104 protein-coding genes and 2 pseudogenes (2 of these 106 running past the window's edge) are annotated in these 113,794 nt (G+C 67.6%); 60 read left to right on the plus strand and 46 right to left on the minus strand.

The window, feature by feature from the left end:
• The 7 genes from ACFVVI_RS09840 to ACFVVI_RS09870 all read left to right on the plus strand — a co-directional run.
• A protein-coding gene (locus tag ACFVVI_RS09840; protein ID WP_387444913.1) for a flavin-containing monooxygenase crosses the window boundary here: on the plus strand, positions 1–185 show its 3' portion. 1,264 nt of this gene lie to the left of the window's left edge; only the last 185 of its 1,449 coding nucleotides appear in the window; the start codon falls outside the window, past its left edge; the stop codon is at positions 183–185.
• Positions 182–1,846, plus strand: a complete 1,665-nt coding sequence (locus tag ACFVVI_RS09845) for a GMC oxidoreductase (protein ID WP_387444915.1) — start codon at positions 182–184, stop codon at positions 1,844–1,846. The genes ACFVVI_RS09840 and ACFVVI_RS09845 overlap by 4 nt, the downstream gene beginning before the upstream one ends.
• 15 nt (positions 1,847–1,861) lie before the next feature.
• A complete protein-coding gene (locus ACFVVI_RS09850; RefSeq protein ID WP_387444917.1) occupies positions 1,862–2,422 on the plus strand; it encodes a DUF4334 domain-containing protein in 561 nt (186 codons plus the stop codon).
• Positions 2,423–2,474: 52 nt separating this feature from the next.
• A complete protein-coding gene (locus ACFVVI_RS09855) occupies positions 2,475–2,777 on the plus strand; it encodes a hypothetical protein (RefSeq protein ID WP_378990032.1) in 303 nt (100 codons plus the stop codon).
• 24 nt (positions 2,778–2,801) lie between these two features.
• On the plus strand, positions 2,802–3,089 hold the full coding sequence (locus ACFVVI_RS09860; protein ID WP_378990031.1) for a hypothetical protein: 288 nt from the start codon (positions 2,802–2,804) through the stop codon (positions 3,087–3,089).
• A gap of 94 nt (positions 3,090–3,183) precedes the next feature.
• Positions 3,184–4,422, plus strand: coding sequence for an MFS transporter (locus ACFVVI_RS09865; protein ID WP_387444920.1), 1,239 nt, complete (start codon positions 3,184–3,186; stop codon positions 4,420–4,422).
• 56 nt (positions 4,423–4,478) lie between these two features.
• On the plus strand, positions 4,479–4,700 hold the full coding sequence (locus ACFVVI_RS09870) for a hypothetical protein (RefSeq protein WP_387444921.1): 222 nt from the start codon (positions 4,479–4,481) through the stop codon (positions 4,698–4,700).
• On the opposite strand, the gene ACFVVI_RS09875 is transcribed toward ACFVVI_RS09870, so the two are convergent.
• The 3 genes and pseudogenes from ACFVVI_RS09875 to ACFVVI_RS09885 all read right to left on the minus strand — a co-directional run bounded on the left by ACFVVI_RS09875 (position 4,680) and on the right by ACFVVI_RS09885 (position 6,912).
• Positions 4,680–5,063, minus strand: coding sequence for a hypothetical protein (locus tag ACFVVI_RS09875; RefSeq protein ID WP_378991877.1), 384 nt, complete (start codon positions 5,061–5,063; stop codon positions 4,680–4,682). The genes ACFVVI_RS09870 and ACFVVI_RS09875 overlap by 21 nt on opposite strands.
• 150 nt (positions 5,064–5,213) lie before the next feature.
• Positions 5,214–6,005, minus strand: a pseudogene (gene proC / locus ACFVVI_RS09880) (pyrroline-5-carboxylate reductase); the annotation flags it as partial.
• Between the two features lie 409 nt (positions 6,006–6,414).
• Positions 6,415–6,912 (minus strand): MarR family winged helix-turn-helix transcriptional regulator, encoded by a 498-nt coding sequence (locus ACFVVI_RS09885; RefSeq protein WP_387444923.1) that lies wholly within the window; start codon positions 6,910–6,912, stop codon positions 6,415–6,417.
• Between the two features lie 110 nt (positions 6,913–7,022).
• Between ACFVVI_RS09885 and ACFVVI_RS09890 the strand changes: the two genes are divergently transcribed.
• Both ACFVVI_RS09890 and ACFVVI_RS09895 read left to right on the plus strand, forming a co-directional pair.
• Positions 7,023–7,922 carry an NAD(P)/FAD-dependent oxidoreductase gene (locus ACFVVI_RS09890; RefSeq protein ID WP_387445369.1) on the plus strand — a complete coding sequence of 300 codons (900 nt, stop codon included), beginning with the start codon at positions 7,023–7,025 and terminating at the stop codon, positions 7,920–7,922.
• Between the two features lie 124 nt (positions 7,923–8,046).
• Positions 8,047–8,745 (plus strand): GNAT family N-acetyltransferase, encoded by a 699-nt coding sequence (locus ACFVVI_RS09895; protein ID WP_378991874.1) that lies wholly within the window; start codon positions 8,047–8,049, stop codon positions 8,743–8,745.
• Between the two features lies 1 nt (position 8,746).
• Here the strand turns inward: ACFVVI_RS09895 and ACFVVI_RS09900 are convergent, their stop codons facing one another.
• From ACFVVI_RS09900 to ACFVVI_RS09910, 3 genes and pseudogenes are all read right to left on the minus strand, one after another.
• The gene (locus tag ACFVVI_RS09900) at positions 8,747–9,850 is read right to left on the minus strand and encodes a glycosyltransferase (protein WP_387444926.1); all 1,104 of its coding nucleotides are present in this window, start codon (positions 9,848–9,850) and stop codon (positions 8,747–8,749) included.
• Positions 9,851–9,953: 103 nt separating this feature from the next.
• A complete protein-coding gene (locus ACFVVI_RS09905; protein ID WP_378991872.1) occupies positions 9,954–10,610 on the minus strand; it encodes a CPBP family intramembrane glutamic endopeptidase in 657 nt (218 codons plus the stop codon).
• 9 nt (positions 10,611–10,619) lie between these two features.
• Positions 10,620–10,772 (minus strand): annotated as a pseudogene (locus ACFVVI_RS09910) (NAD-dependent deacetylase); the annotation flags it as partial.
• Positions 10,773–10,949: 177 nt separating this feature from the next.
• Here ACFVVI_RS09910 and ACFVVI_RS09915 point away from each other — a divergent pair.
• A complete protein-coding gene (locus tag ACFVVI_RS09915) occupies positions 10,950–11,687 on the plus strand; it encodes a hypothetical protein (RefSeq protein WP_378991871.1) in 738 nt (245 codons plus the stop codon).
• A gap of 5 nt (positions 11,688–11,692) precedes the next feature.
• On the opposite strand, the gene ppk2 is transcribed toward ACFVVI_RS09915, so the two are convergent.
• The gene (gene ppk2 / locus ACFVVI_RS09920) at positions 11,693–12,628 is read right to left on the minus strand and encodes a polyphosphate kinase 2 (protein WP_378629995.1); all 936 of its coding nucleotides are present in this window, start codon (positions 12,626–12,628) and stop codon (positions 11,693–11,695) included.
• A gap of 205 nt (positions 12,629–12,833) precedes the next feature.
• Between ppk2 and ACFVVI_RS09925 the strand changes: the two genes are divergently transcribed.
• From ACFVVI_RS09925 to ACFVVI_RS09945, 5 genes are all read left to right on the plus strand, one after another.
• A complete protein-coding gene (locus ACFVVI_RS09925) occupies positions 12,834–14,312 on the plus strand; it encodes a sugar porter family MFS transporter (RefSeq protein ID WP_387444929.1) in 1,479 nt (492 codons plus the stop codon).
• Between the two features lie 85 nt (positions 14,313–14,397).
• Positions 14,398–16,800, plus strand: coding sequence for a glycoside hydrolase family 65 protein (locus tag ACFVVI_RS09930; protein ID WP_387445371.1), 2,403 nt, complete (start codon positions 14,398–14,400; stop codon positions 16,798–16,800).
• Positions 16,797–17,555: an HAD family hydrolase gene (locus ACFVVI_RS09935; protein WP_378991867.1), complete on the plus strand. Its 759-nt coding sequence runs from the start codon at positions 16,797–16,799 to the stop codon at positions 17,553–17,555. The genes ACFVVI_RS09930 and ACFVVI_RS09935 overlap by 4 nt, the downstream gene beginning before the upstream one ends.
• Positions 17,556–17,734: 179 nt before the next feature.
• Positions 17,735–18,811, plus strand: a complete 1,077-nt coding sequence (locus tag ACFVVI_RS09940; protein ID WP_378991866.1) for a metallophosphoesterase — start codon at positions 17,735–17,737, stop codon at positions 18,809–18,811.
• 46 nt (positions 18,812–18,857) lie between these two features.
• A complete protein-coding gene (locus ACFVVI_RS09945; RefSeq protein ID WP_387444931.1) occupies positions 18,858–19,475 on the plus strand; it encodes a methyltransferase domain-containing protein in 618 nt (205 codons plus the stop codon).
• 10 nt (positions 19,476–19,485) lie between these two features.
• Here the strand turns inward: ACFVVI_RS09945 and ACFVVI_RS09950 are convergent, their stop codons facing one another.
• From ACFVVI_RS09950 to ACFVVI_RS09960, 3 genes are all read right to left on the minus strand, one after another.
• Positions 19,486–20,424, minus strand: coding sequence for a sigma-70 family RNA polymerase sigma factor (locus ACFVVI_RS09950; RefSeq protein ID WP_378991864.1), 939 nt, complete (start codon positions 20,422–20,424; stop codon positions 19,486–19,488).
• Between the two features lie 10 nt (positions 20,425–20,434).
• The gene (locus tag ACFVVI_RS09955) at positions 20,435–21,619 is read right to left on the minus strand and encodes an NAD(P)/FAD-dependent oxidoreductase (protein WP_387444933.1); all 1,185 of its coding nucleotides are present in this window, start codon (positions 21,617–21,619) and stop codon (positions 20,435–20,437) included.
• 79 nt (positions 21,620–21,698) lie between these two features.
• Positions 21,699–22,547 carry an alpha/beta fold hydrolase gene (locus tag ACFVVI_RS09960; protein WP_387444934.1) on the minus strand — a complete coding sequence of 283 codons (849 nt, stop codon included), beginning with the start codon at positions 22,545–22,547 and terminating at the stop codon, positions 21,699–21,701.
• A gap of 65 nt (positions 22,548–22,612) precedes the next feature.
• Between ACFVVI_RS09960 and ACFVVI_RS09965 the strand changes: the two genes are divergently transcribed.
• A complete protein-coding gene (locus ACFVVI_RS09965; RefSeq protein ID WP_387444936.1) occupies positions 22,613–23,224 on the plus strand; it encodes a TetR/AcrR family transcriptional regulator in 612 nt (203 codons plus the stop codon).
• A 72-nt stretch (positions 23,225–23,296) separates the two neighbouring features.
• On the opposite strand, the gene ACFVVI_RS09970 is transcribed toward ACFVVI_RS09965, so the two are convergent.
• Positions 23,297–23,704 (minus strand): hypothetical protein, encoded by a 408-nt coding sequence (locus ACFVVI_RS09970; RefSeq protein ID WP_387444938.1) that lies wholly within the window; start codon positions 23,702–23,704, stop codon positions 23,297–23,299.
• Positions 23,705–23,754: 50 nt separating this feature from the next.
• Positions 23,755–24,573, minus strand: coding sequence for an alpha/beta fold hydrolase (locus tag ACFVVI_RS09975; protein ID WP_387444939.1), 819 nt, complete (start codon positions 24,571–24,573; stop codon positions 23,755–23,757).
• Between the two features lie 254 nt (positions 24,574–24,827).
• Between ACFVVI_RS09975 and ACFVVI_RS09980 the strand changes: the two genes are divergently transcribed.
• Positions 24,828–25,568, plus strand: coding sequence for a helix-turn-helix domain-containing protein (locus ACFVVI_RS09980; protein WP_387444941.1), 741 nt, complete (start codon positions 24,828–24,830; stop codon positions 25,566–25,568).
• Here ACFVVI_RS09980 and ACFVVI_RS09985 read toward each other — a convergent pair.
• Entirely contained in the window at positions 25,565–26,521 is a 957-nt protein-coding gene (locus ACFVVI_RS09985) for an endonuclease/exonuclease/phosphatase family protein (RefSeq protein WP_387444943.1), read from the minus strand. The genes ACFVVI_RS09980 and ACFVVI_RS09985 overlap by 4 nt on opposite strands.
• Before the next feature lie 141 nt (positions 26,522–26,662).
• Here ACFVVI_RS09985 and ACFVVI_RS09990 point away from each other — a divergent pair, with 141 nt between their 5' ends.
• Both ACFVVI_RS09990 and ACFVVI_RS09995 read left to right on the plus strand, forming a co-directional pair.
• Positions 26,663–28,024 (plus strand): M20/M25/M40 family metallo-hydrolase, encoded by a 1,362-nt coding sequence (locus tag ACFVVI_RS09990; RefSeq protein WP_378991853.1) that lies wholly within the window; start codon positions 26,663–26,665, stop codon positions 28,022–28,024.
• Between the two features lie 21 nt (positions 28,025–28,045).
• Complete coding sequence (locus ACFVVI_RS09995) at positions 28,046–28,573, plus strand: YbhB/YbcL family Raf kinase inhibitor-like protein (RefSeq protein WP_387444944.1); 528 nt, start codon at positions 28,046–28,048, stop codon at positions 28,571–28,573.
• 54 nt (positions 28,574–28,627) lie between these two features.
• Here the strand turns inward: ACFVVI_RS09995 and ACFVVI_RS10000 are convergent, their stop codons facing one another.
• The 3 genes from ACFVVI_RS10000 to ACFVVI_RS10010 all read right to left on the minus strand — a co-directional run bounded on the left by ACFVVI_RS10000 (position 28,628) and on the right by ACFVVI_RS10010 (position 32,828).
• A complete protein-coding gene (locus tag ACFVVI_RS10000; protein WP_387444946.1) occupies positions 28,628–30,451 on the minus strand; it encodes an AMP-dependent synthetase/ligase in 1,824 nt (607 codons plus the stop codon).
• A gap of 131 nt (positions 30,452–30,582) precedes the next feature.
• The gene (ribA, locus tag ACFVVI_RS10005; protein ID WP_378991850.1) at positions 30,583–31,269 is read right to left on the minus strand and encodes a GTP cyclohydrolase II RibA; all 687 of its coding nucleotides are present in this window, start codon (positions 31,267–31,269) and stop codon (positions 30,583–30,585) included.
• Positions 31,270–31,349: 80 nt separating this feature from the next.
• Positions 31,350–32,828, minus strand: coding sequence for a PfkB family carbohydrate kinase (locus tag ACFVVI_RS10010; protein ID WP_387444948.1), 1,479 nt, complete (start codon positions 32,826–32,828; stop codon positions 31,350–31,352).
• 227 nt (positions 32,829–33,055) lie between these two features.
• On the opposite strand from ACFVVI_RS10010, the gene ACFVVI_RS10015 reads away from it, so the two are divergent.
• Positions 33,056–33,451 carry a hypothetical protein gene (locus ACFVVI_RS10015; RefSeq protein ID WP_387444950.1) on the plus strand — a complete coding sequence of 132 codons (396 nt, stop codon included), beginning with the start codon at positions 33,056–33,058 and terminating at the stop codon, positions 33,449–33,451.
• Positions 33,452–33,455: 4 nt separating this feature from the next.
• Here ACFVVI_RS10015 and ACFVVI_RS10020 read toward each other — a convergent pair whose 3' ends face one another.
• From ACFVVI_RS10020 to ACFVVI_RS10030, 3 genes are read right to left on the minus strand one after another with little or no spacing between them, the layout of a single operon-like run.
• Positions 33,456–34,535, minus strand: coding sequence for a quinone-dependent dihydroorotate dehydrogenase (locus ACFVVI_RS10020; protein WP_387444951.1), 1,080 nt, complete (start codon positions 34,533–34,535; stop codon positions 33,456–33,458).
• A gap of 7 nt (positions 34,536–34,542) precedes the next feature.
• Positions 34,543–34,794 carry a DUF5703 family protein gene (locus tag ACFVVI_RS10025; protein WP_378652767.1) on the minus strand — a complete coding sequence of 84 codons (252 nt, stop codon included), beginning with the start codon at positions 34,792–34,794 and terminating at the stop codon, positions 34,543–34,545.
• Positions 34,794–35,801: a YncE family protein gene (locus tag ACFVVI_RS10030; RefSeq protein WP_387444952.1), complete on the minus strand. Its 1,008-nt coding sequence runs from the start codon at positions 35,799–35,801 to the stop codon at positions 34,794–34,796. Before ACFVVI_RS10030 ends, ACFVVI_RS10025 begins: the two co-directional genes overlap by 1 nt.
• Before the next feature lie 168 nt (positions 35,802–35,969).
• Here ACFVVI_RS10030 and ACFVVI_RS10035 point away from each other — a divergent pair, with 168 nt between their 5' ends.
• The 3 genes from ACFVVI_RS10035 to ACFVVI_RS10045 are packed head-to-tail and all read left to right on the plus strand — an operon-like array spanning position 35,970 to position 38,964.
• Entirely contained in the window at positions 35,970–36,326 is a 357-nt protein-coding gene (locus ACFVVI_RS10035) for a hypothetical protein (RefSeq protein ID WP_378629053.1), read from the plus strand.
• Between the two features lie 6 nt (positions 36,327–36,332).
• Positions 36,333–36,866, plus strand: a complete 534-nt coding sequence (locus ACFVVI_RS10040) for a hypothetical protein (RefSeq protein WP_378991844.1) — start codon at positions 36,333–36,335, stop codon at positions 36,864–36,866.
• 19 nt (positions 36,867–36,885) lie between these two features.
• Entirely contained in the window at positions 36,886–38,964 is a 2,079-nt protein-coding gene (locus ACFVVI_RS10045) for an MMPL family transporter (protein ID WP_378991843.1), read from the plus strand.
• A gap of 170 nt (positions 38,965–39,134) precedes the next feature.
• Here ACFVVI_RS10045 and ACFVVI_RS10050 read toward each other — a convergent pair whose 3' ends face one another.
• The 9 genes from ACFVVI_RS10050 to ACFVVI_RS10090 form a co-directional block, all read right to left on the minus strand.
• Positions 39,135–40,085, minus strand: a complete 951-nt coding sequence (locus ACFVVI_RS10050) for a pentapeptide repeat-containing protein (RefSeq protein WP_387444953.1) — start codon at positions 40,083–40,085, stop codon at positions 39,135–39,137.
• A gap of 288 nt (positions 40,086–40,373) precedes the next feature.
• The gene (locus ACFVVI_RS10055; RefSeq protein WP_387444954.1) at positions 40,374–41,468 is read right to left on the minus strand and encodes an asparaginase; all 1,095 of its coding nucleotides are present in this window, start codon (positions 41,466–41,468) and stop codon (positions 40,374–40,376) included.
• Positions 41,469–41,555: 87 nt separating this feature from the next.
• Complete coding sequence (locus tag ACFVVI_RS10060) at positions 41,556–42,344, minus strand: SDR family oxidoreductase (RefSeq protein ID WP_387444955.1); 789 nt, start codon at positions 42,342–42,344, stop codon at positions 41,556–41,558.
• Between the two features lie 69 nt (positions 42,345–42,413).
• Positions 42,414–42,989 (minus strand): TetR/AcrR family transcriptional regulator, encoded by a 576-nt coding sequence (locus tag ACFVVI_RS10065; protein WP_378991838.1) that lies wholly within the window; start codon positions 42,987–42,989, stop codon positions 42,414–42,416.
• An 81-nt stretch (positions 42,990–43,070) separates the two neighbouring features.
• The gene (locus ACFVVI_RS10070; protein WP_378991837.1) at positions 43,071–43,403 is read right to left on the minus strand and encodes a VOC family protein; all 333 of its coding nucleotides are present in this window, start codon (positions 43,401–43,403) and stop codon (positions 43,071–43,073) included.
• A gap of 199 nt (positions 43,404–43,602) precedes the next feature.
• Positions 43,603–44,466, minus strand: coding sequence for a heme ABC transporter ATP-binding protein (locus ACFVVI_RS10075; protein WP_387444957.1), 864 nt, complete (start codon positions 44,464–44,466; stop codon positions 43,603–43,605).
• Complete coding sequence (locus tag ACFVVI_RS10080; RefSeq protein WP_378991835.1) at positions 44,463–45,584, minus strand: FecCD family ABC transporter permease; 1,122 nt, start codon at positions 45,582–45,584, stop codon at positions 44,463–44,465. Before ACFVVI_RS10080 ends, ACFVVI_RS10075 begins: the two co-directional genes overlap by 4 nt.
• Before the next feature lie 31 nt (positions 45,585–45,615).
• Entirely contained in the window at positions 45,616–46,629 is a 1,014-nt protein-coding gene (locus tag ACFVVI_RS10085; protein ID WP_387444959.1) for a hemin ABC transporter substrate-binding protein, read from the minus strand.
• Between the two features lie 17 nt (positions 46,630–46,646).
• Positions 46,647–47,624: an aldo/keto reductase gene (locus ACFVVI_RS10090; RefSeq protein ID WP_378991833.1), complete on the minus strand. Its 978-nt coding sequence runs from the start codon at positions 47,622–47,624 to the stop codon at positions 46,647–46,649.
• Positions 47,625–47,864: 240 nt separating this feature from the next.
• Between ACFVVI_RS10090 and ACFVVI_RS10095 the strand changes: the two genes are divergently transcribed.
• The 8 genes from ACFVVI_RS10095 to ACFVVI_RS10130 all read left to right on the plus strand — a co-directional run bounded on the left by ACFVVI_RS10095 (position 47,865) and on the right by ACFVVI_RS10130 (position 53,960).
• Positions 47,865–48,794: an undecaprenyl-diphosphate phosphatase gene (locus tag ACFVVI_RS10095; RefSeq protein WP_387445373.1), complete on the plus strand. Its 930-nt coding sequence runs from the start codon at positions 47,865–47,867 to the stop codon at positions 48,792–48,794.
• 32 nt (positions 48,795–48,826) lie between these two features.
• Positions 48,827–49,543 (plus strand): histidine phosphatase family protein, encoded by a 717-nt coding sequence (locus ACFVVI_RS10100; RefSeq protein ID WP_387444960.1) that lies wholly within the window; start codon positions 48,827–48,829, stop codon positions 49,541–49,543.
• Positions 49,544–49,592: 49 nt separating this feature from the next.
• Positions 49,593–50,180: a DUF3090 domain-containing protein gene (locus ACFVVI_RS10105; protein ID WP_266288581.1), complete on the plus strand. Its 588-nt coding sequence runs from the start codon at positions 49,593–49,595 to the stop codon at positions 50,178–50,180.
• A 6-nt stretch (positions 50,181–50,186) separates the two neighbouring features.
• Complete coding sequence (locus tag ACFVVI_RS10110; protein ID WP_387444961.1) at positions 50,187–50,984, plus strand: SCO1664 family protein; 798 nt, start codon at positions 50,187–50,189, stop codon at positions 50,982–50,984.
• A gap of 243 nt (positions 50,985–51,227) precedes the next feature.
• A complete protein-coding gene (locus ACFVVI_RS10115; RefSeq protein WP_387444963.1) occupies positions 51,228–52,412 on the plus strand; it encodes an alanine--tRNA ligase-related protein in 1,185 nt (394 codons plus the stop codon).
• A 164-nt stretch (positions 52,413–52,576) separates the two neighbouring features.
• Complete coding sequence (locus ACFVVI_RS10120) at positions 52,577–52,942, plus strand: DUF4345 family protein (protein ID WP_387444965.1); 366 nt, start codon at positions 52,577–52,579, stop codon at positions 52,940–52,942.
• An 86-nt stretch (positions 52,943–53,028) separates the two neighbouring features.
• Complete coding sequence (locus tag ACFVVI_RS10125) at positions 53,029–53,580, plus strand: dihydrofolate reductase family protein (RefSeq protein ID WP_387444966.1); 552 nt, start codon at positions 53,029–53,031, stop codon at positions 53,578–53,580.
• A gap of 122 nt (positions 53,581–53,702) precedes the next feature.
• Entirely contained in the window at positions 53,703–53,960 is a 258-nt protein-coding gene (locus ACFVVI_RS10130; RefSeq protein ID WP_194828263.1) for a hypothetical protein, read from the plus strand.
• A gap of 51 nt (positions 53,961–54,011) precedes the next feature.
• On the opposite strand, the gene ACFVVI_RS10135 is transcribed toward ACFVVI_RS10130, so the two are convergent.
• Positions 54,012–54,851 (minus strand): alpha/beta fold hydrolase, encoded by an 840-nt coding sequence (locus tag ACFVVI_RS10135; protein ID WP_378991827.1) that lies wholly within the window; start codon positions 54,849–54,851, stop codon positions 54,012–54,014.
• Entirely contained in the window at positions 54,848–55,270 is a 423-nt protein-coding gene (locus tag ACFVVI_RS10140; RefSeq protein WP_378629083.1) for a helix-turn-helix domain-containing protein, read from the minus strand. Before ACFVVI_RS10140 ends, ACFVVI_RS10135 begins: the two co-directional genes overlap by 4 nt.
• A 295-nt stretch (positions 55,271–55,565) precedes the next feature.
• Here ACFVVI_RS10140 and mshC point away from each other — a divergent pair, with 295 nt between their 5' ends.
• From mshC to ACFVVI_RS10165, 5 genes are all read left to right on the plus strand, one after another.
• Positions 55,566–56,804 (plus strand): cysteine--1-D-myo-inosityl 2-amino-2-deoxy-alpha-D-glucopyranoside ligase, encoded by a 1,239-nt coding sequence (gene mshC / locus ACFVVI_RS10145; protein ID WP_387444968.1) that lies wholly within the window; start codon positions 55,566–55,568, stop codon positions 56,802–56,804.
• A gap of 133 nt (positions 56,805–56,937) precedes the next feature.
• Positions 56,938–59,391, plus strand: a complete 2,454-nt coding sequence (locus tag ACFVVI_RS10150; RefSeq protein ID WP_387444969.1) for a heavy metal translocating P-type ATPase — start codon at positions 56,938–56,940, stop codon at positions 59,389–59,391.
• Positions 59,392–59,521: 130 nt separating this feature from the next.
• Positions 59,522–60,307: a universal stress protein gene (locus ACFVVI_RS10155; RefSeq protein ID WP_387444970.1), complete on the plus strand. Its 786-nt coding sequence runs from the start codon at positions 59,522–59,524 to the stop codon at positions 60,305–60,307.
• Positions 60,308–60,516: 209 nt separating this feature from the next.
• A complete protein-coding gene (locus ACFVVI_RS10160; protein ID WP_378991818.1) occupies positions 60,517–61,935 on the plus strand; it encodes a hypothetical protein in 1,419 nt (472 codons plus the stop codon).
• Between the two features lie 3 nt (positions 61,936–61,938).
• Entirely contained in the window at positions 61,939–62,766 is an 828-nt protein-coding gene (locus ACFVVI_RS10165) for an Abi-alpha family protein (protein ID WP_378991816.1), read from the plus strand.
• A 5-nt stretch (positions 62,767–62,771) separates the two neighbouring features.
• On the opposite strand, the gene ACFVVI_RS10170 is transcribed toward ACFVVI_RS10165, so the two are convergent.
• Positions 62,772–63,428 (minus strand): enoyl-CoA hydratase-related protein, encoded by a 657-nt coding sequence (locus ACFVVI_RS10170; RefSeq protein ID WP_378629090.1) that lies wholly within the window; start codon positions 63,426–63,428, stop codon positions 62,772–62,774.
• A gap of 15 nt (positions 63,429–63,443) precedes the next feature.
• Complete coding sequence (locus ACFVVI_RS10175) at positions 63,444–64,052, minus strand: TetR family transcriptional regulator (protein WP_387444971.1); 609 nt, start codon at positions 64,050–64,052, stop codon at positions 63,444–63,446.
• A gap of 213 nt (positions 64,053–64,265) precedes the next feature.
• Here ACFVVI_RS10175 and ACFVVI_RS10180 point away from each other — a divergent pair, with 213 nt between their 5' ends.
• Positions 64,266–64,811, plus strand: a complete 546-nt coding sequence (locus ACFVVI_RS10180; RefSeq protein ID WP_378629092.1) for a TetR/AcrR family transcriptional regulator — start codon at positions 64,266–64,268, stop codon at positions 64,809–64,811.
• 82 nt (positions 64,812–64,893) lie between these two features.
• On the opposite strand, the gene ACFVVI_RS10185 is transcribed toward ACFVVI_RS10180, so the two are convergent.
• Together ACFVVI_RS10185 and ACFVVI_RS10190 are read right to left on the minus strand one after the other, a co-directional pair.
• Positions 64,894–66,753, minus strand: coding sequence for a Na+/H+ antiporter (locus ACFVVI_RS10185; RefSeq protein ID WP_387444973.1), 1,860 nt, complete (start codon positions 66,751–66,753; stop codon positions 64,894–64,896).
• A 116-nt stretch (positions 66,754–66,869) separates the two neighbouring features.
• Positions 66,870–67,625 carry a histidine phosphatase family protein gene (locus tag ACFVVI_RS10190; protein ID WP_378991809.1) on the minus strand — a complete coding sequence of 252 codons (756 nt, stop codon included), beginning with the start codon at positions 67,623–67,625 and terminating at the stop codon, positions 66,870–66,872.
• 149 nt (positions 67,626–67,774) lie between these two features.
• Here ACFVVI_RS10190 and ACFVVI_RS10195 point away from each other — a divergent pair, with 149 nt between their 5' ends.
• Positions 67,775–68,506 (plus strand): DsbA family oxidoreductase, encoded by a 732-nt coding sequence (locus ACFVVI_RS10195; RefSeq protein ID WP_379316113.1) that lies wholly within the window; start codon positions 67,775–67,777, stop codon positions 68,504–68,506.
• A gap of 24 nt (positions 68,507–68,530) precedes the next feature.
• Here ACFVVI_RS10195 and ACFVVI_RS10200 read toward each other — a convergent pair whose 3' ends face one another.
• Complete coding sequence (locus ACFVVI_RS10200) at positions 68,531–69,556, minus strand: glucose 1-dehydrogenase (RefSeq protein WP_387444975.1); 1,026 nt, start codon at positions 69,554–69,556, stop codon at positions 68,531–68,533.
• Between the two features lie 330 nt (positions 69,557–69,886).
• Between ACFVVI_RS10200 and ACFVVI_RS10205 the strand changes: the two genes are divergently transcribed.
• From ACFVVI_RS10205 to ACFVVI_RS10250, 10 genes are all read left to right on the plus strand, one after another.
• Positions 69,887–70,675 carry a DUF1460 domain-containing protein gene (locus ACFVVI_RS10205; protein ID WP_387444976.1) on the plus strand — a complete coding sequence of 263 codons (789 nt, stop codon included), beginning with the start codon at positions 69,887–69,889 and terminating at the stop codon, positions 70,673–70,675.
• 17 nt (positions 70,676–70,692) lie between these two features.
• Positions 70,693–71,250, plus strand: coding sequence for an isochorismatase family protein (locus ACFVVI_RS10210; RefSeq protein WP_387444977.1), 558 nt, complete (start codon positions 70,693–70,695; stop codon positions 71,248–71,250).
• A 17-nt stretch (positions 71,251–71,267) separates the two neighbouring features.
• Entirely contained in the window at positions 71,268–71,813 is a 546-nt protein-coding gene (locus tag ACFVVI_RS10215) for a class I SAM-dependent methyltransferase (RefSeq protein ID WP_387444978.1), read from the plus strand.
• Between the two features lie 9 nt (positions 71,814–71,822).
• A complete protein-coding gene (locus tag ACFVVI_RS10220) occupies positions 71,823–72,275 on the plus strand; it encodes a MerR family transcriptional regulator (RefSeq protein ID WP_387444979.1) in 453 nt (150 codons plus the stop codon).
• A complete protein-coding gene (locus tag ACFVVI_RS10225; RefSeq protein WP_378991799.1) occupies positions 72,272–72,715 on the plus strand; it encodes a helix-turn-helix transcriptional regulator in 444 nt (147 codons plus the stop codon). Before ACFVVI_RS10220 ends, ACFVVI_RS10225 begins: the two co-directional genes overlap by 4 nt.
• A 10-nt stretch (positions 72,716–72,725) precedes the next feature.
• Positions 72,726–73,136 carry a VOC family protein gene (locus ACFVVI_RS10230; RefSeq protein WP_387444980.1) on the plus strand — a complete coding sequence of 137 codons (411 nt, stop codon included), beginning with the start codon at positions 72,726–72,728 and terminating at the stop codon, positions 73,134–73,136.
• Between the two features lie 55 nt (positions 73,137–73,191).
• Positions 73,192–75,573: an ATP-binding cassette domain-containing protein gene (locus ACFVVI_RS10235; RefSeq protein WP_387444982.1), complete on the plus strand. Its 2,382-nt coding sequence runs from the start codon at positions 73,192–73,194 to the stop codon at positions 75,571–75,573.
• 50 nt (positions 75,574–75,623) lie between these two features.
• A complete protein-coding gene (locus ACFVVI_RS10240) occupies positions 75,624–76,040 on the plus strand; it encodes a GNAT family N-acetyltransferase (RefSeq protein WP_387444984.1) in 417 nt (138 codons plus the stop codon).
• A gap of 87 nt (positions 76,041–76,127) precedes the next feature.
• A complete protein-coding gene (locus ACFVVI_RS10245; protein WP_378991793.1) occupies positions 76,128–76,568 on the plus strand; it encodes an Rrf2 family transcriptional regulator in 441 nt (146 codons plus the stop codon).
• 83 nt (positions 76,569–76,651) lie between these two features.
• Positions 76,652–78,076: an MFS transporter gene (locus ACFVVI_RS10250; protein ID WP_387444986.1), complete on the plus strand. Its 1,425-nt coding sequence runs from the start codon at positions 76,652–76,654 to the stop codon at positions 78,074–78,076.
• A gap of 85 nt (positions 78,077–78,161) precedes the next feature.
• Here the strand turns inward: ACFVVI_RS10250 and ACFVVI_RS10255 are convergent, their stop codons facing one another.
• A complete protein-coding gene (locus ACFVVI_RS10255) occupies positions 78,162–79,064 on the minus strand; it encodes an aminoglycoside phosphotransferase family protein (RefSeq protein WP_379317418.1) in 903 nt (300 codons plus the stop codon).
• 264 nt (positions 79,065–79,328) lie between these two features.
• Between ACFVVI_RS10255 and ACFVVI_RS10260 the strand changes: the two genes are divergently transcribed.
• On the plus strand, positions 79,329–80,129 hold the full coding sequence (locus tag ACFVVI_RS10260) for a carbonic anhydrase (RefSeq protein ID WP_387444988.1): 801 nt from the start codon (positions 79,329–79,331) through the stop codon (positions 80,127–80,129).
• Positions 80,130–80,148: 19 nt separating this feature from the next.
• Here ACFVVI_RS10260 and ACFVVI_RS10265 read toward each other — a convergent pair whose 3' ends face one another.
• Positions 80,149–80,946 (minus strand): thioesterase family protein, encoded by a 798-nt coding sequence (locus tag ACFVVI_RS10265; protein WP_378991788.1) that lies wholly within the window; start codon positions 80,944–80,946, stop codon positions 80,149–80,151.
• A gap of 87 nt (positions 80,947–81,033) precedes the next feature.
• Between ACFVVI_RS10265 and ACFVVI_RS10270 the strand changes: the two genes are divergently transcribed.
• Complete coding sequence (locus ACFVVI_RS10270; RefSeq protein ID WP_387444989.1) at positions 81,034–81,660, plus strand: TetR/AcrR family transcriptional regulator; 627 nt, start codon at positions 81,034–81,036, stop codon at positions 81,658–81,660.
• Positions 81,661–81,711: 51 nt separating this feature from the next.
• Here ACFVVI_RS10270 and ACFVVI_RS10275 read toward each other — a convergent pair whose 3' ends face one another.
• Positions 81,712–82,308, minus strand: a complete 597-nt coding sequence (locus ACFVVI_RS10275; RefSeq protein WP_378991785.1) for a TetR/AcrR family transcriptional regulator — start codon at positions 82,306–82,308, stop codon at positions 81,712–81,714.
• 78 nt (positions 82,309–82,386) lie between these two features.
• Between ACFVVI_RS10275 and ACFVVI_RS10280 the strand changes: the two genes are divergently transcribed.
• The 3 genes from ACFVVI_RS10280 to ACFVVI_RS10290 all read left to right on the plus strand — a co-directional run bounded on the left by ACFVVI_RS10280 (position 82,387) and on the right by ACFVVI_RS10290 (position 86,815).
• A complete protein-coding gene (locus tag ACFVVI_RS10280; protein ID WP_379317196.1) occupies positions 82,387–83,682 on the plus strand; it encodes a DUF3533 domain-containing protein in 1,296 nt (431 codons plus the stop codon).
• Between the two features lie 29 nt (positions 83,683–83,711).
• Positions 83,712–85,523 (plus strand): AMP-dependent synthetase/ligase, encoded by a 1,812-nt coding sequence (locus ACFVVI_RS10285; RefSeq protein WP_387444991.1) that lies wholly within the window; start codon positions 83,712–83,714, stop codon positions 85,521–85,523.
• Between the two features lie 134 nt (positions 85,524–85,657).
• Entirely contained in the window at positions 85,658–86,815 is a 1,158-nt protein-coding gene (locus ACFVVI_RS10290) for a fatty acid desaturase family protein (RefSeq protein WP_387444992.1), read from the plus strand.
• A gap of 418 nt (positions 86,816–87,233) precedes the next feature.
• Here ACFVVI_RS10290 and ACFVVI_RS10295 read toward each other — a convergent pair whose 3' ends face one another.
• Complete coding sequence (locus ACFVVI_RS10295) at positions 87,234–88,415, minus strand: epoxide hydrolase family protein (protein ID WP_387444994.1); 1,182 nt, start codon at positions 88,413–88,415, stop codon at positions 87,234–87,236.
• Positions 88,416–88,496: 81 nt separating this feature from the next.
• Between ACFVVI_RS10295 and ACFVVI_RS10300 the strand changes: the two genes are divergently transcribed.
• The 4 genes from ACFVVI_RS10300 (at position 88,497) to ACFVVI_RS10315 (ending at position 92,537) form a co-directional block, all read left to right on the plus strand.
• Positions 88,497–89,072: a CGNR zinc finger domain-containing protein gene (locus ACFVVI_RS10300; protein WP_387444996.1), complete on the plus strand. Its 576-nt coding sequence runs from the start codon at positions 88,497–88,499 to the stop codon at positions 89,070–89,072.
• Between the two features lie 91 nt (positions 89,073–89,163).
• Positions 89,164–90,648 carry an FAD-dependent oxidoreductase gene (locus ACFVVI_RS10305; protein ID WP_387444997.1) on the plus strand — a complete coding sequence of 495 codons (1,485 nt, stop codon included), beginning with the start codon at positions 89,164–89,166 and terminating at the stop codon, positions 90,646–90,648.
• A gap of 36 nt (positions 90,649–90,684) precedes the next feature.
• A complete protein-coding gene (locus ACFVVI_RS10310; RefSeq protein WP_387444998.1) occupies positions 90,685–90,885 on the plus strand; it encodes a hypothetical protein in 201 nt (66 codons plus the stop codon).
• Positions 90,886–90,914: 29 nt separating this feature from the next.
• Positions 90,915–92,537: an AMP-binding protein gene (locus ACFVVI_RS10315; RefSeq protein WP_387445374.1), complete on the plus strand. Its 1,623-nt coding sequence runs from the start codon at positions 90,915–90,917 to the stop codon at positions 92,535–92,537.
• A gap of 21 nt (positions 92,538–92,558) precedes the next feature.
• Here ACFVVI_RS10315 and ACFVVI_RS10320 read toward each other — a convergent pair whose 3' ends face one another.
• Positions 92,559–93,221, minus strand: coding sequence for a TetR/AcrR family transcriptional regulator (locus ACFVVI_RS10320; RefSeq protein WP_387444999.1), 663 nt, complete (start codon positions 93,219–93,221; stop codon positions 92,559–92,561).
• Positions 93,218–93,538, minus strand: coding sequence for a hypothetical protein (locus ACFVVI_RS10325; protein ID WP_387445000.1), 321 nt, complete (start codon positions 93,536–93,538; stop codon positions 93,218–93,220). The genes ACFVVI_RS10320 and ACFVVI_RS10325 overlap by 4 nt, the downstream gene beginning before the upstream one ends.
• 232 nt (positions 93,539–93,770) lie before the next feature.
• On the opposite strand from ACFVVI_RS10325, the gene ACFVVI_RS10330 reads away from it, so the two are divergent.
• Positions 93,771–94,955 carry an LLM class flavin-dependent oxidoreductase gene (locus ACFVVI_RS10330; RefSeq protein ID WP_387445001.1) on the plus strand — a complete coding sequence of 395 codons (1,185 nt, stop codon included), beginning with the start codon at positions 93,771–93,773 and terminating at the stop codon, positions 94,953–94,955.
• 2 nt (positions 94,956–94,957) lie between these two features.
• Positions 94,958–96,034 (plus strand): alcohol dehydrogenase catalytic domain-containing protein, encoded by a 1,077-nt coding sequence (locus tag ACFVVI_RS10335; protein WP_387445003.1) that lies wholly within the window; start codon positions 94,958–94,960, stop codon positions 96,032–96,034.
• Between the two features lie 41 nt (positions 96,035–96,075).
• On the opposite strand, the gene ACFVVI_RS10340 is transcribed toward ACFVVI_RS10335, so the two are convergent.
• From ACFVVI_RS10340 to ACFVVI_RS10360, 5 genes are all read right to left on the minus strand, one after another.
• The gene (locus ACFVVI_RS10340) at positions 96,076–96,849 is read right to left on the minus strand and encodes an SDR family NAD(P)-dependent oxidoreductase (protein ID WP_387445004.1); all 774 of its coding nucleotides are present in this window, start codon (positions 96,847–96,849) and stop codon (positions 96,076–96,078) included.
• A gap of 73 nt (positions 96,850–96,922) precedes the next feature.
• Positions 96,923–97,753 carry an SDR family NAD(P)-dependent oxidoreductase gene (locus ACFVVI_RS10345; protein ID WP_378991767.1) on the minus strand — a complete coding sequence of 277 codons (831 nt, stop codon included), beginning with the start codon at positions 97,751–97,753 and terminating at the stop codon, positions 96,923–96,925.
• 8 nt (positions 97,754–97,761) lie between these two features.
• Entirely contained in the window at positions 97,762–98,256 is a 495-nt protein-coding gene (locus ACFVVI_RS10350; RefSeq protein WP_387445005.1) for a nuclear transport factor 2 family protein, read from the minus strand.
• A 157-nt stretch (positions 98,257–98,413) separates the two neighbouring features.
• On the minus strand, positions 98,414–98,800 hold the full coding sequence (locus ACFVVI_RS10355; RefSeq protein WP_378991765.1) for a hypothetical protein: 387 nt from the start codon (positions 98,798–98,800) through the stop codon (positions 98,414–98,416).
• A 175-nt stretch (positions 98,801–98,975) separates the two neighbouring features.
• Complete coding sequence (locus ACFVVI_RS10360) at positions 98,976–100,202, minus strand: PucR family transcriptional regulator (RefSeq protein WP_387445006.1); 1,227 nt, start codon at positions 100,200–100,202, stop codon at positions 98,976–98,978.
• A gap of 263 nt (positions 100,203–100,465) precedes the next feature.
• Here ACFVVI_RS10360 and ACFVVI_RS10365 point away from each other — a divergent pair, with 263 nt between their 5' ends.
• A protein-coding gene (locus tag ACFVVI_RS10365) for an amino acid adenylation domain-containing protein (protein ID WP_387445007.1) crosses the window boundary here: on the plus strand, positions 100,466–113,794 show its 5' portion. It continues 3,126 nt past the right edge of the window; only the first 13,329 of its 16,455 coding nucleotides appear in the window; it begins with the start codon at positions 100,466–100,468; its stop codon lies beyond the right edge, outside the window.

Here is a 113,794-nt window from a genome sequence, read left to right on the forward strand (position 1 = left end):
CGGAGGTGGAGCAGGCTTATGACGAGCGGATCCAGGCGCAGCTCGGCGGCAGCGTGTGGAGTCGCTGCTCGTCGTGGTACCGCCAGGCCGACGGTCGGATCACGACCAACTGGCCACTACTGGGAATCCAATACAAGAAACAGGCGCGGTTCGATCCCGCCGACTATGAGGTGGTGTCGCGATGAGTGACTACGACTACGACGTGATCGTCGTCGGTTCCGGCTTCGGTGGCAGCGTCACAGCGCTGCGGCTGACCGAAAAGGGTTACCGGGTGGGAGTTCTGGAATCCGGCAGGCGCTGGGATGCCGAGGACTTCCCGAAGACGAACTGGAACATTCCCAAGGCCATCTGGGCGCCGCGCCTCGGCCTGACGGGGCCGCAGCGGATCAGCGCGCTGGGCAAATGCTTGGTCTTCAGCGGTTCGGGCGTGGGCGGCGGGTCGCTGATCTACGGCAATACGCTCTACGAACCGCTGCCGGAGTTCTATCGCGATCGTGCGTGGGCGCACATCACCGACTGGAAGTCCGAGCTCGCGCCGTACTACGACCAGGCCTCGCGGATGCTGGGCGTGGTCGAGAATCCGCGGGTCGGGCCGAAGGACGACGTGCTGTTGCAGGTCGCGCGGGATCTGAAGGTCGCCGATACCTTCCATCGCACCCATGTGGGTGTGTTCTTCAACGAGGGTTCTGAAGGTGTCGAGGTCGATGACCCGTACTTCGGTGGTGCGGGTCCGCGCCGGGCGGGCTGTATCCACTGCTCGGAGTGTTTCACCGGCTGCAAGCACAATGCCAAGAACACCACCACGCTCAATTACCTGCACCTGGCCGAGAGCAACGGCGCGCAGGTGCATCCGTTGACCACGGTGACGTCGGTGGCGCCCGACGGTGCGGGTGGTTATCGCGTCGAGACGGTGCAGTCCAACGGTTGGGTGCGCAAGCAGCGTCGCACGTTCACCGCCCAGCAGGTGGTGTTCGCGGCGGCGGCGCTGGGCACCCAGAAGTTGCTGCACAAGTTGCGCAGCGACGGCACGTTGCCGGAGTTGTCCTCGCGGGTCGGCGAGCTGACCCGCAGTAATTCCGAGGCGATCATCGGGGTCACCAGTAAGTCCCGGCGTGATTTCGCCCAGGGCGTGGCGATCACGTCCTCCATTCACCCGGAACCGCAGACGCATGTGGAGGTGTGCACCTACGGCAAGGGACAGAACGCGCTGTTCTTGCAGACCGTGCCGATGATCGACGGTGGCGCTTTCCGGTTCCTGCGGTTGTTGCTGTCGATGGTGTTGCATCCGGTGCAGTTCCTGCGTTCGCAGAACGCTCACGGTGCTTCGGAGCGGTCGGTGATCCTGCTGGTGATGCAGTCGCTGGACAATTCGCTGACCTCCTACCTGAAGGGCAAGCGGTTGGTGACCAAGCAGGGCAGCGGAGAGCCGAACCCGGAGTGGATTCCGATGGCGCACGACATCGCCCGCCGATACGCCGCCGAGTCCGACGGCATCACCGGCAATATCGCCACCGATATCTTCAATATCCCCGCGACCGCGCACTATATCGGTGGCTGCACGATCGGTGACTCCCGTGAGACCGGCGTGATCGACCCGTATCAGCGGGTCTATGGCTATCCCGGTCTGCACATCGCCGACGGCAGCGCGATCACCGCCAATCTCGGGGTCAACCCGTCGCTGACCATCACCGCGCAGGCCGAGCGTGCGATGGCGTTCTGGCCGAACAAGGGTGAGCCGGATCCGCGTCCGGATCTCGGGGCCGCCTACCAGCGGATCAGTCCGGTAGCACCCGAACAGCCCGCTGTGCCCGCTTCCGCGCCCGGTGCGCTGCGACTGCCCGTCTGAGGCGAGAGGATCTTCATGACGATCGACCGACTTACCGCGCTCGAACCCGCCTGTTCCCGACTGGACGCGCTGGACCTGTTCGACAGTCTCGCGCCGGTGCCGGCGACTCAGCTCAGCGGCCGATGGAGTGGTCGCGAGCTGGGCACCGGGCACCCGATGGACGGCTTGCTCGTCGCGTCGGGGTGGTATGGCAAGCAGTTCGACGGTCTCGAGAGTGTGCATCCGCTGCTGTTTCGCGGTCCGGCGGGCGATATTTTCGCCGTCGATCCGCAACGGGTGCCATTGGGCCTGGTCGGGAAGGTGCCGAGCAAGGTCGTGGACCGGGGTCGGGGGCTGCTCGGGGTGCTGAAACCTGCGTTGCGCGCCCGTGGTTATCGGGCTCGGTTGCGGGCGGTCGAGCACCGCGGGGTGGTCACCACGGCGATGGTCTACGACCATCTGCCGATCATCGATGTGTTCCGCCGGATCGACGACGACACCGTGCTGGGCCTGATGGACTACCGCAATTTCCCCGAGCCTTATTTCTTCGTGCTCGTCCGGGAAAACTCGAGTGATTCTGCCCGTTTGCCAGATTGAATCGGGGGTACGCGCCGAAAACGGAGAGCTCTCGTCGGAAGGAGGCCGTGCCATGACTGACTACATCGATCCCCATCAACACAAGTTTCCCGACACCGAGCGCACGACGCGCTCACACGCGGGTGAGTCGATTCAGGACTCGCTCAATTGGCCGGGGCTGTTCCTCGTCGGAGTCGGCATCGTGATGCTCGCGGCCACCTTGACGGCCGCCGGTTCCGGGTTCGTCGGATGGGCGGTGATCGCCGGAATCCTCAGCGGTGTGTGTCTGCTGTTCGGGGTCGGGATCGTGCTCGCCGAGCATCGCCGGATCAAGGTCAGCGAGGGGTTGCACCTCACCGATCCGTGTGGTCACTGAGGTCAGAACTCGGAAAGGACGTCGATGAACGAACGCGCTGAGCCGGGACGGATCATCGTCGACTATTCGCATCTGTTCCCCGGTGTGGTGGTGCGCGCCGATCGTATGGCCGACGAGTTCGATGTGGTGTTCTCCGATGGGGTGCGCACCGAAGCCGGCATTCTGCAGGACGATGACGGGGTCGCGGCACTCGACGTGGTCGGTTATGCCACGGCCGCGGGCACGGTGCAGCCCGGTCGGGTGTGGCCGATCACCTCGATCGAGGATGCCGGGTCCGAGGTGAATATCAAGCTGGGCCCGTACTTGCGCTAGCTTCACGCCGCTCGACGAGGCCGGTTCGTCGTCACTGGACCTTTCTGCGCCTAACGACTGGACCAGCGTCCATCTCTGCCGCGATGATGACGCCATGAGCGAGCATCCCGCGCAACGGCGCACGCTGGCCGTGTTGGTCGCGGCGCAGATTTTCAGTGGCGCGGGGCTTGCCGCCGGCATCACCGTCGGCGCGTTGCTGGCGCAGGACATGCTCGGATCGACCGGGCTGGCGGGTTTGCCCGCGGCGATGTTCACGGTCGGGTCGGCCGCGGCGGCGGTCGGAGTGGGTCGGATTTCGCAGCGGGCGGGTCGACGGGCAGGCCTCACCCTGGGCTATCTGACCGGTGCGCTGGGGAGTTTCGGGGTGGTGGCGGCCGCGGTGACCGGGAGCTTGGCGCTGCTGTTCGTGTCGCTGATCGTGTACGGGGCGGGGACCGCGACGAGTCTGCAAGCGCGATACGCCGGCGCCGATCTGGCGCAGCCCGCGCATCGGGCACGCGCGATCAGCACGGTGCTGGTGGCGACGACGGTCGGTGCGGTTGTCGGGCCGAATCTGACGACGCCGATGTCGAATATGGCTGTGAGCTGGGGCATTCCGGCGCTGTCCGGCCCGTTCGTGCTGTCCGGGGTGGCGTATGTGCTGGCGGCCGTTGTGCTGTGGGTGATGTTGCGGCCGGACCCGCTTGTGCTTGCCCGCGCGATTGCCGAACCGCCCGGCGAGGTGGTCGTGACGCAAGCTCCGACACGGTGGTCGGCGCCGATCGTGGCCGGGACGACGGTGATGGTGGTGACGCAGTTGGTGATGGCCGCGGTCATGACGATGACGCCGGTCCATATGCAGCATCACGGGCACGGGGTGGGCGCGGCCGGATTCGTGATCGCGGTGCACGTCGCGGGGATGTATCTGCCGTCGTTGCTGTCGGGGATGCTCGTGGATCGGTTCGGGCCGGGGCTGGTCGCCGTGGCGGCCGCGGCCACCTTGGTCGCGGCTGCCACGGCGGCTGCGCTCGCACCGCCGAGTTCGGTCGCGGCGCTGGCGGTGGCGCTCGGACTGCTCGGGGTGGGCTGGAATCTGGGACTGGTCGCGGGGACGACGATGATCGCGGATGCGACGCCGGTCGCCACCCGGGCTCGGACGCAGGGCACCGTCGATGTGGGCATCGCGGTCGCGGGCGCTGGGGGCGGGCTGGGATCCGGGGTCGTCGTGGCATTCGCCGACTATCCGGGTCTGGCGTTCCTCGGTGCGGGGATCGCGTTGCTGATCGTGCCCGCATTGGCGTGGGCCACTCGTCGGCCTGCGGTTCGCGACGAGGTCGTGCGGGTCGAGACCTGAGCGTTGTGGTGACAGTTCGTCCTGGCAGGAGGCCGGTGCCGTGCGATGATCTGGCGATGAAAGGTCAGACGAGTACCGCCCGGCTGTTGACACTGTTCGGTGGTGTCGCGCTCGTGATGCTGATGGTCAACTGGAGCCTGATGCGCGCGGTCGCGTTCGCGGTGATCTGGGCGGTCGCGGCAGGCGTGCTGGTGTTGCGTGACCGGCGTCGTGGTGGCGAGGACACCGCGCCCGCCGTGGTTTCCGACGCAGGCGTCTCAGACTCCGGCGAGCGCTGAGGCCAGATCCGGCACATCCAGGGCCTGCATGGCCTGCTGGCGCACATCAGCGCAGTGCTGCTGGGTGACGGCATCGATCACCTCGCGGTTGCGAGCCACCGCCACATTGATGCCGCCGCTGCGCACCGCCCAGTTCTGCACTGTGGCGTTGAACGACACGCGCGCCACAGTGACTCCCTGCGCACGCCAATTATCGAGATCCGGGGCCATCATCTCGCACAGGTGCGCGGCCGCCTCATCGGAGATTTCCGGCGCGCCCTCGGCCGACGGCGGCAGACCGGGATCAGGTGCCTCGGTGCTGGTAGCGCAGCCGGCGACAACCAGCAGCCCGATCAACACGGCCCCTCGTAGATGTGTGAACACGACGCTGTCCCTCCGGTAGAGGTTTGTCCTTGCTCAGTGCGAATGCCCGCCTTTCGACGGCTCAAACAGCGGTCGACGGCCGGAAATCGCTGGGGGAGGCAGGGATTCGGACAGCCGGCCTGGAATAGAGCGAGGCTGGTTCGACATCGCGCCCAGTTCGGCCGAACGGCGTTCTGCCGCGATCAATGCCTCGCCGAAAGCCGAACGCACACCACCCCGCTCGAGTTCTCGCATCGCCCCTGCGGTCGTTCCCTCGGGTGAGGTGACGGCAGCGCGCAACTCCACGCAAGGCCGGCCCGACTCGGTCAACAACGCGGCCGAACCGAGCATGGTCTGCTGCACCAACTGGGTGGCTACCTCCCGGGACAGACCCAGCTGCACCGAGGCGTCGATCATGGCCTCGATCACCAGAAAGAAATACGCGGGCCCCGAACCCGACACCGCGGTCACCGCGTCCATCTGCGACTCGGCGACGGTCACCACCTTGCCGACCGCCTCCATCACCTCAGCGACCAGCCGCAACTGCTCCTCGCTACAGTGACGGCCCGCCGCGATGGCGCTCATGCCCTGGCCGACCAGCATCGGGGTGTTCGACATGACCCGCACCACCGGGAAACCGGCGGGCAGCTCAGCTTCCATCCGTGCCGTCGATACACCCGCGGCCAGCGACACCAGCACCTGATCGCGCGCCCGGCCAACCATCGACTCGGCCAGTGCGGCGAGCACGCCGTCCACATCGCGCGGTTTCACCGCGATCACCATCAGATCCGCATCCTCGGTCGCATCCGCGAGGCTGGTCATCGCCCGGATGCCGAACCGCTCGATCCGCGCCAACACCCGCCCCACAACCACCAGATCCTCGCTCGCCCACCCGGATTCGAGAAGCCCAGCGATCAACGCCTCCCCGATCCGGCCACCACCGATCACCGCAATCCTCGACACAAAACGCAAGGTTAGCGGACAAGTTCCCGGACACGATCCGCCCACCGAACACCCGTCGCGCCGCCCTCTCGGACCGACGCGACTGACCGCTGATGGTTTTCGGGTTCTCCCGAGATCAGGCCGAGGTGATGTTGGGGCAGTTGGATCGGTTGCTGACGTTGATGTCTCTGCCATGTCTCATGCTGGTGTGGTACCGATGAACGCGCCGTATGAGAGTCCAGCGACGAACTGGTTCGCGATCTTCGTTCAGGTCGAGACGGTCACCGCCGAGCTGTCGGTGAAGCAGCCGCGTGAGATCGCCCTGTACGAGCGGATGTTCGCGGTGTTGAACGAGCGGGCTGTGATCGGTGACGGTGCCTCTGATCGAAATACACAACGGCGTCAGTCCGAGTGCTGTTCGGGCGCGGTCTCAACGGTAGCTTCGAGCTTCGAGACTCTGGGCGAGGTGGTCCAAGCCCTGTAGTACTGCGGCACGTTGTTGGTCCAGGTCGGTGAGTAGCTGTGCGTGGGCTTCGAGTTCGCGGGGGAAGACCTCGTCGATCAGGCCAATTCCTGCCGGGGTGAGGCGGATCAGGGTCGATCGTCGATCGGTCGGGTTCTGGGTGCGGGTGATCAGTCCTCGCCGTTCGAGTTTGGTGAGTGTTTTTCCGACGCCTGCCCTGGACATGCCGAGATGTTCGGCCAGTCGGATCGCGGTGAGGGGTGGGTCGGCGTACCGGAGGGGTACAAGTAGGCCCACCTCTGCCGGGGTGATGTGGGCCTGGGCGTAGATGTCCTCCACGGCGCGGTCGAGCAGGGCGGAAATGCGTTTGATCTGGCCGACCACCACCATGGCGGAGGTGTCGAGGTCGGGGTTTCGGACACGCCAGAGATCGGATGTCCGTTCTCGGAGCGACTTTTCGGCCATCACCTCTCCTTTTGTTAACTAGTGAACAATTCGGTACGTTCGGAGCGTACCCGGACGGTGACAAGGTCGTGCGGCGTGGTCGAGGGGGAATTGTGGTTCACGATGTCGTGGTGGTCGGTGGGGGCGCGGCCGGTCTGAGTGCCGCGCTGGTTTTGGCTCGATCGTGTCGTCAGGTAGTGCTCATCGACTCCGGTGAACCTCGAAACATGGCTGCCGAGACGACGCATGGCTTCTTGACACAGGACGGAGTCGCGCCCGAGCAGTTGCTGGCGACAGGCGGCGCGGAGGTGCGCCGCTACGGCGCACAGGTGCTGGCGGGCCGAGTCGTGGACATCGCCGCGGTCGACGGACATTTCTCGGTGGTGACCGAAACCGGGGCCGTCGTTGCGGCGCGGGCTGTGGTTGTGGCGACAGGGCTGCGCGATGAACTGCCGGCGACCCCCGGAGTTCGAGAGCAGTGGGGAAAGGGGGTTCTCCACTGTCCGTACTGTCACGGATACGAGGTGCGGGACGCGCCGCTGGCGGTTCTGGGTGGTGCGAACAGGGCATTTTCCGTGCACCAGGCGTCGCTGGTGCGTCAGTGGTCCGACGACGTCCTCTTCTTCCCACAAGAGATCGTGTTGTCGGCGGATGAGCGCCGCCGTTTGTCCACGCGCAAGGTTCACGTTGTCGAAGGCGAGGTGAACCGAGTTGTTGCGCACGACGGTCGCCTCCACGGCGTGGAACTCGCATCGGGACAGCTCATTACGCGGACGGCGGTCTTTGTCGGGCCGCGTTTCACTCCCCGTGATGAGCTGCTCACTCGGCTGCGATGCGCGGTCGGCGACGATGGCTGGGTCGCCGTCGATGCCACGGGGCGCACCAGCGTCGCTGGTATCTGGGCCGCGGGCAATGTCGCCGATTCGCCTGCGCAACTCGTCCACGCCGCGGCTGCGGGATCCAGAGCCGCTGTGGCGGTGAATCACTATCTACTGGAACTGGATATCCAGCTTTCGCTCGCCGGGCATTGACTCGGTCCGCTCGTTGCGGGATGCGCTCTAGGCCGAGGGTCGGAATCGTGGTGAGCGCAAACGGTGACCGGCGGTTGTGTGCTCGGCTAACGTTTCGGCGGTCGGGTTGCCTGGTGAGGAGAGTGTGTTGACCGTCGACGTCGATATCGCGGTGCATCCGCTCGATGATCCGGTGCGGGCTTCGTTGCGGGGCGAGCACAGTCGTTTCGCGCGGTGGACGGGGCGGATCGGGCGCTATGAGCCGGAAGTCGCGCGATTCGTCGGGCATCCGGCGGTGCTCGACGAGCAGGATTGGGCTGATCTGGGCGCTGTGCTCGGGTCGGGCGGCAGTGCTGGAATCCGCGGGATCGGTCATGTGGTGCCGGCGGAGTGGGCGGTGCTCGCCGAGTTCGACACCGTGCAGATGGACGGCGCGGGATTGCGGGTTGCCCTCGATCCTGAGCTCGAAAGACTCACTGCCGCTGATGTTCCCGAGATCTTGGAGCTGATCGCCCGAACCGAACCCGGCCCGTACGCGCCGCGGACCATCGAAATGGGCACCTATCTCGGACTGCGGGTCGAGGGTCGGTTGGTGGCGATGGCGGGGGAGCGGCTGCATCCTCCGGGGTGGACCGAGATCAGCGCGGTGTGCACCGATGTCGAATTTCGGGGCCGGGGGATCGCCTCGCGGTTGATTCGGGCGGTCGGGGCCGGAATCCGCGCGCGGGGTGAGACACCGTTTCTGCACGCGGTCGCACACAACACGACGGCGATCAGTTTGTACGAGACGCTGGGCTTCACCGTGCGCAAGAAGTCGACGCTGACACTGGTGCAAGCGCCCTAGGTCATCGGGTGGCGGCCGATCGGGTCACCTCGTCGGCGATGTCGCTGACACCGGGCATCGCGGCGATCTCGGCGGCGACCGCACGTGCGTTCGTCCTCAGGTCGGGATCAGAGACCAGGGCGTTGAGGTGGGCGGCGGTGATCGAACGGGCAGGCACCGACAGTCCGGCGCCGCGTCGCTGCACCGAGCTCGCGTTCCACGCTCGGTCGCCCGGTGCGGGGGTGGCGATCTGAGGGACGCCGGCGTGGAGGGCGGCATAGACCGAACCGGCTCCCCCGTGATTGACCATGGCAGTGCAGTGGGGCAGAGCTTCGTGCAGGCCGATCCACCCGGTCGTGCGGATGTTCGCGGGAAGTGCGTTGTTGCGCAGTGTCTTTCGATCGGGTCGCACGATGACGATATCGGCATCGACATACGGTGCGGCGCGCACGATCGCCCGCAGCATCGTGTCCGGACCGTCGCCGAGCATGGTCGAGCGGGTGACGAGAATGCGTGGGCGTGTGGACGGTTCGCGCAGGAACGCGGGTGTGTCCGCGCCCGGGGCGGAGTACGGGGTGTAGCGCAACGGCCGCCCCTCGACCCGGACGATGCTGGGCGGGGCAATGGACAGGGTGCTCGCCGGAGCGGGCAGTCCGGCGTCGGTGAGCAGACGCAGCAGTTCACGGCGGATCACCGTGCCGTTGTCGAGGGCGATGTTGTGCAGGATCGTGGGTACGCCGAGCCGGTCGGCCACCATCGCCGCGGCCGCCGCGAACGGCTCGTGCACGATCACCTCCGGCGCGAACTCGGTAGCGGCACGCAGCAGCGGCTCGACCATCGGCCGATTGGTGACCGCGAAGACGTGGGCGCCGCCGCGTGCGTCCGCCATCCCCTTCCCCGACCGGGCCGCCAGCACCGGATGTCGGCCCAGCCCGCGCACCGCGGCACGCAGATAGTTGATCGGCGGGGCGACATCGGCCACCGGCAATCGCGCCCGCACCACCGCGGCCGCGTCCCCGCCGGTAGCCACCATGACGTCGTGCCCGCGCTCGCGCAGAGTGTCGACCAGCGGCATCATCGGGAACAGATGCCCGATCAGCGGCATCGCCACGAACAGCACTCGCATCAGGTCCCCGCCATCGCCTCGGGCGGCCGCAGTCTCGACCCCCACCATCCGGCACTACGACTCAACGCCGACGATAGTTCACCTCGGCCCCGCATCGAGAGAGTTACGCGGCCGCTGCCCCGTGATAGAACAAGTCGCCGAGGCCGACGGTGAAGACGAGGATGCCATAGAGGGCGTGCTCCACCGAAGTGGTGAGCAGCGAGCGGGTCCGCCGATACCGGGCCGCGAAGAGAACACCGGCCGCCGCGCTCAAAAGCACCGAGATCGGGTTGCCGACGATGAAGTGGGCGAAACCGAATGCGACGGCGCTGGCGGCGATCATGCGCGGACCGTCGCCGAAGATCGGCGCGTAGCGGTGAAACAGGAAGGCGCGGAACAGCAGTTCCTGCGGATAGACGCTGACCAGCGGATAGAACACGAGGACCAGGACCCAGATCAGGGGACGTTCGCGCGGTAGATCGAACAGCGAATCGGGCCGGAACACCGCCACCGCGGCGGCGAGGGTCAGGGCCGAGATCGCCCAGAGCGCGAGGATGCCGGGCAGGGCGGGGCGCAGTGCGTCGGCCCGCCAGAAGCTGCCACGGTCGAAACCGGTGCGGCGCAGGTAGATCACGATGCCGACGGTGATCGCCACAAGGAAAGGCAGCGGGCTCACACCGCGCAGCAACACCGCGAACAAACCGGTCAGGCCGAAGAAGAGGGCGACGAATTCGACTGTGAGCCAGGTCTTCCGGCTGGTGCGGCCGGTGTCGACGGTCATCTGCCGAGATTAGCCGCTGTGCTCGGCCTTCGTCGCGGCCAACGTCGCCAGCAGGGCGGGCAGGGCGATGTAGTAGTCGTAGGTGACCAGTTTCTGGGCGTCGGGATCGCCCTGCCACAGGCCCGCAGGGCCGCGATAGTCCGGGATTCCGCTGTCGGTGGAGACACCGGCGCCCGGACAAGATCGCCACGAGCTGGGTGGTCATGGCCATCCAGCCTAGGTCCGGTCGAGCAGTGCGGTCGACGGATTTCGGTCGTTGTCCTCGCGAAGGGCTATCGCATCTGACTATGCAACGCTAAAGTCTGCCTGGAGTGGACAACAGTGGAAGGTGGCAGACGAATGACGTCGGCAACGGTCAAACGGCAGGTACTCGAACTCGGTGGGGCGTTCATGATCTCGCGCGAGGCCAGGGCGTTCGGGGAGACGACCGGGGTGGCCGGGTTCCACGGCGCCTACACGCGAGGCCGTGGCGGGGTGCTCGGTGACGTCGACGCCGACGTGGTGACCGCCGCCTTCGGCTTCTTCGAACCCGGATGCGTGCGCGCCGCATGGGAATCGGTGCCGATGCCCGCCGCAGGCGCCGCGGTGGAATACATGCTCGCGTGTCGCGATTTCGGGCAACGCAAACTGGCCGCGTTCGAGCAGGCCGACCGGCTCGCACAGCTGCTGCGCCGCGTGGTCGATGCCGCACCCTCGACCGGCTTGCCCCTGTTCGCCGGTTGGCGGGCCATGCCGGTGCCCGAGGACGGGCGGGCCGCGGTGCTGCAACTGACCCATGTGCTGCGCGAGCTCCGCGGCGGACTGCACCTGGTCGCGGTGCTGGCCAACGGACTCACCCCGCTGCAAGCGATCCTGGTCGCGGGCTCCCCGATCCTCGACGGACCCGGTCACGCGAAATTTCTCGGCTGGACCGAACCGTTCGAGACGGTCACCGACGATGTGCGGGTGCGCTGGGACGCGGCGGAGAAGCTGACCGACGAACTGATCGCACCCTGCTTCGATGTCCTCGACGACACCGAGCGCGACGAGCTCGCCACCCTGATGCTCGACGCGCACCGAGTCGCCTTGACGCGCTAGAACGTTCAGGACCCGATCACGTCGCGCCCGCGGCCCACGATCAGTGGGTCGGCGGTGCCGACGATCTCGACATCCTTGTTGCCGTAATCGAACCCGCTCAACACGTGCCGCATCGCGTTGAGCCTGGCGCGCTTCTTGTCGTTGCTCTTGACCACGATCCACGGTGCGTGATCGGTGTCGGTGTGCTCGAAGTTCTCCTCCTTGGCCGCGGTGTAGTCGTCCCATTTGTCGAGCGAGGCCAGGTCCATCGGCGAGAGCTTCCAGTGCCGCACCGGGTCGACCTGGCGGATGGCGAAACGGGTGCGCTGCTCCAGCGGCGAGACCGAGAACCAGAACTTGACCAGGTCGATACCGTCGTCGACGAGCATCCGTTCGAACAGCGGCACCTGCGACAGGAACCGTCGATGCTGTTCGGGCGTGCAGAAACCCATCACCCGTTCGACACCGGCGCGGTTGTACCAGGAGCGGTCGAACAGCACGATCTCGCCCGCGGCGGGCAGGTGCTCGACGTAGCGCTGGAAATACCACTGGGTGGATTCGCGCGCGGAGGGCTTCTCCAGTGCCACGACCCGGGCCCCGCGCGGATTCAGGTGCTCCATGAAGCGTTTGATGGTGCCGCCCTTGCCCGCGGCGTCGCGCCCTTCGAACACGATGACGACGCGGCGCCCGGTCGCCTTGACCCAGTTCTGCAGTTTCAGTAGCTCGATCTGCAGTAACCGCTTGTCGAGGTCGTATTGCAGGCGCGAGAGGCGCTCGTCGTAGGGGTAGCCCTCGCGCCAGGTGTCGACGACCAGGCCGCCGGGTTCGGTGAGCAGGATCGGATCGTCGTCGTCGCTGTCGTCGACGGTGAATCCGGTGGTGTCGGCCAGGTTCACGACGGTCGCGAGATCGGCGATCTCGCTGACATCACGGGGGATCGGACGAATCTCGACATCGGTCATCCCGTGACGCTAAATGGTGTGCGTGTCGCGAAGATGAACGCGCGGTGCCCAGCGCAGCGAAGCCGCCGCGCCAACCCGGCAACACGGCGATGTGGGCTCGCTATCGTGAATTCGTGCAGATGGCACCCCGTTCGGGGCAGACTGTGATCTGATTCACGCCGCTACTCGCGAGGCAATGCTGCCCGCCGTGGAGAGGACGACGCCGATGCATGATGGAGGCTCCTTCACCGACCAGTCCGCTCTTCCCGACGGCGAGCCGGCCTCGGGCAGCCGCGTGATCCGGATCGCGTCGGTCGCGGCGTTGGGCGGATTGTTGTTCGGCTTCGACAGTGCCGTGATCAACGGGGCCGTCTCGGCGATCCAATCCGAGTTCGATGTCGCCGACGCCGTTCTCGGCTTCGCTGTGGCCGCGGCGCTGCTCGGCGCCGCCGCGGGCGCCATGACCGCGGGCCGGATCGCCGACCGCATCGGCAGGCTCAAGGTAATGAAGATCGCCGCGGTCCTGTTCTTCATCAGCGCGGTGGTCACCGCTTTCGCGCCCGATGTGTGGATCCTGGTCGTCGGCCGGGTGATCGGTGGTCTCGGTGTCGGTGTGGCCTCGGTCATCGCCCCCGCCTACATCGCCGAGACCTCGCCCGCGCGGATCCGCGGCAGGCTCGGATCACTGCAACAGCTGGCCATCGTGCTCGGCATCTTCCTGGCCCTGCTGGTGGACTACGTGCTCGCCCACCTCGCCGGTGGCGCGAGCGAGATCCTGTGGTTCGGGCTCGAAGCCTGGCGCTGGATGTTCTTGTCCATGGTGGTACCCGCCGTGGTCTACGGCGTCTTGGCCTCCACGATCCCGGAGTCGCCGCGCTACCTGGTCGCCACCCACAAGATCCCCGAGGCCCGGCGCGTGCTGTCGATGCTGTTCGGTGAGAAGAACCTCGAGCTCACCATCGGCCGGATCGAGGAGAGCCTGCGCAGCGATACCAAGCCGTCCTGGAAGGACCTGCGCCGACCGGCGGGCGGGCTCTATCCCGTCGTGTGGGTGGGGCTGATGCTGTCGGTGTTCCAGCAGGCGGTGGGCATCAACGTGATCTTCTACTACTCGAATGTGCTGTGGGAGGCCGTCGGCTTCGAGGAATCCCAGTCGTTCCAGATCAGCGTGTTCACCTCGGTGGTCAACATCGCCACCACGATCGTCGCGATCATGCTCATCGACAAGGTGGGCCGCAAACCGTTGCTGCTGACCGGCTCGATCGGAATGACCGTCACCCTGGCCACGATGGCTATCTGCTTCGGCGGCGCCGACCAGCTGCCCGACGCCGAAGGCGTCATGGAGCCACACCTGACCGGTGCGCTCGGTCCGATCGCGCTGGTCGCGGCCAACCTGTTCGTCGTGTTCTTCGGCATGAGCTGGGGCCCGGTGGTGTGGGTGCTGCTCGGGGAGATGTTCCCCAACCGGATCCGTGGCGCCGCGCTGTCGCTCGCGGCGGCCGGCCAGTGGGCGGCGAACTGGGCGATCACCGTCTCGTTCCCCAGCCTGAAGACCTTCTCGCTCGGCTTCGCCTACGGAATGTACGCGGTGTTCGCGCTGCTGTCGCTGGGCTTCGTCGCCAAGTTCGTACCCGAGACCAAGGGGATGTCGCTCGAGGACATGGACGAGGCCGCCGGCTACGAACGGCCCATCGCCAGCACCTGACCCCGCCCCAAGCGCCACCGGCTCGACCACGTCGTCACCATCGCAGTGCGGTCATCGATCACCCTTCGACGAGGAAGGCTGCGTGATGCATTCGGCCTACGGCTACCCAGCGCAGACGAACCGGGCATCGCGCGCGGTCCGCGGCGGTGAGACGGGCAACGCCCGGACCCACACGAGCGAGACCACCTCGTGGACGGTGGTCGAGGACGCCTGGAACCCGCAGCGCGCCAACTACTTCGAGACGATGTTCACCATCGGCAACGGGCGCCTGGGAACCCGTGGCTCGCTCGAGGAACGGCACACAGGGGCGTTGCCGGGCACATTCATCGCCGGTGTCTACGACGCCTACGACTCCCCGGTCATCGATCTGGTGAACGCGCCGGACTGGCTCGACAGCGAGGTCTTCGTCGACGGTCTGCGCCTGGACACCGAGTCCGCGCAGGTGGTCGAGCATCATCGTGCACTGGATCTGCGCAGCGGAGTCCTGCACCGCGACACCGTGTTCCGGCTGCCCAGCGGCGCGCGGGCCAGGCTGCGGACCGAGCGGTTCGCCAGTTCCGCCGACCGAGATCTGTGCTGTCTGCGGATCGAAGTGACGTGCCTGGATTACGCGGGGGCGGTCACGGTGCGGACCGGTATCGACGCGAACCGGCGCAATCTCGAACGGTTGCCGACCTACCACGAACAGACGGCATTCGGCTACGAACGCAAGTGGGACAAGTGGGCCAAGTCCACGCACCTGGTGTCGGTCGGTGCGGGATTCGACGGTGAGGTCGGCGTCATCGAAAGCCGCACCATCGACAGCGGGGTCGACCTGGCCTATGCCTTCACCTGCTCGGCCGACAGCGGGCAGCGTCACCAACGGGTCCGCCACGACGGCATCGAGGTGCAGTGGCATTTCGACGTGGGCGCAGACGAAACCGTGCGGGTGGACAAGCTCGTCGGTATCGCTACCAGTCGCGACTACCGAGCGATGCGCCCACCTCGGGCGCGCGCACTCGACACCGTCGCGCGCGCAGACTCGTTCGACACCGCCGCGGCGGCCAACCGGGCGGCGTGGGAGGGGATGTGGGCCGCCGCCGATTGCGAAGTGGTCGGCGACGATCGGGTGACCCAGGCGCTGCGGTTCGCGATCTATCACCTGCTCATCGCCGCGGACCCCGACGATCCGACCGTGAGCATCGGCGCGAAAGCGCTGTCCGGCGAGGGCTATCGCGGGCATGTCTTCTGGGATACGGAGGTGATGCTGCTGCCGTTCTTCCTGTTCACCCGGCCGCGCGCCGCCCGCGCGCTGCTGGGCTACCGCCACCACACCCTGCCCGGCGCACGGGAAGTCGCCGCCGACAACGGAACCGGCGGCGCGCGCTATCCGTGGGAATCGGCCGATACCGGCCGCGAGGAGTGTCCGCAATACACCCCGGACGGGAAGGACCGTTTCTACACCCGCGAAGAAGAACTGCACATCACCGCCGATATCGCCTACGCGATCATGCGCTACGCCGCCGTCACCGGCGATGACGACTACCTGTTCGGGCAAGGCTCGGAGATCCTGTTCGACACCGCTCGATTCTGGGTGCAGCGGTGCGTCGAGGACGGCGATCGGCTCGCCATCCGGACGGTGATGGGACCGGACGAGTTCCACTCCCACGTCGACAACAACGCGTTCACGAACAGGCTGGTGCACTGGCATCTTCAGCAGGCGGCGGCGGTGTACGAACGGATGTCGCGGGAACGGCCCCAGCGGGTGCACGAGCTCATGGCCTCGATCGGGCTGGAGGCGGATGAACCAGACCGGTGGCTCGCCACCGCGGACCGGCTGCGGGCGCCGACCGATCCCGACTGCGGTGTCATCGAACAATTCGACGGCTATTTCGATCGCACGGTGGTGCCCATCGTCGACTGGGACGACAACGGCATGCCGCGACTTCCGGTCGGCTACAGCCCTTTCGACTGCGAGACCACCTCGCTGCTCAAACAGCCCGATGTGGTGATGCTGCTGCACATGCTGCCCGACGAATACTCCCCGGCCACCCGGCGGCTGAACTACGAGTTCTATGAGCAGCGCACGATGCACAAGTCGTCGCTCAGCCCGTCGATCCATGCGATCGTGGGGTTGCAGGTGGGCGATTGCCGCACGGCGGAACGGTATTTCGAGCGGTCGGCGTTCGTCGATCTCGACGACAACCAGGGCAATACCGAAGAGGGAATCCACATCGCGTCGGCGGCGGGCACCTGGCAGGTCGCAACGCACGGCTTCGGCGGATTGCGCGCCGACGCCGACGGATTGCGTTTCGCACCCGCGCTTCCGGCGTCCTGGCAACGGTTACGGTACGCGGTGCACTGGCGGGGTCGGTCGGTGCGGGCCGATCTCGGGCACCGGGACGCGCGCTTCGAGCTGGTCGGTGCGGGGCCATCGGTGGAGATCACGGTGTGGGGTCGGCCGGTGACACTCGAACCCGGTGTCGTGGTCGAGGTCGGGGCGCCATGACCGGCGTCTTCGACGCGCAGGCGGTGCTGTTCGATCTCGACGGCGTCCTCACCGACACCGCGGCGGTGCATCGGCGGGCGTGGTCGGCGCTGTTCACCGAGTTCCTGCCCGCCATCGCGCCGGACGCCGCCCCTTACACCGATGCCGACTACTTCGCGCTGGTGGACGGCAAAGCGCGCGCGGCGGGCGTGCGGTCGGTGCTCGCCTCGCGCGGCGTGCGCGTGCCCGACGGCGAGCTGGACGATCCACCCGGCGCGCAGACGGTGCACGGGTTGGGCAACCGCAAGAACGTCCGTTTCACCGAGATCATCCGTGGTGACGGTGTCGAGGTGTTCGACGGGTCGTTGCGCCTGGTCGACGCGCTCGCCGCCGCCGGTGTCCCGATGGCGGTGGTGTCGAGCTCGCGCAATGCGGTGCTCGTGCTGGACACCGTCGGCCTGCTGGGCAGGTTCGCGATAGTGATCGACGGCGTGGTCGCCCACGACGAGCGCCTCGCGAGCAAACCGGCGCCCGACATGTTCCTCACGGCCGCGCGGGGTCTGGGCGTGGATCCGGTGCGCACGGTGGTGATCGAGGACGCGGTGTCGGGGGTCGAGGCGGGGCGCCGGGGCGGATTCCGGGTGATCGGGGTCGACCGGGGGACCGGCGCCTCGGCCTTGTGGGCCGCCGGTGCCGACGTCGTCGTCAGCGATTTGGCGGATCTGCTCGAAGACCAACGGGATCGGCGCAGGTCTGCCGTGTCGGGGGAGATCTGAGTTACTCGACTTGAACTGAACGAGCTTCCGGGTCGAGCAAGTATTCACGCTCGCCGACATGCGCGTGACCGACCGACGATCCGTGGGCCGCGCCCATTAGGCTGCGGCGGCGTCACGATCATGTCAGTGTGCTTCGATCAGGTCAGTTGTCCAATAGAGCCATTACCCAGAAGGTGACCATGCACGATCAGTTCTCGTCCGGAATCGGCCGTCGTGAAGTTCTGGCTGGCGCCGCCGGTGTCGTCGCGGGCCTGTCGCTGGTGGGGCTCACGCCCGCCGCGGCGGTGCCTGCCGAAGTGCCCAAGTTCACCCCGCAGGCCGGGCGTAACGTGCGGGTGCTGGTCACCGGCGACGCGGGCACCGGCACCCGCACCCAGTGGGCGGTAGCCGACGCGGCACGCGCATTCCACGCACGCCGGCCGTTCTCGCTCGCGGTGGGTCTGGGCGACAACATCTACGACACCGGACCCAACGGGCCCGACGACGAACAGTTCGCCACCAAATTCGAGAATCCCAATGCGGGACTGGACATTCCGTGGGCGATGGTGCTCGGCAACCACGACACCAGCTCGGTGTTCCCCGGCGACGGCGGCTGGCTGGCACGCGGCAACTTCGAGGTGGCCTACCACGCGAAGTCACAGCGCTGGTGGATGCCGAGCCGCTATTACTCGGTGCGCGTGCCCGAACAGAACCCGGTCGTGGAGTTCTTCGTGCTCGACATCAACCCCCTCGCGGCCTACATCCCGCCGTTCCTCGACCCCTACTGGGCCGTCGACGGGCCGTACATGAACGAACAGCGTGCCTGGCTCGACAGCGCGCTCGCCGAGTCCACCGCGCCGTGGAAGATCGCCTGCACCCATCAGGCCTACATCAGCAACGGCCCACACGGCGACGCGGGCAACTACGAGGGCCTGCCGGTCGAACCGATCAACGGCGTGCACGCCAAGCGCTTCTTCGAAGACCACGTGCTGGGCAAGGTGTCGTTTCTGCTGTCGGGCCACGACCACACCCTGCAGGTGCTCGAACCCACACCGGCGACCAAGGGCACCCGCCAGATCGTGTCGGGCGCGGCGGGCAAGACCGCGGGCGGTCAGCCGCGGCTGACGAGCGGTGCGCACAGCGCGCTGTTCGAAACCCAGCACGAACTGGGGTTCATGGTCTTGGACCTCACCGCCGACTCGGTGAACCTGACGGTGCTCACCGTCGACCCGGCCTCGGGCGCGAGCACCGAGGTCTTCGACCGGCGACTGGGCTGAGCGCGACCGGGTGCAGAAAACGCGGTGGCGGGAGGATGATCGGTGGATGGGCTTCTACACCGACCGGATCCTCCCGCACCTCACCGACAAAGTCTGCGGCGTCGCCCAGAACGGGCCGCTGCGCGAGCGAACCTGCGCCGGGTTACACGGCGAGGTGCTCGAAGTCGGGTTCGGGTCGGGCAACAACATCGGGTTCTATCCGGCCGCGGTCGAGCGGGTCAGCGGGGTCGAACCCGCCGATACCGCGTGGAAGATCGCCGCGAAACGTGTCGCGGGCAGCTCGACCCCGATCGAACGCGCGGGCCTGGACGGCCAGTCGCTGCCGTTTCCCGACGCCACCTTCGACACCGCCCTGTCGACGTTTACTTTGTGCACCATCCCCGACATCGCGGCGGCACTCGCCGAGATCGGCCGGGTCCTGCGCCCCGGCGGCACCTTGCACTTCGTCGAACACGGACTCGCGCCCGAAGAATCGGTGCAGCTCTGGCAGCATCGCCTCGACCCGATCCAGCAGAAGATCGCCGGCGGGTGTCACCTCTCGCGCGACATCGCGGGACTGATCACCGAAGCGGGTTTCGAGATCACCGAACTCGACCGGTTCTATCAGCCGGGCGCCCCGAAAGCGTGGGCGGCGTTGTCCCTCGGCGTCGCGCGTACTTCCTGAAAACAGCTGATCACCACGATCGGACCAGCGGAGCGTCATGCTCGCACCGCTGCCATTCGGCGGTGAGACGTCCCAGCCTCTGCGGTGCGGCGATGCTGCGCATGCCGGCGATCTTGTCCGCACGCATCTCCAGGATCGCGACGCCGAGGACTCGATCGCCGAGCGTGACGAGCACGGCCGGACAGCCGTTGGCCACAACCGCGTAGATCGACGGCGAGCCACCGGCGAGGCGTCGTTTGGCCGGGCTCGGTGTGAAACCGGCCCGCACCGCGGTGGCCAGGCGTTGCGGGCTCGCGTAGCGGATGAGCTTCGCGGCCGAGCCGCCGACGCCGTCGGAGATGCCGGTCGCGTCGTCGGTCAGCAGCGCGACCAGCCGGTCGGTGCGACCCGAGGTGGCGGCCTCGATGAACGCCTGGACGACCCGGCGGGCGGCGCCGTGGTCGATGTCGATGGTGGTGCGCGCGGCGGTGATCCGCCCTCGCGCACGGTGCAGGTGTTGCTGACTCGCCGACACGGTGATGTCGAGGATGCCGGCGATCTCGGCATGCCGGTACGCGAAGGCCTCGTGCAGCACGTACACGGCGCGTTCGGTCGGCGACAACCGTTCCATGAGCGTCAGCACTGCCAGGGTCACCGATTCGCGCTGCTCGACGGTGTCGGCGGGCCCGAGCATCGGGTCGCCGTCGAGCAGCGGTTCGGGCATCCAGGCGCCGACCGCGCGCTCGTGGCGCGCCTTCGCCGAGCGGAGCCGGTCCAGCGCCAGGTTGGTGACGATCTTGGTCAGCCACGCCTCCGGCACCTCGACATAGTCGCGGTCGGCGGCCTGCCACCGCAGGAACGCGTCCTGGACCGTGTCCTCGGCGTCGGCGGCCGAGCCGAGCAGACGGTAGGCGATCGAGGCCAGCCGGTGGCGGCTGGCCTCGAAACGCGCCACGGTGGCAGTGTCCATGAGCACGACTCTAGGTCGCGACCACGGCGTGGGGTCGATCGGCGACCGCGCGGTACCGGCGGCTGGGCATGCCGAAGGTGGGGTGGCTCAGGCTCCAGGGGTTGACCCCGAGGATCACCGCTTTGACGCGGGCGGCCGTTCGCCCGCGCAGGGCCCACGACTTCGATCGCGCGTCACCGTCGACCACCTGGAAGATCCCGTCCTTGCGGCCGAGGCTGATGTGGTTGCCCACATACGACAGTGAGGTCGTCGAGATCTTGCGCCCGGTCCGGTCTCCGACGATCGTGGCCGTGGCCTGCATGCTGGTGAATCCGGCGGACGCGCACGACATCGGCAACGGCAAACCGTTGTCGCCGATGACGGACGCGCTGTCACCGGCGACGTAGACGTCGGGGTGCGAGACCGACCGCATCTGCCGGTCGACGGTGATCTGCCCGTTGGGTTCCACCGCGAGACCGCTGGTCGCGGCGATCGGATGCACCGCGAACCCGGCTGCCCACACCGTCGCCTGCGCGGGGAAAGCGGTGCCGTCGGCGGCAACCGCGCCCGCCGCGTCGACCCGGGTGATGGTGGTGTTCTCGTGGACCGTGATCCCGAGCCGGTCGACGGCGTCGAACAGGTGGCGGCGGGCCTTGCCACCCAGCCACCCGCCGAGTTCACCGCGCGTGGCCAGGCCGACCTGGAGCCCTGGATGGGATTCGGCGATCTCGGTGGCGGCCTCGATCGCGGTCAGGTTGCCGCCGACCACCAGGACCTTCTCGTTCGTGCCCAGGTCGGCCAACCGGGCGCGCAGGCGCAGCGCGGCTGGGCGGGATGCCACGTGGTAGGCGTGCTCGGCGGCCCCGGCGATGCCGTGGACGGCGGCGGTACTGCCCAGCGAGTAGAGCAGAGTGTCGTATTCGAGCCTGTCGATGTCGTCGCCGTCGGCAATGGTGATCGTCCGGTGGTCGACATCGACGCCGCTCACCCGCGCTACCCGCAGCCGGATGCCGGTGCCCGCGAACACCTGCGTCAGCGGCAGGCGGCGCAGATTCTGCCCGGCGGCGAGTTGATGATTGCGCAGCCGCTCGGCGAAATCGGGTTCAGCGTTGACGACGGTGATCTCGAAGTCGTCGGAATGGAGTCGGCGGGCCAGTACCCCGGCGGAGAAGGCCCCGGCGTATCCGGCCCCGAGGACGACGATGCGGTGCTTCATGATTGGCTCCTGTCTGGTTCGCGTGCCTTCTGAACGAGACGGCCGCCGAAACCCTGACAGGATCGATCAGTGATGTAGGTCACGCCCGGGTGGCACGGGAGGTGGCGAGGAATTCGGTGATCGCGGTGGCGACGGTGGCAGGTTGGTCGAGCATCGACAAAACGTAGGCGTCGTCGATTTCGACCAGGCGGGAACGGGGAATCAGCGCCGCCAGGCGGTGGCCGTGGGAGCGGGGCATGACTTTGCCCGCGGACGACCACAGGACAAGGGTTTCGCCGGAGAAGTGCTGCAGGGCTTCGGTGTTGGTGACGAGTTCGCGCTTGTCGAAGCCGGAGCGGGTGTAGGCGAGCAGGTCGGCGCGGATGCGGGGGTCACGCAGGCCCGGTTCGGTCCAGGCGTGGACCAGGGCGTCGGGGAGGGGAGTTTTCGCCATCCAGCCGAACATCACGGGGCTGCGGCGCAGCCAGCCGATGCGCATCTGGCGCAAGGCCAGGGTGATGCCGCCGGGCAGGGCCGAGGCGAGCGTGGCGGTTTTGCCCGGGAGGCCGGGCGGGAAGTTGTCGAAGGCTTCGCTGGGGAAAATGATCAAGCGCCCGACTCGTTCGTCGAGGCCGTAGGCGGTGAGGAACAGGGCCCCGCCCCAGTCGGAGTGCACGAGGGTGACGTCGTGCAGGTCCAGTGCGGCGAGGAAGTCGGCGACGAGCTGATTGAGGCCGCGCAAGCTCAGGTCGGTGCCCGGGCGCAGGGGTTCGGGGTGGGCGCCCAGTGGTAGGTCGGGCAGGACGTAGCGGAAGCCGGTGGGCAGGTGGTCGAGGATCGAGTCCCAGACCGTGTGGTTCATCAACAGTCCGTGCAGCAGGACCACCGGGGGTCCTTCGCCGTGTTCGCGGTAGTGGATCCGGCCCGCATCGAGTTCGACGGTCGCCATGACATCCTCCCTTGCCCTCCACGGCTAGAGCGTTTGCTCTAGCGTGTTTGCTCTAGTCTGGTGGAGTGAGCGAGCAGATGTCAACGAGTACCCGCGAGCGACTGGTGACCGCGGTCGCGGAATTGATGCGTGTCCACGGCTACAGCGCGATCACCGTCAAACAGATCACCGCCGCCGCCGAGGCGCCGATGGGGTCGCTCTACCACCACTTTCCGCAGGGCAAAGTGCAGATCGCGGCCGAGGCGCTGCGCAGCACCGGCGCGGCCTACATCCAGCTGCTACCGCTGCTGATGGACCCGCACGAGGATCTGCGGGTGGCCGTGCCCGCCGCGTTCGACGACGCCGCGCGCACACTCGAGGAGTCGGGGTGGATGAACATGTGCCCTGTGGGCACCGTCGCGGGCGAGATCGCCGACAGCGAACCGGTTTTGCGGGAGGTGGCCGCGGAGGTCGTGCGGGACTGGATCGACCAGGGCACACGGTATTTCGTCGAACGCGGCGTCGGGCAAGACGTGGCACGCGAGCTGATCTTGGCGATGTTGGCCGCGCTGGAAGGGGCATTCATTCTGGGCCGCACACTACGTTCGGCCGAACCGTTGCGTGCGGCCGGTCAGGCGATGGAGGCGCGGGTGGATATGGTGCTCGCCGCGCGCGAGGGCGCTGTCGTCGATCGGTGATCACCCGGCACACCACGGTGGCCGTGTCACGGGCCCTGTGACACGGCTGTGGTTGCGCGAGTGGGTATCGCATCACGCGGCGGCGAGTGCTCCGGTGATCTTGCGAGTCATGTCGACCATCGTCGGGTTGGGCCGAGTCTGGTAGAGCTGGGCGGTGTCGAGGGCGACGGCGATGGTGTTGCGGAAGTTCTCGGCCTCCACCGGGTCGTACCGGCCGAGCAGACTCATCGCCGCGGTGAGTGCGGGCAATATCTGATCGGCGAGTTCGGCGACCGAAGAGCCGCTCAGTGCGATGCGCCCGGACTTCTCGGCCAGCACGTGCCCGACCACGCCGGTCGCCGACGACAGCGCGATGGTGCCGGTGGTGGCGATCTTGTGCGGCTTGCCGGTAGCCCCGCCCGCGGCGGCGAGCAGGGAGACCGCACCGTATGCGGCGGTGCGCACAGTGATCTTTTCCTGGGCGGTGAGGGTGACAGACATGGTGTTTCTCCTTGGGGTTCTGTTTGTGGGGGAAGGGAATCGGTACCGAGTCAGCGCGTGATCGAGGCGGTGGTCTCGATCTCACGGACGGCGTCGGCGATGGCGCGGAAATCCTTGCGCAGGATCGCGCCGTGGTTGCTGGCGACTTTGGCGCTGACGCGAATGTTGGGGTTGCTGTCGAGCACCGCGTCCAGTCCGGCGCGGATCTTCTCCTGCTCGTCGCCACGGCTGCCGAACGAGGTTCCCGAAGCGACCACATACCGCACCGGGACGGTGATGGCATTCAGCACCGGACCCAGTGCGCTCACGCTGGAGAGCTTGCCGAGTTCGATATTGCTGTCGGCCTGCTGCTGTGCGGTCAAACGGGGCGCGAGCCCGGTCGGGCGAGCCAGCGGCAGCACCCAGCTGAGCCGCTTGAACAGCTTGCGGATGCGCTGCTCCATCGCCTCGTCGAGCCAGTCGTAGGGGAACGCGCCGTCGACGAGGACCGCGCCGAGCGCGCCGGCCGGGTTGCGGCTGGTCCAGTGCGCCCCGAGGTAGGCACCGTAGGACCAGCCGACCAGGATCGGCTTCTCGGTGACACCTCTGGCCGCGAGGATCGCGTCGATATCGCGCACGCAGGTGTCGAAGGAGTAGTCGGCCGACTTCTTGGACTTGCCGCGGGCCCGCTCGTCGAAGGTGATGTGACGGTAGCCGGGGCCGAGGTCGGCGATGACTCGGCGCCAGTAGCCCTGGGTGGCGAACTGGCCGTTGAGGTAGACCACCGGGGTTCCGGTGCCGCCGGTGTCGGTGACGGCCAGTTCGGTGTCGTCGATTGTCACCATGCCGGTCCAGGGGGCGACGGTGCTGGTGGGGTTCGAGGAAGTCATTGTCGTGTCCTTGCGTTGCGGTGTTCGGCATTTACTGATGACTAAAAGGTAGATTGCGTTCACTCATCTGTCAACAGTCAACTTGAGTGAAAATGCGTGGTAGAGAACGATAAAGCGCTGATAGTGCAATGACAATGAGCGTGAATGCAACGGGCTCGTGCGTTGCGCTTTGCAATGAAATGAAGGTGAATGCATACTGGGCGTGGTGCGGGCCACCCGCTTCGTACCGGTCGACAGAGAGGTGACCAGCAGCGATGCCCGGAGGCAGACTCACCGACGCGGACCGTCAGCACATCGCCGCGGGGCTCGCGGACGGACTCGGCTACGCCGAGATCGGGCGCGCGCTCGGCCGGCCGGCCTCGACGATCATGCGCGAAGTCACTCGCAACGGCGGACCCGACGACTACCGGGCCGAACGCGCGCAGGCAGCCACCCAGCAGCGCGCACGCCGCCACAAGCAGGCCCAACCGCTCGCGCCACCGATCCCCGACGGTGGTTACGGGCGCGACCCCCGCGCGGTCGCCGACTTCACCGAATCGTTCACCGCGCTGCTCATCGAACAGGGTCTGCCCCGGATGGAAGCCAGAGTGCTTGCCTGCCTGCAGATCACCGACTCCGGAGCGCTCACCGCCGCCGAGTTGGTCGCGCGACTACGCGTGAGCCCGGCCTCGATCTCCAACGCGGTCGCCTTTCTCGAACAGCAGGGCATGCTGCGCCGCGAACTGGTTCCCGGTGAACGGCGCGAGCGCTACCTCGTCGACGACGACATCTGGCTGCGCAACCTCGTCGCCTCGGTGCAGATGCAGAACTCGTTGTCGGCCATGACCCGGCGCGGCGTCGAGATCCTGGGCCCCGATACCCCGGCCGGTGCCCGCTTCGAACAATCCGCCGAGTTCGTCGCCATCGTCGGCGCGGCACTGCGCCAGGCCATGGAGCAGTGGCGAGTGCGCCTGGCCGAACGCAGCGCCGAACGCGAGCTGAATACCGGGGCCTAACCCTGGGCTGTGAGAACTATCCGGGCCACCAGCGCTCGGTGATCGGCGCCGGGTACGGCGACAGTTTCGACGCTGGTGGCGCGGGCATTCGCGAGCAGGAAATGGTCGATGCCCACCAGCGGCGGGATGACCTTGTCGGTCGGGTAGGTGACCAGGTGACCCGCGCCGGCTTGGACCGCCGCGTCGGCGAAACGCCCCGACGCCAGGGCGCGGAAGCGGGCATGGTCGTAGGTGGCGTTGAAATCGCCGCCGGCGATCACGGGGCGATCGGTGGGGGACAGGCGCAGGATCTCGTGCAAGCGGGCGAGCTCGTCGGCCCAGACACCGGTGTCGTAGACGGGCGGGACGGGATGGAAGGCGTAGATCGCGACCGGGCCGAGCTCGGGGACGGTGGCGGTGGCCGAGATCTGATTGAGGACGTAGCCGTCGTATTCGACGGTGTCCGACAATGGGAATCGGCTCCAGATACCGGTACCGCTGGCAGTCTGGCCCGGTGCGAGGTAGCGGTGGGGCAGCAACTCGTCGAGGCCGGCCTGCGACAAGCTCGCCACGGCCGCGCGGGTGAGCTCGTTGACGGTCAGAATGGCGATGTCGCGCGCACGCACCTGGTCGACGAGCGCCCGCGGATCGGCACCGTCGAAGAGCAGATTGGCCTGCATCGCCACGATCGGCTGTCCCCGACCACCGTTCTGTGCGACATACAGCGGCACCTGTGTCGCGATCCCCGCGCCCGCCACCACCACGGCCACACCGGTCGCGATCCACTGCCTGGTCGCCGTGAAACCGGCGACGCCGAGCACCGCACCGCCCATCAGATAGGGCGCCCCCGAAGCCGCGAGGACGAGCGGCTCCAGCGGCCAGCGGATGAAATGCAAGGCGACCCCGGCAGCGCCGATCGCCGTCGCGGCACCGGCCAGCACGCGGACACCGACTCGGACAACCTGCGCTCGCATCACAACAGCCAAGCACGCCACCGGGACGCAGGCGAATTCCTAGTTCTGCTCACGCCGAGTTCGGCGCGCGAGCAGCGGCGCAAGGGTCCTGAGGGCGGCAGGTGGCGCGACGGGTGCGCGAATGGTGGTAGGAAAGGGGACGTGTCGGCATCTGGCGAGAATTCTGGTTCGAACGGGCGGTCCCGCGCGGAAGACGAGGTGGTGGAGCTGGTCAGCAAGCTGATCCAGTTCGACACCTCCAACACCGGCGAGCTGTCCACCACCAAAGGTGAGCGTGCGTGCGCCGAGTGGGTGGCACAGCAGTTGCACGAGGTCGGTTACGAGACCGAATACGTCGAATCCGGTGCGCCCGGGCGCGGGAACGTGTTCGCGCGGTTGAAGGGCGCCGATTCCAGCCGCGGGGCGCTGATGATCCACGGGCACCTCGATGTGGTGCCCGCCGAGGCCGCCGACTGGAGCGTGCACCCGTTCTCGGGCGCGGTGCGCGACGGCTACGTGTGGGGGCGCGGCGCGATCGACATGAAGGACATGGTCGGGATGACGCTGGCGCTGGCCCGCCAGTTCAAGGCCGAGGGCACGGTTCCGCCGCGCGATCTGGTGTTCGCGTTCCTGGCCGACGAGGAGAACGGCGGCAAATGGGGCTCGCAGTGGCTGGTCGAGCACCGGCCCGACCTGTTCGACGGTGTCACCGAGGCCGTTGGTGAGGTCGGCGGGTTCTCGCTGACCGTGCCCCGCCCCGACGGCACCGAACGCAGGCTCTACCTGGTGGAGACCGCGGAGAAGGGCCTGGGCTGGATGCGGTTGCGTGCCAAGGCCCGCGCCGGGCACGGGTCGTTCCTGCACGAGGACAACGCCGTCACCATCCTCGCCGAAGCTGTCGCGCGCCTGGGCCGCCACACCTTCCCGGTGGTGCTGTCGGACTCGGTGGCCGAGTTCCTCGCCGCGGTCAGTGAGGAGAGCGGGCTGGCGTTCGACCCGCACGGACCCGATATCGAAGGTCAGCTGGCCAAGCTGGGCACCATCTCGCGCATCATCGGCGCCACCCTGCGCGATACCGCGAATCCGACGATGCTGCAGGCCGGGTACAAAGCCAACGTCATCCCCCAGACCGCGGAGGCCGTGGTCGACTGCCGGGTGGTGCCGGGACGGCAGGCGGCGTTCGAACGTGAGGTCGACGAGCTGATCGGACCCGACGTGGAGCGGGAATGGATCACCAAACTCGACTCCTACGAGACCACCTTCGACGGCCACCTCGTCGACGCCATGAACGACGCGGTCCTGGCCCACGACGCCGACGGCCGCACCGTGCCCTACATGCTGTCGGGTGGCACCGACGCGAAAGCGTTCGCCCGCTTGGGGATTCGCTGCTTCGGTTTCGCACCGTTGCAGCTGCCTCCCGAGCTGGACTTCACCGCCCTGTTCCACGGGGTGGACGAGCGGGTGCCGGTGGCATCACTGGAATTCGGCACCCGGGTGCTGGAACACTTCCTTCTGCACAGCTGACCTCGACCCGAAAGGTCCTCGATGACTTACAACCCGTATGACGCGTTGCCGCAGGTGCCCTCGTTCACCGTTACCTCCGCCGACATCACCGATGGTCAGCCCTTGGCCAACGATCAGGTGTCGGGAGTGTTCGGTGCCGGCGGCAAGGACATCTCGCCGCAGCTGAGCTGGTCCGGATTCCCCGAGGGCACGCAGAGTTTCGCGGTGACGGTGTACGACCCGGACGCACCGACCGCGTCGGGGTTCTGGCACTGGGCCGTGGCCAATATTCCGGCATCGGTCACCACCCTCGATACCGGTGCGGGCAGCGAAGGCGGGAGCCTGCCCGCTGGTGCGGTGAGCTTGCGCAACGACGGTGGTTTTCCCGGCTTCGTCGGTGCGGGTCCGCCGAAAGGCCATGGTCCACACCGGTATTTCGTGGTCGTGCACGCCGTCGACGTGCCCGAACTCGAGGTCGGACCCGACGCCACGCCCGCCTACCTGGGGTTCAACCTGTTCTTCCACACGCTGGCCAGGGCCACCCTGATCGGGACCTACGAACAGAACTGAGAACGCGCAACGGCGGTGGCCCTGAGACTTCCAGGGCCACCGCCGTTTTCGCAACTACTTCACGTTGACGACATGCTCGGGCGGGGTCGCGGCGTAGAGCTCGGCGATGGTCTCGGCGTACTTGTTCGAGATCGGGGTGCGCTTGAGCGACATCTTCGGTGTCAGCTCGTCACCGCCGGGCTCCCACAGGTTCTCGACGATCACGAAACGCTTGATCTGCTCCACCCGCGAGAGCTTGCGGTTGCCCGCGAGCACCGCTTCCCTGACCTCGTCGACGATCTCCTTGCGCCGGGCCAGTTCCGCGTGGGTGGCGTCGGTGGCGCCGAAGTCCTTGGCGCGCAATGCGGCGACGTCGGGGTCGAGCATGATCAGGGCGGTGATGTAGGCGCGGGCCTCGCCGATCGCGACGGCCTGGCCGATCATCGACGAGGCCGCCTTCATGGCGTTCTCGATATTGGAGGGGGCGATGTTCTTGCCCGCTTCGCTGATGATCAGTTCCTTCTTGCGATCCACGATGCGCAGGTAGCCGTCGGCGTCGAGGGTGCCGATGTCGCCGGTGTGCAGCCAGCCGTCGTCGTCGATCGCCTCGGCGGTCTTGTCGGGCATGTTGCGGTAGCCGGGGGTGATGATCGGGCCGCGCAGCAGCACTTCACCATCGGCGTCGAGACGCAGTTCGCACCCGTCCATCACCCGGCCGACCGAGCCCGGGCGCGGTTTGTCGAGTTCGGTGTAGGTGCCGACGCCCGCGGTTTCCGACATCCCCCACACCTCGGTGACGGCGAAGCCGAGGCCGAGGAAGTACTCGAGGGTCTCCGGCGGTACCGGCGCGGCACCGGAGGCCGCACACTTCAGCTCCGCGAACCCGAGCGCCTCACGCAGTTTCGCCAGCACGAGCGTGTCGGCGATCTTGTGCTGCACGCCGAGTACCAGCGAACTCTCACCGGCCAGCTTCGCCTTGGCCTGCGCGACGCCGACACCGATCGCCCAGTTGGCCAGTGCCTTCTTGACCGGGCTCGGCTCGACCGCGAGCTTGTTCTCGATCCCCGCCTTGATCTTCTGCCACACCCGCGGCACACCGAAGAACACCGTCGGACGGGCGTCCGGCAGAGCGGCGGCGATCTCCCGCGGATCGGTGACGGTGGTGATCTGGATGCCGGTGAGCAGGCTCATGGCATGCGCGGAGATGCGGTCGGCGACGTGCGCGGCGGGCAGATACGACACCGCGCGGTCGTCGAAACCGACCGGCAGCGGACCCGAGACCAGGCCGACGACCTGGGCGATCACATTGCTCTGGGTGAGCTCGACGCCCTTGGACGGGCCGGTGGTGCCGGAGGTGTAGATCAGGGTGGCCAGGTCGCCGGGCTGGACCGCCTGCCAGGCCGCGTCGAAATCGAAGTCCGGTGCGGGATCGGATTCGAGCTCGGCCAACGTGACGGTGCCCTCGGCGGTGCCGTCGACGATGACGGTGTGCTCGATCTCGGCGCCCGAGGCGCGGATGGTGTCGAGGAACGCCTGCTCGGTGATGACCACCGTGTTGCCCGCGTTGGCGAACACGTGCGCGATCTGTTCGGTGGAACTGGTGTTGTACACCGAGAACGGGATGGCGCCCAGGTGCAGGGCGGCTGTGTCGATCAGGTTGAACTCGGGTCGGTTGGTGAGCATGATGCCGACCGCGTCACCGTGACGCACACCGAGTTTCGCCAACCCGGCGGCCAGTGCGCGCACCCTCGTCGCATATTCGGCCCAGGTGATCTCCTGGGTGCCACCGACCGTGCGCAAGGCGATCTGGTCGGGCCGCAACGCGGCGGTCTGCTGGAAGGCGGCGGGCACGGTGTGCACCGTGACCCCGGATGCGTGCGCGAAACCGATGTCTGTCATATCCCTGTTCCCATAGGCCGAGCTGGACGCCGAGCCAATGCGAGCGAAACTGCCTCGTTGTCTCGAGACAGGGGCGGCAACAGTGGCGTGGCTCACTTATCGTAACCGGACATACGGGATTACGAGGGGGGTTACCGGCGACCTCGTGGTCGCCACCACGACCGCGCCCGCTCCGATCGCTGCTCGTCGGCGAGCGGATCGGCGGGGATGGTGTGCTGGCGGTGGCGCCGTTTGGCCTGCAGATATTGCCTGCCGCGCGGGGAGTGCAAGGCGATCGTGAGGGCGACGGGCTCGACGGTGATCCCGGCCTCGGTGAGCGCCCGGCACTTGTCGGGGTTGTTGGTGAGCAGCCGGACCCGGGTGAGTTCGAGGTCGCGCAGAGCGTGCGCGGCGGGCTCGTAGCGGCGGGTGTCGGCGTCGAGGCCGAGGCGCCGATAGCTGTCGAAGGTGTCGGTGCCGGACTGTTCGCTCTCCCGGTAGCCGCGGGCCTTCCAGATCAGGCCGGCCCCGCGACCTTCCTGTTCGAGGTAGACGAGCACACCGGCGCCCTCGGCCTGGATGCGGTCCATCGACTCGGTGAGCTCCCCGCCGCAGTCGCAGTCGTCGGAGCCGAGACCCTCGCCGTAGAGGCATCGCGAGTGCACCCGCACGAGGCAGCCGTCGCGGGGCTCGCCGAAGAGGAAAAGGTGCCCGCCGTCGTCGCGGTCCGGGATCTCGATCACCCGAATCGGTAGCTGCTTGCCCTGGCGACCCAGTCGGTGTGCGGTATCGGCACCGGTTTCCCCGGTCCTGGCACCGCCGAACGACAGAATGGTCAACGATCCTCCGTGCGTGGACAGGGCGACAAGGCGCCGATGCCGGACAGGCGTGAGCTGAATGTCGCGACCTTACCCCCGGATCAGGCCGGGGGCGCGTACAGGCGCACGATGCGGTCGATCTCCTCGGCACTCGGCATCGACACCGCCACCGCGCCCAGATTCTGGGTCGGAATCATCGCCGCGGTCGCCCACACGAAATCAGTTGCGGTGAGCGGGGTTCCGGAATTGACGAGACGATAGGCCAGCGCGCCGGTGAAGGCGGCGGCGGCACCGACCGAGGCCTTGAGTACCTGCGGGAAATGGTCGATGACTGTCTCGATCGTGTCGGAGGCGACCACACACCGGAAGTTCTCGACTGTGCACACGGTCCCGACTCCGAGGCCGCGCAACAGCCGGGCGATATCGGCGGCGGATTCGGCGGATACATCGGGCAGCAGCGCGTCGAGGTCCGCGGCCGCGCCGACGAGGTAGTCGACCGCGCCCAGATGTCGATACAGGCTCTGCGGCACCGGCATGGCCGGTGTCGGACACACGATAACGGGTGGTTTGGGTCGCATCTGCGACACCATCGACAGCACCTGCTCGATCACCGAAGGTGGCGGTTCGAAACTCAGGATCACCGCATCCGAGGCTTCCAGGGCGGCGCGGAGTTCGGGACGGTGGAGGTCTTCGTCTTGGAGCTGGACGCGATTGTCACGGCAGCCGATGATGCGGCTCTCGCCGTTGGGGGTGATCACCACGGCGGTGACCAGCGATGTCGCGAACGGAACAACTTTGACCAGGTCGAGGTGGACGCGTTCGGATTCGATGAATTCGAGGATGCGACGGCCGTATTCGTCGCCGCCGACGGCACAGACCAGATGCACGCCGATGCCGAGACGGGCTGCGGCGACCGCCCGGTTCAGCCCTTTGCCGCCGGGGTGCCCGGTAAAGCTGCCGCTGGCCGCGTTGTCGGCGGCCGGGAAGGAGTCGACCCGGTAGAGGTGATCGATGACGGCGTCACCGAAGACCGTGACGACACCGCGTTGCGTGGGCACGGCGGTGGTTTGGGCGACGGAGGGTCCGGCCATCGGATAGCCGGAATCGGTGGCGAGCAGCCCGGCGAGCGCGGTGAAGGCGTTGTGTTCGGAGACCGTACGCAACCGTTTGACGGTGGGAGCCTCCGGAACGGGGTCGACATCGAGCAGGGTGTGCAGCGCGATCCACTGCTCGGTCAAGGCCTCTCGACGTTCCCCGAGGTTGTCTGCGTACAGGCGTTCGACATCGACACCCACGCCGGAGCGGTCGCGGAACAGCCCGAGCGAGAGTGCCGCGTCCACGATCAGCCGGTCCGTCGGCGCCAGCCACTGCGTGACCTCGCGCACCACGGGCAGGATCGAGGCCTCGACACTGGCGCCGGTACGCCGTGCGTGCCGGCGCACCGACAGCAGCTCTAGCAGCGGCGCAGCGTCGATCTCGGTGTGGCGCAGGCGTTCTGCGTTCAAGCCCGCGTACTTGCCCAGCCTGGCCAGGATGGAGCGGATCGCGGCGACGCGGGCGTCCTGGGGAACCATCGGCATGCTGCCTCCCGTCCACTTGTCGAGGCCGGCGCGCACCCGATCGGGGCGGACGCCGCACTGCGATCGCCACAATGCCGGGTTTGCCACGCCCGAAATCCGGCAATTACCTACTAACAATGGCAATTGACCAAGACAATTGGCAAATGCCACACTGGATTACGGGGAGTGGATGCCCCGCCAGACGCTCGGGGAGGGCGCAGCGCCCCGCCGGGGAAGGCAGGTCCGCGATGGTTATTCATGGCACAGACGACACGTTACGCAGCGACCGCACGCCGGAATTCGCCCAGCGAACCGACACCGGCGGCTGGCGATTGAGCTGGTTGCCCGAGTACACCCTGACCCGTGAGCAGGCATGGGCGGGCATGGAGCTCGACGAACTCGTCAGCGACCTCGCCGCGGTGCACGACCGGCTCGCGCACGCCGAGATCAGTGCCCGCGCCGATCTGCTCGGCATCATCTGGCAGCAGGCTCTGATCAAGCTCGCCAAGCGCATCGACGCTCGCCGGGACGGCGACGACGCGCCAGCAGAGGAGTCGTTGCACGATCCACCGGCGCAACTGTCCCGGCTACGCCCGGCCCGATCGATGCACGACGACCGGGCGCCCCAGGCGAACTACGGCTGAGAACTCAGGCCGAGTGGGCGCGGTGCTCGGCGCCGACGGCGTCGGACAGGCGGGCGTAGCCACCCGCGCGCAGGTTGGCGGCGATGCCGCGGTGGACACGGGTGGTCCAGAAGGGGCCACCGTAGATGAACCCGGTGTAGCCCTGCAGCAGAGTGGCCCCGGCAAGGATGCGGGCCCAGGCCTGCTCGGGGGTTTCGATGCCGCCCACCGAGATCAGGACCACCCGATCGCCGACGCGAGTGTAGAGGCGGCGCAGGACCTCCAGCGCACGTTCCGCCACGGGGGCGCCCGACAGCCCGCCCGCGCCCATGGCTTCGACCTCGGCGGCCGGGGTGGCCAGGCCGTCGCGGCGGATGGTGGTGTTGGTGGCGACGATGCCCGCCAGACCCAGCTCGACCGCGAGGTCGGCGACGGCGTCGATGTCGTCGTCGGACAGGTCGGGGGCGATCTTCACCAGGACCGGTACCGACACGCTGTCGAGCACAGCCTGCAGGATCGGGCGCAGCGACTCCACGGCCTGCAGGTCACGTAGGCCGGGGGTGTTGGGGGAGGACACGTTGACGACGACGAAGTCCGCGAGCGGACCGAGTAATCGGGCGCTGGTCGCGTAATCGCCCGCGGCGGCGTCGGGTTCGGTGACCTTGGTCTTGCCGATGTTCGCGCCGATCGGGACGGTGGGGCGCGCGCCGTGCAGGCGAGCGGCCGCGGCGGCGGCACCGTGGTTGTTGAAACCCATCCGGTTGATCAGGGCGTGGTCGGCGGGCAGCCGGAACAGTCGCGGCGCGGGGTTGCCGGGCTGGGCATGCGCGGTGACCGTGCCGATCTCGGCGAATCCGAAACCCAGTGTGCCCCAGGCATTCACGCCGTCGGCGTTCTTGTCGAAACCGGCGGCCAGACCCAGCGGCGCGGGGAAGTCGACACCGAACGCGGTGGTGGCCAGGATCGGATCCCCCACCACGGTGAGCTTGCGGGCCAGCCAGCGCGTCGGCGGGAACCAGGTGGCGAAACGCAGCGCGGCGAACACCAGGTGATGCACCCGCTCCGGCGGGATCAGGAACATCAGGCGTAACAGGAGGGCGTACATGGTCGGCTCACAATCCGGGTTCGGGCACAGGCAGGACGGCATTCTTGCGGCGGCGCAACAGCACCCGGCGACTGCCGTCGGTGTAGGCGCGCACCCGGGACAACTCCCAGCCACCGAATTCGGCCTGGATGGCCAGTCGCATCGAGGCGGTGACACGGTTGACCTCGGGTGGCAGCCGCAGGGGCACGTATTCGTAGTCGTCGTTGCTGGTTTCCCAGCTCGGCGGTAACGCCGAGCGCGCATTGCGAGGTGTGGCCATCACTGCCCTCTCTTTTGCTCTTGCACGCCGATCCGCTGCAGGCCATCGCCCGCGGCCGAGGCGACGAACAGGTCGCCGGTGCGTTCGTCGACGGTGATCGCGTCGGGTTGGCGCAGTGTCGCCAGCCTGGCCACCTCGACACCGATGCCGGTCGACAGGTCGTAGCCGACGACCTCGTTGCTCAGCGTGGCGCTCACCCACACCAGCTCCGACCGCGAGTCGTAAGCGAGCGCGTAAGGCGATGATGATACCGGGAAACGCTGGCGCAGCACGAGCGGACCGGCCGAGTAGACCAGCAGTTCACCGCCCGCGGTGTCGGCCACGATGATGCGGCCGTGCGGGTCGGTGATGGCGTTGGTGGCGCCGTCGCCAGCGCGCAGCATCAGGCCGAGCGCGTCCTCGCGCACCGCGACGACGGCGGTTTGCTTGCGGTCGAGCACAGTGATGTTCTCGCCGGTCACCGCGATCGCGTCGGCCGAGACGAGACCGGTGATCGTGCGGGTGACGGTGCCGTCGGCGTTCAGTTCGCGCACGGTGCCGTCGGCGGTGCCGACGACGAGTGTGCCGTCGGTGCGAGTGTGCACGCTGTGCACGTCACCGTCGACAGCGGTCTCGGTAAGCGCGCCGGTGCCCGCATCCACCCGCAGAACCCGGTTGGGGGCGGCGACGAGGACTTCGCCGGGCTTGCCCTGGGCCAGTGACGCGCCGGCGGCAGGGAGGGCGACCGCGCGTGAGGTTGCCGGTGCGGCGGGGTCGATCAGCGACAGCGTGGTGCCCGCGGTATCGAGGGCGGCGAGCAGACCGGTCGAGCGTTCGGCGAGCAGTGCTTTGGTCGCGGCCGCGGTGAAGACCCGCCCCGCGGGATCGACCGCGGCGGGCGAGACCGCCGCGGTCGCGGGCGCCCTGGTCGGCACATCGGGACCGCCGTCTTCACCGCTGCACCCGGTCAGTACCACCAAAACCGCCGCGCCGACCAACGCAGAGGCGACCGAGCCACGAGGGCGCATGCACCGAACTCCTTCAATCCGCACGAGGTGACTGCCTTGATCACCATCTGACCATGATGACTCACCAGTAGCTCCGACCGGGTATCTGGCGTCGGAGCTGTCGGTGACGCGCGTTACTGTTGACGTGTCGAGCAATTGATCGCCATGCAACGGCAGGAGATCCCCACGATGACCGACCGGACACCGGCGGGTTTCGGCATCGATGACATCTCTGTGGGACCGTTCGCCCACGGCTTCGGCACCACCGACGACGGTCACCCCTTCGCCTTCCGCACTCACCGCGCCACCCTCACGGTGCAGATCTATCGCGCCGACCTGGGCGACGCGGTGCCCAGATCCGACGACGTGGTGGCCCAAGCCCAGGCGCAGGTGACCGACATCGACCTCGGCGACGAACGCAGCGTCAGCGCCTTCGTGCGCGATCTACTCCTCGACGCCGACCCTGTCGAGGCGCCCGCAACCAGTGACATCTCCACAGTTCGCGCCATCCTGGGACGGATCAGTGCCGTCATTGATGGTATGTAGATGGTGATGTCTTCCACACTTTCCGCCAGGGCCGCTGCGGCCACCGCCTGCCTCACGGCCCTCGTCGCCCTCGCCGCGTGCGCGGGAACCACCGACGAGGCCTCGGTCGACGCCGCACGGTCTTCGGCCAACGCCTCCCTCGCTTCCTCCGTCGCGACCTCGGCCAGCAAGGCCAATGTGCCGCTGCCGACCGCCCAACAGCTCGACGCGCAGATCAAACGCGCGCTCGACCCCAACCTGCCCGATGTCGAACGCACCGAACTGATCGAAGACGGCGCCGCGTTCTCCGACGCCATCCCCGACATGTACAAGGCGCTGCGCGACAACCCCCACGCGGTGTACGGCGTCGTCGACCCGGTCTTCGACAACCGTGACGGCACACTCACCGCCACCATGCGCCTGGACAAGGACGGTTCGGGCACCAACGTGCGCACCACCATCGTGCATTTCGTGTTGCTCGACGGTAAGTGGAAGATCTCGCGCACCGACCTGTGTGGCATCCTGCGCTCGGCCGACTACCGCACCGCCGCCTGCGGCTGAGATGCGCGAATCTCGATCCATGCGGTGGGGCAGGTTCGTCTACCGCCACCGATTCCTCGTGCTCGGCTTCTTCGTGCTGACCGTGCTGATCTCGGGGTGGTTCGGTCGCGACCTCGCCGACCGCTACACCCAGGAGGGCTGGTTCGACGAGTCGAGTCAGTCGGTGGCGGCGTCCAAACTGGCCGATGACATTTTCGGCCGCGACACCGACGGCGATCTGATCGTCATCTACACCGCCCCACCCGGCACCACTGTCGACGATCCCGCCGTCCGGGGACCGGTGACGGCCGCGCTGGCCGACCTGCGCAAACAGCACGGTGAGCGCATCCACAAGATCGACAGCTACTGGGACAGCCCTTTCTCCGCCAATGCCTCCGACCCGACCAAACAGCACGCGTTCGCCAGCATCGGGCTGGCCGGGGGCGGCGGAACCGCGACGGTCAACAACTACCTCGCGCTGAAACCCCATCTGCACGCCGATGTCCCCGGCGCCGGGCCCGGCGGGACGACAGTGCAGCTGGCAGGGCTGCAGCCGGTGGTCGAGGGCATCAATATCGGGATGCAGCACGACATCAAGCGCGCCGAGATCATCGCCTTGCCGATCGTGGCGATCCTGCTGTATTTCGTGTTCGGCGGGGTGATCGGCGCACTGCTGCCGGTGCTGATCGGTGGGCTCACCATCCTCGGCACCTCCGGGATCTTGCGGGTGCTCACCGCCCATATCGAGGTCAACGTGTTCGCCAGCGCGGTGATGACGTTGGTCGCGCTCGGATTGGCGATCGACTACGGACTGTTCACGGTGACCCGGTTCCGAGAGGAACTCTCGGCCGGGCGATCGGTCGAGGACGCGACCGCGCGGACCGTCGCCACGGCGGGGCGCACGGTGCTGTTCTCCGCGGCGATCATCGCTTTGAGCCTCGGTGCGCTGTTCATCTTCCCGAACGGGGTGCTGCGCTCGGTGCCCTACGGCGGCATCTCCGCGGTGATGCTGGCGGCGCTGCTGTCGGTCACCGCGCTGCCCGCCGCCTTGAGTATCGCCGGCCACCGGATCGACTGGCTGGGCTGGAAACGTTTCTCGCGCAGCAAGACCGAAGCCGAGATCGATGCCGGGTTCTTCTCCCGGCTGGCGCAGTGGGCGATGCGACGGCCGTGGGCGGTGGTGATCCCGATCGTGCTCGGACTGCTCGCGCTGAGTATTCCGTTGCGCCACATCGAGTTCGGTGGGATCAGCGAGAAATACCTGGCTGCCGACAACCCCGCGCGGGTGGCCCAGGAAGATTTCGATCACCTGTTTCCCGGTTTTCGCACCGAACCGCTGAAACTGATCGTGGTCGGTGCCTCACCCCAGCAGTTGAGCGATATCCGGTTCGAGGCCAATCAGGTTCCCGGACTGACCGGGCGGTTCGAACCTGCGGCGGCGACCAAGGACAACGTCAACGTGCTCTCCGCCGGGCTCGGCGACAAACGCGACGCCGACCGCGTGATCGACGCACTGCGTGCGCTGCCCGCCCCACCGGGCGTGCAGGTGATGGTCGCCGGCATCCCCGCGCTCGAACGCGACAGCATCAACGGGTTGATCGACGGGTTGCCACTGCTGTTGGCGATCCTGATCGCGGCGGCGCTGGCATTGATGATCGTGGCGTTCCGGTCGGTGATCCTGGCGGTGAAGGCCGTCGCGATGAGCGCGCTCAGCCTGGTCTCGACCCTGGGTGTGCTGACCTGGATCTTCGTGGAAGGGCACGGGTCCGGGGCATTCCAGTTCACGCCGGGACCGCTGATGTTCGCGGTAGTGGCCTTGATCGTGACGGTGATCTTCGGATTGTCCACCGACTACGAGGTGTTCCTGCTGTCCCGGATCGCCGAGAAACGGGCCGCGGGCGCCGATGCCGCCGAATCCATCCGCTACGGCGTGGCCCACACCGGCGGGGTGATCACCTCGGCGGCCGCGATCCTGATCGTGGTGACCGGCGCGTTCGGCTTCTCGGATCTGGTGCTGATGAAATACATCGCCTACGGGATGATCGTGGCCCTGATCATCGACGCCACGATCATCCGAATGGTGCTCACCCCAGCCCTGTTGAAGATCATCTGGAAATAGCAGGTTCGACCAGGGGGCCGACGGTGCGGACTCGAGGAGCTGCAGTGAGCCCAGTGACTATCTGAGAGAAGGGTCCTCACTCGAGTCGAAGTCGGGTGAGGACCCTTCATATGTTGTCAGGCAGCTGTGGCCCGGACAGGCTCGGTAGACAGTCGTCTTCGAACGCTCGTCTAGCGATTGGGGCGGCTGTTCGGCGGTGCGTATCCAACGGGCCACCGCGTGGTGTCGTCGTAGTAGACCTGGGTGAGGTTCGCGTCGGTCAGCTGAACGCCGGTGAGGTTCGCGCCGGTCAGGTCTGCGCCGGTGAGGTTCGCGCCGGTCAGGTCAGCGTCGGTGAAGTTCGCGCCGGTCAGTTGAGCGCCGGTGAGATTCGCGCTGGTCAGGTCTGCGCCGGTCAGATCTGCCTCGATGAGGCCGGCGCCGACGAGATTCGCGCCTTCCATGAAAACATCGGTGAGATTCGCGCGCCCGAGCCAGGCATCGGTGAGATTCGCCTGGTTCAGGAACGAACCGGTGAGGTTTGTACCGCCGAGGTCGGCTTCAGTGAGATTCGCGAAGGAAAAGCCTCCACGGGTGATGTTCGCTCCGTTGAACCAGGCATCGGTGAGGTTCGCGGAGTAGAACACTGTCTCGGTGAGGTTCGCGGAGTCGAAGGACGACCCGGTCAGGTTCGCCTTCCTCAGGTCCATGCCAGACATACAGGTCTTGGCCAGGTCGAGTGGCCCGCTACCGGTACGTCTGTTGATCACGGTCACCACCGCGAAAATATCGACTGGAGCCGGTGTGTTCCTGGTGGGGATTTCACATGCCGAAGCGGTGGTGTGGGTGCGCACGAACGCGGAGAGCACCTCGAAAACCGTCTCTTGGTCGGCAGGTGAATCTTTCGCAAGCCGTTCGAGCAGATAGATGCCGCCCAAGCGGATATCGATTTTGTCTGAGGTCAGCGCTTCGACTGCGTTCTGGAAGCGGCCGGTCACCGCCACCTGTTGGGACAAGCTGTATTGGTTGTCGGTCGCACGCAACGACTGGCTGGTGAACCAGAGCGCCGCGATCGCGGCAACAGTGGTGGTCATTGCCGCGAGTTTCGTCCAGCCTGGCCATTCGAACAGGTTGCGCACCACACGCCTGAACCACGGCGGCGTCGCTGCAGGCGGCGCGGGCGGCCGTAGTGATCGGCCACGGTGGGCAGTTACGCCGCGCCGTCGTGGTGATGGCGTGCTCTGCACAGGCATCGGTACTCCCTCCGAAGCGCATCTGGTTGGTACCACGATTCACCCTTTGTGCTTCGGTGCCCGGATCTGATCGGCTTGCCCACCTGTACGGGATTTCGATCACTTGCGCCCGTAGGTCCTGTGCGCAAGAGCGGCCCCGCCGGGCGGCCTACCGCACCGACCACGATCGCATCCTGATCAGAACTGCTGATTGCCGTAATCGCGGAACCAGGCCACGATCTGGTCGTGGTCGGCGGTTGTGGCCAGTGCCAGCAGAAGCAGCAGGCGCGCCTTCTTGGGTGCGAGGTCGCCGCCGCTGACGACGCCCATACTCGGGTCCACGGTGATCGCCCCCGCGCCGTAGCCGTTGGTGGCGACCAGGGCGATGCCCTTGGTCGTCATCGCGGCGCTCGCCTGGCTCGGAGACGGAGTGCCCGCGAACACGATGCCCTTGGCGCCCGCGGCGACGGCGGCGGTGATGGGCTCGGCGGGGGCGTCGAGGTAGCTGTGGGCGATGTCGACACGGGGGAGGGTGTCGCGGGGGATCGTGGTGAGGTCGAACGGGGTCGTCCAGCGGGCGGGGTCGTCGCAGTGCCGGATGCGGGCGGGGGCGCGTTGCACGCGGATTCCGGCCTGGTCGATGGTGCCGAGGTCGCCGTATTCGTGGGTGGTGAAGGTGTGTACGCGGGTCGAGTCGGTTTTGGTGGCGTCGCGGGCGGGCAGGATCTGCTCGTTGAGGGCGATGACGGTGCCGAAGCAGGTGGTGCGGTTGCTCGCCGCGAGGCGGATCGCGTTGTACAGGTTGATCGGTCCGTCGCTGCCGATCGCGGTCCACGGTCGCATCGCCCCGGTCACGACCACCGGTTTCGTGCTGCGCACGGTGAGGTCGAGAAAGTAGCTCAGTTCTTCCATGGTGGCCGAACCGGTGCTGACCACGACCGAATCATGGTCTCGGAGGCGACGCTCGACCAGCTGCGCCAGGTCGTAGAGGTCGGCGACGGTGTATTCGCCGGATCCCTTCTGCCCGAAGTCCTCGGTGGTCACGGCGGCGACGTCACCGATTTCGGGGCGCAGCGAGTCGACGAGTTCGGCGATCGGGCGGGTGCCCGGCCGATAGGTTTCGAGGTCGGTGCGCCGGTCGGAGGTGCCTGCGATGGTGCCGCCGAGGCCGATCACCGCGACTCGTTGCGCGGCACCGGCCGGTGCGGAGTCGGCTGAGCTGACACCGATTCCGGCACCGGCGACGGTTCCGGCGAGAGCGATCGTGGCGGCGATTTTCGAGACTGTGGGCATGTCACTCACGCTAGGAACGCCACGTGCCTGACCACATCACTCCCGCGCGGTACCTCGATCTGATACCGAGGTACCGCGCGGGCCAGATCAGATCGTCTTGATGATGCCGCCGTCGATCACCACGTCGGCGCCGAGGATGTTGGCGGACTTGGCCGAGGCGAGGAAGGCGATCAGCGCGGCGACCTCGTCGGGTTCGGAGATCCGGCGTGAGGCGATGTCGAACTGTTCGGGCAGCGCCTCGAGCAGTTGCTCGTGGGAGATGCCTTGGGCGGCAGCCAGTTTGGCGCCGATGCGGTGTTCGTCGCGCCAGATCCTGGTGCCGACGGGGCCGGGGGAGACGGTGTTGACCCGCACGCCCTGCGGGCCGAACTCCTCGCTGAGCCGTTTGCCGAGGGAGGTGAGGGCGGCTTTGGCTTCGCTGTAGCCGGTGGGGCCCACCGCGGGCAGGTGCGCGTTGATGGACGAGACGTTGATGATGGTGCCGCGGCGATCGAGCAGGCTCGGCAGCGCCGCGCGGGTGGCCCGGATCGCGCTGAACAGGTTGATGTCGAGGAAGTGGTGCCACTGGTCGTCGGTGGTGTCGAGGAACCCGGCCAGCGTGAGCCGATCCGGGTCGCCGCCGCCGACATTGTTGACCAGGATGTCGATGCCGCCGAGTTCCTCCAGTGCGGTGTCGATGACCGTGGTGACGCCCTGCGCGGTCCCCAGATCGGCGGCGACCGTCGCGGCCGCGACCTTGTCGAGCTCGGGAGTGATCGTGCGTGCGGCGCCGACGACACGCACGCCCTCCGCAGCGAGTGTTTCGGCGACGGCCAGACCGATGCCGCGTGAGGCTCCGGTGACGACGGCGGTCTTGCCGGTGAGTTCGAGATCCATGCTCGTACCTTTCTTGAACTACAGGTCAATAATTAGGGCATGCGGAAAGTGCTGGCGGGAACGAGGGTTTCAGAGGGTGGTCAGCGCTACGTCGACGAGGCGGTACAGCTGGGCGGCATCGTTGGTCTTCGCCATGAGACGCAGACCCGCGCTGGTGGTGAACAACAGGGCCGCAATCGAATTCGGGTCCACCTCACGGTCGACGTCGCCGTCGCGGCGGCCCTGGTCGATACGGGCTGCCAGGGTGGCGACGATGCGTTGTTCGATGCCGCGCAACACCGCGGTGGCTGCCGCGTCGTGACCGCCGAGTTCTGCCGCGGTGTTGACGGCGAGGCAGCCGCGCCGGGTCGGCGAGGCCATGTCGAGATCGACCGCGGCGCGCAGGTATTCGCGCAGACACTCGCGGGTGGTTCCGGGCCGGGACATGTAGTCCTCGGCCATGGCCACGCCGAGTCGGCCGTAGCGGTCGAGAACGATGTCGAACAGGGCGCGTTTGCTGCCGAAGGTGTTGTACAGGCTGCCTTTCCCGATGCCGGTGGCATCGGCGAGCTGTGCGGGGGAGGTGTTGGCGTAGCCGTGGGTCCAGAACTGGTCCATCGCGCGGTCGAGGACCGTGTCGGTGTCGAAGTTCTGGGGCCTGGCCATGTCTCGACGGTAGACGTTCTATACCTCTAGGTCAATAACTCGGGCGAAAGATCGTGGCCGTGCGTGCCACGATCTCGTGCGCTACTTGCCGATGATGCCGAAAGCGTTGCCGTCGGTGTCTTCCAGGACGCAGATACGGGCGCCGGGGCTGACTTCGCGCGGGGCGGTCCGTTCGGTCGCGCCCGCGGCGATCGCCGCTGCTCTGGCCTTGTCCACATCGTCGACTCCGGCGAAGGCGACCGGACCCGCCGTGACGTCACCGCTGGGGTCGAGGCCGATCTGGACGTCTCCGACTGCCCAGCCGACGTAGTACGGCTCGTCGGTGTGGGGTTCGCCGTAGAGGGTGGTGTAGACGGCTTTCGTCGCGGCCAGATCGGATACGGGGATGACGACGCTGGCGATGGTGGGGCTCATCGGATCTCCTCTTGCGATAGGAGCGAGCCACGTTCGCGAGCGACGAGTGGACCGATCGTCGTGTGCGATGGTGACCGCGGTGGACGAATGACCTCGGCGCCCAGCCTACTCAGCCCCGCTCAGCCCTCCGTCGCTGCCGAGGCCCGCGTGTCGACGCTTCCTCGGCACGGTCGCGTTCGATCAGGACGAACCCGTTGCGTCAGTCGTGACCGCGTTCGGGCAAGACGAGTTGGGCGCCGGTGGTCGGGTGGTCGAAGACGTCGACGGGGTGGTGGTAAACGGCGGTGAGCAGTTCGCGGGTGAGGATCTCGCGCGGGGGGCCGTCGGCGGCGACGCGTCCCGCGTCCAAGACGGTGACCCGGTCGGCGTAGGCGGCGGCGACCCCCAGGTCGTGGACCACGACGACCACAGCGGCGCCCTCGGCGGCGCGGGTGGCGGCCAAGCGCAGGACGGCTTCCTGGTGACCGAGGTCGAGGGCCGCGGTCGGTTCGTCCAGCAGCAGGGTGGCGGTGTCCTGGGCCAGAACGCGAGCCAGGGCCACCCGGGCACGCTCGCCGCCCGACAACGACGGGAACACGCGCGTGGCGAGGTGGGTGACGTCGGTGGCGGCCAGTGCCGCGCTGATGAGGGCGTCGTCGTCGCCGGCGGCGGGCGTGTGCAGCCACGGGGCGCGGCCCATGGCGACGACTTCACGCGCGGTGAACGGGAAGCCCACGGCGTGCGATTGGGGCAGCACCGCGCGGCGGCGGGCCATATCGGCGGGGGTCCAGTGCGAGAGCGCGTGGCCTTCGAGTTTGACCGTGCCTGCGCTGGGCTCGAGTTCGCCGGCGAGCGCGGCGAGCAGGCTGGACTTGCCCGCACCGTTCGGGCCGACCAGCGCGACGATCTCTCCGGCCGCGACCTGGAAGTCGACCTCGTCGAGGACGGTACGGGTGCCCCGCTCGACGGTGAGCCCGGTGGCGCGCAGGGTGACGGTGCCGAGCTCCGGGCGCGTGGGCACGTCGGGGGTTCGTGCGAACAGCGAACGCCAGGATGCGCGGCGCTCGCGGGTGGTGTCGGTCATCCCCAACCTCCTGCGCGGGCACGGGTGCGGCGCAGCAGCCAGAAGAAGAACGGGCCGCCGATCAGGGAGGTGAGCATGCCCAGTGGCAGGTCCGCGTTGTGGACCAGCGTGCGGGCGACGACGTCGGCGCCGAGCAGCACCACCGCGCCCACGATCGCGCTGAGCGGGACGAGCACCCGGTGGCCGGGGCCGACCATCATGCGCACCAGGTGCGGCACGATCAGGCCGACGAACAAGATGATGCCGCTGAACGCCACGCCCGCGGCGGTGAGCACGGCGACCACCACGATCACCTGCCTGCGCAGCCGCTCCACGTCGACACCGAGGTGGCGGGCCGCGGAATCGCCGAGCGCGAGCAGATCCAGGCGTGGTGCGATGAGAATCGCGGCCAGGATGCCGACCGAGGCCAGCGCCGCCACCACCGCCACCGACTGCCAGGTGGCGCCGTTGAGGCTGCCGAGCTGCCAGAACACGATCTGATCCCGCGCGGCGGGGCTGGCGACGAACAGCAGCAGCGCGATCAACCCGCCGGCGAAGGCGTTGATCGCGACACCGGTGAGGATCAGGGTCACCACTTCGGTGCGACCGCCCGACCTCGACAGCACGTAGACCAGCGCGGTGGTGATCAGACCGGCGACGAAGGCGGCCGCTGCCACCGACCACGCGGCGACGAACGCGCCGCCGACCACGATCACGGTACCCGCCCCGACCGCCGCGCCGGCCGACACCCCGATGACGCCGGGTTCGGCCAGCGGATTGGCGAACACGCCCTGCAGCAACGCACCCGCTGTCGCGAGCGAGGCGCCGACCAGGACGGCCAGGGCCACGCGAGGGAACCGCACCTCCCACAGCGTCACCTCACCGGCCGGATGCGCGGGCAGGGGCCCGATATCGAGGCCGATCCGGTGCGCCACGCTGCCGAGCACCTCGGCGGCGGTCGTGGGGACCTGCCCGAGCACCGCCGACACCACGGCCAGCACGAGCAGGGCGAGCAGCGCGACCGCGAACACGACGGTCACGCGCGTGGCCCGGTGCGCGGTGGGCGGCAGCGGATCAGGAGTGGAGTCGGTGATCCGCGGGGCGTTCGCGGACTCGGTCAGGTCGGGCACCTCGCTCATGCGGTGTCCACCCGGCACGGTTGCTGATCGCTCATGCCGATTTGCCGTAGACGGCGTCGGACAGCGCGGACACGACGCGGCCGGTGTTGGGGCCGAAGCTGAGGATCACCGCGTCGGACATGTCGACCACGCGCCGATTGCGGCCCGCCGGAGTCTGGGCGATGCCGGGCACCTTCTCCAGTCCCTCGACGCCACCCACCGATTTCAGCCCGTCCGACATCACGAGCAACACATCGGGCGCGGCGGCGATCATCGCCTCGCTGGTGATGGACACGAACGGTTCGTTCACCCCGGAGGCGGTGCCCGCGTCCACGCCACCGATCGCGGTGATCAGCGAATCGGCGCCCGAGCCGCGTCCGGCGATCATGGTGATCGCGGCACTGCGCAGATACAGGAACGCGATCTTGGGCTGTGGATCCTGCTTCGGCACGCGGGCGGTCGCGGCGGCGATCTCGTCGTGGGTGCGCGCGCCGAGCTGCTTGCCCGCCTCGGGAACGCCCAGTGCGGTGGCCACGGCCTCGATCTGCGGGACGACGCCGTCCATGCTGCGCTCGGGGTCGAAGTAGACGACGGTCACCCCGGCTGCGCGTAGCTGCTCACGCACGGCGGGGGCCGCGCTGGTGGTGTCGGTGAGGAACACCGACGGGCGCAGGTTCAGGACCGCTTCGACGCTGAGGCTGCCGTTGCCACCGGCCACATTGGGCACGGACGCGACGGCGGGGAACGAAGCCGAGGTGCTGCGGCCGACGAGGTTCGCGCCGAGGCCGAGCGCCCAGACGGTTTGGGCGAGGGTGCCGTACCGGTCGACGGCGATGATCCGCGAGGTGTCGGTGATCGTCACGTCGGTGCCGTCATGGGACTGCACCGTCACCGGCAATCGCGGACTCGGCGCGGGTCCGATCGGTACGGGGTCGAGGTCGGCGAGCTGGGCTGTCACCGGCCCACCGGAATTGGCAGTCGATGCAGGATTGCTTGCGGTGCAAGCGACGGCGCCGGTCAGCACCGTCGCCGCGAGCATCGCCGTCAGCACACCACGCAGTTTCATGAAGGTAAGGCTAGCCATCATTCGGAACGGGCGCTCACATCGTCCAGTGCTGCCGCGATCGCTCGCGGCAACTCGAGTGTCTCGGCGGCCAGCACACCGGTGAGCTGACCGATATCGCGGGCACCGACGATCATGCTCGTGATGCCCGGCCGATCACGGATCCAGGCCAGCGCCACCGCCAGCGGCGACGTGCCGAGCCCGTCGGCGGCGGTGACCAGCGCGTCGACCACCCTGGTCGCGCGATCGTCGTCGAGCCTGCGCCGGATCTCGGCCGCGGTCGCCTCGTCGGCACCCCGCGAATCCGCGGGGACACCGTCGCGATACTTGCCGGTCAGGATCCCACCCGCCAGCGGCGCCGACGCGATGACGCCCACCCCGTGGTGGCGGGCGGCGGGAATCACATCGTTCTCGGTGCCACGCGCGAGCAGCGAATACGGCGTCTGCGCGGCGCTGATCGGCGCGATCGCGGCCAGACTCGCCAACTGCCACGCCGCGAAACCACGCACCCCCGCGTACCGGGTGCGTCCGGTACGCACCGCGGTCTCGAGGGTTGCCGCGACCTCATCGAGCGGGGTGTACGGATCCCAGGCGGCGATGCTCCAGATGTCGAGATGGTCGGTGCCCAGTTCGAGCAGGGTCCGATCGAGTTGTTTGAGCAGCGTGCGCCGCGACGCGTCGACCACCGGACCCACCGCCGCGGGCGCGGGCACCGAGTCGCCGACCCCGGCGCCGGGCGCGTGCATCACCACACCCGCGCTTCCGCTGAGCACCAATTCGTCACGCGACACCAGGTCGCCGAGCAGGTCCGCCAGGATCCGCTGCGCCACCCCCTCGCCGTAGACGGGCGAGAGGTCGACGAGCGTGCCACCGGCCTCGGTGAACGCCGCCAACTGCACCGATGCCTCGTCGGCATCGGTATGTGTCCCCCAGGTATGGGTCGCCAACCCGATTCGCGACACCCGAAGTCCGCTGCGTCCCACCGTTCGCTGTTCCATCACCGCGCCCGCGCATTCGTCACGGCGACAGCCTAATGCGCGCACCACCACTGCCTCGCTCGGCGACCCGTGCCACGGCGCGGCAGAACTCGATCTCGGTGATGGGCGGGCGACGACCGACCGCAACGACGGGTAGGGTCGCTGCGAGATCGTGGCGGTCACAGCCGCAGGTGAAGGAAAAGCCCAGGAGGACGCCGTCTTTCGGGCGCGAGTCAGCAGGAGGACGTGTTGGGCGAGTCGATGACCTGGTTCCAGGCATTGGTACTCGGATTGGTGCAGGGACTCACCGAGTTCCTGCCGATCTCCTCCTCCGGACACCTTCGGATCGTCTCGGGCGTGTTCTTCGGCGACGACGCGGGTGCCTCGTTCACCGCTGTCACTCAACTCGGCACCGAACTCGCAGTCCTGGTGTACTTCGCCAAAGACATCTGGCGCATCCTCGTCGCCTGGTTCACCACCCTCGGCATGCGGTGGCGGGAACGCTCGCAGCGTGAGGTCGCGGTCGGCGATCGGGTGACCACAAAACTGCCGGTGATGGACCGCAGCGCACGCGAAGCTCATGAACGTGACACCCAGCGCGAACTCGACTATCGCATCGGCTGGTACGTGATCATCGCCACGATCCCGATCGGTGTGTTGGGGTATCTGTTCAAGGACGAGATCCGCACCGGTGCCCGCAATCTGTGGCTGGTGTCGTTCATGCTGATCGCTTTCGCTCTCGTGATCGCCGCCGGTGAGTACTTCGGTAAGAAAGAACGCCCCATCGAACAGCTCACCACCCGCGACGGCATCGTCATGGGCTTGGCACAGTGCCTGGCGCTGATCCCGGGCGTCTCCCGCTCCGGCGCCACCTCCACCGCGGGTCTGTTCCTCGGCTTGAAGCGTGAGGCGGCTGTGCGGTTCTCCTTCCTGCTGGCGATCCCCGCAGTGACCGCGTCCGGGCTGTTCAGCCTGCCTGACGCGTTCGAACCGGCAGGTGAGGGGCTCAATGCCAGTGGGCCGCAGTTGCTGGTCGCTACCGTGCTGGCGTTCTTCGTCGGGTATGCCTCGGTGGCCTGGCTTTTGAAGTTCGTCGGCAAGCATTCGTTCTACTGGTTCGTCGGGTATCGGATCATCGTCGGCCTCGCTGTGATGGGCCTGCTGGCCGCCGGCGTCGTCTCCGCCACCTGATCCCGACCCCGACCCATGGTTAGGCTGGTCCCATGACGGTGATCCTGCTCCGGCACGGAGTGTCCACCTCCAACACCGCGCGCACCCTCGCGGGCCGCGCCCCCGGTGTCGAACTCACCGAGCGCGGCACCGAACAGGCCGCCGCGGTGGCCGACCGGCTCGCGATGCTGCCGATCGAACACATCGCCACCTCGCCGCTGCTGCGCTGTCAGCGCACGGTGGCGCCGCTGGCCGAGAAACTCGGTCTCGAACCCGACCACGACGAACGCCTCATCGAGGTCGACTACGGCGACTGGACCGGGCGCCCGATCGCCGAGCTGGTCACCGAACCACTGTGGCGGATCGTGCAGGGTCACGCCTCGGGCGCGGTGTTCCCCGGTGGGGAAGGGCTGGCCCAGGTCCAGCAGCGCGCGGTCGCCGCGATCCGCGACATCGAACGCACGCTGGCCGAGAAAGCGGGCCGGGATGTGCTGTGGGTGGCGTGCGCGCACGGCGACGTCATCAAATCGATCCTTGCCGACGCCCTCGGCCTGCACCTGGACAGTTTTCAGCGGATCGCGGTGGAACCGGCCTCGATCAGCGTCGTCCGCTACAGCCCGCACGGGCCGTCGGTGTGGAAGTTCAACGACACCGGCGCCGATCTTTCCGCGCTGGCCGCGTCCGCACCGACAACACCGACACCTGGTGGAGAGGTACCTGCGGCCGCGAACGCGGATAATGGGAATGCGGGGCACCGCGATTCTCCTTAGAGGAGTGTGTTCGTGAGTGTCGATCAGGGTCACGTATCAGGAGGTGCATGTGTCACGCGCAATCCATGTATTTCGCACCCCCGATCGTTTCGTCGCCGGGACCGTCGGTGAACCGGGCGATCGTTCGTTCTACCTGCAGGCTGTGCAGGAGCCGCTGGTGGTGAGTGTGCTGCTCGAGAAGCAGCAGGTGAAGGTGCTCGCCGACCGGATGGGTCTGCTGCTCGACGAGGTAGCGCGCCGCTTCGGCGCCGAGGTGCCACCCGAAGGTGAGGACGTGCGCGATGTCGCGCCGCTGGTCACCCCCATCGACACCGAATTCCGGGTCGGCACCATGGGTCTGGGCTGGGATTCCGACGCAGGCGCCGTGGTGGTCGAGTTGCTCGCGATCACCGAGACCGAGGTCGACGAATCGGTGGTGCTCGACGACACCGACGAAGGCCCCGACGCGGTGCGGGTTTTCCTGACCCCCATCCAGGCACGCGAGTTCGCGTTGCGGTCGGCGCGGGTGATCGCGGCAGGCCGCCCACCGTGCCCGCTGTGCGGGGAACCGCTGTCCTCGCGGGGGCACATGTGTGTGCGCACCAACGGGTACAAGCGCGGCGAGATCTTCGGCGCTGCCGAGCTCGAAGAGGAGTGATCTTCTGTGCCGGTACTCACCGAAGGTGACCTCGACATCGTCGGCCGGATCGGCGTCGCCAGCAACCTCACACTGGTGTGTGAGATCGCCGCACCCGAACCCGACGGTGCCCCGCTGCGGGTGGTGTACAAGCCGGTGCGTGGTGAACGGCCGCTGTGGGACTTTCCCGACGGCACCCTCGCGGGCCGAGAGGTTGCGTCGTATCTGATCTCCGAACACCTCGGCTGGGGTGTGATCCCCGAAACGGTGCTGCGCGACGGGCCGCTGGGGCCGGGCATGGTGCAGCGCTGGGTCACCTCGGTCGACAACCGCACCGATGCCCGTCAGCGCCTCGACCTGGTCGATCTGTGCACGCCGGGAACCGTGCCCGCGGGATTCTGCGAAGTGCTGCGCGCGCTCGACGAGCAGGGCAACGAGGTCTCGCTCATCCACGCCGACGATCCGCGCCTGCAGCGGATGGCGGTGCTGGATCTGTTGCTCAACAACGCCGATCGCAAAGGCGGGCATGCGCTGGAAGGTGTCGACGGGCAGGTCTACGGCGTCGACCACGGCATCTGTCTGCACGCCGAACCGAAACTGCGCACCGTGTTGTGGGGCTGGGCGGGACGACCGGTGCACGAGTCGCTGATCCCCGACATCACCACCTTCGCCGCGAATCTGCCCGGCGCCGTGGCCGATTCGCTGGCCATCCACATCACCGACGCCGAGATCACCGCCCTGGCCGAACGGGCGAAGGCCTTGCTGGATCACCCGGTGATGCCTGTCCCCAACTCCTCGCGTCCGATCCCCTGGCCCGCATTCTGACAGCAGGTCCGGCGCCGATAAATCGGTCGTGCTCCGCCCGGCCCGGTTGCTACCGTTGCCGCCATGAAGGTCGAATCCCTAATCGCTGCCGCGACCGCACGAGCTCTCAGCTCGCCGGTCGCTGCCGCCTGACCTTCTCTCCCATGCCGGCGACCGGAAACGGTCCGCTGGCGTGCGTCGGTCTTGTCGCTGTTCGTCATGGTGGCCGCTTCCGGTCGATGTCACCTCGATGGAGCAACCACCATGATCACCACAGACCAGACCGTTCGGACCTTCCTCGACTATTTCCGCGAACGCGGGCACGAACTCACACCGGACGGATCACTCATTCCCTCGCCGGGGGATCCGGTGCTGTTCACCACCTCCGGGATGCACCCGTTGACCCCGTATCTGAGGGGTCGGCCGCACCCGCTGGGCCGGCGACTCACCGGCTCACAGCGATGCCTGCGCACCACCGATCTCGACGAAGTCGGTGACGACACCCATCTCACCGTGTTCGAGATGCTCGGATCGTGGTCACTCGGCGACTACCGCGGCCCGCAGAGCCTGCGGTGGGGAGTGGAACTGCTGCGCGACGGCTTCGGTATCGACCCGAACCGGATGCACGTCACGGTGTTCGGCGGTGACGACCACGTCGAGCCCGACCACGAGTCGTGGCGCACCTGGGACGAGCTGGGTCTGCCGGTCGAACCGACCGTCGACGAGAACTGGTGGTCCAACGGCCCGACCGGACTGTGCGGGCCCGACTCCGAGATCTTCGTCTGGACCGGAGACGACACGCCGCAGGGCACACCGATGACCGATGACCGGTGGGTGGAGGTGTGGAATCACGTCATGATGCGCTACCTGCGCCATCCCGACGGCAGCCTCGAACCGATGCGCCGACCCTGCGTCGACACCGGGCTGGGGCTGGAACGGCTGGTGCGAATCCTGCGGAACTCACAGTCCGTCTTCGAGATCGACCTGTTCGATCCCTGGCTGAACACCTTGCCCCGAATCTGGGGCCCGCTCGATGATCGGTCGCTGCGAGTGCTGTCGGACCATCTGCGATCGAGCATCGTCGTCCTCGGCGACGGGGTCGTCCAGTCCCCGTCGGGCCGTGGTCACATCCTGCGGCGTTTGCTCCGCCGCACCCTCACCACGTTGTGGCGCGACGATCCGACCCGCACTCTGTCGGACCTGCCGATCGAGCTGGTGGACCACACCCTCGGGCACTTCCGACAATCCGTGCGCGGCCAGGACGTGCGCACCCTGCTGGTCGAGGAGGAACACAAATTCGATCTGCTGCTCCGGCGCGGGCGAAAGGTCATGTCCCACCGTCGTTTCAGCGGACCCTTGACCGACGGCGACTACCACTACTTGCACGACACCCACGGTCTGCCCCGCGATCTCGTGGTGTATCTGACCACCGAATCCGGGGTCGGGTGAGCAGGTTCGGATCCTGGGTCCTTCGTGGCGTTAGCAGGTTTTCGGAAGCGCAAGGGCCGGACCGGGTGTGAGGATCGCCGGACAACGATGCGAGGAGAAGAGATGCGACAACATGCTGGTCCGGCTCCGTCGGTTGCGCAGTGGCGCGCGGTCGGGGGAAGCCGATGAGAACCGTCGTGCTGAGTCTTGTCGCGGTGCTGTTCGCGGGGATGGGGTTGTACGCGCTGGCCGCTCCCGCCGCGCTGGCACGTCCGTTCGGGACGACGGTGGCGACGGCGGTGAGCCGGGCCGAGATTCGCGCGGTGTACGGCGGTTTCGGGCTGGCCGTCGCCGGGGTGCTGTTCTGGTCGGCGTTCGGTGCCGATGATCTGCGGTCCGGGGCAGCGCTGACCGTGGGTGTCGCGCTGGCCGGGATGGCGGGCGGTCGCATCATCTCGCGACTGGTCGACAGCGCGACGCGCTTCTATCCGAACTGGTTCTACTGCCTGGTCGAGCTCGTGGGCGCCGCGCTCGTGCTCGGTGTCGCCTGACGGATCCGGTCGGACACCTTCCCGTAGTGTCCGAAACGGTGAGGTGAGGGCCGATGAATTTCGAGCGCGAAGGAGGTCTACACGGTATGAGGAAACTGATCTACGGATTCGGCGTGTCAGTCGACGGTTACGTCAACGACCGCGACGGCAAAATCGACTGGACCGACCCCGACGACGAGCTGCACCAGTTCCACAACGACAGATTCCGCGGGCTCGAGGTCGCGGTGAACGGTCGCAGGCTCTACGAGCTGATGGCCGAGTACTGGCCGCACGTGCCCGAGGACGCACCGCCCATCCAGCGCGAGTTCGGCGAACTCTGGACCCGCACACCCAAGGTCGTCTGCTCCCGCACGCTCACCGAGGTCCACTGGAACAGCACCCTGGTCAGCGAGAACGTCGTCGAGGAGGTCCGCAGGATCAAGGCCGAAGGCGACGGCGTCATGGAGGTCGGTGGTGCGAGCCTCGCGTCCGCGCTGATGCCACACGGGCTCATCGACGAGTACCAGCTGTTCGTCTCGCCGATAGTGCTCGGCGGTGGCACACCGATGTTCCCGGCACTGGATCAGCGGATCGGGCTGCGCTTGGTCGAGACGCGGCGCTTCGAAACGGTGATGCTGATGCGCTATCAGGTCGACTGAGGTCCGCGCACCGCGGCTGTAGCTGCGGTTTCTCACGGTGGCCAAGGCTCTGTTGCCTGGTCAGCGCCGGTGCTAGTGTGCTCCAAGCACTTTCGTTATCCCCGTGAGATCTGAGGAAACCTATGTCGACCCGTTCTATCGTCACCGCCTCCGCAGCCGCGTTGCTGCTCACCGGTGCTGCCGCTGCTGTTGCCGCGCCCGCGCAGGCGTTCCCTGCCGGGTGGTGGGCTGAGAAGACCTATGTGTGTTCCTCCACCAACCAGGCCGGCGCGCCGCTGCCCGACGTTACGGTGAAGGCCGGCAACGAGGTTGGTGCGGCGTATTACGCGACCCAGCAGCTCGGCCCGGACGCGGCGCAGATGCAGTGCCGCGAACTGTGATGTGATCATGTTCGGTGTCGCCGCACGTCGGGGAGCGGTGGCACCGAAATCTCATCCCGCGTGCGAGAGCACGAATTCGCTTACCGCAGCAGACTGATTCAGGAGCGCGTGCCCGACTCCGGGCAGGAGCCGCACCTCGCCTCGGGTGAAGGCGCGGGCGCGTTCGGCGGTGCGTGCGGAGTCGAACAGAGCGTCGCGTTCGCCGACGATTATCAGGACCGGGATGTCCACTTCGCGTAGTTGTTCGTCGCGGAAGATGGGCAGTTTTCCGGGGCGGGGCGAGAAATGGGTGAACGTCAACGCGATGTCGTCGACGATCGGATCCGCTTGCGCCCCATCCAGGCCGAGGCCCAGGCGTGCCATCTCGCGCACGCTGTGCCTGCCGATCATCCGCAGCCCGATCGCCTTCACGAGCCAGCCGTAGCGGTGCTTGCCCAGTCCTCCCGGGCACAGCAGGACCAACGTCGTAACCCGGCCCGGCCTGCGCAGGACGTAATCGAGTGCGGTCCACCCACCCAGCGACATGCCGACCAGTGCCACGGTGTCGAGGCCGAGTCCGTCGATGACCTCGTCGAGCCAGCTCGCGGTCGCATCGCTGTCCAATGCCAGCCGGGTGGGGACGCTGAAGCCGGGTTCGCCGGGCAGATCCACCGCATACACGCGGAAGCTTCTCGACCAGTCCGCGATGTCGGCGCGCCAGGTGCTCGCGTTGGCTCCTGAGCCGTGCAGCACGACCAGCGGCGGTGCGTCCGCCGGTCCGGAGGCCACGACGAACGTTTCGCCGATGCCGGTGTCGATCCGCAGTTCCTCGCGTGGCACCGGCCAGGCGTCGAGGTGTTCGCGGTAGCGCTGCTCGACGAGCCGTCGGCCTTCGTCGGTTTTGTAGATCATGAGCGCAGGATTCCGTCCAGGTAGTCGAGCAGGCGGGAACTGTCGGCGAGGCTGCCGAGCAGGATCACTTTGAGACGGTGCCGGGCCGGGTCGTAGCTGGTCTCCACGCGCATCCGCTGACCGCCGCCGCCTCGGGTACCGGCGGTGGCGGTGAGCAGAGTGGTGATCCGGTCGACGGTGGCGCGGTCGATGTCGTCGATCTCGACGATGCAGGAGGACTCGGCGTGTCGACGCGGGGTCGTCTGCGGTGTGGTGATCGGCAGTCCGGTGAAGGTCTCGAGGTCTTCGTGGGTGATGCGGTACTGCTTGCCGATGCGCGCGGCGGGCAGTTTGCCGTCGCGCACATAACTGCGCACGGTGCGGACATGCAGTCCGAGCAGTTCGGCGACCTGCTCCACCGAATAGAGACGATCTGTCATGAAACAACCGTAAATGAAGGTACATAGAGGGATCAATAGGGATGTTTTGTGAGTTGTGGACTGTGACAATGATCGCGATGGCAACCGTTCGCCCAGGTGGGACCGCACACTGGGCACGACACGCCCGATCCGCCCCGCTACCCCCGTGACCAGCGGATCTGCTCGAGCGCAAACCTTGACGCTCGCGCCGCGACACGTTTGTGTGCAGGTAGCGGGCCGTGCCGCGACGCCGCGAGCAACCCCATGTGCCGGGCCGCGGGCCGAGCACCTCGACAGGGGCTCTACCCTCGAAGACATGCAGTCCTGGTCCGATATCGCCCTGCCGACAGTCCCCGGAACAGGGCCGCCGTTGCGTTTGTACGACACCGCCGACCGTCAGATCCGCCCGGTCACCCCCGGCGAGACCGCGAAGATGTACGTCTGCGGCATCACGCCCTACGACGCCACCCACCTCGGTCACGCCGCCACTTACCTGACGTTCGACCTGGTCAACCGGGTCTGGCGCGACGCGGGCCACGACGTGCACTACGTGCAGAACGTCACCGACGTCGACGACCCGCTGTTCGAGCGCGCCGACCGCGACGGTATCGACTGGCGCGACCTCGGCAGCCGCGAGATCGACCTGTTCCGCGAAGACATGGCCGCACTCCAGGTGCTGCCCCCGCGCCACTACATCGGTGCCATCGAATCGGTGGAGGAGGTGGTGGAGCTGGTGCAGAAGTTGCTCGCGGCCGGCGCGGCCTACATCGTCGACGATGCCGAGTACCCCGACATCTACTTCCGCACCGACGCCACCGAGCAGTTCGGCTACGAATCCGGCTACGACCGCGCCACCATGGAGACGCTGTTCGCCGAACGCGGCGGCGACCCGGACCGGCCGGGCAAACGCGACACCATCGACGCGCTGCTCTGGCGGGCCGAACGCCCCGGTGAACCGTCGTGGGAGGCGCCTTTCGGCGCCGGCAGGCCCGGCTGGCACATCGAGTGTGCGGCGATCGCGCTCAACCGCATCGGCGCCGAGTTCGACATCCAGGGTGGCGGCTCGGACCTGATGTACCCCCACCACGAGTACTCCGCCGCGCACGCCGAGGCGATCACCGGCGCCCGCCGCTTCGCCCGCCACTACGTGCACGCCGGCCTGATCGGCCTGGACGGCGAGAAGATGTCGAAGTCCCGGGGCAACCTCGTCCTGGTGTCGAAGCTGCGCCGCGCCGGTGTCGATCCCGCCGCGATCCGCCTCGGCCTGCTCGCCGGTCACTACCGCGCCGACCGTATGTGGACCGACGAGGTCCTCACCGCCGCGCAGCACCGCCTCGACCGCTGGCGTGAGGCCGTGTCGCTGACCTCGGGCCCCTCGGCCACCGACACCGTCGCCCGGCTGCGCCGGCACCTGGCCGACAATCTCGACACGCCGAAGGCACTCGACGCGATCGACAACTGGGCAGAACAGGCCATCGCCTACGGCGGCGCCGACACCGAAGCCCCCGCCCTGATCCGCGCCGCCGTCGACGCGCTCCTGGGCGTCAGTCTCTGACACGATCGCAGGTCAGCGCGGCGAGGCCCTTCCTGATGCCGCGCCGACCTGTGACACGCCGCCGGTAGAGTCGCCGGGAAGTGAAGCGCGGGGCGCTGTCGCGTCGTGTGCACGACCGGCGACAGGAGCGGCGATGCCCGACCCGCAGGATCAACCGGCCTCCGCCACCACCGTCCTGCACGTGGGTGGGCAACTGCGCGCCAGCTCCCACGGGAGACTGACCAACGGGCTGCGCCACCGGCCCGGCGTCATCGCTGTCGACCCCAATCCGGTCGCCCAAACCGCCACTGTCACCTACGACCCCACCCGAACATCCGTCGCCGACCTGCGCACCTGGGTCCGCGACTGTGGCTATCACTGCGCGGGGCGCTCGGTCCCGACCCACGTCTGCGACCCGGCGAGCGAGCCGACCACGCATACACGGCCCGCCCCGCACGGTGCCGAATCCGCCACCGCACCCGAGCAGTCCGCCGATTCCGTGGTCGGCCATGCGCCGCCTGCGATGCCCTCGCACGGCGAGTCCCCGAGTCATCGCGTGCCGAGTCGGGATCAGCCCCAAGCCGCGCACGGTGGTGGGCACGAGCACGGCGGGCACGCGTCGATGTCGATGGACGACATGGCTCGCGACATGCGCAACCGATTCCTCGTCGCGCTGGTCTTCGCCACCCTGGTGATGCTCTGGTCGCCGATGGCCACCCACATGCTCGGCCTGCACCTGCCCGTCCCGTTCGGGATGCGCGCCGACATCTGGATGCTCGTCCTGAGCGTGCCGGTGATCTTCTACTCCTCGACGATCTTCTTCACCGGGGCGTGGGCGGCGTTGAAGGCCCACACCCTCGACATGATGGTGCTGGTCTCGGTGGGTATCGGGACGGGATGGCTGTACTCGCTGTATGTGACGTGCACCGGCGGCGGTGAGGTGTTCTACGAGGCCGCCACGATGCTGGCGACATTCGTGCTGCTGGGCCACTGGTTCGAAATGCGGGCGCGCAGCGGCGCCGGCGACGCGGTGACGAGTCTGCTGGATCTGTCGCCGCCGAAAGCCGTTGTGCTGCGCGACGGTCAGGAAGTGCGGGTGCCGACCGCCGACGTGCGGGTGGGTGAGGTGCTGCTGGTGCGGCCCGGCGCGAAGATCGCCGTCGACGGCACCGTGCTGGACGGGTCGAGCGAGGTCGACGAGTCGATGGTGACCGGTGAGAGCATGCCGGTGCCCAAGCGGCCGGGTTCGGCGGTGATCGGCGCGACCATCAACACCACCGGCAGCCTGCGGGTGCAGGCCACCAAGGTCGGGTCCGACACCGCTCTGGCTCAGATCGTCGAATTGGTGCAGCAGGCACAGAATTCGAAGGCCCCGGGTCAGCGGCTGGCCGATCGGGCCGCGTTCTGGCTCACCCTGGTCGCGCTGCTGGGCAGCCTGACCACCCTGGCGGTGTGGTTGCTCGTCGGTGCTTCGCTGAGCACAGCACTGTTGTTCGCGATCACCGTGGTGGTGGTGACCTGTCCGGACGCGCTCGGGCTGGCGACACCCACGGCGATCATGGTCGGCACCGGTCTCGGCGCCGAACGTGGTGTGCTGTTCAAGAACGCGACAGCGCTGGAGGACGCGGCGCGCATCGACGTGGTGGTGCTGGACAAGACCGGCACCCTCACCACGGGCGCACCCGAAGTCACCGACGTGATCACCGCGCCCGGCGTGGACACCGACCGGGTGCTGGCACTGGCCGCGGCGGTGGAACTCGAATCCGAGCATCCCCTCGCCGAGGCCATCGTCGACTACGCGAAAGCCCATGGTGTGGACACCCTTTCGGCCACCGAGTTCCAGAATGTGGCCGGCCGCGGCGCGACGGCCACGGTCGACGGGCAGCACGTGATCGTGGGCAACCGCGGACTGCTCGACGCCGACCACATCGAGCTGGGCGAGTTGGCGAAACACCGTGACGAACTGGCGGCCTCGGGCCACACCGCAGTCCTGGTCGCCGTCGACGGTCACGCGCACGCGGTGATCGCGCTGGCCGACGCCGCACGCCCGACCTCCGCCGACGCCGTGCGGGCACTGCACGACCTCGGTGTCGGCGTGGTCATGCTCACCGGTGACAACGCAGGCACCGCCGAACGCATCGCCCGCGACCTCGGCATCGACACCGTCATCGCCGATGTCCTACCGAAGGACAAGGCCGACCGGATCGCCGATCTGCAACGCACCGGTAAGAAGGTCGCGATGGTCGGCGACGGGGTGAACGACGCGCCCGCCCTGGCCCGCGCCGACCTCGGTATCGCCATCGGCGCAGGCACCGACGTGGCCATCCAAACCGCCGACGTGGTGCTCATGCGCTCGGACCCGTACGCGGTGTCGACGGCCCTGCGTATCGGTCGCGGCACGGTCCACAAGGAACGCCAGAACCTGGGTTGGGCAGTCGGTTACAACGGCATCGCCCTGCCCATCGCGGCCGGTGTCTTCGCCCCGTGGGGGCTGACCATGCGCCCGGAGATCGCCGCGATGGCGATGTCGGGGTCGAGCCTGATCGTCGCTCTCAACGCGTTGCACCTCAAACGGCTGTCGCTGCCCTCCGCGCCCCAGCACCAGTGAGGGCCGCCCACAGCCCAACGTGGGCCCGCGACCTCGCGGACGGGCACCACCGCGCCGGTTGCCCGCAGTGTGCTGCGCTTATACTGTGGGCCACAGCGCAGCTGACCTGCCGTCGATCGGAGAGCGTCACATGGGGTGCTATCAGCGCATCGTCGTGGGAACCAACGGCTCGGAGGCCGCGCAGACAGCGGTAGCGGTGGCGGGGGAGTTCGCGATGCGCCTCGGTGTCGCGGTCACCGCGGTGAGTGTGTGGAAGGACGCGGGGCGCAAGTCGGCCACCGACGCCGAATGGGCCGAAGCCAACACTCGGGCAGCCGCCGAAGCCCTGCTCGAAGCCGGCGTGACCGAGGTCGCCCGCGCCGAACTCGACGGCACGGCAGGCGCGTTGCTGCTCGAGATCGCCGAACGTGAACCCGCCACGTTGCTCGTGATCGGCGGCGGCAGCCTGGGCAGTTCCAAGGCGCGACTGCTCGGCTCGACCGCCAATCACGTCTCCCACCACAGTCAGACCGACGTCGTGTTCACCAACAAGGTCCCCAAACGCTGGACCACCATCGGGCTCACCACCGACGGATCGGCGAGTTCGCTGACCGCGGTCCGTCGTGGCTACGAGCTCGCCCTGGCGCTGGGTGCGCGCCCGTTCCTGGTGGCTTCGGCCAAGACCGATGACGATGGTGCCGACATCCTGATCGACGTCGAAGGTCAGATCGCGGTCGAGGACCCGGAACTGTTCGGACGCGACATCCTCACCGGGGTCCCCCCGGCGGAGGCAATCTGCAACTCGGCCTGGAAATACGACCTGGTCGTGATCGGCAACCGTGGAATGAGCGGTCCCGCACGTCTTCTGGGCTCGGTGGCCAACAAGGTAACCCACGACATCGACACCAACTTGCTGCTGGTCAACACCACGCACTGAGTCATCGGCCCTCGCGTGCAGGAGGTGTCGGCCACCCACTGCTGACACCACGCGTGGTGATCGCCGTTCGAACGGGAGCGCCGAGTCCGGTCTGATCAGGTGTTTGCTCCGGTTTAGCGGGTAACCGCGGAACTTGCCCGGACCGGGGAGTTCGGTCGCCTATGATGACCGTACGCGCGATGTTCGCCACACAACGGAGTGGACGCCGGATGAATGCTGGGATCGAGGCGGCGGGTTTCTTCGGCCTGCTGGACTGGGAGAAGACGACCGGTCTGAGCAAGTTCTGGGTCGACATGATCACCATCCCGATTTTCAGTGCCATGGCCGGTCTGATCACCAACTGGACCGGGGTGATCATGCTGTTCGCGCCGGTGCGGTTCACCGGCTTCTACGTGCCGGGCCTGAAAACGATCTTCCCGCTGTTGCCGCGCAAGGTGCAGATCCTGCCGACCTTCGCCCCCGGTGGCATCCTCGGCTTCCAAGGCTTCATTCCGGCCCGCTCGGAGAAGATGGCGAGCCTGATGGTCGACAACGCGGTCGCCAAGATCGGCACCGCCAAGGACTTCTTCGACCAGATGGATCCGCGCAAGATCTCCGCGCAGGTCGCGCTGGTGGCGATGCCGAACGTGCGCTCGATGGTCGACTCGATCATGGTCGCCGAGCATCCTCGCCTGTGGGCCGACATGCCGCCGCGCGCACGCGAAGCCGTCTACACCCGGGTCGAGGCCGAGCTGCCCGCGATCACCGATCGCGCGTTCGACTTCATCGGCGAGAACATCGACCAGCTCCTCGATGTGAAGCTGATGGTCGTGGGCTACCTGCGGCGCAGGCCCGAACTGCTCAAGGACGTGATCTACGGGCTCGGCGCACCGGAATTGCGGTTCATGATCCGCAGTGGGGTGCTGGGATTCCCGTTCGGGGTGATCGTGGCGCTGTGGTTGTCGTTGCTGCACTACAGCACCCCCCACGGTGACACCCCCGCGGTGATCTCACTGCCCGGCTGGCTCTACGAGATCCTGCATTTCCTGCCCGCGTGGGCGTGGGTGCTCGCCGGTGGCGCGACGGTGGGTGTGCTGGTCAACATCATCGCGATCAAGGTGGTGTTCGAGCCCGCCGTGCCGCAGCCGCGCTACCGATATCCGTGGGGGGTCGCGAAATTCGCGAAACGGCAGTACCAGGCGGCGGCGGATCTGGGGCATGCGATCGGGTATCAGATCGTCACCCTCGATGTCGTCACCGAACAATTGCTCGACGGGCCCAGTGGTGACAAGACGCGCGCGGTCATCGCGCACTTCCTCGAGGCCGAGATCGACCGGATCCTGGGCCCACTGCGGTCGGTGACCCGGCTCGCGATCGGACCCCGCCATTTCGACGCCATCCAGGCCACCGCGGGCGCGAGCCTGGCGACCGAGATGAAGCCGTGGTTGGTCGAGGACGTGGAGTTCTCTCAGACCACCGCGGCCAGCGTCGACCGGCTCGCCACCGAGAAACTGCGTGAACTGCCGCCCGAGGAGTTCGTCGAAATGCTCTACACCGCCATCGAACAGGACGCGTGGCTGCTGTATCTGCACGGTGGCGTGCTCGGTGCCTTCATCGGGGCGCTGCACCTGCTGATCTTCGGAGTGTGAGCAATGGAGCCCAACCCTGATCGCGAACCCAGGATCCCGACCGATCTGCTCGGTTTGGCGCGGATCGCGGGATTGTCGTTGCGCCACATCGTCGGCACGGTGGCCAAGGGCGCTGTGCACACCGCCACCGATCTCGTCGACGACCTCCGTTCCGGCGAACCGATCTCGCAGATCGTCGACGAACGCGTGGAGCTGTTTCGGCGGGCGGCGTTGAGCGCGCTCGGTCTGACCAGCACCGCCACCGGCGTCTACGGCCCGGTCGAAACCAAGGTCGACGCCGAGGATCTCAAGGCGATGGGCGACGCGATGATCACCGAGGGCTGGGACTCCGCGCAGCAACCGCGTGAGCTGCACCCCTCGTTCGTGCCGATCCTGCACGACCTGACACCCGACGAAGCCCGGATCCTGCGCTTCCTGGCTGTCGCCGGGCCGCAACCCGCGATCGACATCCGCACCAAGGCACCGTTCGGGATCGGCTCGCAACGGCTGGCCGACGGCATCAACATGATCGCCGCCATGGCCGGGTGCGCGCTGCCCGACCGCGACCACCACTACCTGGGCAACCTCAGCCGCCTCGGACTGGTCCGCTTCTCCACCGAACCGGTCGCCGACTTTCGCCGCTACGCGTTCCTGGAAGCGCAACCACCGGCGCAGGCGGCCTACAAGTCGGTGAAGATGCGGGCCATTAGCTCCTACCGCAGCATCTACCTGACGGTGTTCGGAAAGCAGTTCTGCGACTCGTGTTTCGTGCTGGGCGACTATACCGGGGGCGGTTGGGCAGGCGATGACCGTGGCGACATCTACCTGGGCAAGGGCCCCCGGCTGCCCTGATCGGTTCAGTCCCGGTTGCGCAGCGCGTCGAGGACTTCGGCGAACATCACGGATTTGATCGCTGTCATCGTCGTCTGGTCTTTGCCGCCCAGCGGTGCCACCAAAGCCAGTGCGGTATCGAGGACTTCGCTTTCCGCGGCGGTGGCGTCGACCAGGTCCAGTGCCAGCGCGTCGGGGCCGCCGAAGCGACGGGCCGTGGTCATGCTGGCCACGGCGGTCTTGGGGGTCGTCTTGGCCTGGATGAGCGCGGCCATGCCGTTGGTGAACGGGATGCGGATGTCGGCCTCGGGGAAACAGAAGTAACCACGGTCGGCGCGCATCACCCGATAGTCGTGCGCCATCGCCACCATCGCACCCGCACCGAAGGCGTGTCCGCCGATCGCGGCGACCGTCGGCATGGGCAGGGTGAGGACCCGGGCGAACAGGGTGTGCACCGCCGCGACGTATTCGGCGGCCCGGTCACCGTTGGCCGAGAGCCAGTCCAGGTCGAGACCGTTGGAGTAGATCTTGCCGGTCGCGGTGGTCACCAGCGCGGACGCGCCCTCGGCGACGACCGCGTCGAGGTGGGTGTTCATCTCGTCGAGGAAGTCGGGGGAGAAGCGGTTCTCGCCGTCACCGAGGTCGAGCACGGCGATCGAATCGTGGTGGCGCAGTGTGGGCATGGGGCTGTTTCCTTTTCAGTGGGGACCGAGGTCGAGGACGGCACGCACGGCAGCACGCAGCTGAGCGCGGGCCAGGGGGTCGGTGAGCCGGTCGCGGCGCAGCAGCAGTGCGGTGGGCAGGTCTACCAGGCAGGTGGTGACGGTGGCGACGCCGCGCCGGTCGGCGCGACCCCACAGGGCGCGCGCGAGCCGGTTGAGCGTGGCGACGAGCGCCTTCTCGGTGTCGGCGATCTCCTGTGCCAGGGCGGGCGCGATGTCGCCGGCGAGCAGTTCGGCGCGGTCGACGATCAGCAGCAGGCGCGCGGAGTCGGGATGGTTTTCGGCCAGTCGCGCCGGTGCCTCGGCGGCGTCGAGGACCGCGTCGATGCGGGTCTCGGTGTCGGGCGCGGTGACGGCGCGGTCGATATCGGCCGACTGGAGGGCGAGGAATCGGTGCGCGGCGCGTAACCATGTGCGCGCCAGGACAACCTGGCGGGACTGAAATGTGTGATAGAGCGCGCCATTGGATACTCCGGTAGCGGCGGCGACCGCGCGCACTGTGACAGCGGCGGGTCCGGCGCCTGCTGCCAGCTTTTCGGCGGCGTCCAGCACGGTCTCCGGGTCGTGGGTGCGCGGTCTCGGCATGAACAAAAGTTTACAGAGCGTGCGCTCTGCTATTCCATTCGGATGCGCTTTTGGGCCGTTGTGCACGTATTTCGTTCCGCCACTTGGTATTTCGTCGTCCCTACAGTCCACCCGGGCACAGCGTAGACAACGTTACGTACGCGCGAGGGCTCGATACGATGGGGTACTGTTCGGATTCTTCGGCCCTGCCCGCACGAACAGAACGGCATCGCGATGTCCCGAGTGGTCACCAAGGAGCAGTACTTCGACACCGCGGTGGCGGTGCTCGCAGAGTTCGGCTTCAAAGGTCTCAACATCGGGGTGCTGTGCCGTCGCCTCGGCGTCACCAGCGGCTCGTTCTATCACCACTTCGGCTCCTGGCAGGGCTTCGTCGACACTCTGCTCGAACACTGGGAGAACCGTCAGATGGTCGAGCTACGCGCGCTCGACGTCGGCCACGGTGACGCCGACGCCGACGTGCGGGCGATGTCGGTGCTCGCCAGCGGACTCGAACACGGCGCCGAAGCCGCGCTGCGCGCCTGGGCGGCCAACGACGAATCGGTACACGTCACCGTCAAGCGGGTCGACGAGTCGCGGCGGCGCACCGTGCACCGTGTCATCGACGGCGTCGTCGACGACACGGCCACCGCCACCGTCGTCACCGAATTCGGCATGGCGATGATCATCGGCTACCAACAGCTCGCTGCCGCGGGCGAATCCACCGAACTCGACCACCTGCTCGCCGAATACGCGCGACTGATCTACTCCCACCGCGGCTGACGACCACGTCGGTGCGACGACTGCGTCAGGGTCTCGTGCCGCGCTGATTCGCGACCCCTGGCCGGACGGACACTTCCGTGAGCTAGCCGAGCAATTGGTCCACGTAGCACCATCGCCAGGCTTCCCCGGGCTCCACACTGCGCATCACCGGATGCGCCGAGTCCCGGAAATGGGCGCTCGCGTGGTCGCCGATCGAGGACTCGCAGCAGCCGATGTTCCCGCAGGCGGTGCACATTCGCAGATGCACCCAGCGCAGACCCTCGTCCAGACACGTCTGACACACCAGCTCACCAGCGGGCGGCTCCGCCAGTGCCGGCGCCTCCTCCAGATGGGCGCACCCCACCGCACCGGCGGCGGTGGACAGCGGTTCGGCGCGGCGCTCGTCGTCGCTCTCGTCGAAACGGTCGATCATCGATTCCTCGAGGTCGAGCCGGGCCAGCACATGTTGGAGGACTTCGTAATCCACCGCCCCCGCGTCGCGAACCGTCAGCACCGCATCGCGTTCGGCGGCCAGCATCGCCAGTCGTAACCGCCGGTACTCCGCGGTCGGTGTCACCAGTTCGGCCTCCGGGCGGCCCAACCGCTCCCAGGCGGCGTTGGAGCGCCAGATCAGTCGCTGTCGTAGCGATTCGATCACCGGTTCGGGGGTGTCCGGTCCGATCCTGCGGTCGAGTTCGGCCAGACCGGCGGTCGAAGCCTGTTGCAGCAGATCGGCTTTGGCGAGTGCGTCTTCCTCGCGACTGGGTCCGCGCAACCGCAGCAACCGTACCAGCCACGGCAGCGAACTGCCCTGCACCAGGAGCGTGCCGCCGACCACCACCAGGGCGAGCAGTTCCAGCACCGGCAACTGCGGTGTCGAGTCGGGCAGCAACAACACCGCCGCCAAGGTCACCACCCCGCGCATGCCCGCCCACGACACCACCGCCGCATGACTCAACGGTTCGGTCGCGCGCCCGAACAACCTGGCCACCAGCACGGGCGTGAACACCCACACCGGGCGCGCCAGCATCACCGCGGCCAGCACACCCACCGCCGCGACGACGAGCGTGGCGTGATCCAACCCGCTGTGCCAGGCGGCCTCGACGATCCAGCGCACCTGCAACCCGATGATCAAGAACACCGCGCTCTCCAGAATGAACTGGATGGTGCGCCAATTGGTGGTCTCGGCGACCCGCGAGGCCGCGCCCTGCCACCGTTGCGCGCCGTGGCCCAGGATCATCCCGCACGTGACGACCGCGATCACGCCCGAGGCGTGGAAGTGCTCGGCGGGCAGATACGCCACGAACGGGGCCAGCAGCGACACCGAGGTATCGAGCACCGGATCGGTGATCCGCCGGCGCAACATCACCAATGCCGCCGCCACCACGGCCCCGATGACACCGCCGCCGACGGCCGCGAGCAGGAAATCGCCGCCGATCTGCCATGCGGTCACCGCACCGGCCATCGCCGCGATCGCCGAACGCAACGCCACCAGCGCGGTGGCGTCGTTGAACAGCGACTCGTCCTCGAGCACCGTCACGATGCTGCGCGGCATCCCTGTGCGTCGGGCCACCGCGGTCGCTGCCACCGCGTCCGGGGGAGCGACCACCGCACCCAACGCGACCGCCGCCGCGAACGGCACCGGCAGCAACCACCACACCACCAGCGCCACGGCGAACGTGCTGAACAGCACCAACCCCACCGACAGTGACGCGATGGTGCGCAGGTTGTCCTTGAAATCGACCAGCGAGGTGCGCAGCGCGGCGGTGTAGAGCAGCGGCGGCAGCAACCCCAGCAGCACCACCTCCGGCTCGAGGTGTACCTGCGGCACCATCGGCAGATACGACGCGGCCACCCCGGCCAACGTCAGCACCAGAGGTTCCGACACCCCGAATCGCCGCGCCAGCGCCGCCAGCGCGGTCGCCGAGCCGATGAGGACAACCAGACCGATCGCGACATCCACTCGCGCATTCTCCCACCCACGGACCCATCAGTCCGTCGACGCCACCCACGACAGCCGCGTCGGCACCGACCATCACGAAAACGGTTCCGGCCGACATCGGTCGGTCGCGCCGGCCCCTAGCCCGTGTCCGCGTCCATCGCGAGGTGGTCGACCGAGCCCCACACACGCAACGCCAGTCGTGGGCCCTCACGCCGCCACTGTGACACCGACGCGTTGGGCACCGGCTCGAGCGAATCCGGTACCGGCGCACCGAGTCCGTCGAGGATGTAGCGCAACGACACCACCACCGCGTCGTGCGTCACCACCAGCACCTGTTCGCCCGCGGCCACCACGTCGAGCTCGTCGAGGAAACTGCGCACCCGCAATGCCACATCGGCCAGCGACTCCCCGCCCGGCGGGCGATAGACCCAGTTGCCGACCAGTTCACGACGCAGCCCCTCCTCGGGCGCGCGTCGCCGGATCGCCCGGTACGGATGTAGTTCGAACACCCCCATCTCCCGATCACGCAACCGTTCGTCGACCAGGGTGCGGATCGGGTGCAGGTGCCGGTTGCGGGAGGCGGCGGCCTCGGCCATCACCGCCCAGGTGACTCTGGTGCGCAGGTAGGGCGAGCAGACCACCAGTGTGGGTCGCTGCGTGCCCGCCAGCCCGGCCAGCCAGTCGCCCAGACAGCGTGCCTGCCACTGCCCGTGGGTGGTCAGTTCCACCGCGGAATCGGTGCCCCGCATCGGCCGCTGCTCGGTCGCCGGGTCGGAGAACCACACATTGGCCTCACTCTGTGCGTGGCGCACCGCCCACAATCCCCCCAGCGCGCGTGGCACCACCAATCCTTCGGGCACCTGCACCCACCCCCTCCGCTGCTCGAACTCCATCGATACCCCTCGTGCTCGTCCCGTCGTGCCCGGACGCGCCAGGGAATAGCGGCCTCGTTGCCGGCGTTACATTCCCCGAATTCGAACGCCTGTCCAGAACTGTCCGGCGGACCACCGCCGCACCCCTCGATGCGCCGCAGGAGGCCCGCTTGTCCACCAGAGTAGAGATCTGGACCGACATCAATTGCCCGTTCTGCTACCTGGGCAAAGCCCGCTTCGAAGAAGCGCTGGCCGGCTTCGCGCACCGGGACGACGTCGAGGTGGTGCACCGGTCCTTCGAGCTCGATCCGACCTTGCCCGCCGGTTCCACGCGTCCGGTCATCCCGGCGATCGCCGAGAAATACGGCATCACCGTCGACCAGGCCGCCGCCAACGAACGCGGCATCGGCGCCCAGGCCGCGGCGATGGGTCTGCCCTACCGAACCGCGGGCCGCGACTCGGGCAACAGCTTCGACATGCACCGGCTCCTGCACTACGCCCTCGACCAGGACAAGCAGGAAGCCCTCCTCGACGCCCTCTACGCAGGCAATTTCGCCGAACCCGAGCCCGTCTTCGGCGATACCGAACGCCTGGTCGCCTTGGCTGTGCGCGCGGGTCTGGACGAGAACTCGGTGCGCGCGGTGCTGGCCGACCCCGATGCCTACGCCGACGCGGTCCGCCGCGACGAAGCCGAGGCCGCCGCGCTCGGTGCCACCGGTGTCCCGTTCTTCGTCTTCGACGGCAAGTACGCGGTCTCCGGCGCCCAACCTCCCGAAACGTTCACCCGAGCACTGAACACCGCCTGGAACGATCGACCTGCTCCCCAGCTCATCGCCGACGGCGACAGCTGCGGCCCCGACGGCTGCGCGGTCCCCACGACCGAGGTCGCGGCGGCCGACTGACCGCCTCGACCTCGCCTCGGCGAGTCAGGACAGGTCGATGACGACCTTGATATCGGACCCGCCCGGGTCGAACGCCTCGAGCGCCTTCTCCAGCGGCAGCCGCCGGGTGATGAGGCGTTCGAGCCACGACTCGTCCGCCTTGGCCAGCGCTTCGGCGCCCTGTTCGTAGTGGTGGCGGTTCGCGTTCACCGAACCGAACACCACCGCGTTGTCGAGCACGATGTTGCGGTTCAATCCGCCGACATCGACATCGGTGTCGACACCGGGGGTCGACACCCCGGTCAGGCAGACGATCACGCCGGGGTTGTCGATCTCCATCGCCTGCAACGCCACCGCGGGCGCACCGGTCGCCTCGATCACGATGTCGGGGCTGATCTCTTTCGCGGCGGCGGCCGCCGTCCCCGTGTGGAACGTGCCGCCCAGCGCCTGGACCAGCTCTTCTTTCGTCCCGCCGCTGGTCCGGTCGAGGACGTGCACGTCCAGGCCGCGTTGCTGCCCGAGCAGCGCCGCCAGCAGACCGATCGGCCCGGCGCCGGTGACCAGGACGGTGCGCGGATCGAACCAGGCGCGGTTGTTGATCTTCTCGATCTGATCCCAGGCCTTGGCGACCACGGTCGTCGGTTCCAGCAGTACCCCGACCTTCTCCAGTGCCGGATCGAGTCGCACCGCGAAGTCCTCGCGCACCACCCAGGACGTCGACCCGTACCCGTCGATCTCCTTGATCCCGCGCTCGACGTACATCCCGTTGCGGCACATGTCCCATTGGCCGCGCGCGCACGCCCCGCACGGCACCGGATCCGGCCTGCGCACGATCCCGACGACGAGGTCGCCAGGGGCGAATGCGCTACCCGCGGGCGCGGTCTTCACCCGCCCCAGAGATTCGTGCCCGAGCACCATCTGCGACTTGCCCGGTGGCAGCCAGCCGTAGTTGCCCTGCGCGATATCGCGGTCGGTGCCGCAGATACCCAGCGAGATCCCGTCGACGAGCAGTTCGCCGGGACCGACGACCGGGTCGGGCACATCCTCCACCCGCAACGATTGCTTCTGCATGGGAACCACTGTCAACGCACGCATTTCGGCATCCCTTCCGCCCGGACGGGCCAACGGTCGACGTCTGCACGAACCACATCCACGACACCCGGGGGAGCAACCCCATCGCGAACACGCCGCGAACACGGACTACCTGCGCCAACGGTACGCGAACAACCCACCGACCGGTCGATACGAGACCATTCGCGAACAATCGGCATCACCGATGGCCGAACGTCACACTCCGCCATCATCGCGGCATCGGGAACCCTGAGTCGCCGATCCTGTCCGCCGTCTCGGCTACGGTGGACAGCGCTCGCACCGATCGACCCGTGGCCAGCTGGAGGCGTCTTGCGCATCATCGTCCGGATCATGCTCGTGCTCGCCGCGCTCGTGTGCGCGCTGGCACCGGCCTCGGCCGCACCGTCGGTCGATGACGTTTCCGCGCGCAAGATCGACGAACTCCTCACCGTGCGCGCCGAATCGGGCGGTCTGGGCCGTGGCGAACTCCTCGAACGGCTCTCCGCGCGGCTGCTCGGCACCCCGTACGGTGCGAACATGCTGATCGGTTCGGCCACCGAGCCCGAACAGCTCGTCGCGGATCTGCGCCGCGTCGACTGCTTCACCTACCTCGACTACATCGATGCCGCCTCCCGCTCCAGCACCCGCGACGAGTTCCTCACCAACCTGATCAGCACTCGCTACATCGATGGTCGCGTCGAATTCGCCCAGCGCAAGCACTTCTTCACCGACTGGGCCACCCGCGAACGGCTCGCCGCCACCGACATCACCGCGAGCCTGAGCCCCGCCGCGGTGACCACCACCAAGCATCTCAACGCGAAAGCCGACGGCAGCACCTACCTGCCGGGCGTTGCCGTGGTCGACCGTGCCGTCACCCATATTCCCGCGGCCGCCGTCGACGGGGCAGTCCAGGCCGCCCTTCGCACCGGCGACTTCCTCGGCGCTTACACCCCCGACGCCGGGCTCGACGTGACCCACGTCGGCATCATCGTCGCGACCCCCACCGGCCCGGTCTTCCGCAACGCCTCCTCGCTCGCGGCGAACAACCAGGTCGTCGATACCCCCTTGACCGAGTATCTCCAGACCGTCCCGGGCGTCGTCGTCCTTCGCCCGCTCTGACCGCCAGAGGAATCGCCATGACCACGCTGCCCGACCGCCCGAACACCGCGCTGCTCGTCGTCGACGTGCAGAACGGCGTCGTCGACGAAGCACCCCGCCGCGACGAGGTCGTCGCGAACATCAACGCCCTTGTCGACCGTGCTCGCATCGCCGATGTACCGATCATCTGGATTCAGCACTCCTCCGAGGATTTGGTCGAACACAGCGATCCCTGGCACTACGTCCCCGAACTCACCCGCACCGACACCGAACCGCTGGTTCAGAAGAACTACGGGGACTCCTTCGAAGACACCGAGCTCGAGGGACTGCTCGCGGCGGTGGGCGCCGGCCACCTGGTGGTCACGGGCGCGGAATCCGACGCCTGCGTCCGTTCGACCATCCACAGCGCGTTCGTGCGCGGATACGATGTCACCCTGGTCGCCGATGCCCACACCACCGGCGACAAGACCCGGTGGGGCGCACCGAAACCCGAAGACGTCATCGCCCACACGAACCTGTACTGGCAATTCCAGCAAGCACCCGGTCGCACCGCGGCCGTGCGCCCGACCGACGAGCTTGACTTCAGGTCGACCTGAACAACCACGGTGGTCTCATGACCACTTTCGGATACGAACAGAGCCTCGGCTACGACCGGCGCGCCACCCGGCTCCTCACCGGCCTGTACCGGCGGATCGCCACCGACATCGACGCCAACACCACCGATTCGGCCACGGTCCTCGACCTCGGCACCGGCCCGGGAAAGCTGTTGTCCCACGTGGCGGCTCGTCGCCCCGACCTGCGCCTGCACGGCATCGATCTGTCCCCGCACATGATCGAGATCGCCCGGCGCACCCTCGCTGGGCAGCCGATCGACCTGGCCGTCGCCGACGTCGCCGAGCTGCCCCACCCGCACGCGAGCATCGACTTCGCCGTGTCGAGCCTGAGCATGCACGAATGGCCGGACCTGCCCGCCGCCGTCACCGAACTGCGTCGAGTGCTCCGCCCCGGCGGCGGCGCCGCGATCTTCGACTTCCGCTTCACCCGAACCCGCGAGATCCGGCGCGCACTCAGCACCGTATTCGGGTCGGTCGACACCGAAACAGTCCGTCTGCCTTGGCATCCCGTCGCCGTGATCACCTGCTACCGCGTCACCGCATAGGCTCGGCGGATGGCCGGGGAACACACCACGATCGGTGCGGTGGCAGCCCAGTTCGGGCTCGCGACCCACGTGCTGCGCCACTGGGAAGACCGCGGACTGCTCGCTCCAGCCCGTGACTCGGCCGGACGCCGCCACTACCGCGGCACCGACATCGACACGATCGCGATGATCGTGCTGGGCAAGAAGGCAGGCTTGTCCCTCGACGATCTCGCCATCCTGTTCATCCGTTCCCCCGATCGGCGCACCCGCCGAGAAGTACTCGAAGCCCATCGCGACCGCCTCGCCGACCAGATCGCCCGCACACGCGCCGCCCTCGACGCCGTCACCCACGTCCTGGACTGCGACGCCGAGGACTTCCGCACCTGCCCTCACTTCCGCGCCGAACTCGCCGGGGTCCTCGACACCCACACCGACCCGCCGGTGTCGGCAACACCGTCCGACGTGGGACGATCGGCCATGTGACCGGCCCACCCGCGAAACCACAGCACTTGCGCGACCTCGCGCTGCTGCGTCGTGTGCGCGACCGCATCGACCGTGAATACGCCCAGCCGCTCGACGTCGAAGCGCTCGCCCGCGGCGTCCACATGTCGGCCGGGCACCTCAGCCGGCAATTCCGCCTCGCCTACGGGGAATCGCCGTACTCCTACCTGATGACCCGCCGCATCGAACGGGCCATGGCACTGCTGCGCCGCGGCGACCTGAGCGTCACCGAGGTGTGTTTCGCGGTCGGCTCGTCCTCGCTGGGAACCTTCAGTACCCGCTTCACCGAACTCGTCGGAGTGCCGCCCAGTACCTACAAACAGCGTCAGGACGAACAGACCGCGGGCATGCCGTCGTGCGTGGTCAAGAAGGTGACCAGACCGATCAGGAATCGAGAAGCTTCCGCTCCGGCCGACAATTAGCGTGGTCGGCATGAACCTCACCATCCACTCGAGCTACCTGCCACAGGACGACCCCGACGCCGCGCTCGCCTTCTACCGCGACACACTCGGCTTCGAGGTGCGCAACGATGTGGGCTACAACGGGCTGCGCTGGATCACCGTGGGCCCCACCGGCCAGCCCGACACCTCCATCGTGCTGCACCCACCGGCCGCCGACCCCGGCCTCACCGACGACGAACGCCGCGTCATCAGCGAAATGATGGCCAAAGGCACCTACGCCGGCGTCAACCTCGCCACCGACGACCTCGACGGCCTGTTCGAGAAGCTGCAGGCCGGAGACATCGAGATCGTCCAGGAACCCACCGATCAGGCTTACGGCGTGCGCGACTGCGCCTTCCGCGATCCCGCCGGAAATATGGTCCGCATCCAGCAGACCAAGTAAGCCATCGCGCCGGTAGATTCGATGTCCGGCGATGTCGACTGATCAAGGGAGACCCATGAGCACGGCCAAGAAGACCGGCACCACCATAGAGCCGGCCGACAGCCACGATGTGATCCGCGTGCACGGCGCGCGGGTCAACAATCTGCGCGATGTGAGCATCGAGATCCCCAAGCGCAGGCTGACGGTCTTCACGGGCGTGTCCGGATCCGGTAAGAGCTCCCTGGTCTTCGGCACCATCGCCGCCGAATCACAGCGCCTGATCAACGAGACCTACAGCGCGTTCGTGCAGGGCTTCATGCCCAGCCAGGCCCGCCCCGACGTCGACGTCCTGGAGGGTCTGACCACCGCCATCCTGGTCGACCAGTCCCGGCTGGGCGCCGACCCGCGTTCCACAGTCGGCACCGTCACCGACGCCAACGCGATGCTGCGGATCCTGTTCAGCCGCCTCGGCGACCCGCACATCGGGTCGTCGCAGGCGTTCTCGTTCAATGTCGCCTCGATCAGCGGCGCCGGTGCCGTCGAGGTCGAGAAGAACGGTGTCACCGTCAAGGAACGCCGCAGCTTCGCCATCACCGGCGGCATGTGTCCCACCTGTGAGGGCAAAGGCCAGATCAACGACATCGACCTCACCGAGCTCTACGACGAGAACCTCTCCCTCGACGAGGGCCCGTTCAAGATCCCCGGCTACAGCATGGACGGCTGGATGGGCCGCATCTTCAAGGGTTCGGGCTTCTTCGACCCGGCGAAGCCGATCAAGAAGTACACCAAGAAACAGCTCGCTGACCTGCTGTACAAGGAACCGACCAAGATCAAGGTCGAGGGCATCAACCTCACCTACGAAGGACTCATCCCCAAACTGCGCAAGTCGATGCTGTCCAAGGACATCGATTCGCTGCAACCGCATGTGCGCGCCTTCGTCGAACGTGCCGTCACCTTCGGCACCTGCCCCGACTGTGCGGGCACCCGGCTGTCCGCCGCGGCCCGCTCGTCCAAGATCGACGGCATCAGCATCGCCGACGCCTGCGCCATGCAGATCACCGATCTCGCCGAATGGGTCAAGCAGGTCGACGACCCGTCGGTGGCGCCGCTGCTGGAGTCGCTGCGCCAGACCCTGGACTCGTTCGTCGAGATCGGCCTGGGCTACCTGTCGCTGTCGCGTCCTTCGGGCACCCTGTCGGGCGGTGAAGCCCAGCGCGTCAAGATGATTCGCCACCTCGGCTCCTCGCTCACCGACGTCACCTATGTCTTCGACGAGCCCACCGCGGGCCTGCACCCTCACGACATCCAGCGGATGAACGACCTGCTGCTGCGCCTGCGCGACAAGGGAAACACGGTGCTCGTCGTCGAGCACAAGCCCGAAACGATCGTCATCGCCGACCACATCGTCGACCTCGGCCCCGCCGCCGGTTCCAAGGGTGGCACCATCTGCTTCGAGGGCACCGTCGACGGGCTGCGCGCCAGCGACACCGTCACCGGCCGCCACTTCGACGACCGCGCCGCGGTCAAGGACTCGGTGCGAAAGTCGACCGGCGCCTTGCAGATTCGTGGCGCCACCGCCAACAACCTCGACAAAGTCGACGTCGACATCCCTCTCGGCATTCTGGTGGCGATCACCGGCGTCGCGGGCTCGGGCAAGAGCTCGCTCGTGCACGGCTCGATCCCGATCGACGAAGGCGTCATCTCCGTCGACCAAGCCCCGATCAAGGGCTCACGCCGCAGCAACCCCGCCACCTACACCGGTCTGCTCGACCACATTCGCAAAGCGTTCGCCAAGGCCACCGGCGCCAAACCCGCCATGTTCAGCGCCAATTCCGAGGGCGCCTGCCCGAACTGCAACGGTGCGGGCGTGGTCTACACCGACCTGGCGATGATGGCCGGCGTGTCGACGATGTGTGAGGTGTGTGAGGGCAAGCGCTTCATGGCCGAAGTCCTCGAATACACCTTCGCGGGTAAGAACATCAGCGAAGTGCTCTCGATGCCCGTCGACGAAGCCCGCGCGTTCTTCGGCGACGGCGAGGCACGCACCCCCGCCGCCCACAAGATCCTCACCCACCTCACCGAAGTGGGCCTGGGCTACCTCACCATCGGCCAGCCACTGACCACCCTGTCCGGCGGCGAACGCCAGCGCCTCAAGCTCGCCACCCACATGTCCGACAAAGGCGGGGTCTACATCCTTGACGAACCGACCACCGGCCTGCACCTGGCCGACGTCGAACAACTCCTCGGCCTGCTCGACCGCCTCGTCGAATCCGGCAAGTCCGTCATCGTCGTCGAACACCACCAGGCAGTGATGGCCCACGCCGACTGGATCATCGACCTCGGCCCCGGCGCGGGCCACGACGGCGGCCACATCGTCTTCGAAGGCACCCCCGCCGATCTCGTCGAAGCCCGCTCCACCCTCACCGGCGAACACCTGGCCGCCTACGTCGGCGCCTGACTTCGTGCGGCCGGGCTCAGACTGAGCCCGGCCGCACCTATTCTGGACCGATGCTCGAGATCTCCACCGATCCCGCCGCCGTCGATCTCGACTGGCTCCACCACCGCCTGTCGACCGATGCCTACTGGGCCCTCGGCCGCAGCCGCGAGCGCGTCCGCCGCGTCGTCGAGAATTCTTTGCCCTACAGCGTGTTCCACGACGGTTCCCAGATCGCCTTCGCCCGCCTGGTCACCGACCGCACCACTTTCGCCTGGCTTTCCGACGTCTATGTAGACCGTCGGCAGCGTGGAAAAGGCGTCGGCAAACTCCTCCTTGACCGGATCATGGCCGACGCCGACGACTGGGGGCTACGCCGTATGGCCCTGGCTACCGGCGATGCCCACGACATGTACCGCCCCTACGGCTTCACTGCTCACCCCGAACCGGACCAGTGGATGGAAAAGACCTGGCCGGCCGATCCCGCTTGAATCACGACCGGCCCTCGTTTTCGCCGTGCACGGAAACCGCAACCGTGTTAGTTTCAGTTTCGAAGGTCAACGGCACCGGGAGGATGCATGAGCGTCAGCAGCAGAAGCGCGGTCGCCATTCACGCATTGACGAAATTGGCGCAAGGCGGGGAGAGTTCGTTGACGTCTGTGGAGATCGCGGAGAGCTTGGCGAGCAATCCGGTGCTGGTTCGACGCATCCTCGGCAACCTGCGTGACGCCGACCTGGTGCGGTCCACGGAGGGTCGCGGCGGGGGCTGGACGCTCGCCCGCCCTGCTCGCGAGATCACTCTCTTCGACGCCTATCGCGCCGTCGAAGGTTCGCCGGTGCTGTCTCGACATGCCCACCCGCCCAGCGCCGAGTGCGAGGTCGGTCGTCATATGCAGGCGATTGTCGACGAGCAGTTCCGCAACGCCGAGCAGGCCATGGAGGAGCAGTTGGGTCGGACGACCATCGCACACCTGCTCCAGAAGGTATTCGACATCGAGCGAGCGGCGCGTATGCGCTGATCGCAGGACGGCGGGAGACCGCCGTTCTTTTTTTACCCGAACTGTAACCATAATGGTTGCGGTAAAGCTGGGAGAGGGAACCCATGACATCCACGAGACTCGAAACCGACCACGCTGGTTCAGGCCTGGCGTTACTGGCGGTGCTCATGCCCGCGATGCTGGCGACGGTCATCGCCAGCGACATGGTCAATCTGCTGCTGCCGGCGATAGGCACCGAGTTCGACGCCTCGGAAGCCGAATTGGCATGGGTCGTCACCGGATTCCTGCTGATGTTCTCCGTCGGCATTCCCTTCTACGGACGCCTGTCGGACCGAGTGAGCCTGCGGACCCTGTTCGTGGTCTGCCTGACAACCTATGCCGCGGGCAGCCTGGTCAGCGCGCTCGCCCCGAGTCTGCTCGCACTGGTGGCGGGGCGCATCGTGATGGGCATCGGCGCGGCCGGGATCCCGGTGCTCACGATCCTGGGCGTGACCCGGTTGCTGCCGGCGGAAAAACGCGGGATGGGAATCGGGGTGATCTCCGCCGCGGCAGGAATCGGCACCGCGGCCGGACCTGCCCTCGGTGGCGGCATCGGACAGCTGCTCGGCTGGCACGCACCGTTCTGGCTGATGGTCGCCATCGCGCTCGTACTGCTGCCGTTGATCTGGCGAGTCCTGCCCGCCGACTCACCGACCACCGCCGAGCGGTTCGACCTCACCGGCGGCATCCTGCTCGGTGCAGCCGCCGGACTGCTGCTGTTCGGAATCACCCAGGCTCAGGTCGCCGGATTCACGGCGCCCTCGGCGTGGGGATGCCTCGTCGTCGGCATGGCCACACTCGTGGTGTTCGTCGGTCGCAATCGGCGCATCGACCGGCCGTTCGTCCCACCCGCACTGTTCGACAACCAGGTCTTCCGGATCGCTGTGATCGTCGTGTCGCTGGCAATGAGCATCAACCTCGGCGCCTTGGTGTTCGTGCCGATCGTGCTCGTCGACGTCGACGGCCTCGATCCGGGCACCGGCGCGCTGGTCATGATCCCGGCCGGCCTCGCCGTCGCGATGCTCTCACCGCTGAGTGGACGCCTGGCCGATCGCATCGGTGCCCGCACCCCTACGCTGACCGGTCTGGCTGTGATGGGACTGTCCGCGGTATTCCTGTCCACTGTGGCCGGAGGCGGTTCGCTGGTCCTCACCGCGATCGGGATCACCGCACTGTGCGCCGGCTTCATCTTCGTGATGACGCCGATCATCAGCGCCGCGGCAGGCGCTCTGGCTCCCGCACAGGCCGGCATCGGGCTCGGGATCCTCCAGGGCGCCCAATTCCTCGGCGCCAGCGCGGGTCCGGCGCTCTTCGGCGCCTTGGTCAGCGCACGACGACAAGCCGGTACCGACGCCCTCAACCCCCTGAACGACACGCGGTCCGGGGCGGCATTCTCGGATGCCTTCCTCGCGATGGCCTTCGTCGCCGTCACCGCACTGATCATCGCCCTGTGGATGCGCCCCACTCCCGCATCGAACGAACTGCCATGAAGACCCTGCTTGGAAGTCCTTACTGGCAAGCCGCTGGACCCCACCTCGAGGCCCTGGCCGAATCGAGAGACGGCCGATCGCGACATCACCACAGAATCTCGGTCAGACGGTCGGTCGCTCCGATCAACCAACCGGGATCGCCGTGCCTACGCCCCCAGAGTGCGGCCTTGATCGCCCGGACCTGCGCCCATCGACGGGCACGATCACGGTCGATACCCGCTGCTTCGCAAAACAAGTCCAATCCGCGACGAATACCGGCGGCCGGATCGGGGGCGAACAGCAGCGGCGCGAACCGGTAGCTGCGAAGGACGGTGATCGTGTCGTAGGCGGGGTCGCCGACATACCCCTTCGGATCGATCGCGAGCCAGGGCTCCCGTTCTCCCACCAGCACATTCGCATCATGAAGGTCGCCGTGGACGAGGGTCTCGGGCTGACCCGGACCGAGGTCACGCAAGGTCTCGGCCGCGGCATCCAGAACGCGGCGGGGGAGTGGATCGCCCAGTTCGGCGGCCGTCGTGCGGAGCTCGTCCGTCCAGTCGGCGACCAGGTCGCTCAGACGCGGCAGCCCGGCAGGGGCGTCGATCGCCAAGCGGTGGGACAGTTGCCCGAGTATGCCGACTGCCTCGTCGAAGTCGGTGATGTGGGCCAGAGTTCCGTGTCCTGTGCGCTCGAGCAGCATCGCGAACCGTTCGTCATCGCGGTCGAACAATTGCACCGCACCCCGTCCGTTCCAGGTGGCGAACGCGTCCGGCTCGAACACGTTGCCCGGGTGCGGAAAGGAGATCTTGACAACCGCGGGCGGCAGATCCGGACACAGCACCGGAATGACGATCCCGACGTGGCCGTGCATGACCGGCCCGTCAGGAGTGCACGACCACCGTTGCAGTAATTCATCCGCCAGCCGGGGCAGTGTCGCGATCCATACCCGCCCGGGTTCACCTTCCCGACTGATCGTTTCGCGGGTGAAGACCTCTGGAATCTCGATCATGAGACGACCCTAGGCGTCTATCCCGAGCCGCGGACACCGCCGATGTGACGTATCTCGCCGCCCTCGAGTCTGGTCTCCGCGATGACGACCGGCATAGCCTGAGACACCGCGCAGGAGCGAAATCGACTGCACTAGAAGGATATTCGGTGCAAACCGGACATTCTCGGTTCGGTAGTCGGCCAGCTGGTTTCGACACGCGCACACTGCCGTCCCGGGACGTCTACATCCGGGCCGACGGCAGAATCATGGCAAGGAGCTACACCGGTGCCGGTTCGTCACAATGACCTCAGCCCCGTCATCACCCGCCGCGGCGCACTCGCCGCACTGGCACTGCTCGCTGCTGCCGGCTGCGGCGGTTCGGTCGCGGCCACCACGGGCAAGCCGCACTGGGACTACGACGCCGAGGGCCCCGAGCACTGGGCCGACCTCGACCGCGGCTACTCGGCCTGCCGAGTCGGCCACGCCCAATCGCCGATCGACCTGGACAGCCCCACCGAACTACACCCGTCCGATCACATCGAGATCGACTACCGCCCCATCCCGTCGGTGAACCTGCTGAACAACGGGCACACCGTGCAGGTGAGCGCCCCAGCGGACTCCGGCAACCGCATCGTCGTCGACGCAACGCCGTTCACCCTGACCCAATTCCACTTCCATCTCCCCAGCGAGCACACCGTCGACGGTGCCGAGACCGCCATGGAACTGCATTTCGTCCACACCGCCCGATCGGGCCGGTTGGCCGTTCTCGCCGTCCTCCTGAACGCGCACACCGACCCCACCCCGCTGAGTCGGATCCTCACCGCCGCCCCGAACCGCTCAGGGCTCACCCGCGCTGTCGCCACTGTCGACCCGCGCGAATTCCTCCCGGCCGACCTCGCCCAGTTCCGCTACCAGGGCTCCCTGACCACGCCCCCGTGCACCGAAGGTGTCGAGTGGATCGTGCTGCGCCACCCCGCGCCGGTCGCAGCCCCTGATGTCGACAATTACCGCGCCCTGTTCCCGCACAGCAACCGACCCACTCAACCGCGCAACGGCCGCCCGGTAGTCCTCGCCGGACCCAACTGAGCCCGCTCGGCACAGGCACCTAATCCTGTGGACGGAGGGTGAGAATCTGTTCGGCAACCCCGACCGGGCCGCGAATGTCGTGCAGGACGGTACTGGTGAGTCCTTGCCCGGTGTGGCCGAAGGTGACGGTCGTGTCGAGACCGGTCCATTCGCCTTCGGGTTGCCGATAGAGATGGACCGTCAGGTCCAGGTTGGGAAACATCCACTTGGTGGGCTCCTGTCGCACCGCGATGCCGTTCGCGGTGTCGACGAGCGCGAGGTAGGAAGCCAGGGGATCGGCTGGTTCCGCGGACACCAAGTCCATCGGTGAGTGCACCCACGCGGTGGTCCGCCCGGGTTGGGGAATGCCGACCGGGCGGGTATCGAGCGAAGCGATGTAGCCGCCGGGCCACACCGAGGTCAGCGGCCAGGACGCCAATGATTCGGGGGTGGGAAGCCGCTCGGGCTCCCCACCCGCGACGCCCGCACTGTCCTGCGCGCTCAGAAACCACGCGCGGGCCGAGACGACGCTGCGCCCGGCGATGGTGACGGTCGCCTCGACCAGTTCGATGGTGCGACCCGGGCGGATGGTCCGAACGTCGATGTCGAACTCCCCGAACGCGATCCTGCCCAGGATGTCGAAACTGATCCGGCTCATGGCCAACGCTGGGCGCTGTTCGTGGGCGCGTGTTCGCTGGATCTCGTGCACGATCAGCCCGCCGAGGGGGCTGAAGTGCTGCTCGGCGGTGTCCCACGCTCCACCCGCGTGGGCAGTCGGCGCGAAGCGGTGAGCACCGACCCGGTGGAAGTAGGACGTGGGTGCGATCGTATCTCTCACATTTATCAACCTACGGGTCGAATTTTCATCCTGCAAGTCGTCTGATCGTCCTGATGGTCGACTGTTGGTGGCAGATAGAATCATGCGATGACCGCGACCACGGACGAGAGCGTCGCGCCCGCAGGGCGTGCGGAGAGACGACGCGATCGACGCAAGGCGGAGATGATCGACGCCGCATTGCAGATCCTGTCCAGCGTCGGCTATCAGGGAATGCGATTCGAGGACGTCGCCGAACGCTCCGACATCGCGAAAGCGACTCTCTACTACTACTTTCCGAGCAAAGATGCCTTGGTCTCGGCAGCATTGGAAAAGCTGACCGCTGACGTGCTGACCCATCTCGGCGAGGCACTGGAGACCGCGGCCGAGCTCTCCTCGGCCGAACAACTGCGCTCGCTCATCGCCGAGCAGTTGCGCGTTCTGACGGTGCTCTACCCGGAAGTCGGCAAACTCTTCTCCTTTCCCGCGCCGTGGCCCGACGAGCACGGTGAATCCATCAAGACCATGCGTCGACGCCACGACCGGATCTTCCGTGCGGTCATCGATCGCGGTGTCGCGTCAGGCGAGTTCGATTGTTCGGACCCCTCCGTGGCGCTGCACTGCCTGCACGGGATCCTGAATCATGCTTCGATCTGGCTCCGGCCCACCGCGGACCCTGAGGGGCGAACGCGTGAGGCCGTTGTCGACGAATCCATGCGGCTGTTCCTGCGCGCCTGAAGCCTTGTCGGCCATCGCCTTCCAGACGTCAGGATGCGGTTCGCGGCATCGTCAGTCGGCAGCGCGGGGGAGCAGGCCCAGGGTGAGGTGGCGGACCAGGTCGTCGAGTAGCTGCTCGGAGTCGTAGTCGGCGGTGTAGCCGGAGCCTACGAAGGTGGCCAAGCCCTGGAGGGCGGCCAGGGCGGTGACGCCGAGCCGTTTCGGGTCACCTGCCACGATCTCGCCGGCGGCCTGACCATCGGCGATGAGGGTGATCGGCACCGCGAACGCCCGGTCGGCGGCCTGCTGGATATCGGCGGAGGTGGAGTTGTTTCGGCGCGCGAACATCAGCGGCAAGAGCTCGAGGTTGTCGACGGCGAATCGCAGGTAGGCGTAGGCGACGGTTTGCAGACGTGCCGTGATGGGCCCTTCGATCACGGCTTGTTCGAAGCAGGCGCCGAGGCGTTCGAGCCCGGTGACGGCCAGTGCGTCGAGCAGTGCCTGCTTGTCGCGGAAATGACGACTCGGGGCCGCATGGCTGACGCCGGTGTCGCGGGCCAGTTGACGCAGCGACAGCCCGTCCACGCCGGCCTCGCGCAGTGTCGCCTCCGCGCGCGTCAGCAGCGCGGCGCGGAGGTCTCCGTGGTGGTACGGGGTGTGCAGGGACATGGTACGAGCAGGATATCTGACGGCCACCCAATGTTTGCGTTGACTACTTTGTTGTCGCTGACTACATTGACGATTGCCATGACTGACAACACCGCGCCCACCCGCACACAGCGCAGCATGCCGATCCGCGAATGGCTGGCCCCGATCACCCTGGTCACCATCCTGGCGGCGCTCCTGGGCACCATGTACCTCGGCTACACCGCCGACCCCGAAAAGCACCTGCACGACTTCCCGATCGCCCTGGTCAACCAGGACGTCGGCGACACCGTCGGTGGCAAACCCGCCAACATCGGCGCACAGATCACCTCCGCGCTGAGCGAGAACATCCCCGCCGACAAGATCGACCTGCGCCCACTCGGCATCAACGAAGCCCAGCAACAGCTGCAGAACGGCGAGGTCTACGGCGCCATCGTCATCCCCGGCGACTTCACCAAACGCGTCGCCATCCTCGGCGCCGCCTCGATCGTCCCGGGCCAGGTCGAGCAGCCCATCATCTCCGTGCTCACCAACCCGCGGGCGGGCACCCTCGCCGCACAGATCATGAACACCGTCGCCGACCAGGCCATGACGCAGGTCAACAGCACCGTCGGCACCCAACTCGCCGAACAGGTCCGCACCGCAGCCGGGGCCACACCACTCAGCGGCGCCGCACAGCTACAGCTCGCCGAGCCGATCGACGTCGTCGTCACCGCCTACCACCCGCTCCCCGAAGGCACCGGCCAGGGCTTGGCGGCCTTCTTCTACACCCTGGTCCTGCTGATCGTCGGATTCAGCGGCGCGATGATGATCAATTCACTCGTCGACGCCTCACTCGGCTATGTCCCCGCCGAATACGGCCCATGGCACAAGGCCACCACCCCGGCCCCGATCAGCCGCTGGCGCACGCTGCTCATCAAATGGGGGATCGCCGCGATCAGCGCCCCGCTGGCCTCCGGTGTGTTCCTCGGCGTCGGCACCCTGCTGAACATGGCGATCGAGCGCCCACTGATGCTCTTCCTATATGGCACACTGGCCATCGCCGCCATCGCGGTCACTGCCCTGTCGGTGATGGCCGCCTTCGGCACGGCAGGCCTGATGATCAACCTCATCGTGTTCGTGGTGCTCGGAATCCCGTCATCGTCGGGCACCATCCCGCTCGAGGCGACACCGCGCTGGATCGCCGACATGGCGACGTTCGAACCCATGCACCAGATCTACCTGGCCGTACGCGCCATCCTGTTCTTCGATGGACACCTCGAAGCAGGCATGGCGCAGGGTCTCTGGATGACCTGTGCGGGACTGGCGATCGGCCTGATCGTCGGCGCGGTCGCCACCAACACCTACGACCTGCGCGGAATGCTGCGACTCGGCATCGAGCACGCGCCCGCGCAGTAACTGATCAATCCATGTGGAAGGGCCCTGTGATGCATGAGTTCGAAGCCCCGGCTTCCTACACGATTCCCGAGCACGCGAACAATTCCGACAGTGTGTTCCTGCACGCCGAGCACTCGCCCCACACGGTGTTGTTCAACGTCTCCAACGGCAGCGGCGGACTCACCGATGTCACCGCGGCCGAGTTCGCCCGAACGGTCACCGACGTGGCGAAGGGTCTCATCTCCTCGGGCATCGAACCCGGTGACCGGGTAGCGATCATGGCCCCCACCCGCTACGAGTGGGTCGTGCTCGACCACGCGATCTGGGCCACCGGCGGCTGCACCGTCGCCATCTACGACAGCTCCGCCGCCGAGCAGGCCAAGTGGATCCTGCAGGACTCCGCGACGAAACTGCTCATCGTCGACAGCGACCAACACCGCCGGATCATCGAGGAGATCGACGACCGCGCCCTGCCCGACCTGCGAGAAATCCTGCAGATCGACAAAGGTGCCGTCGCGGAATTGACCACGCGCGGCGCCGACCTCGACGACGCGGCCGTACACACCCGCCGAGCCGAGGTCGGCGCGAGCTCCCCGGCCACCCTGATCTACACCTCGGGCACCACCGGACGCCCCAAAGGCGTGATCCTCACCCACGGAAACCTCTACGCCGAGTCGAAATCCGACCGAATCGCGCTGGGGGAGTTCGTCACCGAGGGCAACAAGACACTGATGTTCCTGCCGCTCGCCCACGTCTTCGCGCGCGCGGTGACGCTGGCCGCGCTCGACGCCAAGGTGGTCGTCGCGTTCAGCTCCGACTGGTCCACACTCGTCGACCAGTTCGGCAGCTTCCGGCCGCATTTCATCCTGGCGGTGCCGCGAGTGTTCGAAAAGGTCTTCAACGGCGCCAAGCAGAAGGCACACGCCGGCGGCAAGGGAAAGATCTTCGACCTGGCCACCGAGACCGCCATCGCCTGGAGCGAATCCCAGGACACCGGCGGCCCCGGAATCGTCCTCGGACTGCGCCACGCCCTGTTCGACAAACTCGTCTACCGCAAGCTGCGCCTGGCGCTCGGCGGACGATGCGAGGCGGCGGTATCCGGTGGTGGACCGCTCGGCGCGCGGCTCGGTCACTTCTTCCGCGGCGTCGGGATCCCCGTGTACGAGGGCTACGGACTCACCGAGACCACCGCGGCGATCACCGTGAACACCCCGGCCGATACCCGGGTCGGCACCGTCGGACGCCCGACCGAAGGCCACGCCGTCAAGATCGCCGACGACGGCGAACTGCTGCTACGCGGCCCGGTCGTGTTCCACGAATACTGGGGAAACCCACAGGCCACCGACGACGCCTTCGCCGACGGCTGGTTCCAGACCGGCGATCTCGGCAGCATCGACCGCGACGGCTATCTCACCATCACCGGCCGTAAGAAGGAAATCATCGTCACCGCGGGCGGAAAGAACGTCTCCCCGGGCCTGATGGAAGACTCGCTGCGCGCCCACCCGCTGATCAGCCAGGCGATGGTGGTCGGTGACGGCCGTCCGTTCGTCGGTGCCCTGATCACCCTCGATCCCGAAGCGCTCCCTGCCTGGAAGCAAAGCCACAACCTGTCCGCCGACACCACGAACGAGGCTCTGATCGACAACCCGGATCTCGTCGCGGAGATCGATGCGGCCCTCGCCGACACCAACAAGAAGGTGTCCCATGCCGAGGCGATCAAGAAGGTCCGCATCCTGCCCGTCGACTGGACCGGGGCCACCGGCGAACTGACACCGAAGATGTCGCTCAAGCGAGCAGAGGTCATGAAGAAGTACGCCACCGAGGTGGACAAGATCTACGAACCCGCCGCCAGTAGTCACTGACACCCATTCCGGCACTTCCGGCTGTTACGTCTAACTAAATACTGCGCACAGTACCGAACCAACCCCGTCGAGTTCGTACTCTCACCTGGACCGCGCCCGGCGCGCGGCACCGGAACAGGGGTTGAACACAGCAGATGGCTATATCTGACGTCGAGGCGTACACGCATCTCTCGCCGACCGACATCGAAGAGTTCGGGCAACGCCTGGACGCGTTGCGCAGACAGATCGAATCCAGCCTGGGTGAACGCGACGCGAAATACATCAAGACCGTCATCCGCGTTCAGCGAGCATGCGAGATAGCCGCCCGGCTCGTGCTGATCGACTCGGGTCGGAAAAGCAGTTGGTGGTGGGGGACAGGCCTGCTCACCTTGTCGAAGGTGCTCGAGAACATGGAGATCGGGCACAACGTCATGCACGGCCAGTGGGACTGGATGAACGACCCGGAAATCCACTCCACCACCTGGGAATGGGACCATTCCATGCCCGCCGCCCATTGGAAGGAAGCGCACAACTACCGCCACCACGTCTTCACCAATGTGCTCGGGCTGGACCCCGACGAAGGGTACGGGCTGCTCCGCATCACCCGTGACCGGCGCTGGCGTCCGTATCACCTGGGCAACTTCGTCTACCTCGTCCCGGTGTCACTGCTGTACGAGCTGGGTATGTGCGTGTACCACCTGGAGATCCCGCGCGTGCTGGCGGGCAAGAAGGACAAGAAGAAGTTCCGGCAGGCGCGCGACGAAATCGCCCAGAAGGCAGGTAAGCAGCTGCTCAAGGACTATGTGATCTTCCCGGCGGTAACCGGTCGGAACTGGAAATCGACGATCCGCGCGAACGTCACCGCCAACCTCACCAAGAATGTGTGGGAGCAGATCATCACCTTCTGCGGACATTTCCCCGACGGCGCGGAGAAATTCACCAAGCGCGATATCGAGGGTGAGACCCGCGGCGAATGGTATCTGCGCCAATACCTGGGCAGCGCGAATATCGACGTCGGTCCCCTGATGCGCATCCTTTCCGGCACGCTCAGTCACCAAATCGAACATCACCTGTTCCCGGACCTGCCGAGCAACCGGCTGCCCGAAATCCAGCGTGAAGTGCGCAAGCTCGCGGCCGAATATCGCCTGCCGTACACCACCGGCAGCCTGGTCCGTCAGTACGCGCTGACCCTGCGCACCATCGCCAAACTGTCGTTGCCCGACAAGTACCTCACCGCCGATGCCGACAACGCACCGGAAACCAGCTCCGAAAAGGCCACCGAATCGCGCCGACTCACCCCCGTTCTGGTCTGATTCTCCTTGGCGCACCGCATTACGGCGAAAGGCGATGCGGTGCGCCATCCAGGCACCTTCCATAGTTTCGTCACTGTGACGAAATAGGGGCGGGGAAGTGGGAGGGGGAGTGCCGGGCTTCGGGCAGCCGACTCGGTTTGCCGAGGATGCGGGCCCAGAGTCGCCGATGAGCACATTCAGGGCGAACGGTCATGAATCAGCCGAACCGAGAATTGTCCGGATTCGTCAGCTTTCCTTCGGTGTCCCAAAATATGGCTGATCGAGCTCGCAAGTACCGAAGCGTCGGCGCACGCGCGGCAATGCAGAGAAGCGACAGTGAGCGCCTGTCAGCATGTGATGCAACTAGGCGTGCACCGCAAAACAACTGCAAAAACCCCTTCCGACAGGCCGCCTGCAAACGCCGATAATGCACATTATGTCAAGTACTCACTACCCTGGCGGCCAGCACAGCTGCGAGACCTTCCCGCAGGTCCTTGACGAAGTACTCGGGAACCTCCAGCGACGGGAAATGTCCCCCGCTGTCGGGCGATCCCCATCGGACGATCTGCCGGTACCGCTCTTGCGCCCAGACCCGCGGGCACTTGTCGACGTCACGTGGATACATGGTGATTGCCGATGGAACGTCGACACGAAGTTCGGGGTCGAGCGAGTTGTGGCTTTCGTAGTAGATACGAGCGGCCGATGCGCCGGTCCGCGTGAGCCAGTACAGCGTGACGTTGTCGAGAACCCGGTCAATGGAAATCGTCTCGAACGGGCTGTCTTCGGTGTCTGTCCACTCGGCGAACTTGTCGAGGATCCAGGCCAGGAGTCCGACCGGTGAGTCGACGAGCGAGTAGCCGATGGTCTGCGGTCGGGTCGCCTGCTGCTTCGCGTATGCCGCGCGGTGCCGCCAGAAATCGCGAGTCTCCTCGGTCCAGGTGCGCTCGGTGACTGTCAGCCCGTCCGTCGCCAACCCGGGCGGTGCCTCGGCGAACGTCGAGTGGATGCCGAGAATATGCGCCGGGAATCTGCCACCGAGAACCGTGGTGATATTGCCTCCCCAGTCGCCGCCGTGAGCCAGGAACCTGTTGTAGCCGAGCCTTGTCATCAGCTCCACCCAGGCGGCCGCGATCTTCTCGGTCCCCCAGCCTGTGGTGGCCGGTTTGTCGCTGTAACCGAACCCGGGCAGCGAGGGAACGACAACGTGGAACGCCGGCGCGTCCGCGTCCTGCGGATCCGCCAACTCGTCTACTACATCGGTGAACTCGGCGATGCTGCCCGGCCAGCCGTGCGTCATGATCAGCGCGGTGGCATCGGCGCGCGTGGATCGGCGGTGCAGGAAGTGGATTTCCAGACCGTCGATGGTTGTGCGGAACTGGCCGATCCGGTTGAGGCGCTCTTCGAACGACCGCCAGTTGTATTCGGTGCGCCAGTAGTGCACGACCTCGATGAGGTCGGCGAGCGGGACCCCCTGCTCCCATCGGCGCGGGTCGGGCGCGGCGCGATAGACAGTCTCGGGCTCCGGTAGTCGTGCCGCGGCCAGTCGTGCGCGCAGATCGTCGAGGTCGGTGTCGGGTGCGTGGGCTTCGAATGCTTGGACGTCGCTGATCGGATTGGGCACGAGACCTCCTGCGATTGGTGAACCGTCTTAGACGGTTCTAACATGACGATATGTCAGCGCGCAACCAGCTAAGGTGGTTCCATGCATGCTGAGTTCCCTGACTTCCGCCTCGGCACTGTGCTGGCGACCAGCTTCACGGCGACGCTGACGGAGCGCTCCGGCGACGCGGTGGAGCGCATCCCCACGCCGCAGCGGCTCGTCGACTGGCTGACGGTGAGCGGCCTGGCCGTGAATTCCTGCACCACCGCCCAGCTCGCACTCGCACGGGAATTGAGGGAGGCGATTCACCTCGCCGCGACCGCGACCGCGATGCACGACACTCCCCCGGCCTCCGCAATCCGAGTCATCAACGACCGCAGCATTCAGGGCGGCGCGTCAGCGGTCCTGACGCCCGAGGGCGATCGGCACTGGCGACTCAACTCGGATTCCCGCGTCGACGACGCGCTGGGTGTCATCGCCGCCGACGCGATCAGCATCCTCGCCGGCGAGCGCGACGGAAAATTGGCCTTGTGCGCATCGCCGACCTGTCGAGCCGCCTTCTTCGACACCAGCCAGAGCCGCACCCGCAAATGGTGCGACATGAACACGTGCGGGAATCGTCAGAAGAAGGCGCGCTTCAATGATCGGAAAGCAGGATTACCCGTAGCGAGCAGGTAATCAGCAGCCGGTCTCCCGGTGGGTGGACACTCCCCCGTCCGGCGTGCGCGAGAACTCCTTAGCGTGCGCAGCACAGCGGATGGGAGTTGTCATGAGCACACACACTTCGGTAGCGCCTGTCGATGCGGGCGATGTCGGGCAGGTCGACTACGAAACCGATGTTCTGATCGTGGGATACGGGTGTGCGGGTGCGGCAGCTGCGCTCGAGTCGTTTGCCGCGGGCGCTGATGTCATCGTGCTGGAGAAGCTGGGTGGTGGCGGTGGGTCCTCCGCGCTGTCCGGTGGCGAGATGTATCTGGGCGGCGGCACCGAGATCCAGCGGGCCTGCGGGTTCGACGACACCGCGCAGGATATGGAAGCGTTCCTGCTGGCCGCGCTGGGACCGGACGCGGACCGGGAGAAGGTCGGCCTCTACAGTCGTGAGAGCGCACGGCACTTCCAGTGGCTCGTCGACCACGGCGTCCCGTTCAAACCCTCGTTGTGGGACTCCCCCACGTGGGTGCCGCCCACTGATGACGGTCTCATGTGGATGGGCGAAAAGGCTTGGCCCTTTGCTGATCTCGCGAAGCCGTCGCCGCGTGGGCACCGGGTCACCTCCGACGGTTTCGGTGGCAAGGTGCTGATGCAGAAGCTGTTCGAGGCAGTCGCCGCGACCGCGGTGGCAGTGCACACCGACACCAACGCGATCCGGCTCGTCACCGAAGCCGGACGTGTGGTCGGTGTCGTGGCGAAGCAGTACGGCCGGTACTACACCTACCGTGCTCGACGTGGCGTCGTCTTGACCACGGGCGGGTTCGCCGACAATGCCGCGATGGTGGCTCAGCACGCACCGCAACTGGTCGGGCTCGGTGTCAACAGTGACGGCGGTGACGACGGGCGCGGCATCGTGATGGCACAGGCTGTGGGCGCCGCGGTGCGGCACATGTCCGCCGCACAGGTGGGGATCTCGCTGATTCCGGGGATGATGGTGCGCGGCATGATCGTCGACGACATCGGCAGGCGCTTCATCAACGAGGATGTCTATCCCGGGCTGGTCGGCCAGGCCGCCTTGTTCAAGCACGGCCTGAAGGTGTGGGTGATCCTGGACGAGCAGGCCTACGAGGAAGTGCCGGAGAACGAACGGTGGGGCGTACAACCGCATTTCGTGGCCGAGACTCTCGACGACCTCGAACAGCAGATCGGCATGCCGCCCGGCGCGCTGGCGACGACGGTCGCCGAATACAACCGGCACGCGGCTGACGGGCAGGACCCTTACTTCCACAAGGCGGCGCACTGGCTGCGGCCGCTGCGGGCACCGTTCGCCGCAATCGACGTCCAGCGCGGCATCGCCCCGCCCGAGTACGGCGAAGCGGGCCGTGGCGGAGCTGAGGTGTTCACCATCGGTGGACTGCACACCACGGTCGACGGCCGAGTCCTCGACTTGGACGGCGCACCGATCCCGGGTCTGTTCGCCGCGGGCAGGGCAACGTCGGGCCTGCATTCGTGGGGCTACATCAGCGGCACGTCGCTCGGCGACGGCACCTTCTTCGGTCGCCGCGCCGGTGTCGCCGCGGCCGCGCCGCCCGCTGCGTCCTGAACCGAGTCGGCGGCTACCGAAACAGGGAGTCTCACCATGGCGATCGTCGAGCCGGGCAGTACCTGGGCGCCGCTCGGGCAGCGCTTGGCCACCACCACGAACGAGCGGCACCGCACGGTGCTCGGAATTGCACGCCGCAGCAACGTGCTCGAATCCGAGCTGGATCGGCTGGTTGTCGATGATCATTGTGTGGTGAACGAGGGTTTCCTGACACTGATCTACGCGGAGTCGGAGTGACAGGCGCGCGCCGGGCGGACATCGCGACCATGCTGCTCGACCGGCTCGGTGACCAGCGGCTCGGCCTGCGCACCCGCGACGCCGAGTGGAGCTGGGATGCGGTGGTCCGGGAGTCGGCTGCCCGTGCGGAGCTTGCCCGCACGCTGCGCCGCGACGGCCCGTTCCATATCGGGGTGCTGTTGGACAATGTGCCCGACTTCGTCTTCTGGCTGGGCGCGGCGGCTTTGGCGGGTGCGACGGTGGCGGGTCTCAATCCGACCCGGGGCGACGCCCAATTGGCTGCCGATATCGGGTATGTCGACTGTCAGTTGATCGTCACCGATGCCGCGGGGATGGCGCGGCTGCGGCAGCTGGATCTCGATCTGGCCGGGGATCGGTTCCTGCTGGTCGATGATCCAGGCTATGGCGCCCGGATCGATGCCTGCCGGGTGCCGCCTGCGGCGGTGGGTGGGCCGGACTCGCTGCTGCTGTTGCTGTTCACGTCCGGCACCACCGGTGCGTCGAAGGCGGTGCGGTGCACTCAGCGCCGTCTGTCGGTGGTTGCCTACGCGGCGACGGCGAAGTTCGGGCATGTGCGCGAGGACGTGGACTACTGCTGTATGCCGCTGTTTCACGGCAATGCGATCATGGCGTTGTGGGCGCCTGCGTTGTCGGTCGGTGCGACGGTCTGCCTGACGCCGAAATTCTCTGCGTCGCAGTTCCTTCCGGATGTTCGGTACTTCGGGGCGACCTTTTTCACCTATGTCGGCAAGGCGCTGGGGTATCTGCTGGCCACGCCCGAAACCGCAACGGATTCCGACAATTCGCTGGTGCGCGGATTCGGTACCGAGGCGTCGGTGGCCGATCAGGACGAGTTCCGGCGCCGTTTCGGCGCGCAGCTGTTCGAGGGGTACGGCTCCAGCGAGGGCCCGAGCCTGGCCGCCCTGGATCCGGCCGCGCCGCCCGCTGCGCTCGGCAGGCCGGCGCATCCCGGTGTGGCGGTGGTGAATCCTGATTCGTTGCGGGAGTGCGCACGGGCCGAGCTCGACGAGTACGGCCGGGTACTCAACCCTGATGAGGCCATCGGGGAGATGATCGACAAGGCCGGTGCGCTCGCGTTCGAGGGCTACTACAAGAACGAGGTCGCCGACGCCGACCGTCTGCGCAACGGCTGGTATTGGACCGGGGATCTGGGCTATATCGACACCGGTGGATTCCTGTACTTCGCCGGCCGCAAGGGCGACTGGATCCGGGTGGACGGCGAGAACACCTCGGCGCTGATGATCGAGCAGGTTCTGCGCCGCCATCCCGCTGTCATCGCCGCCGCCGTGTTCGGGGTGCCCGATCCGCGTTCGGGCGATCAGGTGATGGCCGCCGTCGAGGTCGCCGATCCGGGTGGTTTCGATGTCGACGCGTTCACCGAGTTCCTCTGTGCGCAATCCGATCTCGGCGGCAAAGGTCTCCCCCGGCTGCTGCGCGTTTCGGCGAATCTTCCGGTGACGGGGTCGAACAAGGTGCTCAAACGCGAACTGCAAGAGCAGGCGTGGCGCACCGATGAACTGGTGTACCGATGGGTGGGGCGTGGCCGGCCGGTCTACGGGCGCATGACCGAGGCGGACCGGCGGTCGGTGGAGTCGGAGTTCGCCGCGCACGGCAGGCAGCGCATGCTGTGACCAGCTCGTGCCTGCGAGACCTCAGGTGAGTAGCCGGATCAGGCCGCCTGCCAGGTAGGTCACCTGGTCGTCGAAGAAGTGGACCAGGTCGTCGGCGCTGGGGATCGCGCCGCGGCGGTGGTTCCATTCCTCGGCTCGGCTCAGTGCCTGGAGGAAGACCATGAGCGCGGTGGCCCAGCGCTGTTCGAGCCGGATGGGGTCGGTGTCGGGAAAGGTGCGCCGGACCTGGTGCAGCAGGACCGCGCGGAGGTCTTGTTCGGCGGCGTCGAGCGCGGGGTGGTTCTGTGCCGACATCTGGGCGACGATAGCGATCCAGCGCATGCCGCGCGTGCGGTGGCGCGAGAGCAGTTCCCGGTACGGGTCGGTGACGGCGCCGACGAGTTCGTCGACGGTCGGCGCGTGCTCGCGGTCGGCGAGCGCGTCGACGTTGGCGCGGATGCGGTCGCGCACACCGGCTCCCAGGTCCAGCAGCACCGCGGCCAGCAGGTCGTCTTTCGTACCGAAGTGGTAGTTGACCGAGGCGGGGCCCAGCCCGGCGGCGGCGTTGACCGCGCGGACCGAGACCGCGTCGACCCCGTGTGTGGCGAAGAGTCGCTCGGCGGTCTTCACCAAACGCGTACGCGTCGCGTTTCCCTGGCGATTGGCGACCGGAGTGGTCGGATTCGTGTCGACTGTGCCGGTCATAGGGTCTGCCAGCGACAGTGCGCGCGGACGCTCAGGCCGGACTCGTCGAACCAGCCCTGGGCCAGAGCGTAGTCGAGCATGGCGGTGAATCGTTCCCGCCAGGTCAGGTCGGCGCCGAAGTGATCGCCGAGTTCGTCTTCGAGGCGCTGCGTGCTCAGCCACACGTGGGTGCCGTCGAATTCGCCCCAGCCGAGGAGTACATCGTGGAGGCGCACTGTTTCGGGTGTCGCGTGGACGAGTACCGACAGCGAGTCGAAGTCGGTGGACTGGGCCAGCGTGACCGGTGGCTTCCGCCGCGGATCGATGTCGAGAAACATGGTCGGACTCCTCGCGAATCGGCGCCGGTGACCGCCGGGAAAATTGGATCAACTGATCCAATCATCGACATCTGACACGGCCGGTGTCAACAGTCGGATCGGTTGCTTCTTCGGTGAATCGCAGCATTTCCCGCTGATCGGGAGAAGCACTTCTGGATCAGTTGATCCAGGTCGAAGCTGAGGACGACGCCGTGAGCCCGCTCACCGCACCGTTTCGACGAGGAGACGCACCATGTGGAGCCCCAGTTCGATCAGATTCGGCGCCTTTCTGACTCCCTATCACCCGCTCGACGCCGACCCAGCCCTGCAGCTGCGTCGCGACATCGACCTGATGGAGCACCTCGACCATCTCGGATTCGATGAGGCGTGGATGGGCGAGCACCATTCCACCGGCGCCGAGATCGTGCCCGCGCCGGACCTGTTCATCGCCGCGGCGGCCGAACGCACCCACCGCATCCGGTTCGGTACCGGGGTGGTGTCGCTGCCCTACCATCACCCGCTGGTCACCGTCGACCGCATCACCCAACTCGACCTGCAGACCCGCGGCCGAGTCATCTTCGGCACGGGGCCGGGCAAGATCCCCCTCGACGCGCACATGATGGGCATCAACCCGTCCGATCAGCGCCGTCGCCAGGGCGAAGCACTCGAGGCGATCCTGGGGCTGCTTCGTGGCGATGTCGTCGACATGCAGACCGACTGGTTCACCCTGCGCGATGCACGGGCCCAGCTGCCCACCTACGACCCGGCCGGTATCGAGGTGGCCACCGCGTCCACCATCTCCCCGAACGGATCGGTCCTGGCGGGAACGCACGGACTGTCATTGCTGTCACTGGCCGCGGGTTCGCCGACCGGTTTCGCGGCGCTGGACCGCAATTGGGGCGTCTACGAGAAGACCTGTGCCGAGCACGGTCATCTCGCCGATCGGGCGAACTGGCGGCTGGTCACCCCGATGTTCTTGGCCGAATCGCGCGCCGATGCCGAACGCGCGGTCTCGCGGGGCATCGGGTCCATGGCTGCTTACGTCAACCGCCAGACCGGGCAGCGCCCGGACTGGGCGCGGACCTCTCACGGGATCGTTGAGCAGTGGCGCAACGACACGCTCGGTGAGTTCGGGCAGGCCGTCATCGGCACACCGGACGAGGCCATCGCGCAGATCCAGCGGTTGATCGACAAGACCGGCGGATTCGGCACGTTGCTGATCCTGCACGTGGACATGGCCGATTGGGAGGACACCAAACGCAGCTACGACCTGTTCGCCTCCGAGGTCGTCCCGCACTTCAAGAATCGCAATGCCGGACGCCGGGCCAGCCTCCAGTTCGCCGAGGATCACCGCGAGTTGCTGATCGGGCAGTTGGTCACCGCGATCACCGAGGCCACCACCGACTACTACGGCGCCGACGCCGTGACGGGAGCGTGAGGATGCGCGCCGTGCGATTCCTCGACGGAGAATTCACCGTCGGCGAGGTACCCGAACTGCCCGAGACCGGTCCCGGCCAGGTTCGCATCGCGGTGGCTGCCTGCGGAATCTGCGGCAGTGACCTGTCGGTGTCCAAGGATGCGTGCCGCTTCGTCGAAGTCGCCGAGGCGGGCGGGTACCCGCTGGCCGCGTTCGACACCGAACGACCGGTGGTGCTCGGGCACGAGTACGCCGGGGTGATCACCGAGCTCGGTGCCGGGGTCACCGATTTCGCGGTGGGCGACCGGGTGGCGGGTATCGGCTTGGCCACCGATGCCGCGACCGGTATCCCGACGATCATCGGCTACTCCAACACCTACCACGGGGCGTTCGGTGAGGCGATCATCGTCGATGCGTGCTGGGTGCGCGCAGTCCCCGACGACCTGCGACTGGACCATGCGACCCTCGCCGAGCCCCTGCACGTGGGTGAGATGCACGTCCAGCAGTCGGGGCTCACCGCCGCGGACTCGGCGCTGGTGATCGGCTGTGGGACTATCGGTTTGGGCGCCGTCGTCGCGGCCAAGGCTCGTGGCGCGAGGATGGTGATCGCCTCCGAGCCCTCGCCTCGGCGCCGGGAACTGGCGACGCTCATGGGCGCCGACATCGTCGTCGATCCGACCGAGCAGAATCCCATCGAGGTGTGGAACGCCCTGGTCGCCGACGCCGGCTCCGTTGTCGGTGCGGCCGCGAACGGAATCCTGATCGCCTACGAATGCAGTGGGCGTGCCGGGATACTGAACGAGCTCACCCATCAGATGCCGTTCAATTCGCGGATCCAGGTGCTCGCCGCCGGATTCACGGCCGAAACCATCACCCCGGTCGTGCCCCAATTCCGGCGCATCGCCGTCAATTTCGGTCACGGGCCCTACCAGGACGCCTATGACATCACGCTGCGGCGGCTGGCGGCCGGGTCGATCGACGCGGAGGCGATCATCACCGCGCGCGTGGATCTCGGCGGTGTCGCGGACGCGTTCGCGACCCTGCGTAGCCCACAGGATCACGTGAAGATCATCGTCCGGCCCGGTCTTTCCGCGGACTGACCCCCACCGTACGCGGGCAGACCGGGTCTGCCCGCGTCAGTTCAGATGCCGAAACCGCCGGAGACCGACAGTTGCTGACCGGTGATGTACCCGGCCTGTTCGGAGGCCAGGAACACGCAGGCGGCGCCGATGTCGGCCGCCGTGCCCCATCGTTTCATCGGCACGAAGCGGCGGGCTTCGGCCTCCCAGGCCGCGTCGACCACGCCCGTGGCTTTCAGCTCGAGGAACATGCCTGCCTCGATGACGCCGACCAGCACCGAATTGGCGCGGATATTGTGCCTGCCTTCCTCTTTCGCGATGCCGCGGACCAGCGCCTCGTTGGCGGCCTTGGGTAGCACGGACAGACCGTCGAGCCGGGGCCACCACCGGTCACCGGCGGAGCCGAGGTGGATCACCGAGCCGCCGCCGTGCTCGCGCAGATGCGGCTGCACGGCGTGCACGGCGGTGAACATGCCGAGCGCTTCCACCTCGATCGACTGCCGGTAGCGGTCGGGTTCGGTGTCGGCGAGGGTGATCTGGTCGACGACCGGGCCGGCACCCCACACCAGCGTGCGGATCCGTCCGTGCTCGGCGACCACCTCCGCGATCACCCGGTCGACGGCGACCGGGTCGCGGACATCGACCTGATGGGCGCTGGCCCGCACGCCGAGCGCACGCAATTCGGCCACGGTGGTCTCGGCCACGGATTGTTTGCTGCGGTAGCAGATCGCCACGTCACCGCCCGCCCGTGCGAAGTCCGCGGCGACGGCGCGGCCGAGGCCGCCACTGCCACCGAAGACCAGTGTGACACCGTCGAGAAGAGTCAGTTGCATCATGGGGGAAAGCTAGCGGCGCCGCGTCTTTCGCCGCATGCGGGTCTCCCGCCCAGCGGGAGCCACGACTGCCGCCTCAACGGACGCCGAAGAGCGCACCGCCACCGAATGCCGCGCGATGCGAGACCGGTTGTCCGCCATCGATATCGGTGATCCCGTAGTCGACGGCGGCCTCGGCCGTGATCACCGTACTGCCGCTGCGTGCGCCGACCTCGGGATCGGTGGCCAGGGCCAGGACGACCCGGCCGACGAATTCCGGTGTCTCCGCGCCGGCGATCGGGAACCCCTCGATGTCCTCGACACCCAGTGCCAGGACCTGCTCGGTGCGCACGATGCCGGGCCACAGCGACAGCGTGCTCACGCCGGTGTCGCGCAGTTCTACGGCCATGTCGGCCGCCATCTTGTCCAGGCCGGCCTTCGACATTCCGTACAGCACCGAGTGCAGGTAGCCGCGGGTGCCGAAGGAGGAGATGTTGGCGATGACGCCGCTTCCGCGAGGCACCATGAGCCGTGCCGCTTCGACCGAGGCCACGTAGTGCGCCCGCAGGCCGACACCGATCAGGGTGTCCCAGTCGGCGACGGGCCGTCGCCAGAACGGATCACTGAATCCGGCGAAACCGTCGGGATTGGCCCAGACGTTGTTGACCAGCAGGTCGAGCCCGCCCTGCTCGGCGGTGATGCGAGTGAACACCGCGGCGATCTGCGCGTCGTCGCGGTGGTCGCAGCGCACGGCGATGCCGGCGCCACCCCGAGCGCTCACCTCAGCGGCCGCGACCTCCAGGGGGCCGCCGTCACCTTCGGTGCCGCGCCCGGTCAGATACACCGTCCAGCCTGCTGCGCCCAGTGCCAGCGCGATTCCCTTGCCCACGCCACGGCTGGCGCCGGTCACCAGAGCGATCTTCGACATGTCCGCTCCTACTGCGCGATCCGGGTGGCGTCATCGAGGGGGCGGGTGATCGCCCACAACTGGTGGAACGTGCATGTCGCGATCTTCCAGTGCCCGTCCTGCACCCGGTATTCGTCGGCGTACTCACCGGTGGCGACGGTTTCGGTGCGCTCGATCAGGTTGACCTGGCGAAAGCGCAGCGTCCACCGGCCGCTGGCCGTGCCGTCCTCGCGCACGGTGATGTCGGGGTGCACGCCGTGGTGCATGTCGAGGATCGCGTTCTTGCCGTCCACCTGCTGCAGCGCGATCGACGCGAAGACCGCGGCCATGCCGTCGGCGTCGGTCGTACCGAGCGTGCCGTAGTCCAGTACCGAGCCGACCGCGACGAAACAGTCACGGAACCCGACCGGGTCTTTGGCATCGCAGGCACGGAAATAGCGGTGCTTGAGCGCGGTGATCGACTCGATCGCCGCCAACCGTGCGAGGTGGCGGGCCGGGTCGTCGGACGGCGGTGTTGCAGACATCGAGCTCCTTGGTCGAATCGACAGATCAGACGTGAAGAAGCTCGAATGGCTGTGAGCGTCCGCTACGTCCCGCGGTCGCCACCGTAGGCCCGGAACGCGGTCACCGCCTGCCTGTCTTCCCGCTCATCGGGAACGCCCGCGGGCCTGTTGTACACGCTCAGGGGCGGTCGACGTCGGCGATGATGACCTCGGGCTTGAAGATGACCTTGTAGTGGTAGCGACTCACCTCGGCGGCCTCGAGCTGTTCGACGAAGTAGCTCACGTTGTCCGAGAGGCCGAGAAAGTGCTTCTTGTATTCGTCATCGCCGGTCTTGCACGTCACCTCGAGCTGGTTGTTCTCGTCCTTGATCGAGCACTTGCCCTCGATGGACAGCAGGTACTTGTCGGTGATCCCGTTGAAGAACACCACGCGCCGGTTGATCTTGAACTGGTCCGATTCCTTGGACAGGTTCTTCGAGACCACGTCGGCGTCGCTCGAGCACCCGGTCACTGCGATGGCACCTGCGAACAGCGCCGCGACAGCGGCGATCAGTTTCTTGTTCATTCCCCCACCTCATTCAATCCTTCTTCAGACCATCATGAGTGTCTGCGATCGAGATCGCCACTGTCAGTGCCATTCCCACCCGATTCGGGCGATGGCACCTCGTACGGCGTCGAGCTGGTCACCGACCCGATGGTTGCGCCCGCCCGGCTGTGCGTCCCGCACAAACCAGCTGGGCTCAGATTGTCCGAGTCAGAACGTGGGGGTACCAGCGGCAGATGCCCAGGGCGAAGCGTAGTTCGAAGGTGTCGGTCTCGACGGCGATGCCGTAGCGGCCGGTGACCTGTTGGATGCGGTACTGGACGGTGTTGCGGTGGACGTCGAGGACGCGGGCGGTGCGCGAGTAGCTGGCGCCTTCGGCGAGGAACACCTCGAGAGTGTTGCGCAAGAGTTCCACTTTGGCGCCGTCGCCTGCCAGCGATCCGAGGACGCGGTGGACGAGGCCGGTCAGCTCGTCGGGATCGTCGGACAGCAGCGCGAAGGGCGCGATCGTGTCGTAGTCGACCACAGTGGGCGCGGTCTCCCCGGCCGAGACGACGAGCGCCTTGGCCCGTGCCGCGCTGCGGGCCGAGCGCCGGAAGCCCGGCAGCCCCTCGCCGACCGGCCCGAGCGCTACCCGTATCGGCAAGCCGGAAGCCGCGAGCTGGGCGGTGAGTTCCTCGACCGCGCAGGGCTGTCCGGTCGGGAACCACAGGCACATGGCGCGGTCTCCCGACGCGGCGACCAATTCGGCGCCACCGGTACCCATCGCCGCGGCGAGCAGCTGTCGGGCCTGCTCGAGCGCGCGCACAGCCTCCGCGCCGGTGACCGTCGACCACACTTCAGTGGCGTAGTGCCACTGATCGAGTTGGTAGCCCAGCACTTCCTGGGCGGCGGCGACATCGACATCGTCGTTGTCGAGCAACCGTGCGATCCATTGCTGGCGTGCGGCTTGGCGGCTGCTGAGCCAGCGGTCCCGTTCGGCCTCGTAGATCCGCCCCATCGACGAATTGAGGCGATCCAGGTAGGTGCCCGCGAATTTGAGCAGTTCGGCGATCCGGGCGGGCTGGTCAGGGCCGGGAACGGCCAGGACGAGCCCGATCGCGGCGTCGAGGATCCGGTACTGCCCGAGCCCGTAGGCGCGCAGCAGGATCGTTAGCGGCACACCGCGCCGGGCCAGCCGTTGGGCGTAGGCGGCGGCCCCGGGGGGCGGGCCTGCGGTGGCCGGGTCGATGCCGTTCGCCAGCACGTACTGCACGGCGGCGATGTTCTCGGCGATGCTGGCGGCTCGCATCTCGGCCAGATCGGCGGCGACGTCGTTGAGCGGGATCATCTGCTCGGTCACCCGGATGAGGTCGGCGGTGATGGCGTCGACGCGCGGGCCCAGGGCCTGTCCCACCCACACCAGGGATCCGTATGCCGCCATGCGCGCTTCCGTCCGTTGAACAAAAACCGTCGACGGCATTGTGCCATCCGCACAAATTTCTGGTCGATTCGGTCTCGGCGTCGATAAACAAACCGGTCATGTGGTCGTGACAGCGTGACATGTGGTGTCATGGTCGCCGAACGCCCCGATATCGACTCCTTCTTGCTTGTTCGACACTGGTCCGCCCCGGTAGGCCGAATCCGACAGGGTTCGTGGGTCATCGCAGAGCTGTGGGCCGGTTAGCTGAAGGATGTTGTACTCGAATGCGTGAAGCGCGCACCTCTCCACGTGAAGTTCGTCGTGCGCCGCGCGGTCGAGGCAACCGAAAGTCGAGTGCTCCCCTCTTCCCTCAGCTGCTGACCGCGGCGGTCGACACCGCCGGTGATGCCGTCGCTGTGTCCTGTACCCCGGTCGACGGTGCACGCCGCGAACTCACCTACACCCAACTCGACGAGTACTCGTCCCAACTGGCCAGAGACCTGATCGCGCGCGGCATCGGTCCCGGCGATGTCGTCGCGCTGGGATTCACCCGGTCGATCGAGTCGGTGGCGGCGGTGTGGGCGGTGGCCAAGACCGGCGCTGCCTACGTCCCTGTCGATCCGGCGCTGCCCGCCGAGCGGATCGCCTATCTTCTCGAAGACTCCGGCGCCGTCCTCGGGCTCACCGGCACGCCACATCGGGAGATGCTGGGCGATTCGGTCGACTGGCTCGACATCGACGCCCCGGCCCAGCGCGACCGCATCGCCACCTACCCCGCCCACCCGATCTCCTACCTCGACCGAGTTCGTCCGCTGATCGATCAGCACCCGGCCTATGTCATCTATACCTCCGGTTCGACCGGGCGTCCCAAAGGCGTGGTCGTCACCCACACCGGTCTCGGTGCCTTGGTCGCGGCCGCCCGGGAACGCTATTCGGTCGACGAAGGCGACCGCGTGCTGCACGTGTGTTCGCCGAACTTCGACGTCTCGGTACTCGAGCTGCTGGTGGCATTCAACTCCGGTGCCACGCTGGTGGTCTCACCGTCGACGGTCTTCGGCGGCCCCGAACTCGCCGAGCTGCTGCGCCGCGAACGCGTGACCCACCTGCTGATCACCCCGGCGGCGTTGGAATCTGTCGACCCCCGCGACCTGGATGCCCTGCGTGTCGTCGTCGTAGCGGGCGATGCTTTCGGCCCGACCCTGGTCGAGCGCTGGGCCGACGGGCGTGCCTTCTTCAACGGCTACGGCCCGACCGAGGCCACCATCCTCGCCACCGGCACCACCGCACTGCGACCCGGACAGCCCATCACGATCGGCACGGCGTTCGCCGGAGTCGGTGCGACAGTGCTGGATTCGCGCCTGCGCCCGGTTCCCGCGGGCGTGGCGGGTGAGCTGTATCTGTTCGGGCCCGCGCTGGCCCAGAGTTATCGGGGCAGGCCCGCGCTCACCGCTGAACGATTCGTCGCCTCACCTTTCACCGATTCCCGCATGTACCGGACCGGCGACCTGGTCCGGCGCACCGCCGACGGTGACATCGAATACCTCGGCCGCTCCGATTTCCAGGTCAAGATCCGCGGTTTCCGCGTCGAACTCGGCGAGATCGACGCCGCGCTCACCGCCCACCCCGACATCGAGTACGCGGTCACTCTCGGCACGAAAGCCGACTCGGGGGCGACCGTGCTGGTGTCGTATGTGCTTGCCCAGCAAGGCAAGTCGATCGACGCCGACGCGGTAGCGCGCTTCGTGGGCACCTCCCTGCCCTCCCATATGGTGCCGACCGTCCTGATGACCCTCGACGAGATCCCGTTGACCCCCAACGGCAAACTCGACCGCAACGCCCTGCCCGCACCGGTTTTCGGGGCTGTGGGTTCGCGTGCGCCCGAGGGCCCGGTCGAGACCGCCATCGCCGAACTGTTCACCCAGATCCTGGGTCTGGAGCAGATCGGTGCCGAGGATTCGTTCTTCGCCGCCGGTGGTGACAGCATTCTGTCCATCCAGCTCGTGTCGCGCGCGCGCAATGCCGGCATCACGTTCACCCCGCAGGCCGTGTTCGAGCACCGCACCGTCGCCGGGCTGGCGCGGGTGGCGGTGGTGGGTGCCGAGTCCGCGCCCACGTTGACCGAACTGCCCGGCGGCGGTGTGGGCATGATGCCGTTGACGCCGGTGCTGGCCGCGTCGCTGGCCGGTGGGCGAGTGTTCGGCCGGTTCACCCAGCAGATGGTGTTGGCCCTGCCTGCCGGTATCGACCGAAATGCCCTGGTGAACACCCTCACCGCGGTGATCGACCACCACGACATGCTGCGGGCTGGTCTGCGACAGGTCGACGGGCAGTGGGAGCTGCACACTCTGCCGCCGGGCGCGGTGGACGTGGGCGACCTGCTCCAGCGCGTCGATGTCCCGGCAGGCACCGACGCGCTCGGTGAGATCGCCGACGCCGCGATGGATTCCGTGCTCGCGGCGCTGGACCCGCAGGCGTACCGGATGATCGGCTTCGCGTGGCTCGCTCGTCCGGACGGCCCCGACGGTTTGATCGTCGCGGCCAACCACGCGGCGATCGACGGAGTGTCGTGGCGAATCCTGTTGTCGGACCTGGTCGCCGCGGGGGCCCAGGTCGGCCGACGTGTCGTCCTGCCCCCGGTCGGCACGTCGTTTCGTCGCTGGGCGCACGGCCTGACCGAGGCGGCGCCGAACAGGCGCGAGGAACTCGACCACTGGCGCCGGACCCTGTCGGTACCCGACCCGCTGCTCGGCGATCGCCCGCTCGACTCCCGCGATACCGCGTCAACGGTGCGAACCATCACCGTCGAAGTTCGCGCCGACATCACCCAGGCGATCCTGACCGACCTGCCCACCCGGTACCGCGCGGGCGCCGAGGACGGCTTGCTCGCCGCCCTGGCCATGGCTGTGCGTAGGTGGCGGGCCCGACGCGGTGTCGACGCCCCCACGACCCGCGTCCGCCTGGAAGGCCACGGCCGCGAACAGTCCGCGGTCGACGGCGCCGATCTGACCCGCACGGTCGGCTGGTTCACCAGCATGTATCCGATCGCCCTCGACCTGAGCGAGGTCGAGGGCGACGCCGCGTGGCACGGTGGCGACGCCACGGCCGCCGTCGTCAAGGCCATCAAGGAACAGCTGCGTGCGGTGCCGCACAAGGGCATCGGTTTCGGCATGCTCCGCCATCTGGACCCGGAATCGGCATCGCGGCTCGACGGCCCCCTCGGCCAGGTCGGCTTCAACTATCTGGGCCGGATCACCGCGGGCGATCTCGGCGATACCGACCCCAGCTGGCTACCCACCGCCGGGTGGGGCGAGCCCGTCGCCGAACAAGACCCCGATCTGCCCGCTGCCGCCGTCATCGACATCAACGCCCTCGCCACCGGTACCGACGCCGGCCTGACTTTGCGCGCGTCGTTCTCCTACGCCTCCGGCATCATCGACGAGGCGTCGGTGCGCGAACTGGCCGACTGCTGGACCGCGGCCCTGACGATCCTCGCCGAACACCTGCGCGATCCGGCAGCCGGTGGACTCTCGCCCGCCGACGTGCCGCTGGTCCAGGTCACCCAGGCAGAACTCGACACCTGGCATCACGAACGCCCGCACCTGACCGATGTGCTGCCCCTGGCGCCGCTGCAGCTCGGACTGTTCTTCCTCGCCCAGGTGTCGCCGGCCGACCCGTATCTGGTCCAGCTCGCGGTCGAACTGACCGGCGAGGTCGACACCGACCGCCTGCGCCGAGCCGCCCGAAGCGTCCTCGACCGCCACGCGATCCTGCGCACGGCCTTCGGATCGTCGGCGGCGGGCACACCGGTCGGTTTCGTGGCCGAGGGTGTCGCGGTGCCGTGGCAGATCATCGACACCGAACTCGACGATGCCGACGAATTCCTGGCCGCCGAGACGCGGATCGGTTTCGAACTCTCCACTGCGCCGCTGCTGCGCTTCACGCTGTACCGCCGCACCCACGGCATGCATCTGGTGTTGACCGCGCACCACCTCCTCGTCGACGGCTGGTCGATGCCGTTGCTGATGCAGGAACTACTGCTCTGCTACGCCACCGACGGCGCCCCGGCGGTGCTGCCGCGGGTACGCCCCTACCGTGACTACCTCGCCTGGCTCGCGGGCCGAGACCGTTCCGCCGCGTTGCGCGGCTGGCGCGAGGCGTTGACCGAGCACACCCCGACCCTGCTGACCACCGTGGTCGCGCCGCCGACCGAGCCGTGCGAGGGCCACGGGATGTGCCCCGTCGAGCTGTCACCGGCGGAGGCCGAGGACTTGGCGGCCTGCGCCGCGGCCAACGACGTCACGGTCAACACCCTGTTCCAAGCGGCATGGGGTGTGGTGCTGGCCGGTGCGTTCGGCCGCGACGACGTGGTGTTCGGTGCGGTGGTCTCGGGTCGCCCGCCACAGTTGGACGGCGTCGACACCATGGTCGGACTCTTCGCCAACACCATCCCCGTTCGCGTCCGTTTCACCGAGTCCGAGCCGTTGCGGAACATGTTGTCGCAGCTACAGTCCGAGCAGATCGCCGTGCTGGACGGCCATCACCTCGGTCTCGCCGAGATCCAGCGGGCCGCGGGCACGGGCGAGCTGTTCGACACGCTCATGGCCTACGAGTCCTATCCGGTCGACACCGAGGGAATGCGACGCGCGCACGGCTCCATCGACGGCCTCGAGATCGTCGATATTCGAGCCGCCAACGCCACGCACTACCCGGTGGCCGTGGGCGTCGAGGTGGGCGAGGGGATTCGCGTCGGCCTCCAGTACCGCCTGGACCTGATCGACACCGGCATCGCACAAGCTCTCGCGCACCGCCTCCGCGCCACCCTCGACGCCTTCCTCCACACACCCGACCAGACCGCCGCACAGCTCCTGGACACCCTCGACCAGCACAACGATCCGATCGCGGAGGCCGGCTACTGGCATCGCGTCCTCGCGGACCTGCCTGCCGAACTGGACCTCCCGACAGATCGCGCCCGCCCCACGGGCCCCGTGCGGGCCGATGCCCGCATCGGCTTCGAGATTCCCGCCGAACTCCATCACCGCATGCGGGACTTCGCCGCTGCCCGCGACACGACGGTCTTCAGCCTCGTGCACACGGCCTTCGCGGTGCTGCTGGCCCGGTTGGCCAACACCGAAGACATCGCGATCGACACCCCGTGCCCGCAGTCTCCGGATGCCCGCCTGGTGTTGCGACTGCCGGTGTGCGGCGCGACCTGTGTCGACGAGCTGCTGGCTGAGGCGACCACGGTCGCCCGGCGAGCATTCAGGCGAAACGGGTTGTCGCACAGTAATCTCCAGGCCGTCGGCGACGCGGCGGGGCCACTGGTGCGGGTCACTGTGATGTCGGACGAATGCCCGACTGTGGCTGCCGTGGAGCGCGACCTCGTCCTGTCGCTGCGCGCCCCGAGCTCCGACGACCATCGACGATCAGGCGCCGCGGATGAGCACCGACCAGGTGTCGCCGCCAGCGACCGCCCGGCCGGTCCCATCACCGCCGAATTCGTTTACGCGAGTGCGCTGTTCGACCGGGCAACGGTCGACGTGTTCGCGCAGCGCCTGATTCGCCTGCTGGCGGACGCGATCGAGCGCCCGGATACCGCTGTCGGCGATCTCGCCATCCTCGATGCCGCGGAAGAATCGGCCCTCACAGCGCGCAACACCGACACCGACACCGACACCGCCCTGTTCCCCGACCTGATCGCACGCGGCAACGCGCTGGGCCTCGACAGGATCGCCGTCCGGCACGAGAGTCGTTCGATCACCTACGGCGAACTGACCGAGCGGACCACCCGCTGGGCCCGCGAACTGATCGCCCAAGGCGTCGGCCCCGAAGTCGCTGTCGCCGTTGCCCTTCCCCGGTCCTACGACATGGTCGCGGCCGCGCTCGCCATCGCCGCGGCGGGTGGGGTGTATGTGCCGATGGACCCGCGCAATCCCGCGCATCGCCTCCAGCACCTGGTCACCGACTCGGGCGCGATACTCGGCATCACCGCCGCCGCGCACCTCGGCGACCTGCCCGACGAGCCCGCCTGGCTCACACCCGACGACCTCGACCGAGTCACCACCACCCACCCGACGACACCGATCACCGACGCCGACCGCCGCGCACCCCTGCGCGTCGACCACCCCGCCTACCTCATCTACACCTCCGGCTCCACAGGTCTGCCCAAGGGCGTCACCGTGACCCACGCCGGTCTGGCACCGCTGGTCGAGGAGGCGGTCCGCCGCTACCGCCTCGAATCCGAGCACCGCTTCCTGCACATCTGCGCCCCCTGGTTCGACCCCTCCGTGCTCGAATGGCTGTGCGCCTTCACCACCGGCGCGACGCTGGTCGTCGTCGGGTCCGACATCGCGGGTGGGATCGAACTCGCGGATCTGCTGGCCGCCGAGTCCGTCACCCACGCCATCATCACCCCCGCCGTCCTGGGCACCCTCGACCCGGCCGGTCTGCACGCACTGGAATCGTTGTCCGTCGGCGGCGACGTGACCACCCCGGAACTGCTCGCGAAATGGCAGCCCGGCCGCCGCTACCTCAACGGGTACGGCCCCACCGAGACCACGATCATCTCGTCCTACGCCGAACTCACTGCCGGACAACCGATCTCGATCGGTGCCCCCGTGCACGGCACACACGCGATGATCCTGGACACCCGCCTGAACCCGGTCCCTCCGGGTGTCACCGGCGAGCTCTATCTGAGCGGGCGCGCGTTGGCGCGCGGCTACCGCAATCAGCCGACGACGACCTCGGCCCGATTCGTCCCCGACCCGTGGGGTGCGCCCGGCACCCGCATGTACCGCACCGGCGACCTGGTGCGCCTGCGCGACACCGGCGACATCGACTACCTCGGCCGTGCCGACACCCAGGTGAAGGTGCGCGGTTTCCGGATCGAACCGGGCGAGATCGATGCCGTGCTCGTCAGCCACCCCGATGTCGAATTCGCGGTGACCATCGGACGTCGGAGCCCCGCCGGATCGACCACGCTGGTGTCCTATGTGCTCGCGGCACCGGATCGTTGCGCCGACCCCCTCGTCCTCACCGCGTACGCCACCGACCGCCTGGCCGCGCACGCGGTGCCGTCGGCGATCGTGGTGCTCGACGCACTGCCCCTGACCTCCAACGGCAAACTCGACCGCAACGCCCTGCCCGAACCGGTCGTCGCCACCGCGCCCACCGCGGCACCCATCGGTGCGAGTCAAACCCTGCTGGCCGAGCTGTTCGCCCGCGTCCTCGGCATACCGCGCGTCGGCGTGCACGATTCGTTCTTCGCACTCGGTGGCGACAGCATCCTGTCGATCCAGCTGGTGTCGCTGGCCCGTGCCGCGGGCATCGTCTTCGCCACCCGTGACGTGTTCGAACACCGCACCGTGGCAAAGCTGTCCGACATCGCCGCGCTCGACAGCCCACAGTCGCCCGTGCTGGCGAAACTGCCCGGTGGGGGCATCGGCGATATCGCGTTGACGCCGGTCCTTGCCGAGTTCCTGACCACCGGTTCCAGCGACCGTTTCGCCCAGACCATGGTCCTGGCACTCCCCGAGAACATCGACCGCCCAGCTCTGGTCGCCATCATCGCCGCGGTCCTGCGCCACCACGACATGCTGCGCTCGCGCCTGCGACGCGACAGCGATGACTGGCAGTTCGAAGTCCTGCCACCCCATCGTGTCGACGCGGACTCTCTGATCACCGAGATCGACGCGTTCTCGGCGCTCACACCGGATGAGCTGACCCGAATCGGCACGGCCGCCATGGATTCGGCGCTCTCGGCGCTGGATCCCGCCACCGCCCGCATGATCGCCTTCACCTGGATCCGCAGGCACGGCGCTCGCGATGTCCTGGCGGTCGCCGCCCACCACTACGTCATCGACGGTGTCTCCTGGCGGATCCTGCTCCCCGACCTGGTCGTGGCCTGGGCCCAGTACGCAGCAGGTCAGCGGATCGCCCTGCCGCCGGTCGGTACGTCGTTCCGCCGATGGGCGCACGGCCTCGCCACCGTCGAGCGCACCGCCGAACTCGACCACTGGCAACAGGTCCTGTCCACCCCTGACCCGCTGCTCGGCGCCCGCGCGGTCGACAGCAGCCTCGATACCGAGGCGACGATGCGGTCGATCACCGTGCAGATCCCCGCCGAGATCACCGAACCCCTGCTCACGACGCTGCCCGCGCAATACCGGGCAGGCGCCGATCACCCGCTGCTCGCGGCCTTGGCCTTGGCCGTGCGGGTCTGGCGTGCCCGGCGCGGTGTCGACGCTCCCACTCTGCGACTGCGACTCGAAGGCCACGGCCGCCAGGAGGACGCCGTCCCCGGCGCGGATCTGACCCGCACCGTCGGCTGGTTCACCACCGTCTACCCCGTTGCCCTGGACCTGTCCGCGATCACGCCGGCGGTCTTCGACGACGAAGCCCTCGCCGCGACGATGCGCACCGTCAAAGAACAGCTGCTGGCCGTGCCGGACAACGGCATCGGCTTCGGTGTGCTGCGCCGGAACCCGCACACCCGAAACCGGTTGTCCGGCACCATCGGCCAGATCGGCTTCAACTACCTGGGTCGCGCGAGCACCGCGGCGCAGACCACCAACGAGACCGCGTGGCTGCCCACCGCCGACCTCGGTGACATCGCCGTCGACTACGACCCCACCCTGCCCGCGCACACCGTTCTCGACATCAACGCGATCGCCGTCACCACCGACACCGGGCCGCGACTGCGGGCGGACTTCCGCTACGCCACCGGCATCCTGTCCGAGTCCGAGGTCCAGGAGCTGGCCGACGACTGGACGAGCTGGCTCACCGCACTGGCCGACCACACCCTCCACCCGTCCGCGGGCGGGCTGACCCCCTCCGATGTTGCCCTGGTACAGGTTTCGCAAAACGACCTCGACACCTGGCGCACGACCCACCCGGGTCTGTCGGATGTGCTGCCGCTGTCGCCGTTGCAGCACTCGTTGCTCGCGCTGGGCGAGATGCTCGACGAGTCGGTCCACGCCTACGTCATCCAGCTCATGGCCGAATTGACCGGCGAGCTCGACATCGACCGGCTTCGCCACGCGGCCGCGACGGTGCTGAACCGGCACGCCAACCTGCGCTCGGCCTTCGTCACCACCCCCGACGGCACCCCCGTTCAGCTCGTCGCCGACGCCGTCGAGGCACCGTTGCGGATCGTCGAAGCCACCGACACCGAGCTGCCCGCTCTGCTCGCCGCCGATCAACAGGCAGGTTTCGACCCCACGATCGCGCCGCTGCTGCGATTCACGGTGTACACCATCGGTTCCGGGCGCAGCCATCTCGTCCTGACCGGCCATCACATCCTCCTCGACGGCTGGTCCATGCCGCTGCTGATGAAGGAACTGCTCGTCCTCTACGCCACCCACGGCGACGCGACCCCGCTGCCGCCGGTGCGCCCCTACCGCGACTACCTCGCCTGGCTCACCCGCCAGGACCGCACCGCCGCCGAGCGCGCGTGGTCGGAGGTCCTCGACGGGGTGTCGGCGACGATGATCGCCCCCGAGCTCACCTGGCCGCCGGCGACCGGCCACGGCTACGGCCTGTGCGAGTTCGAACTCGACGCCGCGCGGACGTCCGCGCTGACCGCCGTCGCCGCGGCCGCCGAGGTCACCGCGAACACCGTGTTCCAAACAGCCTGGGGCCTGGTCGTCGCCGCGAGCACCGCACGCGAGGATGTCGTGTTCGGTGCGACCGTGTCCGGGCGCCCGCCCCAGCTGGACGGCGTCGGCGACATGATCGGGCTGTTCGTCGACGCGGTCCCGGTGCGGGTGCGCATCGACCCCACCGCCACCGTCGGTGACCTGATCCGCGCCGTCCAAGCCGAGCAGGCCTCCCTGCTCGATCACCACCACCTCGGCCTCGGCGCGATCCAGCGCGTCGCGGGACCGGGCGAACTCTTCGACACCATGCTCGCTTTCGAGTCCTACCCCGTCGACGTCGAAGGTCTCCAACAGGCAGGCGGCGCGCTCGACGACCTGAGCATCGACGACCTGCACGGCGCCGACCACACCCACTACCCGATCACGGTCCTGGTCTTCCTCGGTGCCCGCACCCAGGTGCAGATCAAGTACCGCCGCGACCTCGTCTCCGATCTCGCGGCTCGCGCGCTCACCGACCGTCTCCGCACGGCGATCGACAACCTCGTCGCCGCCCCGACCACGCCTGTCGTCGACCTCGCCCACCAGCTCACCACCGACCACGCCGACCCGATCACCCGATCCCGCTACTGGCGCCAGACGTTGGCCGACCTGCCGGCTCGCCTGGTCCTGCCCACCGACCATGTGGTCGCCGGCGGCGCACGCCCCGACCTCTCGCGCGCGCACAGTGGGCATGCGGACAATTGCCTCGCCGAGCACGGTTGTGCCAGGTCGACCGTCCCGACGACGGTGCACCGAGCCCTCCATGAACTCGCCGGCACCGCGAACGTGAGCAGGCAATCGCTGGTCGGCACCGCCTTGGCTGTACTCCTCGCGCGACTCACGGCATCCGACGACATCGTGATCCGAACCCGCACTCCTGATCTGTTGCTGCGCATCACCATCGATCTCGCGGCGCCCTTCCTCGATCTGCTCACGCGGGCACACGAGGCCGAGACGCTGGCGCTGGCTCATGCGGGAATCCCGCTCGCGGACTTCGCCGAGTTGCTCGGCGTCGAGCCCCGCGCGCTGGGACAGGTGTCGCTGGAAGTACCGTCCACCGGCTCATCGGACGCCCCGTTGCCCGTGCCCGCCGCGGCGACGACCGCAGCCGGTTCGGATGCGCGGCACACCCTGCCCGGGGACGACGCCGTGACAGCCGGCGAACTCCTCGTGACGGTGCTCGAGACGACGTCGGGCGCGGCGATCGAGATGTCGTTCGCCCGAACCGTTTTCGATGACCACGAAGCGGACACGTTCGTGCGGCGCCTGGCCCGGCTGCTCACCGCGATCGCCGCCGACCCACGGATCCCGGCCGGTGATCTACCGCTGTCCGATCACGCCGAGTACACCTTCTTGACTCATCTCGGCGACAGCCCGACTCCGTCGGCCACCTCCACCCTGCCCGAGCTGCTCGTGCGCGGCACCGGCTACGGCCAGCATCGAATCGCCGTGCGCGACACCGCGAACACCTACACCTACGGCACCCTCGACGCCGATTCCTCACGCTTGGCCCGAGTCCTCATCGACGAGGGAATCGGCCCGGAAACAGTCGTCGCCTCGGCGATCCCGCGCTCCTACGAGTCGATCCTCGCGTTCTGGGCCATCGCCAAAGCGGGTGGCGTGTACCTTCCCGTCGACCCGAACTACCCCGAAGACCGTGTCCGTCACATGCTCGCCGACTCCGGCGCGACCATCGGCCTCACGGTCGCCGCGAGGGCGAACAGCCTGCCCGGATCGCTGCGCTGGCTGGCGCTGGACGAACCGGCCGCCCGGGTCCGCACCGCCGCCCGCTCGTCGACCCCGGTACGCGACCGCGACCGCCGAGCACCCTTGCGCCGCGACAACATCGCCTACGTGATCTACACCTCCGGCTCCACCGGCACACCCAAGGGCGTCTCGGTCACCCATGCGGGACTCGGCGCCCTCGTCACCCACTCGGCGGCCCTGATGCGCCTGCGCCACGACCACCGCATGCTGCACGTCTGCTCACCCAGCTTCGACCAGTCGATCGAGGAACTCGCCACCGCCTTCCACCACGGCGCCACCCTGGTCATCGCCCCGCCCGACACCCTGGGCGGCATCGACCTCGACGACCTGCTGCGCACCGAACAGGTGACGCACACGATCATCACCCCCGCCCTGCTGAGCACCCTGAACCCGACCACCCTGCCCGACCTGCGGTGCGTGTCCGCCGGCGGCGAAGCCACCGCCCCCGAACTGCTGGCCACGTGGCAACCGGGCCGCAGCTTCCTCAACGGCTACGGTCCCACCGAGGCAACCATCGGCGCGACCTACTCGGTGCTGCGTGCCGGGGACCTCGTCACGATCGGTCGCCCCGTGCCGGGCATGCGGGCCGTGGTCCTCGACGCCCGTCTGCACCCGGTGCCGGTGGGCGCCACCGGTGAGCTCTACCTCGCGGGTCCCGCACTCGCACGCGGGTACCGTGGCCGCCCCGCCGCCACCGCGGATCGTTTCCTCGCCTGCCCCTGGGCCGGACCCGGCGCACGCATGTATCGCACCGGCGACCTCGTCCGCTGGGTGCACGGCGACACCTACGAGCTGGAATACCTGGGCCGCACCGACTTCCAGATCAAGATCCGCGGCTTCCGGATCGAGCCCGGTGAGATCGACGCCGTCCTGCTGCGGCACCCGCAGGTGAGTTTCGCTCTCACGCTCGGCACGCAGAACCCCGCCGGGGACACCGTGCTGGTCTCGTATGTGACAGGCCGCGAGATCGACCCCGGCGCCATCACACGGTGGTCCGCGTCGATGCTGCCCGCGCACATGGTCCCGGCCGCCGTCGTCGTCCTGGACCGTATCCCGCTCTCGGCCGCCGGAAAGATCGACCGGACTGCGCTGCCCGCACCGGAGTTCGTGACGCGCACCTACCGTGCGCCCGCGGCCGGGCTGGAACGTACCGTCGCCGAGGCGTTCGCCGAGGTGCTCGGTGCCGAACGCGTCGGCGCCGACGACAGCTTCTTCGATCTGGGCGGCAACTCGCTGCTCGCCACCCGCCTGACCGCTCGGATCGGTGCCGCACTCGACATCCGGGTGCCGGTGCGCGTGCTGTTCGCCGCACCCACCGTCGCCGAATGCGCGCACGAGATCGCCGGATTGGCCCGCGCGGCCCGTCGACCCGCCCTGCAGGCGCGCCCACGACCTGATCACATCCCCCTCTCGCCCGCCCAGCAGCGCATGTGGTTCCTCAACCGCTTCGATACCGGAACCGCCGCCTACAACATCCCGGTCGTGCTCCGCCTGACCGGCGAACTCGACACCACCGCGCTGCGGCAGGCCTTCACCGATCTCGTCGCACGCCACGAGATCCTGCGCACGATCTACCCGGCTGTCGACCAGGTACCGGCCCAGATCGTTCTGCCGCCGGACCACCCGGATGTACCGCGCCTGCACGTCACCACGATCGCCCCGGACGTCGACGAAAGCCTGACCCCCGCAGTGACAGCACTGGTGTCGACCGTTTTCGATGTCACCCGAGAAGTGCCCTTGCGTGCCACCCTGTTCGAACTCGGCCCGGACGACCACGTCCTGGCCATGGCCGTGCACCACATCGCCGGTGACGGCTTCTCCGGCGGGCCCCTCACCCGCGACCTCGTCATCGCCTACACCGCACGCGCGCACGGACAGAGCCCCACCTGGGCACCGCTGCCCGTGCAGTACGCCGACTACGCGATCTGGCAGCAGACCCTGCTCGGCGACGAAACCGATCCCACCTCGGTGTCGGCCACCCAGCTCGCCTACTGGCGCCAAGCTCTGGCCGAGCTGCCCGACCAACTCGAACTACCCCGCGACCGGCCACGACCGGCGATCCAGTCCTACGCGGGCGGGCGGGTTCCGTTCACCGTCGACACCGCCACCCACGCCGCCCTCGCCGAACTGTCGCGGACCCACGGCGCGACCCTGTTCATGGCCGTGCACACCGCCTTCGCGGTGGTACTCGCCGAGCTGTCGGGCACCACCGAC

The sequence above is a fragment of the Nocardia sp. NPDC058114 genome (genome assembly GCF_042884695.1).
Classification (GTDB): Bacteria; Actinomycetota; Actinomycetes; order Mycobacteriales; family Mycobacteriaceae; genus Nocardia.

Bases quoted from the DNA above. Each gene is read 5' to 3' on its own strand.
- ACFVVI_RS10275 (WP_378991785.1), bottom strand. From the start codon at position 82,308: ATGTCCCTGCACACCCCGTACCACCACGGAGACCTCCGCGCCGCGCTG.
- ACFVVI_RS10035 (WP_378629053.1), top strand. From the start codon at position 35,970: ATGACCGACCGGACACCGGCGGGTTTCGGCATCGATGACATCTCTGTG.
- ACFVVI_RS10310 (WP_387444998.1), top strand. From the start codon at position 90,685: ATGGCGATCGTCGAGCCGGGCAGTACCTGGGCGCCGCTCGGGCAGCGC.
- ACFVVI_RS09980 (WP_387444941.1), top strand. From the start codon at position 24,828: ATGCCCGGAGGCAGACTCACCGACGCGGACCGTCAGCACATCGCCGCG.
- ACFVVI_RS10220 (WP_387444979.1), top strand. From the start codon at position 71,823: ATGGCCGGGGAACACACCACGATCGGTGCGGTGGCAGCCCAGTTCGGG.
- ACFVVI_RS10200 (WP_387444975.1), bottom strand. From the start codon at position 69,556: ATGCAGAAGCAATCGTTGCGGGTGGAGGATGTGCCCGACCCGGTCGTC.
- ACFVVI_RS10120 (WP_387444965.1), top strand. From the start codon at position 52,577: ATGAGAACCGTCGTGCTGAGTCTTGTCGCGGTGCTGTTCGCGGGGATG.
- ACFVVI_RS10235 (WP_387444982.1), top strand. From the start codon at position 73,192: ATGAGCACGGCCAAGAAGACCGGCACCACCATAGAGCCGGCCGACAGC.
- ACFVVI_RS09955 (WP_387444933.1), bottom strand. From the start codon at position 21,619: ATGAAGCACCGCATCGTCGTCCTCGGGGCCGGATACGCCGGGGCCTTC.
- ACFVVI_RS10025 (WP_378652767.1), bottom strand. From the start codon at position 34,794: ATGGCCACACCTCGCAATGCGCGCTCGGCGTTACCGCCGAGCTGGGAA.
- ACFVVI_RS10065 (WP_378991838.1), bottom strand. From the start codon at position 42,989: ATGGCCAGGCCCCAGAACTTCGACACCGACACGGTCCTCGACCGCGCG.
- ACFVVI_RS10020 (WP_387444951.1), bottom strand. From the start codon at position 34,535: ATGTACGCCCTCCTGTTACGCCTGATGTTCCTGATCCCGCCGGAGCGG.
- ACFVVI_RS09865 (WP_387444920.1), top strand. From the start codon at position 3,184: ATGAGCGAGCATCCCGCGCAACGGCGCACGCTGGCCGTGTTGGTCGCG.
- ACFVVI_RS10175 (WP_387444971.1), bottom strand. From the start codon at position 64,052: ATGCCGAGACCGCGCACCCACGACCCGGAGACCGTGCTGGACGCCGCC.
- ACFVVI_RS09985 (WP_387444943.1), bottom strand. From the start codon at position 26,521: ATGCGAGCGCAGGTTGTCCGAGTCGGTGTCCGCGTGCTGGCCGGTGCC.
- ACFVVI_RS09930 (WP_387445371.1), top strand. From the start codon at position 14,398: ATGCATTCGGCCTACGGCTACCCAGCGCAGACGAACCGGGCATCGCGC.
- ACFVVI_RS10165 (WP_378991816.1), top strand. From the start codon at position 61,939: ATGGAGCCCAACCCTGATCGCGAACCCAGGATCCCGACCGATCTGCTC.
- ACFVVI_RS10285 (WP_387444991.1), top strand. From the start codon at position 83,712: ATGCATGAGTTCGAAGCCCCGGCTTCCTACACGATTCCCGAGCACGCG.
- ACFVVI_RS10000 (WP_387444946.1), bottom strand. From the start codon at position 30,451: ATGACAGACATCGGTTTCGCGCACGCATCCGGGGTCACGGTGCACACC.
- ACFVVI_RS10060 (WP_387444955.1), bottom strand. From the start codon at position 42,344: ATGGATCTCGAACTCACCGGCAAGACCGCCGTCGTCACCGGAGCCTCA.
- ACFVVI_RS10280 (WP_379317196.1), top strand. From the start codon at position 82,387: ATGACTGACAACACCGCGCCCACCCGCACACAGCGCAGCATGCCGATC.
- ACFVVI_RS09870 (WP_387444921.1), top strand. From the start codon at position 4,479: ATGAAAGGTCAGACGAGTACCGCCCGGCTGTTGACACTGTTCGGTGGT.
- ACFVVI_RS10230 (WP_387444980.1), top strand. From the start codon at position 72,726: ATGAACCTCACCATCCACTCGAGCTACCTGCCACAGGACGACCCCGAC.
- ACFVVI_RS09960 (WP_387444934.1), bottom strand. From the start codon at position 22,547: ATGGCGACCGTCGAACTCGATGCGGGCCGGATCCACTACCGCGAACAC.
- ACFVVI_RS10215 (WP_387444978.1), top strand. From the start codon at position 71,268: ATGACCACTTTCGGATACGAACAGAGCCTCGGCTACGACCGGCGCGCC.
- ACFVVI_RS10090 (WP_378991833.1), bottom strand. From the start codon at position 47,624: ATGGAACAGCGAACGGTGGGACGCAGCGGACTTCGGGTGTCGCGAATC.
- ppk2 (WP_378629995.1), bottom strand. From the start codon at position 12,628: ATGACCGATGTCGAGATTCGTCCGATCCCCCGTGATGTCAGCGAGATC.
- ACFVVI_RS10135 (WP_378991827.1), bottom strand. From the start codon at position 54,851: ATGATCTACAAAACCGACGAAGGCCGACGGCTCGTCGAGCAGCGCTAC.
- ACFVVI_RS10015 (WP_387444950.1), top strand. From the start codon at position 33,056: ATGGTTATTCATGGCACAGACGACACGTTACGCAGCGACCGCACGCCG.
- ACFVVI_RS09940 (WP_378991866.1), top strand. From the start codon at position 17,735: ATGCACGATCAGTTCTCGTCCGGAATCGGCCGTCGTGAAGTTCTGGCT.
- ACFVVI_RS10320 (WP_387444999.1), bottom strand. From the start codon at position 93,221: ATGACCGGCACAGTCGACACGAATCCGACCACTCCGGTCGCCAATCGC.
- ACFVVI_RS10115 (WP_387444963.1), top strand. From the start codon at position 51,228: ATGATCACCACAGACCAGACCGTTCGGACCTTCCTCGACTATTTCCGC.
- ACFVVI_RS10245 (WP_378991793.1), top strand. From the start codon at position 76,128: ATGAGCGTCAGCAGCAGAAGCGCGGTCGCCATTCACGCATTGACGAAA.
- ACFVVI_RS10040 (WP_378991844.1), top strand. From the start codon at position 36,333: ATGTCTTCCACACTTTCCGCCAGGGCCGCTGCGGCCACCGCCTGCCTC.
- ACFVVI_RS09855 (WP_378990032.1), top strand. From the start codon at position 2,475: ATGACTGACTACATCGATCCCCATCAACACAAGTTTCCCGACACCGAG.
- ACFVVI_RS10355 (WP_378991765.1), bottom strand. From the start codon at position 98,800: ATGAACAAGAAACTGATCGCCGCTGTCGCGGCGCTGTTCGCAGGTGCC.
- ACFVVI_RS10190 (WP_378991809.1), bottom strand. From the start codon at position 67,625: ATGGAGTTCGAGCAGCGGAGGGGGTGGGTGCAGGTGCCCGAAGGATTG.
- ACFVVI_RS10290 (WP_387444992.1), top strand. From the start codon at position 85,658: ATGGCTATATCTGACGTCGAGGCGTACACGCATCTCTCGCCGACCGAC.
- ACFVVI_RS10335 (WP_387445003.1), top strand. From the start codon at position 94,958: ATGCGCGCCGTGCGATTCCTCGACGGAGAATTCACCGTCGGCGAGGTA.
- ACFVVI_RS10125 (WP_387444966.1), top strand. From the start codon at position 53,029: ATGAGGAAACTGATCTACGGATTCGGCGTGTCAGTCGACGGTTACGTC.
- ACFVVI_RS10350 (WP_387445005.1), bottom strand. From the start codon at position 98,256: ATGTCTGCAACACCGCCGTCCGACGACCCGGCCCGCCACCTCGCACGG.
- ACFVVI_RS09915 (WP_378991871.1), top strand. From the start codon at position 10,950: ATGACGTCGGCAACGGTCAAACGGCAGGTACTCGAACTCGGTGGGGCG.
- ACFVVI_RS10330 (WP_387445001.1), top strand. From the start codon at position 93,771: ATGTGGAGCCCCAGTTCGATCAGATTCGGCGCCTTTCTGACTCCCTAT.
- ACFVVI_RS10155 (WP_387444970.1), top strand. From the start codon at position 59,522: ATGGGGTGCTATCAGCGCATCGTCGTGGGAACCAACGGCTCGGAGGCC.
- ACFVVI_RS10045 (WP_378991843.1), top strand. From the start codon at position 36,886: ATGCGGTGGGGCAGGTTCGTCTACCGCCACCGATTCCTCGTGCTCGGC.
- ACFVVI_RS10170 (WP_378629090.1), bottom strand. From the start codon at position 63,428: ATGCCCACACTGCGCCACCACGATTCGATCGCCGTGCTCGACCTCGGT.
- ACFVVI_RS10255 (WP_379317418.1), bottom strand. From the start codon at position 79,064: ATGATCGAGATTCCAGAGGTCTTCACCCGCGAAACGATCAGTCGGGAA.
- mshC (WP_387444968.1), top strand. From the start codon at position 55,566: ATGCAGTCCTGGTCCGATATCGCCCTGCCGACAGTCCCCGGAACAGGG.
- ACFVVI_RS10180 (WP_378629092.1), top strand. From the start codon at position 64,266: ATGTCCCGAGTGGTCACCAAGGAGCAGTACTTCGACACCGCGGTGGCG.
- ACFVVI_RS10085 (WP_387444959.1), bottom strand. From the start codon at position 46,629: ATGAAACTGCGTGGTGTGCTGACGGCGATGCTCGCGGCGACGGTGCTG.
- ACFVVI_RS10130 (WP_194828263.1), top strand. From the start codon at position 53,703: ATGTCGACCCGTTCTATCGTCACCGCCTCCGCAGCCGCGTTGCTGCTC.
- ACFVVI_RS10160 (WP_378991818.1), top strand. From the start codon at position 60,517: ATGAATGCTGGGATCGAGGCGGCGGGTTTCTTCGGCCTGCTGGACTGG.
- ACFVVI_RS10270 (WP_387444989.1), top strand. From the start codon at position 81,034: ATGACCGCGACCACGGACGAGAGCGTCGCGCCCGCAGGGCGTGCGGAG.
- ACFVVI_RS09900 (WP_387444926.1), bottom strand. From the start codon at position 9,850: ATGCGAGTGCTGTTCGTGGCGATGCCGCTGATCGGGCATCTGTTCCCG.
- ACFVVI_RS10360 (WP_387445006.1), bottom strand. From the start codon at position 100,202: ATGGCGGCATACGGATCCCTGGTGTGGGTGGGACAGGCCCTGGGCCCG.
- ACFVVI_RS09850 (WP_387444917.1), top strand. From the start codon at position 1,862: ATGACGATCGACCGACTTACCGCGCTCGAACCCGCCTGTTCCCGACTG.
- ACFVVI_RS09925 (WP_387444929.1), top strand. From the start codon at position 12,834: ATGCATGATGGAGGCTCCTTCACCGACCAGTCCGCTCTTCCCGACGGC.
- ACFVVI_RS10070 (WP_378991837.1), bottom strand. From the start codon at position 43,403: ATGAGCCCCACCATCGCCAGCGTCGTCATCCCCGTATCCGATCTGGCC.
- ACFVVI_RS10150 (WP_387444969.1), top strand. From the start codon at position 56,938: ATGCCCGACCCGCAGGATCAACCGGCCTCCGCCACCACCGTCCTGCAC.
- ACFVVI_RS09975 (WP_387444939.1), bottom strand. From the start codon at position 24,573: ATGACTTCCTCGAACCCCACCAGCACCGTCGCCCCCTGGACCGGCATG.
- ACFVVI_RS10345 (WP_378991767.1), bottom strand. From the start codon at position 97,753: ATGTCGAAGATCGCTCTGGTGACCGGCGCCAGCCGTGGCGTGGGCAAG.
- ACFVVI_RS09950 (WP_378991864.1), bottom strand. From the start codon at position 20,424: ATGGACACTGCCACCGTGGCGCGTTTCGAGGCCAGCCGCCACCGGCTG.
- ACFVVI_RS09935 (WP_378991867.1), top strand. From the start codon at position 16,797: ATGACCGGCGTCTTCGACGCGCAGGCGGTGCTGTTCGATCTCGACGGC.
- ACFVVI_RS10305 (WP_387444997.1), top strand. From the start codon at position 89,164: ATGAGCACACACACTTCGGTAGCGCCTGTCGATGCGGGCGATGTCGGG.
- ACFVVI_RS10095 (WP_387445373.1), top strand. From the start codon at position 47,865: ATGACCTGGTTCCAGGCATTGGTACTCGGATTGGTGCAGGGACTCACC.
- ACFVVI_RS10240 (WP_387444984.1), top strand. From the start codon at position 75,624: ATGCTCGAGATCTCCACCGATCCCGCCGCCGTCGATCTCGACTGGCTC.
- ACFVVI_RS10210 (WP_387444977.1), top strand. From the start codon at position 70,693: ATGACCACGCTGCCCGACCGCCCGAACACCGCGCTGCTCGTCGTCGAC.
- ACFVVI_RS10325 (WP_387445000.1), bottom strand. From the start codon at position 93,538: ATGTTTCTCGACATCGATCCGCGGCGGAAGCCACCGGTCACGCTGGCC.
- ACFVVI_RS09995 (WP_387444944.1), top strand. From the start codon at position 28,046: ATGACTTACAACCCGTATGACGCGTTGCCGCAGGTGCCCTCGTTCACC.
- ACFVVI_RS10315 (WP_387445374.1), top strand. From the start codon at position 90,915: ATGCTGCTCGACCGGCTCGGTGACCAGCGGCTCGGCCTGCGCACCCGC.
- ACFVVI_RS10030 (WP_387444952.1), bottom strand. From the start codon at position 35,801: ATGCGCCCTCGTGGCTCGGTCGCCTCTGCGTTGGTCGGCGCGGCGGTT.
- ACFVVI_RS10010 (WP_387444948.1), bottom strand. From the start codon at position 32,828: ATGCCGATGGTTCCCCAGGACGCCCGCGTCGCCGCGATCCGCTCCATC.
- ACFVVI_RS09905 (WP_378991872.1), bottom strand. From the start codon at position 10,610: ATGACCGTCGACACCGGCCGCACCAGCCGGAAGACCTGGCTCACAGTC.
- ACFVVI_RS10250 (WP_387444986.1), top strand. From the start codon at position 76,652: ATGACATCCACGAGACTCGAAACCGACCACGCTGGTTCAGGCCTGGCG.
- ACFVVI_RS10300 (WP_387444996.1), top strand. From the start codon at position 88,497: ATGCATGCTGAGTTCCCTGACTTCCGCCTCGGCACTGTGCTGGCGACC.
- ACFVVI_RS09945 (WP_387444931.1), top strand. From the start codon at position 18,858: ATGGGCTTCTACACCGACCGGATCCTCCCGCACCTCACCGACAAAGTC.
- ACFVVI_RS09885 (WP_387444923.1), bottom strand. From the start codon at position 6,912: ATGGCCGAAAAGTCGCTCCGAGAACGGACATCCGATCTCTGGCGTGTC.
- ACFVVI_RS09970 (WP_387444938.1), bottom strand. From the start codon at position 23,704: ATGTCTGTCACCCTCACCGCCCAGGAAAAGATCACTGTGCGCACCGCC.
- ACFVVI_RS10075 (WP_387444957.1), bottom strand. From the start codon at position 44,466: ATGACCGACACCACCCGCGAGCGCCGCGCATCCTGGCGTTCGCTGTTC.
- ACFVVI_RS10055 (WP_387444954.1), bottom strand. From the start codon at position 41,468: ATGCCCACAGTCTCGAAAATCGCCGCCACGATCGCTCTCGCCGGAACC.
- ACFVVI_RS10140 (WP_378629083.1), bottom strand. From the start codon at position 55,270: ATGACAGATCGTCTCTATTCGGTGGAGCAGGTCGCCGAACTGCTCGGA.
- ACFVVI_RS09845 (WP_387444915.1), top strand. From the start codon at position 182: ATGAGTGACTACGACTACGACGTGATCGTCGTCGGTTCCGGCTTCGGT.
- ACFVVI_RS10340 (WP_387445004.1), bottom strand. From the start codon at position 96,849: ATGATGCAACTGACTCTTCTCGACGGTGTCACACTGGTCTTCGGTGGC.
- ACFVVI_RS10100 (WP_387444960.1), top strand. From the start codon at position 48,827: ATGACGGTGATCCTGCTCCGGCACGGAGTGTCCACCTCCAACACCGCG.
- ACFVVI_RS09860 (WP_378990031.1), top strand. From the start codon at position 2,802: ATGAACGAACGCGCTGAGCCGGGACGGATCATCGTCGACTATTCGCAT.
- ACFVVI_RS10080 (WP_378991835.1), bottom strand. From the start codon at position 45,584: ATGAGCGAGGTGCCCGACCTGACCGAGTCCGCGAACGCCCCGCGGATC.